At 66.0% G+C, this 112,763-nt stretch carries 111 protein-coding genes, 2 tRNA genes and 1 pseudogene (1 of these 114 running past the window's edge); 75 read left to right on the top strand and 39 right to left on the bottom strand.

All coding sequences use genetic code 11. The features are described 5' to 3' along the window. The 3 genes from tig to HF989_RS06700 all read left to right on the top strand — a co-directional run. On the top strand, positions 1-168 hold the final stretch of the coding sequence (tig, locus tag HF989_RS06710; protein ID WP_168685060.1) for a trigger factor. The gene continues 1,227 nt to the left of window position 1, outside the view; only the last 168 of its 1,395 coding nucleotides appear in the window; its start codon lies beyond the left edge, outside the window; the stop codon is at positions 166-168. Between the two features lie 303 nt (positions 169-471). Beyond that, positions 472-1,068, top strand: a complete 597-nt coding sequence (locus HF989_RS06705; RefSeq protein ID WP_038612789.1) for an ATP-dependent Clp protease proteolytic subunit — start codon at positions 472-474, stop codon at positions 1,066-1,068. 29 nt (positions 1,069-1,097) lie between these two features. After that, complete coding sequence (locus HF989_RS06700) at positions 1,098-1,718, top strand: ATP-dependent Clp protease proteolytic subunit (RefSeq protein ID WP_168685058.1); 621 nt, start codon at positions 1,098-1,100, stop codon at positions 1,716-1,718. 45 nt (positions 1,719-1,763) lie between these two features. Here HF989_RS06700 and HF989_RS06695 read toward each other — a convergent pair whose 3' ends face one another. Further along, positions 1,764-2,084 carry a hypothetical protein gene (locus HF989_RS06695; RefSeq protein WP_168685056.1) on the bottom strand — a complete coding sequence of 107 codons (321 nt, stop codon included), beginning with the start codon at positions 2,082-2,084 and terminating at the stop codon, positions 1,764-1,766. Positions 2,085-2,163: 79 nt separating this feature from the next. Here HF989_RS06695 and clpX point away from each other — a divergent pair, with 79 nt between their 5' ends. After that, positions 2,164-3,444, top strand: coding sequence for an ATP-dependent Clp protease ATP-binding subunit ClpX (gene clpX, locus HF989_RS06690; protein WP_168685054.1), 1,281 nt, complete (start codon positions 2,164-2,166; stop codon positions 3,442-3,444). A 16-nt stretch (positions 3,445-3,460) separates the two neighbouring features. Here the strand turns inward: clpX and HF989_RS06685 are convergent, their stop codons facing one another. Beyond that, positions 3,461-4,189: a TetR family transcriptional regulator gene (locus tag HF989_RS06685; RefSeq protein WP_168685053.1), complete on the bottom strand. Its 729-nt coding sequence runs from the start codon at positions 4,187-4,189 to the stop codon at positions 3,461-3,463. Between the two features lie 133 nt (positions 4,190-4,322). On the opposite strand from HF989_RS06685, the gene HF989_RS06680 reads away from it, so the two are divergent. Genes HF989_RS06680 through HF989_RS06665 form a run of 4 tightly spaced genes read left to right on the top strand, consistent with a single transcriptional unit; the run spans position 4,323 to position 9,923 of the window. After that, entirely contained in the window at positions 4,323-5,276 is a 954-nt protein-coding gene (locus HF989_RS06680; protein WP_168685051.1) for a malate dehydrogenase, read from the top strand. 22 nt (positions 5,277-5,298) lie between these two features. Then, positions 5,299-8,007 (top strand): valine--tRNA ligase, encoded by a 2,709-nt coding sequence (locus tag HF989_RS06675; RefSeq protein ID WP_343033565.1) that lies wholly within the window; start codon positions 5,299-5,301, stop codon positions 8,005-8,007. Next, on the top strand, positions 8,008-9,501 hold the full coding sequence (gene folC / locus HF989_RS06670; protein ID WP_168685047.1) for a bifunctional tetrahydrofolate synthase/dihydrofolate synthase: 1,494 nt from the start codon (positions 8,008-8,010) through the stop codon (positions 9,499-9,501). It begins immediately after the preceding gene. Then, on the top strand, positions 9,498-9,923 hold the full coding sequence (locus tag HF989_RS06665; RefSeq protein WP_168685045.1) for a DUF4233 domain-containing protein: 426 nt from the start codon (positions 9,498-9,500) through the stop codon (positions 9,921-9,923). Before folC ends, HF989_RS06665 begins: the two co-directional genes overlap by 4 nt. Here the strand turns inward: HF989_RS06665 and HF989_RS06660 are convergent. Beyond that, complete coding sequence (locus HF989_RS06660) at positions 9,920-11,359, bottom strand: AMP-binding protein (protein WP_168685043.1); 1,440 nt, start codon at positions 11,357-11,359, stop codon at positions 9,920-9,922. The two genes, HF989_RS06665 and HF989_RS06660, sit on opposite strands and share 4 nt — an antisense overlap. Between HF989_RS06660 and HF989_RS06655 the strand changes: the two genes are divergently transcribed. From HF989_RS06655 to obgE, 7 genes and pseudogenes are all read left to right on the top strand, one after another. After that, positions 11,358-11,663, top strand: a complete 306-nt coding sequence (locus HF989_RS06655) for a hypothetical protein (protein WP_168685042.1) — start codon at positions 11,358-11,360, stop codon at positions 11,661-11,663. The two genes, HF989_RS06660 and HF989_RS06655, sit on opposite strands and share 2 nt — an antisense overlap. 15 nt (positions 11,664-11,678) lie before the next feature. Beyond that, positions 11,679-12,089 carry a nucleoside-diphosphate kinase gene (gene ndk, locus HF989_RS06650; protein ID WP_038612771.1) on the top strand — a complete coding sequence of 137 codons (411 nt, stop codon included), beginning with the start codon at positions 11,679-11,681 and terminating at the stop codon, positions 12,087-12,089. A gap of 133 nt (positions 12,090-12,222) precedes the next feature. Next, positions 12,223-12,783, top strand: a complete 561-nt coding sequence (locus HF989_RS06645) for a TetR family transcriptional regulator (protein ID WP_168685040.1) — start codon at positions 12,223-12,225, stop codon at positions 12,781-12,783. Positions 12,784-13,069: 286 nt separating this feature from the next. Continuing rightward, positions 13,070-15,775 (top strand): translation initiation factor IF-2 N-terminal domain-containing protein, encoded by a 2,706-nt coding sequence (locus HF989_RS06640; RefSeq protein ID WP_246233841.1) that lies wholly within the window; start codon positions 13,070-13,072, stop codon positions 15,773-15,775. 184 nt (positions 15,776-15,959) lie between these two features. Then, positions 15,960-16,265 carry a 50S ribosomal protein L21 gene (rplU, locus tag HF989_RS06635; protein WP_038612760.1) on the top strand — a complete coding sequence of 102 codons (306 nt, stop codon included), beginning with the start codon at positions 15,960-15,962 and terminating at the stop codon, positions 16,263-16,265. A gap of 20 nt (positions 16,266-16,285) precedes the next feature. Continuing rightward, a pseudogene (gene rpmA, locus HF989_RS06630) lies at positions 16,286-16,537 on the top strand (50S ribosomal protein L27); the annotation flags it as partial. A gap of 190 nt (positions 16,538-16,727) precedes the next feature. Continuing rightward, complete coding sequence (gene obgE / locus HF989_RS06625; RefSeq protein ID WP_168685034.1) at positions 16,728-18,233, top strand: GTPase ObgE; 1,506 nt, start codon at positions 16,728-16,730, stop codon at positions 18,231-18,233. Here obgE and HF989_RS06620 read toward each other — a convergent pair. Continuing rightward, positions 18,230-19,306 (bottom strand): HNH endonuclease signature motif containing protein, encoded by a 1,077-nt coding sequence (locus HF989_RS06620; RefSeq protein WP_343033564.1) that lies wholly within the window; start codon positions 19,304-19,306, stop codon positions 18,230-18,232. The genes obgE and HF989_RS06620 overlap by 4 nt on opposite strands. Before the next feature lie 92 nt (positions 19,307-19,398). Here HF989_RS06620 and proB point away from each other — a divergent pair, with 92 nt between their 5' ends. The 11 genes from proB to HF989_RS06565 all read left to right on the top strand — a co-directional run bounded on the left by proB (position 19,399) and on the right by HF989_RS06565 (position 29,225). Then, positions 19,399-20,511, top strand: coding sequence for a glutamate 5-kinase (gene proB / locus HF989_RS06615; RefSeq protein WP_168685129.1), 1,113 nt, complete (start codon positions 19,399-19,401; stop codon positions 20,509-20,511). Positions 20,512-20,529: 18 nt separating this feature from the next. Beyond that, positions 20,530-21,444 carry a D-isomer specific 2-hydroxyacid dehydrogenase family protein gene (locus tag HF989_RS06610; RefSeq protein ID WP_168685032.1) on the top strand — a complete coding sequence of 305 codons (915 nt, stop codon included), beginning with the start codon at positions 20,530-20,532 and terminating at the stop codon, positions 21,442-21,444. A 15-nt stretch (positions 21,445-21,459) separates the two neighbouring features. Continuing rightward, entirely contained in the window at positions 21,460-22,749 is a 1,290-nt protein-coding gene (locus HF989_RS06605) for a glutamate-5-semialdehyde dehydrogenase (RefSeq protein WP_168685031.1), read from the top strand. Further along, positions 22,746-23,333, top strand: a complete 588-nt coding sequence (gene nadD / locus HF989_RS06600; protein ID WP_168685030.1) for a nicotinate-nucleotide adenylyltransferase — start codon at positions 22,746-22,748, stop codon at positions 23,331-23,333. Before HF989_RS06605 ends, nadD begins: the two co-directional genes overlap by 4 nt. Positions 23,334-23,403: 70 nt before the next feature. Next, positions 23,404-23,877, top strand: coding sequence for a ribosome silencing factor (rsfS, locus tag HF989_RS06595; protein WP_168685029.1), 474 nt, complete (start codon positions 23,404-23,406; stop codon positions 23,875-23,877). A 9-nt stretch (positions 23,878-23,886) separates the two neighbouring features. Beyond that, positions 23,887-24,519, top strand: a complete 633-nt coding sequence (locus HF989_RS06590) for a histidine phosphatase family protein (protein WP_168685028.1) — start codon at positions 23,887-23,889, stop codon at positions 24,517-24,519. Next, positions 24,520-25,320 (top strand): DegV family protein, encoded by an 801-nt coding sequence (locus HF989_RS06585; RefSeq protein WP_168685027.1) that lies wholly within the window; start codon positions 24,520-24,522, stop codon positions 25,318-25,320. Between the two features lie 102 nt (positions 25,321-25,422). Beyond that, on the top strand, positions 25,423-26,070 hold the full coding sequence (locus HF989_RS06580; protein WP_168685026.1) for a ComEA family DNA-binding protein: 648 nt from the start codon (positions 25,423-25,425) through the stop codon (positions 26,068-26,070). A 2-nt stretch (positions 26,071-26,072) separates the two neighbouring features. After that, on the top strand, positions 26,073-27,644 hold the full coding sequence (locus tag HF989_RS06575; RefSeq protein WP_168685025.1) for a ComEC/Rec2 family competence protein: 1,572 nt from the start codon (positions 26,073-26,075) through the stop codon (positions 27,642-27,644). Between the two features lies 1 nt (position 27,645). Then, a complete protein-coding gene (gene holA / locus HF989_RS06570; protein ID WP_168685023.1) occupies positions 27,646-28,581 on the top strand; it encodes a DNA polymerase III subunit delta in 936 nt (311 codons plus the stop codon). Then, complete coding sequence (locus tag HF989_RS06565) at positions 28,578-29,225, top strand: LysE family translocator (protein ID WP_168685021.1); 648 nt, start codon at positions 28,578-28,580, stop codon at positions 29,223-29,225. The genes holA and HF989_RS06565 overlap by 4 nt, the downstream gene beginning before the upstream one ends. A 73-nt stretch (positions 29,226-29,298) precedes the next feature. Here HF989_RS06565 and rpsT read toward each other — a convergent pair whose 3' ends face one another. The 3 genes from rpsT to HF989_RS06550 all read right to left on the bottom strand — a co-directional run bounded on the left by rpsT (position 29,299) and on the right by HF989_RS06550 (position 31,165). Next, a complete protein-coding gene (gene rpsT / locus HF989_RS06560) occupies positions 29,299-29,562 on the bottom strand; it encodes a 30S ribosomal protein S20 (protein ID WP_038612735.1) in 264 nt (87 codons plus the stop codon). Positions 29,563-29,748: 186 nt separating this feature from the next. Continuing rightward, the gene (locus HF989_RS10695; protein ID WP_343033563.1) at positions 29,749-30,255 is read right to left on the bottom strand and encodes a type II toxin-antitoxin system PemK/MazF family toxin; all 507 of its coding nucleotides are present in this window, start codon (positions 30,253-30,255) and stop codon (positions 29,749-29,751) included. Between the two features lie 31 nt (positions 30,256-30,286). Further along, the gene (locus HF989_RS06550; protein WP_168685019.1) at positions 30,287-31,165 is read right to left on the bottom strand and encodes a CPBP family intramembrane glutamic endopeptidase; all 879 of its coding nucleotides are present in this window, start codon (positions 31,163-31,165) and stop codon (positions 30,287-30,289) included. 45 nt (positions 31,166-31,210) lie between these two features. Here HF989_RS06550 and lepA point away from each other — a divergent pair, with 45 nt between their 5' ends. Then, positions 31,211-33,085, top strand: coding sequence for a translation elongation factor 4 (lepA, locus tag HF989_RS06545; protein WP_168685017.1), 1,875 nt, complete (start codon positions 31,211-31,213; stop codon positions 33,083-33,085). A gap of 93 nt (positions 33,086-33,178) precedes the next feature. On the opposite strand, the gene HF989_RS06540 is transcribed toward lepA, so the two are convergent. Continuing rightward, the gene (locus tag HF989_RS06540; protein ID WP_168685016.1) at positions 33,179-33,547 is read right to left on the bottom strand and encodes a hypothetical protein; all 369 of its coding nucleotides are present in this window, start codon (positions 33,545-33,547) and stop codon (positions 33,179-33,181) included. Positions 33,548-34,208: 661 nt separating this feature from the next. Here HF989_RS06540 and HF989_RS06535 point away from each other — a divergent pair. Continuing rightward, a complete protein-coding gene (locus HF989_RS06535; protein ID WP_210729073.1) occupies positions 34,209-35,387 on the top strand; it encodes an alpha/beta fold hydrolase in 1,179 nt (392 codons plus the stop codon). On the opposite strand, the gene HF989_RS06530 is transcribed toward HF989_RS06535, so the two are convergent. From HF989_RS06530 to HF989_RS06490, 9 genes are all read right to left on the bottom strand, one after another. Then, on the bottom strand, positions 35,384-36,280 hold the full coding sequence (locus HF989_RS06530) for a ribokinase (RefSeq protein ID WP_168685014.1): 897 nt from the start codon (positions 36,278-36,280) through the stop codon (positions 35,384-35,386). The genes HF989_RS06535 and HF989_RS06530 overlap by 4 nt on opposite strands. Before the next feature lie 19 nt (positions 36,281-36,299). Beyond that, positions 36,300-37,631 (bottom strand): ATP-binding cassette domain-containing protein, encoded by a 1,332-nt coding sequence (locus HF989_RS06525; RefSeq protein WP_168685012.1) that lies wholly within the window; start codon positions 37,629-37,631, stop codon positions 36,300-36,302. Next, positions 37,618-38,397, bottom strand: coding sequence for an ABC transporter permease (locus tag HF989_RS06520; protein ID WP_168685010.1), 780 nt, complete (start codon positions 38,395-38,397; stop codon positions 37,618-37,620). The genes HF989_RS06525 and HF989_RS06520 overlap by 14 nt, the downstream gene beginning before the upstream one ends. Further along, entirely contained in the window at positions 38,394-39,317 is a 924-nt protein-coding gene (locus HF989_RS06515; RefSeq protein WP_168685008.1) for an ABC transporter permease, read from the bottom strand. Before HF989_RS06515 ends, HF989_RS06520 begins: the two co-directional genes overlap by 4 nt. Then, positions 39,314-40,741 (bottom strand): ABC transporter substrate-binding protein, encoded by a 1,428-nt coding sequence (locus HF989_RS06510; protein WP_168685006.1) that lies wholly within the window; start codon positions 40,739-40,741, stop codon positions 39,314-39,316. Before HF989_RS06510 ends, HF989_RS06515 begins: the two co-directional genes overlap by 4 nt. 57 nt (positions 40,742-40,798) lie before the next feature. Further along, the gene (locus HF989_RS06505; RefSeq protein WP_168685004.1) at positions 40,799-41,782 is read right to left on the bottom strand and encodes an LLM class flavin-dependent oxidoreductase; all 984 of its coding nucleotides are present in this window, start codon (positions 41,780-41,782) and stop codon (positions 40,799-40,801) included. A 47-nt stretch (positions 41,783-41,829) separates the two neighbouring features. Then, a complete protein-coding gene (gene brnQ, locus HF989_RS06500) occupies positions 41,830-43,275 on the bottom strand; it encodes a branched-chain amino acid transport system II carrier protein (RefSeq protein WP_168685002.1) in 1,446 nt (481 codons plus the stop codon). Between the two features lie 87 nt (positions 43,276-43,362). After that, on the bottom strand, positions 43,363-44,484 hold the full coding sequence (locus HF989_RS06495) for a MalY/PatB family protein (protein ID WP_168685000.1): 1,122 nt from the start codon (positions 44,482-44,484) through the stop codon (positions 43,363-43,365). Positions 44,485-44,517: 33 nt separating this feature from the next. Then, positions 44,518-46,386, bottom strand: coding sequence for an ABC transporter ATP-binding protein (locus tag HF989_RS06490; RefSeq protein WP_168684998.1), 1,869 nt, complete (start codon positions 46,384-46,386; stop codon positions 44,518-44,520). A 71-nt stretch (positions 46,387-46,457) separates the two neighbouring features. Here HF989_RS06490 and HF989_RS06485 point away from each other — a divergent pair, with 71 nt between their 5' ends. After that, positions 46,458-47,057 carry a hypothetical protein gene (locus tag HF989_RS06485; RefSeq protein ID WP_168684996.1) on the top strand — a complete coding sequence of 200 codons (600 nt, stop codon included), beginning with the start codon at positions 46,458-46,460 and terminating at the stop codon, positions 47,055-47,057. Here HF989_RS06485 and HF989_RS06480 read toward each other — a convergent pair. Further along, positions 47,054-47,836 carry a carboxylesterase family protein gene (locus HF989_RS06480; RefSeq protein WP_168684994.1) on the bottom strand — a complete coding sequence of 261 codons (783 nt, stop codon included), beginning with the start codon at positions 47,834-47,836 and terminating at the stop codon, positions 47,054-47,056. The genes HF989_RS06485 and HF989_RS06480 overlap by 4 nt on opposite strands. A gap of 31 nt (positions 47,837-47,867) precedes the next feature. On the opposite strand from HF989_RS06480, the gene HF989_RS06475 reads away from it, so the two are divergent. From HF989_RS06475 to HF989_RS06465, 3 genes are read left to right on the top strand one after another with little or no spacing between them, the layout of a single operon-like run. Beyond that, positions 47,868-49,856, top strand: a complete 1,989-nt coding sequence (locus HF989_RS06475) for a M3 family metallopeptidase (protein ID WP_168684992.1) — start codon at positions 47,868-47,870, stop codon at positions 49,854-49,856. Then, entirely contained in the window at positions 49,853-49,990 is a 138-nt protein-coding gene (locus HF989_RS06470; RefSeq protein WP_168684990.1) for a hypothetical protein, read from the top strand. Before HF989_RS06475 ends, HF989_RS06470 begins: the two co-directional genes overlap by 4 nt. Before the next feature lie 24 nt (positions 49,991-50,014). Continuing rightward, positions 50,015-50,155: a hypothetical protein gene (locus tag HF989_RS06465; protein ID WP_168684988.1), complete on the top strand. Its 141-nt coding sequence runs from the start codon at positions 50,015-50,017 to the stop codon at positions 50,153-50,155. Here the strand turns inward: HF989_RS06465 and malQ are convergent. Beyond that, the gene (gene malQ / locus HF989_RS06460) at positions 50,152-52,287 is read right to left on the bottom strand and encodes a 4-alpha-glucanotransferase (protein ID WP_168684986.1); all 2,136 of its coding nucleotides are present in this window, start codon (positions 52,285-52,287) and stop codon (positions 50,152-50,154) included. The genes HF989_RS06465 and malQ overlap by 4 nt on opposite strands. 53 nt (positions 52,288-52,340) lie before the next feature. Here malQ and HF989_RS06455 point away from each other — a divergent pair, with 53 nt between their 5' ends. The 11 genes from HF989_RS06455 (at position 52,341) to pdxY (ending at position 63,905) form a co-directional block, all read left to right on the top strand. Further along, positions 52,341-54,179, top strand: a complete 1,839-nt coding sequence (locus HF989_RS06455) for an AMP-dependent synthetase/ligase (protein ID WP_168684984.1) — start codon at positions 52,341-52,343, stop codon at positions 54,177-54,179. 109 nt (positions 54,180-54,288) lie between these two features. Then, positions 54,289-54,957, top strand: a complete 669-nt coding sequence (locus tag HF989_RS06450; protein ID WP_168684982.1) for a hypothetical protein — start codon at positions 54,289-54,291, stop codon at positions 54,955-54,957. 10 nt (positions 54,958-54,967) lie between these two features. Then, positions 54,968-56,086 carry a radical SAM family heme chaperone HemW gene (hemW, locus tag HF989_RS06445; RefSeq protein ID WP_168684980.1) on the top strand — a complete coding sequence of 373 codons (1,119 nt, stop codon included), beginning with the start codon at positions 54,968-54,970 and terminating at the stop codon, positions 56,084-56,086. Between the two features lie 9 nt (positions 56,087-56,095). Beyond that, positions 56,096-57,109 (top strand): heat-inducible transcriptional repressor HrcA, encoded by a 1,014-nt coding sequence (hrcA, locus tag HF989_RS06440; RefSeq protein ID WP_168684978.1) that lies wholly within the window; start codon positions 56,096-56,098, stop codon positions 57,107-57,109. Positions 57,110-57,119: 10 nt separating this feature from the next. Continuing rightward, entirely contained in the window at positions 57,120-58,253 is a 1,134-nt protein-coding gene (gene dnaJ, locus HF989_RS06435) for a molecular chaperone DnaJ (RefSeq protein WP_168684976.1), read from the top strand. Further along, the gene (locus HF989_RS06430) at positions 58,250-58,969 is read left to right on the top strand and encodes a 16S rRNA (uracil(1498)-N(3))-methyltransferase (protein WP_168684974.1); all 720 of its coding nucleotides are present in this window, start codon (positions 58,250-58,252) and stop codon (positions 58,967-58,969) included. Before dnaJ ends, HF989_RS06430 begins: the two co-directional genes overlap by 4 nt. A gap of 11 nt (positions 58,970-58,980) precedes the next feature. After that, on the top strand, positions 58,981-60,003 hold the full coding sequence (locus HF989_RS06425) for a PhoH family protein (protein WP_168684972.1): 1,023 nt from the start codon (positions 58,981-58,983) through the stop codon (positions 60,001-60,003). Further along, positions 60,000-60,584, top strand: a complete 585-nt coding sequence (gene ybeY / locus HF989_RS06420; protein ID WP_168684970.1) for an rRNA maturation RNase YbeY — start codon at positions 60,000-60,002, stop codon at positions 60,582-60,584. Before HF989_RS06425 ends, ybeY begins: the two co-directional genes overlap by 4 nt. Beyond that, on the top strand, positions 60,581-61,900 hold the full coding sequence (locus HF989_RS06415; protein ID WP_168684968.1) for a CNNM domain-containing protein: 1,320 nt from the start codon (positions 60,581-60,583) through the stop codon (positions 61,898-61,900). The genes ybeY and HF989_RS06415 overlap by 4 nt, the downstream gene beginning before the upstream one ends. Positions 61,901-61,957: 57 nt before the next feature. Next, a complete protein-coding gene (locus HF989_RS06410; protein ID WP_168684966.1) occupies positions 61,958-63,022 on the top strand; it encodes a 2,3-butanediol dehydrogenase in 1,065 nt (354 codons plus the stop codon). A 10-nt stretch (positions 63,023-63,032) separates the two neighbouring features. Then, positions 63,033-63,905 carry a pyridoxal kinase PdxY gene (gene pdxY, locus HF989_RS06405; RefSeq protein WP_168684964.1) on the top strand — a complete coding sequence of 291 codons (873 nt, stop codon included), beginning with the start codon at positions 63,033-63,035 and terminating at the stop codon, positions 63,903-63,905. Positions 63,906-63,960: 55 nt separating this feature from the next. Here pdxY and HF989_RS06400 read toward each other — a convergent pair whose 3' ends face one another. Beyond that, the gene (locus HF989_RS06400; RefSeq protein WP_168684962.1) at positions 63,961-64,998 is read right to left on the bottom strand and encodes an HNH endonuclease signature motif containing protein; all 1,038 of its coding nucleotides are present in this window, start codon (positions 64,996-64,998) and stop codon (positions 63,961-63,963) included. 146 nt (positions 64,999-65,144) lie between these two features. Between HF989_RS06400 and era the strand changes: the two genes are divergently transcribed. From era to HF989_RS06385, 3 genes are read left to right on the top strand one after another with little or no spacing between them, the layout of a single operon-like run. Beyond that, entirely contained in the window at positions 65,145-66,107 is a 963-nt protein-coding gene (gene era, locus HF989_RS06395; protein WP_168685123.1) for a GTPase Era, read from the top strand. Continuing rightward, the gene (gene recO / locus HF989_RS06390) at positions 66,097-66,822 is read left to right on the top strand and encodes a DNA repair protein RecO (protein ID WP_168684960.1); all 726 of its coding nucleotides are present in this window, start codon (positions 66,097-66,099) and stop codon (positions 66,820-66,822) included. The genes era and recO overlap by 11 nt, the downstream gene beginning before the upstream one ends. Before the next feature lie 8 nt (positions 66,823-66,830). Then, a complete protein-coding gene (locus HF989_RS06385) occupies positions 66,831-67,556 on the top strand; it encodes an isoprenyl transferase (protein ID WP_168684958.1) in 726 nt (241 codons plus the stop codon). On the opposite strand, the gene HF989_RS06380 is transcribed toward HF989_RS06385, so the two are convergent. Next, complete coding sequence (locus HF989_RS06380) at positions 67,557-67,997, bottom strand: Fur family transcriptional regulator (protein WP_168684956.1); 441 nt, start codon at positions 67,995-67,997, stop codon at positions 67,557-67,559. Positions 67,998-68,012: 15 nt separating this feature from the next. Beyond that, positions 68,013-68,360: an ArsR/SmtB family transcription factor gene (locus tag HF989_RS06375; protein ID WP_168684954.1), complete on the bottom strand. Its 348-nt coding sequence runs from the start codon at positions 68,358-68,360 to the stop codon at positions 68,013-68,015. A 175-nt stretch (positions 68,361-68,535) separates the two neighbouring features. On the opposite strand from HF989_RS06375, the gene HF989_RS06370 reads away from it, so the two are divergent. Genes HF989_RS06370 through HF989_RS06360 form a run of 3 tightly spaced genes read left to right on the top strand, consistent with a single transcriptional unit; the run spans position 68,536 to position 70,906 of the window. After that, the gene (locus tag HF989_RS06370; RefSeq protein WP_168684952.1) at positions 68,536-69,918 is read left to right on the top strand and encodes a glycine--tRNA ligase; all 1,383 of its coding nucleotides are present in this window, start codon (positions 68,536-68,538) and stop codon (positions 69,916-69,918) included. 11 nt (positions 69,919-69,929) lie between these two features. Then, complete coding sequence (locus HF989_RS06365; RefSeq protein WP_168684950.1) at positions 69,930-70,436, top strand: hypothetical protein; 507 nt, start codon at positions 69,930-69,932, stop codon at positions 70,434-70,436. Beyond that, complete coding sequence (locus HF989_RS06360; RefSeq protein ID WP_168684948.1) at positions 70,433-70,906, top strand: hypothetical protein; 474 nt, start codon at positions 70,433-70,435, stop codon at positions 70,904-70,906. The genes HF989_RS06365 and HF989_RS06360 overlap by 4 nt, the downstream gene beginning before the upstream one ends. 272 nt (positions 70,907-71,178) lie before the next feature. Here HF989_RS06360 and HF989_RS06355 read toward each other — a convergent pair whose 3' ends face one another. Continuing rightward, positions 71,179-73,197 (bottom strand): TPM domain-containing protein, encoded by a 2,019-nt coding sequence (locus HF989_RS06355; RefSeq protein WP_168684946.1) that lies wholly within the window; start codon positions 73,195-73,197, stop codon positions 71,179-71,181. 20 nt (positions 73,198-73,217) lie between these two features. Here HF989_RS06355 and HF989_RS06350 point away from each other — a divergent pair, with 20 nt between their 5' ends. After that, the gene (locus tag HF989_RS06350; RefSeq protein ID WP_168684944.1) at positions 73,218-74,489 is read left to right on the top strand and encodes a deoxyguanosinetriphosphate triphosphohydrolase; all 1,272 of its coding nucleotides are present in this window, start codon (positions 73,218-73,220) and stop codon (positions 74,487-74,489) included. Position 74,490: 1 nt separating this feature from the next. On the opposite strand, the gene HF989_RS06345 is transcribed toward HF989_RS06350, so the two are convergent. From HF989_RS06345 to HF989_RS06335, 3 genes are read right to left on the bottom strand one after another with little or no spacing between them, the layout of a single operon-like run. Beyond that, positions 74,491-75,429: an ArsA family ATPase gene (locus HF989_RS06345; RefSeq protein WP_168684942.1), complete on the bottom strand. Its 939-nt coding sequence runs from the start codon at positions 75,427-75,429 to the stop codon at positions 74,491-74,493. Continuing rightward, entirely contained in the window at positions 75,420-75,677 is a 258-nt protein-coding gene (locus HF989_RS06340; RefSeq protein ID WP_168684940.1) for a cory-CC-star protein, read from the bottom strand. Before HF989_RS06340 ends, HF989_RS06345 begins: the two co-directional genes overlap by 10 nt. Then, the gene (locus HF989_RS06335) at positions 75,661-77,373 is read right to left on the bottom strand and encodes a carbon starvation CstA family protein (RefSeq protein WP_168684938.1); all 1,713 of its coding nucleotides are present in this window, start codon (positions 77,371-77,373) and stop codon (positions 75,661-75,663) included. The genes HF989_RS06340 and HF989_RS06335 overlap by 17 nt, the downstream gene beginning before the upstream one ends. Positions 77,374-77,687: 314 nt before the next feature. Between HF989_RS06335 and HF989_RS06330 the strand changes: the two genes are divergently transcribed. Then, positions 77,688-78,707, top strand: a complete 1,020-nt coding sequence (locus HF989_RS06330; RefSeq protein ID WP_168684936.1) for a DUF559 domain-containing protein — start codon at positions 77,688-77,690, stop codon at positions 78,705-78,707. 66 nt (positions 78,708-78,773) lie between these two features. On the opposite strand, the gene HF989_RS06325 is transcribed toward HF989_RS06330, so the two are convergent. Both HF989_RS06325 and HF989_RS06320 read right to left on the bottom strand, forming a co-directional pair. Then, positions 78,774-79,022, bottom strand: coding sequence for a hypothetical protein (locus HF989_RS06325; RefSeq protein ID WP_168684934.1), 249 nt, complete (start codon positions 79,020-79,022; stop codon positions 78,774-78,776). Continuing rightward, a complete protein-coding gene (locus tag HF989_RS06320; RefSeq protein WP_168684932.1) occupies positions 79,022-79,411 on the bottom strand; it encodes a guanyl-specific ribonuclease in 390 nt (129 codons plus the stop codon). Before HF989_RS06320 ends, HF989_RS06325 begins: the two co-directional genes overlap by 1 nt. Before the next feature lie 35 nt (positions 79,412-79,446). Between HF989_RS06320 and dnaG the strand changes: the two genes are divergently transcribed. Further along, positions 79,447-81,375, top strand: a complete 1,929-nt coding sequence (gene dnaG / locus HF989_RS06315) for a DNA primase (RefSeq protein ID WP_168684930.1) — start codon at positions 79,447-79,449, stop codon at positions 81,373-81,375. 193 nt (positions 81,376-81,568) lie between these two features. Here the strand turns inward: dnaG and HF989_RS06310 are convergent, their stop codons facing one another. Next, a complete protein-coding gene (locus HF989_RS06310; protein ID WP_168684928.1) occupies positions 81,569-82,216 on the bottom strand; it encodes an 8-oxoguanine DNA glycosylase OGG fold protein in 648 nt (215 codons plus the stop codon). A gap of 34 nt (positions 82,217-82,250) precedes the next feature. On the opposite strand from HF989_RS06310, the gene HF989_RS06305 reads away from it, so the two are divergent. The 7 genes from HF989_RS06305 to HF989_RS06275 all read left to right on the top strand — a co-directional run bounded on the left by HF989_RS06305 (position 82,251) and on the right by HF989_RS06275 (position 88,090). Then, positions 82,251-82,874 (top strand): MazG nucleotide pyrophosphohydrolase domain-containing protein, encoded by a 624-nt coding sequence (locus HF989_RS06305; protein WP_168684926.1) that lies wholly within the window; start codon positions 82,251-82,253, stop codon positions 82,872-82,874. A gap of 49 nt (positions 82,875-82,923) precedes the next feature. Next, positions 82,924-83,730: a lytic transglycosylase domain-containing protein gene (locus HF989_RS06300; protein ID WP_168684924.1), complete on the top strand. Its 807-nt coding sequence runs from the start codon at positions 82,924-82,926 to the stop codon at positions 83,728-83,730. A 67-nt stretch (positions 83,731-83,797) separates the two neighbouring features. After that, positions 83,798-85,072, top strand: coding sequence for a phosphopyruvate hydratase (gene eno, locus HF989_RS06295; RefSeq protein ID WP_168684922.1), 1,275 nt, complete (start codon positions 83,798-83,800; stop codon positions 85,070-85,072). A 90-nt stretch (positions 85,073-85,162) separates the two neighbouring features. Further along, positions 85,163-85,756 carry an FtsB family cell division protein gene (locus HF989_RS06290; RefSeq protein ID WP_168684920.1) on the top strand — a complete coding sequence of 198 codons (594 nt, stop codon included), beginning with the start codon at positions 85,163-85,165 and terminating at the stop codon, positions 85,754-85,756. A 35-nt stretch (positions 85,757-85,791) separates the two neighbouring features. After that, positions 85,792-86,601 carry a hypothetical protein gene (locus HF989_RS06285; RefSeq protein ID WP_168684919.1) on the top strand — a complete coding sequence of 270 codons (810 nt, stop codon included), beginning with the start codon at positions 85,792-85,794 and terminating at the stop codon, positions 86,599-86,601. Between the two features lie 5 nt (positions 86,602-86,606). Beyond that, the gene (locus tag HF989_RS06280; protein ID WP_168684917.1) at positions 86,607-87,170 is read left to right on the top strand and encodes a DUF501 domain-containing protein; all 564 of its coding nucleotides are present in this window, start codon (positions 86,607-86,609) and stop codon (positions 87,168-87,170) included. Next, complete coding sequence (locus HF989_RS06275) at positions 87,167-88,090, top strand: Ppx/GppA phosphatase family protein (RefSeq protein WP_168684915.1); 924 nt, start codon at positions 87,167-87,169, stop codon at positions 88,088-88,090. Before HF989_RS06280 ends, HF989_RS06275 begins: the two co-directional genes overlap by 4 nt. A 12-nt stretch (positions 88,091-88,102) precedes the next feature. Here HF989_RS06275 and HF989_RS06270 read toward each other — a convergent pair whose 3' ends face one another. Continuing rightward, complete coding sequence (locus HF989_RS06270) at positions 88,103-88,375, bottom strand: hypothetical protein (protein WP_168684913.1); 273 nt, start codon at positions 88,373-88,375, stop codon at positions 88,103-88,105. Positions 88,376-88,458: 83 nt separating this feature from the next. Between HF989_RS06270 and HF989_RS06265 the strand changes: the two genes are divergently transcribed. The 4 genes from HF989_RS06265 to HF989_RS06250 all read left to right on the top strand — a co-directional run bounded on the left by HF989_RS06265 (position 88,459) and on the right by HF989_RS06250 (position 90,554). Next, a tRNA-Ile gene (locus tag HF989_RS06265) sits at positions 88,459-88,532 on the top strand. A gap of 20 nt (positions 88,533-88,552) precedes the next feature. Continuing rightward, on the top strand, positions 88,553-89,464 hold the full coding sequence (locus HF989_RS06260; RefSeq protein ID WP_168684911.1) for an ornithine cyclodeaminase family protein: 912 nt from the start codon (positions 88,553-88,555) through the stop codon (positions 89,462-89,464). An 87-nt stretch (positions 89,465-89,551) separates the two neighbouring features. Then, positions 89,552-90,049, top strand: a complete 498-nt coding sequence (locus HF989_RS06255) for a hypothetical protein (RefSeq protein ID WP_168684909.1) — start codon at positions 89,552-89,554, stop codon at positions 90,047-90,049. Positions 90,050-90,191: 142 nt separating this feature from the next. Next, positions 90,192-90,554, top strand: coding sequence for a hypothetical protein (locus tag HF989_RS06250; protein ID WP_168684907.1), 363 nt, complete (start codon positions 90,192-90,194; stop codon positions 90,552-90,554). A gap of 176 nt (positions 90,555-90,730) precedes the next feature. On the opposite strand, the gene HF989_RS06245 is transcribed toward HF989_RS06250, so the two are convergent. The 3 genes from HF989_RS06245 to HF989_RS06235 form a co-directional block, all read right to left on the bottom strand. Continuing rightward, entirely contained in the window at positions 90,731-91,429 is a 699-nt protein-coding gene (locus HF989_RS06245; RefSeq protein ID WP_168684905.1) for a type 1 glutamine amidotransferase domain-containing protein, read from the bottom strand. 9 nt (positions 91,430-91,438) lie between these two features. After that, positions 91,439-92,437 carry an NADP-dependent oxidoreductase gene (locus tag HF989_RS06240; RefSeq protein WP_168684903.1) on the bottom strand — a complete coding sequence of 333 codons (999 nt, stop codon included), beginning with the start codon at positions 92,435-92,437 and terminating at the stop codon, positions 91,439-91,441. Positions 92,438-92,616: 179 nt separating this feature from the next. Continuing rightward, positions 92,617-92,692, bottom strand: a tRNA-Asn gene (locus HF989_RS06235). 118 nt (positions 92,693-92,810) lie between these two features. Between HF989_RS06235 and HF989_RS06230 the strand changes: the two genes are divergently transcribed. Further along, positions 92,811-93,074, top strand: a complete 264-nt coding sequence (locus HF989_RS06230) for a hypothetical protein (protein WP_168684901.1) — start codon at positions 92,811-92,813, stop codon at positions 93,072-93,074. 27 nt (positions 93,075-93,101) lie between these two features. Continuing rightward, positions 93,102-93,746: a hypothetical protein gene (locus HF989_RS06225; protein ID WP_168684899.1), complete on the top strand. Its 645-nt coding sequence runs from the start codon at positions 93,102-93,104 to the stop codon at positions 93,744-93,746. A gap of 817 nt (positions 93,747-94,563) precedes the next feature. On the opposite strand, the gene HF989_RS06220 is transcribed toward HF989_RS06225, so the two are convergent. From HF989_RS06220 to HF989_RS06210, 3 genes are all read right to left on the bottom strand, one after another. After that, a complete protein-coding gene (locus HF989_RS06220) occupies positions 94,564-96,348 on the bottom strand; it encodes an ATP-dependent helicase (RefSeq protein WP_168684897.1) in 1,785 nt (594 codons plus the stop codon). 7 nt (positions 96,349-96,355) lie between these two features. Continuing rightward, complete coding sequence (locus tag HF989_RS06215; RefSeq protein WP_168684895.1) at positions 96,356-98,161, bottom strand: ATP-dependent nuclease; 1,806 nt, start codon at positions 98,159-98,161, stop codon at positions 96,356-96,358. Between the two features lie 202 nt (positions 98,162-98,363). Further along, entirely contained in the window at positions 98,364-99,926 is a 1,563-nt protein-coding gene (locus HF989_RS06210) for an AbgT family transporter (RefSeq protein ID WP_168685121.1), read from the bottom strand. Between the two features lie 225 nt (positions 99,927-100,151). Between HF989_RS06210 and HF989_RS06205 the strand changes: the two genes are divergently transcribed. From HF989_RS06205 to HF989_RS06180, 6 genes are all read left to right on the top strand, one after another. Beyond that, positions 100,152-100,772: a DUF4230 domain-containing protein gene (locus HF989_RS06205; RefSeq protein ID WP_168684893.1), complete on the top strand. Its 621-nt coding sequence runs from the start codon at positions 100,152-100,154 to the stop codon at positions 100,770-100,772. Between the two features lie 30 nt (positions 100,773-100,802). Beyond that, the gene (locus tag HF989_RS06200; RefSeq protein WP_168684891.1) at positions 100,803-101,600 is read left to right on the top strand and encodes a serine hydrolase domain-containing protein; all 798 of its coding nucleotides are present in this window, start codon (positions 100,803-100,805) and stop codon (positions 101,598-101,600) included. 63 nt (positions 101,601-101,663) lie between these two features. Then, positions 101,664-103,109 carry a uridine transporter UriT gene (gene uriT, locus HF989_RS06195; protein WP_168684889.1) on the top strand — a complete coding sequence of 482 codons (1,446 nt, stop codon included), beginning with the start codon at positions 101,664-101,666 and terminating at the stop codon, positions 103,107-103,109. Further along, positions 103,102-104,088 carry a uridine-preferring nucleoside hydrolase UriH gene (uriH, locus tag HF989_RS06190; RefSeq protein ID WP_168684887.1) on the top strand — a complete coding sequence of 329 codons (987 nt, stop codon included), beginning with the start codon at positions 103,102-103,104 and terminating at the stop codon, positions 104,086-104,088. The genes uriT and uriH overlap by 8 nt, the downstream gene beginning before the upstream one ends. A 178-nt stretch (positions 104,089-104,266) precedes the next feature. After that, positions 104,267-105,082, top strand: a complete 816-nt coding sequence (locus HF989_RS06185; RefSeq protein ID WP_168684885.1) for a trimeric intracellular cation channel family protein — start codon at positions 104,267-104,269, stop codon at positions 105,080-105,082. Between the two features lie 30 nt (positions 105,083-105,112). Further along, positions 105,113-105,952, top strand: coding sequence for a trimeric intracellular cation channel family protein (locus tag HF989_RS06180; RefSeq protein WP_168684883.1), 840 nt, complete (start codon positions 105,113-105,115; stop codon positions 105,950-105,952). Here the strand turns inward: HF989_RS06180 and HF989_RS06175 are convergent. Then, positions 105,945-106,481: a hypothetical protein gene (locus HF989_RS06175; protein ID WP_168684881.1), complete on the bottom strand. Its 537-nt coding sequence runs from the start codon at positions 106,479-106,481 to the stop codon at positions 105,945-105,947. The two genes, HF989_RS06180 and HF989_RS06175, sit on opposite strands and share 8 nt — an antisense overlap. Before the next feature lie 89 nt (positions 106,482-106,570). On the opposite strand from HF989_RS06175, the gene HF989_RS06170 reads away from it, so the two are divergent. From HF989_RS06170 to HF989_RS06160, 3 genes are all read left to right on the top strand, one after another. After that, positions 106,571-107,488, top strand: a complete 918-nt coding sequence (locus HF989_RS06170) for a DMT family transporter (protein WP_168684879.1) — start codon at positions 106,571-106,573, stop codon at positions 107,486-107,488. Between the two features lie 264 nt (positions 107,489-107,752). Continuing rightward, the gene (locus tag HF989_RS06165; protein ID WP_168684877.1) at positions 107,753-108,076 is read left to right on the top strand and encodes a hypothetical protein; all 324 of its coding nucleotides are present in this window, start codon (positions 107,753-107,755) and stop codon (positions 108,074-108,076) included. Beyond that, positions 108,066-109,460: an NAD-dependent succinate-semialdehyde dehydrogenase gene (locus HF989_RS06160; protein WP_168684875.1), complete on the top strand. Its 1,395-nt coding sequence runs from the start codon at positions 108,066-108,068 to the stop codon at positions 109,458-109,460. The genes HF989_RS06165 and HF989_RS06160 overlap by 11 nt, the downstream gene beginning before the upstream one ends. 72 nt (positions 109,461-109,532) lie before the next feature. Here the strand turns inward: HF989_RS06160 and HF989_RS06155 are convergent, their stop codons facing one another. Next, positions 109,533-110,333 carry an HAD-IIA family hydrolase gene (locus HF989_RS06155; protein WP_168684874.1) on the bottom strand — a complete coding sequence of 267 codons (801 nt, stop codon included), beginning with the start codon at positions 110,331-110,333 and terminating at the stop codon, positions 109,533-109,535. Then, positions 110,330-110,617 (bottom strand): acyl carrier protein, encoded by a 288-nt coding sequence (locus tag HF989_RS06150; protein WP_168684872.1) that lies wholly within the window; start codon positions 110,615-110,617, stop codon positions 110,330-110,332. The genes HF989_RS06155 and HF989_RS06150 overlap by 4 nt, the downstream gene beginning before the upstream one ends. 159 nt (positions 110,618-110,776) lie before the next feature. On the opposite strand from HF989_RS06150, the gene HF989_RS06145 reads away from it, so the two are divergent. Further along, complete coding sequence (locus HF989_RS06145) at positions 110,777-112,573, top strand: flavin-containing monooxygenase (RefSeq protein ID WP_168684870.1); 1,797 nt, start codon at positions 110,777-110,779, stop codon at positions 112,571-112,573. The last annotated feature ends 190 nt before the right edge of the window (positions 112,574-112,763 follow it).

The following is a 112,763-nucleotide window of genomic DNA, read 5'->3' as shown; positions in this document are numbered from 1 at the left end:
CGCGGCAAAGCCCTGGCCATCGCCATCTCCCGCACGCAGGTTGCCGACGAGGCCGGCAACACGGTCGACCCGAACGAGTACTTCGGCGAGACCGAGGAGAACGCTGCCGACACCGAGGCAGCTGAGTCCGCGGAGACCACCGAGGCCACCGAGACCGACGAGAAGTAACTTTTCGTCCGCGAAGGAGCGGCCGGGGCTTACGAGCCCGGCCGCTTTTGCGTGTTCCGGGGCCGAACGAAATTCGTTCACTCTTCCGAACCCTGCGGGTGAACAAAAGTGCCGAGAGACGGGCGATGTGTTCATTTCCCCCAGCTCGAGGCGCGCTCGCCGGGAATGTGTTCACACGCGCGTGAACGAATCTGCGCGCCGCAAATGCTGCACCGTACGCCGGTAGCGAACAGGCTCGGACTTCAACAACCACCCGAGTAGGGTAGTGGCGTTACCGGATGAACTAGCAAAGGAGCGTCTGTTATGACTTCCCCGACCCAAGGCATGAACCTGGGAGACTCCGTTTATGAGCGCCTCCTGCGGGAGCGCATTATCTTTCTGGGCCAGCAGGTGGACGACGAGATCGCCAACAAGCTCTGCGCCCAGATCCTGCTGCTGTCGGCGGAGGACCCGACGCGCGACATTAACCTCTACATCAACTCGCCCGGTGGCTCGGTGACGGCCGGCATGGCGATTTACGACACGATGAAGTACTCCCCGTGCGACATCGCCACCTACGGCATGGGCCTGGCCGCATCCATGGGCCAGTTCCTCCTCTCGGGCGGCACGAAGGGCAAGCGGTACGCCCTGCCGCACGCGCGCATCATGATGCACCAGCCGTCTGCAGGCGTCGGCGGCACCGCTGCCGATATCGCTATCCAGGCGGAGCAGTTCGCGTCGACAAAGCGCGAGATGGCCGAGCTCATCGCCGAGCACACCGGCCAGTCCTTCGAGCAGATCACCAAGGACTCTGACCGCGACCGCTGGTTTACCGCCATGGAGGCGAAGGAGTACGGCATCGTGGACCACGTCATCGAGAACGCCGCCCAGGCCGGCGAGTACTCGATCGGCGAGAACTAAGGCACACGAGGATTAAGGAGACACACACCATGACTTTCCAATTGCCCAACTCCCGCTACGTGCTGCCGCAGTTCCTGGAGGAAACCAGCTTTGGCACGAAGCAGATCGATCCGTACGGCAAGCTCTTCGAGGAGCGCATTGTCTTCCTGGGCACCCAGGTGGATGACACGTCGGCAAACGACATCATGGCGCAGCTGCTGGTGCTGGAGTCCCAGGACCCGGACCGCGACATCACCATGTACATCAACTCCCCGGGTGGCTCGTTCACTGCGTTGATGGCCATCTACGACACGATGCAGTACGTCCGTCCCGACGTGCAGACTGTCTGCCTGGGCCAGGCTGCTTCCGCTGCCGCGGTGATCTTGGCCGCTGGCGCCCCGGGCAAACGTGCGGCGTTGCCGAACTCACGCGTGCTGATCCACCAGCCGGCCACCCAGGGCACGCAGGGTCAGGTGTCGGATTTGGAGATCCAGGCGGCGGAGATCGAGCGCATGCGCCGTCTCATGGAGGAGACGCTGGCGCGCCACACCGGCCGCACCGCCGAGCAGGTCCGCATCGACACCGATCGCGACAAGATCCTCACCGCCGCCGACGCAGTGGAGTACGGGATCATCGACCAGGTCTTCGACTACCGCAAGCTCAACGGCTAGCAGGTAGAGGAAACGCGCCCGGGTTCGTCCCGGGCGCGTTGCGCTTCACGACGCCCCTCCGGCGCCACCCGTGCCGGCCGGGTCAACCGACACCCAGCCGCCGCCCCTGGCCACCCAGAAGTAGTCCGTGCCGTCGGGGGTTACCGTGCGGGCCCACGCGCGGTCGCAGAACGTGCTGTATTCCTGCCCGCCGCTGGATTCGCCCTGCGCGGGCCACGCGCAGGCGGCGCCGGGGCGGTCGTCCACGATGGTCTCGCGCACTTGCGCTGGCTCGCGTGCCTCGTTGCGGGAGTTGCTGCCTGCGCTGCTCGAGCGGCGGCTACTGGAGCTGGTGGACGCGCGCGTCGATGTCGTTGTTGTCGTCATCGAAACGGTGCGCAGCACGGTTTGACGCAACCATTACACTCGGTTGGGATTTATCTAAGACGGGAGTAGATAGGCGCATATGGCAACCACGCACGACAGCGCGAACCTGCTCAAGTGTTCTTTCTGCGGGAAGAGCCAACAACAGGTGCGCAAGCTCATCGCCGGCGGCGGCGTCTACATCTGCGACGAGTGCATTGAGCTTTGCAACGAGATCATCGAGGAAGAGCTCGCTGGAGCACAAGCGGCGGGGGAGACGTCCGATCCGGATCGCCTGCCGCGCCCGAGCGAGATCACGGCGTTTTTGGACGAGTACGTCATCGGCCAAGACACCGCGAAGAAGACCCTCGCGGTCGCGGTGTACAACCACTACAAGCGCATCAAGGCGGAGTCGTCGAACGTGGCCAGCCGCAAGCGGGACGAGGACGTGGAGATCGCCAAGTCCAACATCTTGCTGCTCGGCCCCACCGGCTCCGGCAAAACCTACCTCGCGCAGACGCTTGCGCGGATGCTCAACGTCCCGTTCGCCATCGCGGACGCGACGAGCCTCACCGAGGCGGGCTACGTGGGCGAAGACGTGGAAAACATTTTGCTGAAGCTGCTGCAGGCCGCGGACTTCGACGTCAACCGCGCGCAGCACGGCATCATTTACGTCGACGAGGTGGACAAGATCTCGCGCAAGTCCGAGAACCCCTCGATCACCCGCGACGTCTCCGGCGAGGGCGTGCAGCAGGCGCTGTTGAAGATCCTGGAGGGCACCACCGCGTCGGTGCCGCCGCAGGGCGGGCGCAAGCACCCAAACCAGGAGTTCATCCAGGTGGACACCACGAACATCCTGTTCATCGTCGCCGGAGCGTTCGCGGGCCTGGATAAGGTTGTCGCGGAGCGCGTGGGCAAGAAAGGCATTGGCTTCGGCGCGGAGATCGACTCGAAGGAGCAGCGCCAGGAGGCGGACCTGCTCGCGCAGGTGCAGCCGGGTGACCTGGTCAAGTTCGGCCTCATTCCCGAGTTCATCGGTCGCCTGCCCATCATTGCGCACGTGAACGACCTTGACCGCGATTCGATGAAGCGCGTGCTCACTGAGCCGAAGAACTCGCTGGTGAAGCAGTACCAGCGCCTATTCGCCATGGACGGCGCGGAGCTGATCGTCACGGATGGCGCGCTCGGCGTGATCGCGGACAAGGCCGCCGAGCGCAAGACGGGCGCCCGCGGTCTGCGCGCGATCATGGAGGAGCTACTCGTGCCCATCATGTACGACCTGCCGGACCGGGAGAACGTCGCGGAGGTCATCGTCGACGACGCGGTCGTGCGCGGCGAGGGCGAGCCGACGTTCGTCGAGGCGGAGGAGAAGCGCTCCGCTTAGTGACGCCCCATCGGCGTCACACGATCCGGCCGTCCTCGCCGTAAATGTCGAACAGCTCGTCCGGCTCGGTGGCCTCCGCGGGCGAGGGGGCGGGCTCTAAGTAGGACTCGTAACCGGAGTAGGAGATGTTGGAGGTCAAAAACGCCAGCACGGTGTCGATGACCATGCGCCGCATCCCGTCGACGTTGCGGCGGCTTTCCAGATCCACCCGGGACAGGTGCTGCGCCGTGACGCCGTTGCTCACGCGGAAGAAGCACAGCGACAAGATGAGCGCGAGGAGGTCCACGGCGGTGATGCCGGGGCGGAACGCTCCCGCGTCTTGGCCCGCCAGCAGCAACCGCTCGGCGTGCAGGGTCATTTCGCGGGCGTCGGTGAGCAGCGCTGCGTCATCCGCCTCGACGGCGGGATCCAGATTCTCGCGCAGCACGAGCCGCACGGCGTCGGGGTTGTCCAGGCAGGTGTGGTAGAGCGCGTCTACAAACCTGCGCATGCCTTCCACCGGTACCGCGAAGGAGCGGTTCAGCACATTCTCCGGCGGTGTGAGCTGGCCCAGGGCGTGGCGTAGCGCTGCCACGTAGAGGCCGCGTTTGTCGCCGAAGTGGTAGTGGATCATGCGCTTGGTCATCCCGGTCTGTTTGGCCAGCGTCTCCACGGTAACGCTGGCGTAGCCGTCGCGGGCGAACGCCGTCACCGCAGCGCGGACAACCGAGTCGGGGGATGGTGCCTCGGAAACAGCGTCGGCCACGTCCTGTCCCTTTCACTCGGATTCCCCCTCAATCGTGCACTAAATGCCCGTTCTTGGTGCAAACGGCAGCATTTCTGCCCCGGGCGGGGGTAGGTTGGCGGGGGACAACACCGCAATGCACAGGAGATGACCTATGGCCAAGATCGTTGTGACCGGCGCGGCCGGCAACATCGCGTACTCCCTGCTGTGGCGTATCGCCGCAGGCGACGTGTTCGGCGACGAGCCGGTGGAGCTGACGCTGCTGGAGATTCCGGATGCCATGCGCGCAGCTGAGGGCACCGCCATGGAGCTGGCGGATTCCGCGTTGCCGCTGGTGCGCAGCATCGACGTGACCGACGACGCGAACAAGGCGTTCGACGGCGCGGAGGCCGCCTTCCTCATCGGCGCGAAGCCCCGCGGCAAGGGCGAGTCCCGCGCCGACATGCTCGCCGCCAACGGCCGCATTTTCATCGCCCAGGGCGAAGCCATCAACGCCGGGGCGGCCGATGACGTCCGCGTGCTCGTGGTTGGCAACCCTGCTAACACCAACGCCTACATCGCCTCCAAGGCTGCGCCGGACGTGCCGAAGGACCGCTTCAACGCGCTGATGCGCCTGGACCACAACCGGGCGCAGTCAATGTTGGCGGGCCACCTGGGGGTGGCGTCGGCAAGCATCGAGCGCCTCGCGGTGTGGGGCAACCACTCGGACACCCAGTTTCCGGACATCACCTACGCCACGGCGGACGGCGCCCCGGTGGAGGTGGACCGCGAGTGGTACACCGGCGAGTTCATCCCGCGGGTGGCAAAACGCGGAGCCGAGATCATCGACGTGCGCGGCAAGTCCTCCGCGGCATCTGCCGCGTCGGCGGCCGTCGACCACATGCGTGATTGGGTGCGGGGCACGTCCGGGCGGTGGGCGACGGTAGCGTTGCCGTCGTCAGGCGAGTACGGCGTGGACGAGGGCTTAGTCTTCGGTTTCCCCGCTACCGGCGACGGGCAGTGGCACGTCGTCGAGGGGCTTGAGCTTCACGACGACCAAAGGGAGCGCATCACCGCCAACGTCGGGGCCCTGCGCGCGGAAGCCGCGATCGCCGACAAGCTGTTTTAGGCCGCTGGTTAAGATAGTCCGCGTGACTGAGACTGATCTGAACCGCGCGAACGAACTGCCCAAGTCGTGGGAGCCCAGCGCCCACGAACGTGACCTGTACGAAGGCTGGGTGGATGCCGGTTACTTCACGGCGGATCCGGCCTCGGACAAACCCGCGTACTCGATCATGCTGCCGCCGCCGAACGTGACCGGCCAGCTGCACATGGGTCACGCGCTCGACCACACGTTGATGGATTCCCTGGTGCGCCGCAAGCGCATGCAGGGTTACGAGGTGCTGTGGCTGCCGGGCATGGACCACGCGGGCATTGCCACCCAAACCAAGGTGGAGGCCAAGCTCAAGGCGGAGGAGGGCAAAGACCGCTACGACTACGGGCGCGACGAGTTCATCGGCCGCGTCTGGGAGTGGAAGGAGCAGTACGGCGGGACGATCACCACGCAGATGCGCGCGATCGGCGACTCTGTTGACTGGTCCCGCGAACGCTTCACACTCGACGAGGGCCTGTCCCGCGCGGTGCAGACCATCTTCAAGCAGCTCTACGACCGCGGCATGGTGTACCGCGATTACCGCCTGGTCAACTGGTCGCCGGTGCTGGAGACGGCCGTGTCCGACATCGAGGTGGTGTACAAGGACGTCGAGGGCGAATTCGTCTCCATCCGCTACGGCTCGCTGAACGACGATGAGCCGCATTTGGTCGTGGCCACCACGCGCGTGGAAACCATGCTTGGCGACGTCGCTATCGCCGTCCACCCGGAGGACGAGCGCTATGCGCACCTGATCGGCGAGGTCTTCGAGCACCCGCTGCGCGACGGCATGCAGGTCAAGGTCATTGCCGACGACTACGTGGACATGGAGCTGGGCACCGGCGCGGTGAAGATCACCCCGGCGCACGACCCCAACGACTACGAGATGGGCCTGCGCCACGACCTGGACATGCCCATCGTGATGGACGAGAAGGGCCGCATCGCCGACACCGGCACCGAGTTTGACGGCATGACCCGCGAGGACGCCCGCATCGCCGTGCGCGAGGCGCTCGCGGCGCAAGGCCGCATTGTCAAGGAGGTGCGCCCCTACGTGCACTCCGTGGGCCACTCGGAGCGCTCCGGCGAGCCGATCGAGCCGCGGCTGTCCCTGCAGTGGTTTGTCAAGGTGGACGAGCTGGCGCGGATGGCTGGCGACGCAGTGCGCGAAGGCGACACGGTCATCCACCCGGAGGCGCTGGAGAAGCGGTACTTCGACTGGGTGGACAACATGCACGACTGGACGATTTCGCGCCAGCTGTGGTGGGGCCACCGCATCCCGATTTGGTACGGGCCGGAGGACGGCAACGGCGAGCGCGACGTGGTCTGCGTGGGCCCGGACGAAGAGCCGCCGGCCGGCTACGAGCAGGACCCGGACGTGCTGGACACCTGGTTCTCGTCGGCACTGTGGCCGTTTTCTACCCTGGGCTGGCCAGAAACAACCCCGGAGCTGGAGAAGTTTTACCCGACCACCGTGCTGGTCACCGCCTACGACATCTTGTTCTTCTGGGTTGCGCGCATGATGATGTTCGGCACCTTCGCAGGCCAGACCACTCCGGAAATCCTGGGGGCAGGGCAGGAGGGGCGGCCTCAGATTCCGTTCCACAACCTCTACCTGCACGGCCTGGTGCGCGATGAAAAGGGCCGCAAGATGTCGAAGTCGCTGGGCAACGGCATCGACCCGATGGACTGGGTGGAGCGCTACGGCGCGGATGCGCTGCGTTTCGCGCTCGCCCGCGGGGCAAACCCGGGCGTTGACCTGCCCATCGGCGAGGATAACGCTACGGCCGCCCGTAACTTCGCCACCAAGCTGTTCAACGCCACCAAGTTCGCGCTCATGAACGGCGCGCGGGTGGACGCGCTGCCGGACCGAGCCGCGCTGACCGACGCGGACCGGTGGATCCTGGACCGCGCCGAAGAAGTCAGCGCCGCGGTGGATGCCTACCTGGACGACTACCAGTTTGCCAAGGCCAACGAGCTGCTCTACCACTTCGCGTGGGACGAGCTGTGCGACTGGTACCTCGAGATCGCCAAGACGCAGATCCCGCGGGACGGTGAGAGCGAAGAGGGTGAGAACACCAAGGTTGTGCTGGGTCGCGTCTTGGACGTGGTGCTGCGCCTGTTGCACCCCACCATGCCGTTCATTACCGAGGTGCTGTGGAAGGCGCTCACCGGTGCAGAGACCGTCACGCTCGCGCCGTGGCCGACCGCCGCGGACACCAACGGCGGCGCCGCGACCGACGAGCAGGCACGCGCCCGCGTGGAAGACGCCATCAAGCTCATCACCGAGCTGCGCCGCTTCCGCGCGGACCAAGGGGTCAAGCCCTCGCAGAAGGTCCCCGCGCGCGTGGACTTCGCCTCCGCCGACTTGGCCGAGCTGGAGGATCTGGTCCGCCAGATTGCCAGGGTTGAGCGGCCGGGGGAGGACTTTAGTGCGTCGGCAAGCATTGAGATGCGCCTGAGCAAGGCGAACCTCGACGTCGCGCTGGACACCTCCGGCACGGTGGATGTGGCCGCCGAGCGCAAGCGCCTGGAAAAGGAGCTCGCGGCGGCGCAGAAGGAGCTGGACACCACCGGCGCCAAGCTGTCCAACGAGCAGTTCCTGGCCAACGCGCCCGAGGCCGTGGTGGACAAGATCAAGGTCCGCCAGCAGGTCGCGCAAGAGGAATTCGAGCGCGTCACCGCTCGCCTGGACCAGCTCCCGGAGGCGTAAATGGCAGACGAGAATTTCGAGCTCCCCGAGCTCCCCGAGCAGTACGACATTCAGCAGACCGACGCCGGCCTCACCCTCAACCTCGGCGCGCCGGGGGAGGGCCGAGAGGCCGACGAGCTCGCGCCGCGCGGCGTGAGCGACGAAGATCTCGCCGCGCTTGCGCAGGTGGAGGCCGAGCTCAATGCCCGCTGGCCGGAGACGGCCATCGACCCGAGCCTGGAGCGCATCGAGCTGCTCATGGACTTCTTGGGCGAGCCGCAGAAATCTTACAAGGTGATCCACGTTGCCGGCACCAACGGCAAGACGTCCACGGTGCGGATGGCGGAGTCGCTGCTGCGCTCCTTTGGCAACCGCGTGGGCCGCACGACGAGCCCGCACCTGCAATCCATCACCGAGCGCATCGGCATCGACGGCGAGCCGATTCACCCGGCGGATTTCGTGCGCATCTACCGCGAAATCGAGCCGTACATCCAGATGGTGGACGAGCGCACCGGGGTGCCCATGAGCTATTTCGAGGTCATGGTGGGCCTCGCGTTCGCGGCGTTCGCGGACGCGCCGGTGGATGTCGCCGTCGTGGAAGTCGGCATGGGCGGGCGCTGGGACGCGACCAACGTGGTCGACGCGGACGTGGATGTGATCATGCCCGTGGGGCTAGACCACACCGACTACTTGGGCGACACCATCGCGGAGATCGCCGGCGAGAAGGCGGGCATCATCCGCAGCGCCGACGCCGTGGCCGTGATCGGCCAGCAGGACCCTGACGCCATGCCGGTGATTCTGGAGCGTGCCGTGGAGATCGGCACACCGGTGGCCCGCTTTGGCCAGGAGTTCGGCGTCGCCGCCTCCGAGGTTGCCGTGGGAGGCCAGACGCTCACCATCAAGGGCCTGTCCGGCGAGTATGCGGACATCTTTATCCCTTTGTCCGGGCCGCACCAGGCGCACAACGCCGCCGTCGCGCTCGCGGCGGTGGAAGCGTTCCGGGGCGCGTCGTCGGAGCGCACGCTCGACGCCGACACCGTGCGCGAAGGGTTCGCCGCAGCCACGTCGCCGGGGCGGCTGGAGCGCGTACGGGCGACGCCCACCACGTTCATCGACGCCACCCACAACCCCCACGGGGCGCAGGCCCTGGCCGCGGCGCTGGAGCGCGACTTCGACTTCACCCGCCTCATCGGCGTCTTGGGTGTGTTGGGCGACAAGGACGCGCGCGGGATCATGGAGGCGCTTGAGCCGGTGCTCACCGAGGTAGTGATCACCCAAAACAGCTCCCCGCGCGCGACGGACGCCTACGAACTGGCGGAGACCGCGCGCGAGGTCTTCGGCGACGAGCGAGTGCACGTAGAAGAGAACCTCCCGTCCGCGTACCAGCTCGCCGTGGAGCTGGCGGAGGAGGCGCTCGCCGAGGTGGGCGTGCAGTCCGGCTCGGGCGTGTTGATCACCGGCTCCGTGGTCACGGCAGGAGAGGCGCGCGCCATGTTTGGAAAGGACCCGCAATGAAACGCCGCACGCAGGAGATGGGCCCGCTCGGGCCCGGCCAGCAGCCCGTCAAGGACCCGATGTCGGGCCTGACCGGGGTGCTCGCAGGAACGCTAATCATGGAGGCGATCACGGTCCTGCTCATCCTCACCGTGATCCTGAAAGTCGACGACGGCGCGCACTGGACCACCTTTAACTGGGTCTACGTCACGGTCATTGGCCTGGCGCACGTGGTGATGGCGTTTTTCCAGAAGAAGCCCGCCGCGCTATGGATTGACCTCGCGCTGCAGATCCCGCTGATCTTCGGCTTTTTCATCCACTGGTCGGTCACGGCCGTCGGCATCATCTTCGGCGTCGTCTGGTACTTCGTCATCCGCATGCGCTCGGAGATCCTGCAGCGCATGCGCGGCGGCTACCTCACCACCCAGCACTTGGGCACTTAGAGGTCTTTGCGCAGGATCTTTCCTGCCGCGTTGCGCGGGATGGCGTCCACGAACGCCACCGCGCGCACCTTTTTGTAGGCGGTCACGCGCGCTGCCACCCACGCAATCACGTCGGCCTCCTCCAGGCGGCCCTGCTTCACGACGAACGCCTTCGGCACCCCACCGCGCTCGGCCACAGCCACGTCGCTGATCTGCGGGTGCGTAAGCAGCAGCGCCTCCAGCTCGGCGGGCGCGATCTGGAACCCCCGGTACTTGAACACGTCTTTCGCCCGGTCGACGACGGTGACAGTCCCATCCGGGTTGACCCGTGCGATGTCGCCGGTGCGCAGCCAGCCGTCAGTAATTGCGGCACGGGTGGCGCCCGGGTCCCGCAGGTAGCCGCGCATGACCTGGGGGCCGCGGACCTGCAGCTCGCCGGGCTGCCCGTCCGGCGTCTCCGCGCCGGTGTCCAAGTCCACGACGCGGAACTGGGTGTTGGGCAGGGCGGCGCCAATGGTGCCCGGGTTGGTGCGCCCGGCGATGCCCACGTGCGTGACCGGCGACGATTCCGTGGTGCCGTACCCCTGCAGCATGACCACGCCGAGGCGGTCTTCAACGCGCCGCGCCAAGGATTCGCTCAGCGGTGCGGCCCCGCAGACCATGTGGGCGGTGGAGGCGAAGTCTGCCGGGTCCACATTGGGCGAGTTGGCCAGCGCGAGCGCGATGGGCGGGGCGATGTAGCTCAGCTCGATGGCGTGGTCGCGGTGCGCGCGGGCAAACTCGGCGAGGTTAAAGCGGGCGGCGGTGAAGACGTGGCGCCCGGCGGCCAGCGAGGAAAGCAGCAGGGTGTTCAGCCCGTAGATGTGGGAAAACGGCAGGGGAGCGGCCACCCGGGTGCCCTCGCCGATGCCGCTGGCGGCGAGCGCGGCGTTGAACTGGGCCGCGTTCGCGGTGATCGAGCGGTGGGTGAGCTCAACCGCCTTGGGCATGCCGGTCGTGCCTGAGGAAAACGGGATCACCGCCACCGCGTCCGGGTCGGAGGCGGTCCATGCCTGCGCGGAACCCGGTACGAAGTCGGCGGGTTCGACGCGGTGGGTGACGCCGGCGAGGGCGGAAAGGCGCGACGCTTCGGCGTCGAGAAGCGAAGGCCCGATGAGCGCCGCGGCGGCGCCCGTGCGGGCGACGGCGAGCAGCGCGACCGCGAAATCGATGGAGTTGGCCAGCCGCACCTCCACCACACTGCTGCTGCCGACGCCGCGGGTACGCAGGCGGCCGGCTGCGGCGTCAGCGAGTGCGTTGAGCTCGGCGTAAGTGACAGTGCGGCCGGTGTCGATCTCCGTCATAGCAGGCGACGCTGACCGGGAGGCGACCATGCGGTCGATGGTTGTGCCGGGCAGTGCAATCGCCGGCAGCGGGCTGCTGTGCACCATGGCCAACAAGGCTACGGTATTGCTCATGCGCATCGTGAGCTTTGCCCTGGCCGCCGTGTTCTCGCTGATCGCGGTGGCGGCCGTGTACACCTCCCTGCCCGGGTGGGCGGGGACGGCGGCGATTGTGGCGGCGGGCCTATTTTTGGTCCTCGGGTTCTACGAGCAGTACAAGGCGCGGGAGGAGGAAGTCCCCGAGCTCAACGGTGAACAACGCGCGACGGTGCAGCGGATGAAGGCGGAGGGCAATATCCAGCTCGCCGTGCAGCAGGTGCAGCTCTGGTTCCGCGCCGCCACGCCCGAGGATGCGGCGCGCATCGTGCGTGAGGCTTAGGTACTATTTCGGGCTATGACTGAACGCACTCTGATCCTGATCAAGCCCGACGGCGTTGCAAACGGCCACGTCGGCGACATCATCGCCCGCATTGAGCGCAAGGGCCTCAAGCTCGTGGAGCTGGATCTGCGCACCGCGGACCGCGAGACCGCGGAGCAGCACTACGCGGAGCACAAGGACAAGCCGTTCTTCGGCGAGCTGGTGGACTTCATCACCTCCGCGCCTCTAGTTGCGGGCATCGTCGAGGGCGAGCGCGCCATCGAGGCCTGGCGCCAGCTGGCTGGCGGCACCGACCCGGTGTCCAAGGCGACCCCGGGCACCATCCGCGGCGACTTCGCGCTCTCCGTTGCGGAAAACGTCGTGCACGGTTCTGACTCCCCGGAGTCCGCTGAGCGCGAGATCGGCATCTGGTTCCCCAACCGCTAGGTCCGCCACACAAACACCGCAGCCTGAGGGCTGCGGTGTTTTCTCGTCTGACGTTGGGGTTGCCCGGTCCCCGCGCGGGCATGTTGTATTAATGAAGTTGCATGTAGGCCGGCAGGCAGAAAGGGAGGCGGCGGTGGCATCTCGCGGGGAGCAGGCACGGGCGGTGGAGAAGCGCTCCGCAATCCTGGATGCGGCAATCCGCCTGCTGCTGACGGAAGGCATGAAGGGCGTGACGCACCGCCAGGTTGCCGCGGCGGCGACAGTGCCGGTGGGATCAATCGGCTACTACTACTCCACCCGTGACAAGCTGGTGGCCACCTGCTTCGACCACCTGGTGCAGCAGCGTCGTGCCGCGTTCGCCCGTGCAACGTCGGGGGAGACGGATCTCACCGACCCGGTGTGCCTGGCCGAGTGCGCCGTGGATGTCGTGGCGTGCGGCCAGCCCGAGCGCGCCGGCACGATCATCACCGCGTTTGTCGAGGCGCAGCGCGAACCGAACGAGGTCGGGGCGACCGTTGAGCGCGCCCTCCAGGAGCTTAAAGAGATGATCGGGGAGATGCTGCGGCGCGGCGGCGTCGAGCAGTTGAACTCCGCGCGCGTGCTGCAGATCGCGGTGGGCACCGCGCTGACGGAGCAGCACCACAACGCGCCGATCGCGGCGGTGGCGGACCTTCTGCGACTGGCCGAGAAGTAACACCCTGCCCGCGCAGTGACTCTGGCTGTGCCACAATGGTGGCGCAAGCGCCGGCGACCCGGCGCTGAGAAACGTTTACATGTACCGCACCGTGGGGCCCGCCGCGCGGCCGCTTCGGCACGATGTTGCCGGCGCCCGGCCCGCCCCAGCGCGATGCGGCTGAGCAAAATTGGAGAATGCCACAGTGGCTGGTCACGAGGAGCCGACACAACCGGCGCGCAAGCGCACGGCGAAGAAGACAGAAACACCCGCAGGCAACCCGTACGCCGCGTTTGACCGGTCCCAGCTGGGCCCGAAAACGCGCGTGTTCGCGCTGGCCAAGGCCCTCGGCGTGCCGTCGAAGGAGCTCGTGGTGGCGTTGTCCGAGCTCGGGGTGGTCAAAGTTGCGCAATCCACGCTAACCCGCGCCGAAAGCGAGCAGCTTCTCGACGCGCTGGCGAACCCCACCGCCGATGGCTCGGACACCGACGACGCTGCGGCCGCCGACGACGGCGCGGACAAGAAGATCCGCGAGCGCGTGCGCAAGGACGTGGAAAACGAGATCCACCAGATCGAGGAAAAGGTTGAGGCGGACCTTCGCGACAGCGCCGAGGGCGACCCGCTCACCGACGTCGAGCCAGAGGTGGCCCCGGTTCCGGAGGACACCGCGAACCGCGCGCCGCTGTTCAAAGCGCCCGAGCGCAAGCGCCGCCGGGCAACGCGGGCCGCGGCACCCACACAAGACGAGCCGCAGGAAGAACCGCAAGAGGAGCCGCAGTCTGACGACGTGGCTTCGCCGGAGGACGTCGAGAAGCAGGAGACCGAGCTCATTGAGGAGCCGAAGGCGATCAAGGGGTCCTCGCGCCTGGAGGCGCAGCGTCGGCGCCGCAGCGAGAAGCGCGAGGAGCAGCGCAAGCGCTCGCGCATTGTGAGCCAGGCGGAGTTTTTGGCGCGCCGCGAGTCGGTGGAGCGCCACATGGTGGTCCGGGAACGCGACCGCCACGACGGCCACGGGAAGATCACCCAGGTGGGCGTGCTGGAAGATGGTCTGCTGGTGGAGCACTTCGTTACCGCGGAGAGCCAGTCCTCGATGATCGGCAACATCTACCTGGGGCGCGTGCAGAACGTGCTGTCCAGCATGGAAGCGGCGTTCATCGACATCGGGCAGGGCCGCAACGGCGTGCTCTACGCCGGTGAGGTGGACTGGAAGGCCGCTGGGCTGGGCGGCCGCTCGCGCCGCATCGAGCAGGCGCTGAAGTCCGGCGACCAGGTGTTGGTGCAGGTGACGAAGGACCCGGTGGGGCACAAGGGCGCGCGACTGACCACGCAGATCTCGCTGGCGGGCCGCTACCTGGTGTACGTGCCGGGCGGGCGCAGCGCCGGGATTTCGCGCAAGCTGCCCGCGCCCGAGCGCAAGCGGCTGAAGGAGATCCTGAACAACGTCGTGCCCGGCAAGGGCGGGGCGATCATCCGCACCGCAGCGGAGAACGTGCCGGAAGAGGCCATCGCGGCGGATGTGAACCGCCTGCACAACCAGTGGACCGCGATCCAAGAGCAGGCCGAAAAGGAAAAGGCGTCCAAGGGCGCGAAGCCTGTGACGCTCTACGAGGAGCCGAACATCCTGGTCAAGGTCGTCCGCGACCTGTTCAACGAGGACTTCACGTCGCTCATCGTGGACGGGCGCAAGCCGTGGAACACGGTCCACGCGTACGTGCAATCGGTCGCGCCGGATCTGTTGGACCGGTTGGAAAAGTTCGACCGCGACGCCCACGACGGCAAGGACGCGTTCGAGGTCTACCGCATCGACGAGCAGCTGCAGAAGGCGCTTTCGCGGACGGTGTGGTTGCCGTCCGGCGGAACGCTGGTGATCGACCGCACTGAGGCCATGACCGTCATCGACGTCAACACCGGCAAGTTCACCGGCTCCGGCGGCTCGCTGGAGGAGACCGTGACCTCCAACAACTTGGAGGCGGCCGAGGAGATCGTGCGCCAGGTCCGCCTGCGCGATATCGGCGGCATGATCATCATCGACTTTATCGACATGATCCTGCCTGAGAACCAGGAACTCGTGCTGCGCCGCCTCAACGAGGCGTTGGGCCGCGACCGCACGCGTCACCAGGTTTCGGAGGTGACGTCGCTGGGGCTTGTGCAGATGACGCGCAAGCGCCTGGGCAACGGGCTGCTGGAAACCTTCTCCACCGAGTGCGAGTGCTGTGGCGGCCGCGGCATCATCGTCTCCGACGACCCAGTCGAGCACGACCCGTACTCCGAGCGGGGCCGAGACGAGCGGCCGAAGCGCAAGCAGCGTGACGACGAGCGCCGCCCCGACCGCCCGCGCGACAACGGCCGCGACGGCGGCGAGGAGGCGCAGCCCCGCAACGGGCGCCGCCCGAAGCGGAAGCACCTCAACGACGACGAGATGGACGACCTGCTCAACTCCATCTTCAGCGACGATAACGACGAGAGCGGCGAAAAGACGGACGAAACGCCTCAGGCCGGCGACCGGGACGACGAGTCCTACGATCGCCGCCGTGCCCCGCGCCGCCGCGGCCGGCGGGGCGGCAACCGCGGGCGCGGCAAGCAGGAGCAGCCCGAGGCGCAGGACGCGCAGGACACGCAGGACGCTGCCGAGCAGGAGACCGGACAGAGCTACGAGGAGGCGGTCGACGAGTTTGAGCGCTCGCCGCGCCGCAAGCGCCGCACCCGCGGCAACTCGCGCTCCGACCACCGTCCGCGCCGCGAAGACTTCGAGCGCGATGACGCCCAGCCCCAGGAGGCGCCGGAGCAGGAGACCGCGACCGCGGAGTCGAAGCCTTCGGCCGGTCGCCGCGGGCGTCGACGGGCGGTCCGCAAGTCCAACGCGTCGACCAATGGCAGCGCCCAAGCGGTGCGGGGCACTGCCCGCGATGGCAAGCCCGCGGGCACAAAGCAGACGGGCGGCGCCGAAGGGCGTCGAGAAGCAGGCGCTTCCCCGCGGCGCGGGCGTCGGCGCGCCACGCGGCGGACCAGCTAGCGCGGTTTGGTAAAGCGCAAGCTTCCGGTGTAGTCTTGCCAAGTCGCTGTTTCGGGGCGTGCTGCCTCGTTGCCTACGCATGCGGGCACGGCTGGCTCGTTACCGGCCCCGAAACGCTCGAACTGTTCCATTCCGCCCTTGTGCATGCCGGGGGTGGGCGAGTAGAGATAAGGGGTAACCCTCTATGTACGCGATCGTCAAGACCGGCGGCAAGCAGTACAAGGTTGCCGAAGGCGACCTCGTCAAGGTCGAGAAGCTTGAGGGTGAAGCAGGCGACAAGGTCGAACTCACCCCGATCCTTCTCGTTGATGGCGCAGACGTCACCTCCGGCACCGACGCCCTGTCCAAGGTCAACGTGACCGCGGAGATCGTCGAGCACGGCAAGGGCAAGAAGGTCGACATTCTGAAGTACAAGAACAAGACCGGCTACAAGGTCCGCCAGGGTCACCGCCAGCAGCAGACCACCGTCAAGATCACCGGCATCAAGTAACTACTAGGAGAGTTTGAACTATGGCACACAAGAAGGGTGCATCCAGCTCCTCGAACGGTCGTGACTCTGAGTCCAAGCGCCTCGGTGTGAAGCGCTTCGGTGGCCAGCAGGTCAAGGCCGGCGAGATCATCGTCCGCCAGCGTGGCACCAAGTTCCACCCGGGCGACAACGTCGGCCGCGGTGGCGACGACACGCTGTTCGCTCTGGCTGACGGCTCCGTCCAGTTCGGCATCAAGCGCAAGCGCCGCATCGTCAACATCGTCCCGGCTGACGGCCAGGGCGTTGCTTCCGAGGTCCTCGAGCAGGCCGAGGTAGCAGGCGTTGTCGAGGAAGGCACCGCCGCCGAGGCAACTGCCACCGCGTAAGCGCTGGTGAATCGGCGCCGCTGGTCCGTTCGGGCCGGCGGCGCTTTTTGCATATCATCGTCCGTATCGCAAGGCCAGAAGAAAGGCGGGACTCACCATGGCCCAATTTGTTGATCGCGCAACCTTGCACCTCCAAGCGGGCGACGGCGGCCATGGCTGCGCGTCCGTCCACCGTGAAAAGTTCAAGCCCCTTGGCGGCCCCGACGGCGGCAACGGCGGGCACGGCGGCGACATCGTCCTTGAGGTGTCCACGCAGGTGCACACCCTGCTCGACTTTCAGTACCGCCCGCACCTGAAGGCGCAGCGCGGCGCGAACGGCGCCGGCGACTGGCGCAACGGCGCGCGCGGGGAGGACCTCGTACTCGAGGTTCCGGTGGGCACTGTCGTGCGGGACGAGGACGGGGAGGTGCTCGCGGACCTTACCGTGCCGGGCACCCGCTTCATCGCGGCTGAGGGAGGTTTCGGCGGCTTGGGCAACGCAGCCTTGGCGACGGCGAAGCGCAAGGCACCGGGCTTTGCGCTCAAAGGCGAGCCGGGTGAGGCGCACGACCTCATCCTGGAGCTGAAGTCGATGGCGGATGTGGGCCTGGTGGGGTTCCCGTCGGCAGGCAAATCGTCGCTCATCTCGGTGCTGTCGGCGGCCAAGCCGAAGATCGCGGATTACCCGTTCACCACCCTTGCGCCGAACTTGGGCGTGGTGAACGTGGGCCACGACACCTTCACCATCGCTGACGTGCCCGGCCTGATCCCGGGTGCGAGCGAGGGGAAGGGGCTGGGCCTGGACTTCCTGCGCCACATTGAGCGCACCGCGGTGCTGGCCCACATTGTGGATGTGGCGACGATGGAGCCTGGGCGTGACCCCCTCTCAGACATCGAGGCCCTCGAGCACGAACTGGACACCTACGCCGGTGCGCTGGACATGGATTCCGGCCTCGGCGACCTGCGCGAGCGCCCGCGCCTGGTGGTGTTGAACAAGATGGACATCCCGGAGGCAAAAGAACTCGCTGAGTTTTTGCGGGACGACATCGAGGAGAAGTTCGGGTGGCCGGTGTATCTGATCTCCACCGCTACCCGCGAAGGCTTGGATGAGCTGAAGTGGGCGATGTGGGACATCGTCAAGCGCGCCCGCGCAAAGCGCAAGGAGCAGCCCGTCGCGGAGCCGCAGGTTATCCGCCCAGCATTTGTCGGCCGCCGCCACGACGATGCCGGCATCGAGGTCACGCGCGATCCCGTTTACCCGGAGGGCTGGCTGGTCACCGGCGAGAAGGTGGAGCGCTGGGTGCGTCAGACGGACTTCGAGAACGACGAAGCCGTCGGCTACCTCTCCGACCGACTGAACAAGGCCGGCGTGGAAGAGCTGCTGCGCAAGCAAGGTGCGCAGGAGGGCGACACCGTCACCATCGGCGAGATCTCGTTCGACTGGGAGCCTTCCATCGGCGGCGACCCGACGCTTGCAGGCCGCGGCCAGGACGCCCGACTTGGCGGCACCGACCGCACCTCTGCGGCCGAGCGCAAGCGCGCCTCGCAGGCGCGCCGCGGCCTCATCGACGAGTACGACTACGGCACCGGCGAAGAGGCCGACCGCGAGCGCTGGCAGGGCTAGGGCCGCCGCTTGCCGAACAGCAGGTCCATCGCGCCGCGGTGGCCGCGCGGGTTGGACACCGGATACCCGCGCGGGTAGCGCCAGTAGATCCGGCCCTGCCTCCGCACGATGCGGCCGCGTCGGGATAGTCCGGGCGAGTCGTCGTTGACCCGGTTGTGGTAGCGGCACAGCGGCGCGAGGTTCGCCAGGTTGGTGGGGCCGCCGCGCGCCCAAGGCACGATGTGGTGGAACTCGCAGTGATCTGCAGCGCGCCGGCAATCTGGGGCGGAGCACACCGGCTGGGCCACCCGCAGCAGGTCGCGCTGTTTCTGGTTGGCAAACCGCGCGCTGCGGTACAGATTCACCGGCCCCTCCTCGGGGTGGAACAGCGCGACTTCTAGCGCCTCGCCGTGGGTGCGCTGCAGGTATTCGGCGCCGGTCATGGTGGTGCCGTCGGTAAGCCCGAGCAGCACCTCGTCGCCGTCGCCGGCGAGGATTTTCACGTGCTCCTCCATCGGCACGAGGACGATGGGGCGCGGGGCGGCACGGGGGATGCCGGTGGTGTCGGACCGGAGGACGTCGAGAAGCGGGCCGAGCATCTGCTCCGACTCGGGGAGTGCGGGGTCGAGGTCGGTGCGCAGGGACGTTTCGATGTCGGTGATGTCGCGCTCGGTGCCGGTGACCATCATGGAGCGCATGCCCATCCGCGGCGCGGAAAAGATCACCTTGGCGCGCGGCTTTTTCGGCGGCGGTGCCGGCACAATCTCCTTCGCCCGGCGGCGCAACGCCTCGTAGGTGCCGCGGAAGGCAAGCAGCTCGAGGCGCAATGCCCACTGCAGCGCCGCGTCTGCGATGTGATGCAGCTTCTTCTCAATCAGCACCAGCTGGTCCAGGCTCAGCCCGGACGTGCGCGCCCGGGCCACAGCCTCACGTTGCTTCGCGGTCCACTTGGTGGCGCCGAAGAGGACGTTGTGGACCTTCCGCCACTCGCCGACGCGGCGGGGGCTGAAGCCGGCGTCCAGCAACTGCTGCCGGTTGAAGTGCTTGAGGAAGTCGACGGCGCAGGCGTTCATCGTTGCATCGAATGCGTTCACGGGGCGCAGCCTAGGCGAAATAAGCAATCCTTATGCGCAACCTGTGGATAGCGTTCGGGCGTTTTCCACAGGCGATAGACTGTCTCCCCATGATGTCCCTCCGCGAAGAGATCGCCGCCGCGCGCCGTATTGTGGTCAAGCTGGGCACAAGCTCCCTGGTTAACGCCTCGGGCGAGCTTGACCCGGTGAAGATCGACCGCATTGTTGACGCTATCGAAGACCGCATTGCGCGCGGTTCCGACGTCATCGTGGTCTCCTCCGGCGCGATCGCCGCGGGGATGGCGCCGCTCGGTTTGAAGGCCCGCCCGCGCGACCTGGCCACTAAGCAGGCAGCCGCGTCGGTGGGGCAGATCCACCTGGCGCAGGTGTGGGGCGCGTCGTTCGCGCGCTACGGCCGCACGATCGGGCAGGTCCTGCTCACCCAATCCGACGCCGGGTCACGCGAGCGCGCCCGCAACGCGCAGCGCACCATCGACCGCCTGCGCCAGATGGGTGCGGTGCCGATTGTCAACGAAAACGACACCGTCGCCACCTCCGAGATGCGCTTCGGCGACAATGACCGGCTGTCCGCCATCGTGGCCACGCTCATCTCCGCGGATGCACTCGTGCTGCTGTCCGACGTGGACGGCCTCTACACCACCAACCCCGCGGACCCCGGCGCCATGCTTATCGACGAAGTGCGTTCCGGCAACGACCTCGCAGGCATCCAGGCGGGAGATGGGGGAGTCTTCGGCACCGGCGGCATGGCGGCGAAGGTCTCGGCCGCTCGCCTGGCCACCCGCGGCGGCGTGCCGGTGCTGCTCACTGCCACCGAAAAGATCGACGCGGCGCTGGAGACGGCGCAGGTGGGCACCGTGTTCCACACCCGCCCGGAGAGCAAGCTCAACGCCTGGAAATTCTGGGCCCTGTACGCCGCCGACGCGGAAGGCGTGCTGCGCCTAGACCAAGGCGCCGTCGACGCCGTCACCCGCGGCGGCACCAGCCTGCTTGCCGTGGGCATTACCGGCATCGATGGCGAGTTCCACGCCGGCGACATCGTGGAGATTCTGGGCCCAGACTCGCAGGCGGTGGGCCGCGGCGAGGTGGCCTACGACGCCGCGGAGCTTGCCACCATGCTCGGGCGCCAGTCAGACGAGTTGCCGGAGCACCAGCGCCGCGCCGTTGTGCACGCCGATTACCTGTCCAACTACGCCTCGCGGCTGTAGCCGCTACCCTGGGAGGGCATGAAATTCGCGTACTTGCCCAAGCCGAAAGACGAGCCCATCGCCCACCTTGAAGCGCAAGGACACACCCATGTCGCGCTCGACGACAACCCGGACCTGGTGGTCTTCGGCGGCGGGCCGAAGGACTTCCCGGACGAGCTCCCGGAGTCGGTCAAGGTCGTACAGATCCAGTACGCCGGGATTGAGGCGCTGCTAGAGGCCGGCACCCTGGCCAAACATGCCGCGAACGGGGTCCGCTTCGCTAACGCCGGCGGGCTCTACGACGACACGGTCGCCGAATCCGCCCTCGCCCTGCTGCTCGCCGTGGAGCACCGGATCAAGGCCGTCAGCCCCGAGTGGAACAACACGCAGCTGTTCAAAGAGAAGGAATACCTCTTCGACGGCAAGAAGCTCGCGCTCATCGGTGCGGGCGGCATCGGCAAAACGCTCATCCGCTTCCTCGAGCCGTTCGGCATGGACATCACCGCGGTGAACCGCTCCGGTAACCCGGTCGACGGCGCCGACCGCACGGTCACGCTAACCGACGATGTGTGGGCCGATCACGACTACTTCGTGCTGCTGACCCCGCTCACCGAGGAAACGCGGCACATGGTCAATGCCGAGACAATCGGCAAGATGCAGGACAGCGCGGTGATTATCAACGTGGGTCGCGGACCGCTCGTCGATACGCCCGCGCTCACGCAGGCGCTTCGCGACGGCACGCTCCGCGGCGCCGGCCTCGATGTCACCGAGCCCGAGCCACTGCCTGCAGACCACGAACTGTGGGGGCTGGACAACTGCGTGATCACCCCGCATGTGGCGAACATCCCGCGGTTCATGGAGCGGCGCATCGGCGGGCTGGCCGCGAAAAACTGGGAGCTCTTCGAAGCCGGAGAGAAGATGTCCACCGAGGTGGACATCGACGCCGGGTACTAACGCTACGATTGCCGCATGAGTGAGCAGCAGACCGAGCAGCAACGACAGGCCGAGCGCGCGGAGGTGCTTTCCCAGGCACGCCGCGCCAAGGACATCGCCCCGCAGCTTGCGGTGCTGCCCACCCCGGTGAAGGACGCGGTGCTGCGCGACGCGGCGGCCGCCCTTGTGCAGCGCGCGCCCGAGATCCTCGAGGCCAACGCGTGGGACCTCGCAGACGGGCGGGCGAACGGGCTGGCGGAGTCGGTGCTGGACCGCCTCGCCCTCGACGAGTCGCGCATTGAGGGCATCGCCGACGGCCTACGCCAGGTGGCTGGGCTGCAGGACCCGGTGGGGGAGGTGCTCACTGGCCGTACGCTTCCGAACGGCATCCAGATGAGGAAGGTCCGCGTCCCGCTGGGGGTGATGGGCATGGTCTACGAGGCCCGCCCGAACGTCACCGTGGACGCGTTCGGGCTGGCGCTCAAATCCGGCAATGCGGCGCTGTTGCGCGGCTCCAAGACGGCGCGCCACTCCAACGCCGCGCTCGTCGCGGTGCTCCAAGACGTCCTCGCCGACCACGATCTGCCCCGCGAGGCAGTGCAGTTGCTGCCGTGCGACAGCCACGACTCCGTGCAGGACCTCATCACGGCCCGCGGCCTAGTGGACGTGGTGATCCCCCGCGGCAGCGCGCGGCTGATCGAGGCCGTGGTCACCGGCGCGACCGTGCCCACCATCGAGACGGGCACGGGCAACTGCCACTTCTACGTCGACGCATCCGCCGACATGGACAAGGCGATCGCAATGCTGATCAACGGCAAGACGCGCCGGGTCAGCGTCTGCAACGCGACCGAGACGGTGCTCATCGACGCCGCGCTGCCCGACGAGGACAAGCGGGCAGTGATCGCCGCTTTGCAGGAGGCGGGGGTTGAGGTGCACGGCGACGTCGATAGGCACGCTGCGTTCGGGGCCGATGTGACCCCCGCGACCGAGGCCGACTTCGCTGAGGAGTACCTCAGCATGGACATCGCGAGCGCGGTCGTGGACGGCGTCGACGGGGCTATCGCCCACATCGCGCGCTACTCCAGTGGCCACACGGAGGCCATCGCGGCCCAGGATGCTGATGCTTTGCGACGGTTTGCTCACGCCGTCGACGCCGCCGCCGTCGTCCTCAACGCCTCGACCGCCTTCACGGACGGGGAGCAGTACGGCATGGGCGCGGAGATCGGCATTTCCACCCAGAAACTCCACGCCCGCGGCCCCATGGCGTTGCCGGAGCTGACCACCACGAAGTGGATCCTGCAGGGCAGCGGGCAGGTACGGCAATGAACCGCATCGGAGTCATGGGCGGCACCTTCGACCCCATCCACCACGGGCACCTGGTGGCGGCGAGCGAAGTCGCGGACCGGTTTCACCTGGACGAGGTCATCTTCGTGCCCACCGGCCAGCCGTGGCAAAAAGAGGGCAAAACCATCAGCCCGGCGGAGGACCGCTACCTCATGACGGTGATCGCCACCGCCGCGAATCCGCGCTTTTCCGTCTCACGCGTGGACATCGACCGCGACGGGCCGACCTACACCATCGACACCCTGCGGGATCTGCGCGAGCAGTACCCGGACGAAGCGCTGTACTTCATCACCGGCGCGGACGCGTTGTCCTCCATCATGTCCTGGCACGACTGGGAAGAAATGTTCCAGCTCGCGGAGTTCGTCGGCGTGACCCGCCCGGGTTACGAACTCCGCGAGGACATGCTGCCGGCGGATATCCAGGAGCGGGTGCATTTGGTGGAAATTCCGGCGATGGCGATTTCCTCCACAGACTGCCGCACCCGCGCCGCTGAGGGCCGCCCGGTCTGGTACCTGGTGCCGGACGGGGTGGTGCAGTACATCTCGAAGAACAGCCTCTACGGCTAACTAGCACTACCGGGGCGTGTCGTGGGACAATAAGCCGGTCTGTCCGTTTCACCAACGAAGGGTTTCCCACTTGACCGCTCCGCAGATCTCCATCGACCGGGCCAAGGTCGCCGCCAAGGCAGCCGACGAGAAGCTTGGCAAGAACATCGCCGTCATCGACGTCTCAGGCGTCATGGCCATCACCGACGTGTTCGTGATCGTTTCGGCGGACAACGAGCGCCAGGTCGCCGCCATCGTCCAGGAAGTTGAAGACGACCTGACGGAGCAGGGCGTGGAGCCGAAGCGCCGCGAAGGCAACCGCGAAAACCGCTGGGTGCTGCTGGATTACGGCAACTTCGTCGTCCACATCCAGCGCGACGCGGAGCGCGAGTTCTACGGTCTGGACCGCCTCTACGCGGACTGCCCCGCCATCGAGGTTGAGGGGCTGGAGCCGTACGAGCGCCCGGCCGCCTTCGGCGACGAATCCGAGCTGCGCGAGGCGACAAACCTCGAGGACCTGCCGCTGGCGGGTGAAGGCCCGGCCGTGGCCGACGACGAGTACTAGGCCCCGGCGATGCAACGTCGTTTGATCTTGCTGCGCCACGGCGAGACGGAGTACAACGCCTCGTCCCGCATGCAGGGACAACTGGACACGGTGCTCTCGGACCGCGGCGTGGCGCAGGCCCACGCGGCCGCGAAGGAGCTGCGCGGTCTTGGTATTTCCAAGATCGTCTCCTCGGACCTCATGCGCGCGAAGCACACTGCTGACGTGGTGGGGGCGGATTTGGGGCTGCCCGTAGGCGTCGATACGCGGCTGCGCGAAACCCACCTGGGCGACTGGCAGGGCAAAACGCACAGCGAGGTGGACAACGAGCACGGCGGGGCGCGTGCGGTGTGGCGCACGGATGCCTCGTGGGCGCCGCCGCGAGGGGAGAGCCGCCTCGAGGTGGCGGCGCGTGCGCGCGAGGTGGTGGACGAGCTGATGCGCGACTACCGGCAGTGGGACGATTCTGCGGTGCTGCTGGTCGCGCACGGCGGCACGATCGCGGCGCTCACCGCGTCGCTGCTGGGCTTTGTGGTCGCGCAGTACCCGGCGCTGAAGGGCTTGGGTAACGCGAACACCGCGAGGCTTGTGGCGATGCCGCGTCTCGACGACCCTTCGGCGATCCGCTGGTACCTGGAGGCCTGGAACCGGGGGCTGAACTAAATGACAGTGCGCGTGGTGGTGGATTCTTCCGCCGGGCTGCCGGCGGAGGTGGTGCGCGAGCTGGACATCACCGTCGCCGACATGCACGTGGTGGAAGCGGGGGAGGAAAAGGGCACTTCGGGCCTGTCCTCGCTGGAGCTCGCTGCCTGCTATGCGCGCCAATTGGAGCGCGGCGGCGACGACGGCGTAGTGGCGCTGCACCTGTCCAAAGCGCTGTCGTCGACGTGGTCCGCGGCCGTTGCGGCGTCCGCGGTTTTTCCCGGCACCGTGCGGGTGGTTGAGACGGATGCCGCCGGCATGAGCGTTGGCGCCGCGGCGATGGCGGCCGCCACGGTGGCGCTGGAAGGCGGCGACCTCGCCGCGTGCGAGGCGATGGCGAAGTCCACGCTCGCGCGCGCGGAGACGTGGATCTACCTGCACCAACTGGACGATCTGCGCAAGTCCGGGCGCCTACCCACCGGCACCGCTGTGCTGTCCGCGGCGCTGCTGGCCAACAAGCCGATCCTGCGCATGCACGACGGCAAGCTAGAGCTCGCCGGCAAGACCCGCACACAGTCGAAGGCGTTTGCCAAGCTGACCGAGCTTGTGGTGGAGCGTGCCGCGGGAGAGCCGGTCTTCGCGGCCATCCAGCACGCGGACGCCACAGAGGCGGCCGGGCAGCTCGGGGCGATGCTGGAGGAGGGGCTACCGCCCGGGTCCCGGGTGATGCTTGAGCCGCTTGTCGACGTCCTCGCGGTCCACACCGGCCCCGGCGCGATCGGCCTGTCCGTTGTCTTCTCCTCGCAGGAGCCGACCCAGTAAATGTGGATAACCTGCGGCAGTTGGTGACGCCGCAACGAAGTTATCCACAGTCCCGCGTAACGGGTCTACCGCTTGTCTGTGGCCGCGCCTAATGTTCGGTGCATGACCGCTATCGACCGCCTGCAGGAGCTCACTCGGCCTACCGGCGAGGAAGACCTCATGGCCGTGCGCTACCCAGCGCCGCGGCTGTCGGTGCCGGTCAAACCGGCCGCGGCAGTGGTGGTCGCGCTGCTCGTGGCGGTTGGAGCGTGGGCGGCCACCCGCGGCGGCGGGGACGAAGGCGAGGAGGTGGAGTGGGAGCAGGTTGCTTCGCCCACTGAAGTCGGCGGGGTTGTGGTCGTGGCCGTCGTGGGGGAGGTGGCCAATCCGGGGCTGATGACGTTGAACGAGGGCTCCCGCATCGCCGATGCCCTCCAGATCGCCCAGCCCCTCCCAAATGCGGACCTGCTTGCGCACAACCAGGCGCAGCTGCTCGTGGACGGCCAGCAAATCGTCGTCCAGGCAGTCGGCGCCGCGCCACCCGCGGCTGCGGCCGCGGCCTCGGACAGTGGGGGCGCGGGGGTGGTGTCGCTGAATTCGGCCACCGCCGCCGAGCTGACGGCGCTGCCAGGCGTGGGGGAGGCGACCGCGGCGGCCATCGTGGCTCACCGCGAGGCCAACGGCCCGTTCACGACGGTGGAGCAGCTGATGGACGTGCGCGGCATCGGCCCCGCCAAATTCGAGGCCATGCGCGAGCAGGTGGGGTTGTAGCCGTGTCGGAGCTGCGGCTGGTCCCGGCGGCGCTGGCGGTGTGGGCTGCCGCGGCGTGCTGCATCCTGTTCGGTGTGTGGGCGGCCGCGGCGGTAATCGCGGTGCTGGCCGCGGGCTGTCTGCTGCTCCGCCAGCCGGGGCAGGCGCTGCTAACAGCTGGGTTAGGCGCGGCCGCGACGGTAATGGCGGCGGTGCGCAAGGGGATGTCGGCCGCCGCGTCCGAAGTGGCGGGCACGATCAGCGGGGCGCCGAAGCAGACATCTTCTGGGGCCTTCCTTGTGCGGGTGCGGGTGCCGGGGAGGCCCTCGACAACGCCGGTATTCACCGAGGAACCTCCGTCCGGCGCCGTCAGCGGCGCGCATGTGGTGGCGCGCGGGGTGGCCAAAGAATCTTCGGTGCCAGGGGTGAACCCGTTCGTGCTCAACGGGCGGGTGGAGGTGCTCGGCCCGCCGGAGGGGTTGGCGGCATTCGCGCTCCACGTGCGCTCGACGTTTGCGGCGGCAGTGGAGGCGAAGGTGGGGCCGGCCTCGCAGGGGCTCATCCCGGGCATGGTGCTGGGGGACGTGAGCCTGCAGTCGCCGCCGGAACAGCAGATGTACATCGACACCGGGCTATCGCACCTTTCGGCGGTCTCGGGTGCGAATATCGCGATCGTGTCCACCGCGGCCGCGGTCGTGGCGGCTGCGGCCGGGGCGGGGCTGCGGGGCAAGATCGCAGCGTCCGCAGCGGCGCTGCTGGTCTACGCGGGGCTGGTGGGGCCGGAGCCGAGCGTGCTGCGTGCCTCGGTCTCCGGGCTGGTGGGGTTGGTGGCGGTGCTCTCCTCGCGGCAGTCGGAGCCGATCCACGCGTTGTGCCTGTCCGTGATCGGGCTTGTGCTGGTGGATTCGGATCTGGCTGTGCATTACGGGTTCGCGTTGTCCGTCGCCGCCACGGCGGGCATCGTCGCGGTGTATCCGCTCCTGTACCGGGCATTCGCGGTGACGGGATGGCCCGATATCCTCGTGCGCGCGCTTGCCGTCGCGGTAGCAGCGGATGTGGCCACGATGCCCATCGTGGCCATGATGGCGGGGGAGGTTTCGCTGGTCTCGGTCGCGGCAAACGTCGTGGTCGCTCCCGCGGTCGGCCCGGTGACGGTGCTGGGGCTTGCGGCCGCCGTGCTTTCGCTGGTGCCAGGTGGGCTGGAAACGCCGGTGCTGTGGTGCGTGGAGCCAATGGCCTGGTGGGTGCAGATGGTCGCCCGGACTGGGGCGGGGATACCGGGCGCAACCGTCGCCGCCACCCCGCTCGTGGCGCTCGTGGTCTACGGGTGGGTCATCGCGGGCGTGCTCGCCGGCCGGCCACGGGTGACGCTCTGCGCCACGGTCGCGTGCGTGGCGTTGTCCGCCGCACCCGGCCAGCCCGCGTCAATCGACCCTGCGGGCAAGCGCGCCCACGTTGTAGACACCGTCGAGGAGGTGGAGCCAGTGCCGGCGGGGGCCGAGCTTGTCGTCGTCCTCGAGGACGGCCCGGCCCGCACACGCCCGGTAGCGACGCGGGAGGGGATCCCCGTGATCTTTCCAAACCGGGAGCCGTAAGATGGCGCGCATGCTCAACCCCGTGCACCTCGTGCTCGGCGAGGACGATTTCCTCGCCGAGCGCGCGACCAAAGCTATCGTCGCAGCCGCCGGCGAGGGCGTCGAGGTGACCACCCTGCGCGCCGGTGACGTCTCCGAGGGCGAGATCGCCATGGCGACCAGCCCGTCGCTGTTCGCCGAGGACCGGGTGGTCGTGGTCAAGCACGCTGAGCTTGCGGGCAAAGAACCCACCGAGATCCTGCTCAAGGCGTGTGTGGACCCGGCGCCCGGTATCACGCTGGTCATCGAGCACACCGGCGGCGGCCGGCAAAAGGCGATGGTTGCGAAGTTCTCCAAAGCCGCCGAGGTGCACAAGGCGGATCCGCTCAAGGACAACGAGCGGCGCTCCTGGCTTATGGAGGAGTTCCGCCGTCACGGCGTTCGCCCCACCCCGGACGTGGCAGCAGCGGTGCTGGAATCCGTGGGCTCCGACCTGCGCGAGCTTGCCTCTGCGGTGAGCCAGCTGGTCAGCGACACGGAAGGCGATCTCACCGTCGAGTCCGTGCGCGACTACTACGTGGGTGTTGCGGAGGTCGCCGGATTCGACATCGCAGATCAGGCAGTGGCAGGACGCGCCGACCGTGCCCTGGCTTCGACGCGCCGCGCGCTACAGCTGGGCACGAGCCCCGTGTCCATTTCCGCCGCGCTTGCCCGCAAGGTGGGCGACATTGCCAAACTGCACGGCGTGCGCGGCAACCCGGACCAGCTTGCCCGTACGGTCGGCATGCACCCCTACGTGGCCAAAAAGACCATGCAGGTTGCCCGCCAGTGGAGCGGCGACGCGGTCTCGCACGCGGTCATCATCGTCGCCGACCTAGACGCAGAGGTGAAGGGGCAGGGTGGCGACCCGCAGTTTGCCCTGGAAAACGCGGTGCGGCGCATCGCCGAACTCGCATGATCGCGCCGGGGGATCTCGCCGTCATCGTCGGGCTCAACCTGGTTGGCGCGGCCGCGCCAGGCCCGGATTTGGTGCTGCTCATGCGCACCGCCACCCGCTCACGGCAGCACGCGTGGGCCGCGAACCTGGGCATCCACACCGGCGCCGCGTTGTGGTTCGCCCTTACGATTATCGGGGCGGCAGCGCTGCTCAACGCGGTGCCCCAGGCCGTCACCGCCATCCAGATCGTCGGCGGCGCCGTGCTTGTGTGGATGGGGCAGCGCAACCTGCGCGGGGGTCTGCGCGACCGCCACGACCCGCCCGCTGACCTCGACGAAGCCGTGCAGCGCCTGGGTTCAGTTCGCTCTGCCTACACCCGCGGGCTGATGACCAACTTGGCAAACCCGAAGATCGTGGTGGCGCTGACGGCGATGATCGCGCCGTTGTTGCCTCCGAACCCCTCCCTGGCCACCGCACTTATTGTGCTGGCGTCGCTGTGGCTCAGCTCTTTCGCGCTGTTCGGTGCGGTCGTGCACGTCACCTCCACCGAACGGGTGCGACGTTCCTTGCTGCGCGCCGGCCCATACATCGACATCGCCGCCGGCGCGTTCTTCGTGGTGGTCGGCACCCTGCTCGCGGTGCGCGGGCTGTGCGAGGCCATCTAGAGCAACCCGCGAACGCAAAACGCCCCGCTCGGCGACGAAAATGCCGACGGGCGGGGCGGAAGCGAAGCGGAAACTAGTCCATCTTGTTCAGGGCGCGAGCCATGTTGGACTTCTTGTTCGCCGCGGAGTTGCGGTGGAACACGCCCTTGGTCACAGCCTTGTCCAGCTTGCGGGAAGCCACGCGCAGCTGTGCCTCGGCAGCAGCCTTGTCGCCGGACTCCACAGCCTCACGGAACTTGCGGATCTCGGTGCGGGTGGCGGAGCGGACGGACTTGTTGCGCATGCGGCGCTTCTCGTTGGTGAGGACGCGCTTCTTCTGCTGCTTGATGTTTGCCATCTGTGCAATACCTCTTGGTTTCTCAATCGAACATGGATGTCGTCGTCCCGGCTAGGGCTTCGCGTGCGCGACTTTGGTTATGAACGCGGACCCAAGGTCCTGTCCGCGTAGCTGCGCACACCCGTCAACGGCCGGCAACGGGCAACTCGAGCAGAATACCAGCCGGCTCTTACCAGGCCAAACCGTCTACGACCACTGAAACCGCTCGCGCAGGGTGTTGGCCACCCGCTCGAAGCGGCGCTGGGGCACGGTGGTGCCTCGCCGGTGTACGTCGGCTTCCGGCACCACGAGCGTCTTGTCCAGCCGGACCCAGCACGGGCTTCCCGACGCGTCCCAGTCACCGGGGCCGATTTCAAACCAGCGGTCGTCGTCCGCGTGTTGGTCCTCCGGGGAGATGAGCAGGCCCAGCACATCCCGGTACTCCCTGCCCACCACCAGCATCGAGCGCTCCCGCGGCGGCTGCGACGGCACGGTCACCCACACCACCTCGCCGGGCTCCGCGCCGCCGTCCATGTCCGGGGCGTAGTAGACGTTGCGGGGCACGGCACCAGTCGGGCGCACGTTCACGCGCGAGGCGTGGTTGCGACGGTGCTCGATCTGGTTGGTCACGCGCTCATGCAACAGCGCCAAACCTTGGTCGAGCGAGGCCGTGCGCGGCCGCCCACCTTTGCGCCTGAATCGCTCGAACGCCACGTGTGCACCTCCGGTTGCAGTTACGGCAACCTTAAGCCGTCGAGCCCACCTGTACAAGGGTTTTCTGTTGGCCAGTTGAAACTTTTTCGCGTTCGGGGCTGACATCCCGCAGCGCCCACAGCATCAGCGCGGTCGTGGCGACCGCCACCAGCGAGGACATGATGGTGTCCGCGGGCAAAATTTCCGTCTCGGTGGGGTCCGACAGCGCCAGCGCCCCGTAGCCGAACACCATGAGGTTGCCCACGGCGTGCAGCACAATTGGCGCCTCCAGGCCACCGGTGCGCCACGCCAGCAGGGAGGTGCACAGCGCGAAAATGGCGATGTCTACCAGCCCCACCCAGTTGTAGACGTGGCTGGCCACAAACAACGCGCCCGGCACCAGGTACGCCAGCCACGCGGGCCAGCGCCACTGGCCCAGGATCTGGGGCAGCGCGCCGCGGAAGACAAACTCCTCGGCCGCCGACTGCAACGGCACCGCAATCAGCAGCGCGAGCAGCAGTTTGGCCCGGAATGGGTTGAAGATTGGCTCGGGGAAGGCCGTGAGGACGTCGATAAGCACCTGCACCCCGTAGACTGCCCCGACCACCCCAAGTGCACGGGCGAAGACGCCCCACCGCCACCGCAGCGCCCGGGAGATGAGCGCGCGCGGGTTGCGGCCCGCGATGCGGGCGGCGACAAAGGGCGCCGGCAGCATCGCCGCAATGGCGAGTACCTCGATCAGCGGCATAAGCGGGTCGGCGGAGTTTTCCGCCACATCCACCCCGGCAAGCTCAGCGGCGAAGCCGAGCAGGATGAAGATGACGACACTGAGCACCGTTGCAAGGACGGCCAACGCCACAAATTCGATAAGCGGGCGCCACCACGCGTTCGCGCTGTAGCGGTGGGCGAGTCCGAGGCGGTAGTACGGCATGCTGCATACCGTAGCGCGGCGCACGCGAAGTAGAATGTGGCAATTATGGCCGCCAAACCGACAAACTTTGCAGAGGACACGTTCACGGACCCGCAGCGGATCCGGAACTTCTGCATCATCGCGCACATCGACCACGGCAAGTCCACACTGGCAGACCGCATCCTGCAGCTGTCCAACGTGGTCGACGAGCGCGAGATGCGCGACCAGTACCTGGACAACATGGACATCGAGCGCGAGCGCGGCATCACCATCAAGGCGCAAAACGTACGCCTGCCGTGGGTGCCGAAAACCGGCGACCACGTGGGCGAGCAGATGGTGCTGCAAATGATCGACACCCCAGGCCACGTGGACTTCTCCTACGAGGTCGCACGCAGCTTGGACGCGTGCGAAGGGGCAATTCTGCTTGTCGACGCAGCCCAAGGGATCGAGGCCCAAACTTTGGCCAACCTCTACATGGCCATCGACAACGACCTCGAGATCATCCCGGTGCTGAACAAGATCGACCTGCCGGCGGCGGACCCGGAGAAGTACGCGCTTGAGATTGCCAACATCATCGGCTGCGAGCCCGAGGACGTGCTGCGCGTTTCCGGCAAGACGGGCGAGGGCGTACCGGAGCTCCTGGACCGCGTGGTGGACCTGATTCCTTCTCCATCCTCCCCGTCGGGCGCGTCAGCGACCGACGCGGATGCCCCGGCGCGAGCGCTGATTTTCGACTCGGTCTACGACACCTACCGCGGCGTGGTCACTTACGTGCGCATGATGGACGGCAAGCTCGAGCCGAACCAAAAAGTGCTGATGATGAACACGGGCAAGACGCTCGAGATCTTAGAGATCGGCGTGGTCTCGCCCACGATGAAGAAGACGAAGGGCCTCGGCCCCGGCGAGGTGGGCTACCTCATCACCGGCGTCAAGGACGTGCGCGACACCCGCGTCGGCGACACCGTCACTTGGGCCTCCAAGGGTGCTTCGGAGCCGCTGGAGGGCTTCGAGGAGGTCAAGCCCATGGTCTACTCGGGCCTGTTCCCGGTCTCGCAGGAAGACTTCCCGGCGCTGCGCGAAAGCCTGGAAAAGCTGCAGCTTAACGACGCATCACTGACCTGGGAACCAGAAACCTCCGTCGCCCTCGGATTCGGGTTCCGCTGCGGCTTTTTGGGGCTGCTGCACATGGAGATCACCCGTACTCGCCTGGAGCGCGAGTTCGACCTGGACCTCATCTCCACCGCGCCGTCCGTGACCTACCGCGTGGTGGCCGAAGACGGCACCGAGCAGATCGTGCACAACCCGTCGGACTGGCCCGGCGGCAAGATCCCCGAGGTCTACGAGCCGATTGTGAACATGACCATCATCGTGCCCCAGGAATTTGTGGGCGCAACGATGGAGCTGTGCCAGTCCAAGCGCGGCCAGATGAAGAACATGGAGTACCTCTCCGAGGACCGCGTGGAGCTGCGCTACATCATGCCGCTGGGCGAGATCATCTTCGATTTCTTCGACATGCTGAAGTCCCGCACCAAGGGCTACGCCTCGTTGAACTACGAAGAGGCGGGCGAGCAGCTCGCCGACCTGGTCAAGGTGGATATCCTGCTGCAGGGCGAGCCGGTGGACGCGTTCTCCGCGATCGTGCACCGGGACTCCGCGCAGTGGTACGGCAACAAGATGACCAAAAAGCTTAAGGAGCTCATCCCGCGCCAGCAGTTCGAGGTGCCGGTCCAGGCCGCGATCGGCTCGAAGATCATCGCCCGCGAAAACATCCGGGCGCTGCGCAAGGACGTGCTGTCCAAGTGTTACGGCGGCGACATCTCCCGCAAACGCAAGCTGCTGGAGAAGCAGAAAGCCGGTAAGAAGCGCATGAAGAACATCGGCTCGGTCACCGTGCCCCAGGAGGCATTCGTGGCGGCTCTGTCCACGGACGGCGAGGAGTAGGTCCTTCTCCCGCTCCCCAATGACGGATGCTGCATCGGCGATGTAACATCTGTCATTTTGCCCAGGTGGCGACTGGAGCACATGCAACATCCGTCATCGCCGGTCATCCGGCACTCCTAATCGCTTGCGCAGCTCCGACTCGACTACCTGGACGCACATCTGCATGCTCTTCGACCCCGCGCGCGGTACCGTCCAGCCGTGAAGCATCGACGTGAGATTGATCGTGGTGTCTAGCTGGCGTTGTTCGTGCTCCCAGTGGTGGCGGCCGTCGAACATAATTCCCAGCTTCAGGTCTGGAATAGCGAAATCGAACGTGGTGACCACCCTCCCGCCCACCACCAGGGGATATTGCTCCACCAGCAGCACGTCGTACTTCTTCGCTACCGGCTGAAGGAGGAGACGCAGCTCTGTCTCTTTCGGGGAGTCTGCGGTCGCGCGGGACAGTTGTATAACCTTTGTCATCCATCGTTGGTTCAGCTGGCCCGTTGTCGCGTTGTTCACCTCAGTTACCTGCAGGTTCAGGTATCGTCGCACACAGTCGACCAGCTGCACCGCTCTCACGACCTCAGCTTGCACGCCCGGCACCGGCTCTGTTTGCCAGGAGTGTTCGCCCCGGCGTATCTGCTGCAGTGCCTGGGCTGTAGCCCGCGCGGGCGTGGCCACACGGATGGGAACGCCCCGGTGTGTGAGCGTCCATGTCTCTGTGTGAGGTGCTCTCAGCCTGGAGATTGCCGGGGCGAACGCTGAAGCCGGCGAGCAGCGACCTATGGGGGCGCGCAGCGTCGTGTCTGCACCCTCCACCAAAAACGGTAAGCCGTAGAGTGCCAACGCGGAGAACCCGCAAACTACGCTTCCGGGACGCTCGTAGGCGTGGACCACTGCCCGCACGGCCGCCGGGACATCGTAGCGTTCGCTGCGCGGGTGGTGCCTCGCCGCAAGATTCACGGTCCAACGATCCCGCCCGTATGACTCATGAACGAACCGTGCGTCGCTGATCCGCAGATAGGTCCGTCCACGCTCGAGTTGCGACGCGTTCACTATTACCGGCGAAAATTCGATTTCCATTCCGTCGTGCATAGGTATACGACGCAGCGAAAACTCCTGCAGTTCCTACAATCTCCGCATGCGCGAAATTGAGATCACCCGTGGAGGCTTCACCGTGTTCGCCCGCGTTGTCGGCGACCCCGACGCCCGGGCACTGCTGTACCTCCAAGGCGGGCCAGGCTTTCCGGCGCCGCGGGAGCGCTTCGAGTGGATGAACGTGGCGCTTGCCCGCGGATACCAGGTGGTGCTGCTGGACCAGCGCGGAACGGGCCGCTCCACGAGGATTGATGCTGCAACGCCGGAGCTCATCACGGTCGATGTGCTCACCCGCCTGCGTGCCGACGAGATCGTCGCCGACGCCGAGGCGGTGCGCGAGGAGTTGGGGCTGGACCAGTGGGATGTGCTGGGTCAGTCGTTCGGCGGGTTCTGCCTGCTGCACTACCTTGCCGTACGCCCGGAGAGGGTGGGCAGGGCGTTGTTTACCGGAGGGTTGGCGTCGATAAGCACAGGCCCCGAGGACGTGTACCGGGCGACGTTTGCGAAGCTGAAGCGCCGCCACCTGCAGTTCAACGAGCAGTACCCCGCGGCCGAGCGGATGGTGCGCGAGGTGTGCCGCCACCTCGAGGTGGGAGAGGAATTCTTGCCCACCGGCGAGCGGCTCAGCGCGAGACGGCTGCGCACGGTGGGCATCGAGCTGGGCCGCGAAGGTGGTTTCGAGTCGCTCGCGCGGCTGTTTGAGGCGCCGTTCCACGCCAACGGCAGGCTGCGCACCGACTTCCTGGCGGCGGTGGGGGATCGCGTGAGTTTTGCCAAGGGTCCGCTGTACGCCGCGGTGCACGAATCCATCTACGGCGGCACGGCGCCGGGGGCGACGGCGTGGGCGGCCGAGCGGGTGTCCGCTGAGCTGGACGGCTTTGCGCCCGATGCGAGCCCCGATGATGCGGAGTTCTACCTAACCGGCGAGCACATCTTCCCGTTCCAATTCGCCGAAGACCCGGCGCTGCGCCCATTTTCGGCCGCCGCCGATGCGCTGGCGCAGAAGGACGACTGGTCAAATCTCTACGCGGGCTTGGCCGGCGGCCACGACGCGTACGCGGCGGTCTACACCGACGACATCTTCGTTCCGCGCGAGCTGTCGCTAGAGACCGCGTCGCACATCGGCGCGCAGGTTTTTGAGACGGACAGGTTCCAGCACGACGGGCTGCGCCGCCATGGCAAGGCGGTGCTGGGCCGCCTGCTGGACATGGCGGGGATTTAGACCGACGGCAGCGTATCAGCCGCGGACGGGTACGACGGCTGCGCGCCGGGCCGTGTGACGGAAAACGCGCCGACGCGGCAGGCGAAGCGGGCGGCGTCCATCATTGAGTCGCCAGCCAAGATGCGGTGGCAGAACGCGCCGGCGAACGCGTCGCCCGCGCCGACGGTGTCCACGGCATCCACGTTGGGCGATTCGATGTGGGTCAGCTCGCCGCCGGAAGCGACCAGCGCACCGGCCGAGCCGAGCGTGAGCACAACGGAGGCGAACCCGGCGTCCAGTAGGCGGCGGGCGAGCTCCTCCGGGGTGCCTGCGCCGTCCAACCCGAGCTGCTGTAGCACGAGGCCAGCCTCGTGCTCGTTCGCCATCAGCGGATCGGCTCGCAGGAGTGCCTCGCGCGGCACGTCCACAACGGGTGCGAGGTTGACCACGACGCGGCCACGCGCCAACTCCACGGCACGAGCGAAGCCGTCGGCAGGGATTTCGCCCTGCAGCAGTACCAGCTCGGCGGCCTCGATCGCCGCGGCGTGCCGCTGCACAAGCTCGGCGCCCACCAGCGCGTTCGCCCCCGGCACCACGAGCACGGTGTTCTCGCCGCCAGCGGCCACGGTGATCACGGCCAGGCCCGTGACGTCCGCCACGTCTTCCACGTGGGCAAGGTCCACGCCGGCGTCGCGCAGCAGCGCTGTGGCGGGCTCGGCGTTCGCGTCGGCGCCGACTGCGCCCACCAGCACCACCGGGGTGCCGAGCTTGGCGGCGGCGGCGGCTTGGTTGGCGCCTTTGCCGCCGGCGGTGATCCCGCCGCCGGAGCCCATGAGGGTCTCACCCGGGGTGGGGTGGCGCCCCACGTTGACGGTCAGGTCGGCGTTGATGGATCCTACGACGCACAAACTCATGGGCGCCAACTTACAGCCCCTACAGCACAGCCTCGAGCAACTGTCGTGTGTACGGGTGCTGCGGCGCCGCCCAAATCTCCTCGGTCGTACCGCGCTCGACGATGCGCCCGTGCTGCATCACCGCCACAGTGGGGCACAGCTCGCGCGCAACCCGCAGGTCGTGGGTGACAAAGATCAAGGTGTTGGTCCCGACCGTGTCGCGCAGCAGGTCCAGGACGTGGTCTTGGATGGTGGCGTCGAGGGCGGAGACGGGCTCGTCGGCAAGCAAAATGCCCGGGCGCGGGGCGGCGGCGCGCGCGATGGAGATGCGCTGGCGCTGCCCGCCGGAAAACTGCCGCGGCGTGCGCTCGCCGGTGCCCGCCAGGCCCACCAGCTCCAACACCTCGTCGGCGCGGGCAGCATCCACGCCGGCCTCAGCTATCGACGTCCTCACGGCCATCCGCGGATCCAGCGACGAATACGGGTCCTGAAAGACCATCTGCACCTCGCCCGCTACGCTCACGGCGCCGCTGGTCGGCTCGCGCAGCCCGGCGATGAGGTGCAGCAGCGACGTCTTGCCGGAGCCGGACCCGCCTACGATGGCGAGCCGCTCGCCCGCGCGGACGGTAAGGGTGACGTCATCGACGGCCAGGGTCTCCCCGCGCCGCAGGGACACGCCCTCGAGCGTCACCACCGGTTCGCCGAGGGGCAGGGGAGCGGCGGGCGGTCCTGGCTCGGCCGCAGCGGCCAGCGCCAGCGCGTAGTCCGAGTCGCCGGGGACGATGCGCCCGCCCTGGAACACGAGCACCCGGTCGGTCATGCGGCGCACCACCGCCAGGTCGTGGGAGATGAACAGCAGTGCCATGCCGCGCTCGCGTACGAGCTGGTCGAGCAGCTCCAGGATCTCCGCCTGCACGATGGCATCCAGCGCGGTGGTGGGCTCGTCGCAAATGAGCACGTCCGGGTTCTGCGATAGTGCCAACGCAATGAGCACGCGCTGGCGTTGCCCGCCGGATAGCTCGTGCGGGTACGCGCCCGGGCGGTCCACGCCGACCTCGCGCAACAGGTCGCGGGGCACAAGCCGGCCGATTTTTTTCAGCGGGTCCAGCGCCGTCATCGGTTCTTGGAACACCATCGCCACCGTGCTGCCGCGCACGCGCCGGCGGACGCGATCGGGGGTGCCCACCATCTCGGTGCCGTCGACGGTGATAGAGCCGGTGGCCGGCAGATCGCTCAAGCCCATGATGGAAAGCGCCGTGACGGACTTGCCCGAGCCGGATTCGCCGATAATGCCCACGCGCTCGCCCGGACCGACCGCAAACGTGATGTCGTCCAGGATGCCGGGGATGGTCAGGTGTTTAACGTCGATCATCAGCGTGTCCCAACAAGTTGAATCCCAGCACGGTCAACGCGATCGCCGCGCCCGGCCACAGCGCGAGGTGCGGAGTTGTGGCCAAGTATGGCTGGGAAGCCTGCAGCATGCGCCCCCAGGACGCGTAGGGTGCCGGCGCGCCGAGGCCCAAAAACGACAGCCCGGCCTCGGCCAATATGGCCAGCGCAACCGAAACGGAGACCTGGGTGAGCACGATCGGCCAAATGTTGGGCAACACGTGGCGCCGCGCAATCACCGGCCCGGGCACCTTGGCCACCCGCGCGGCCAAGATGTAGTCCTGCTGCATCACCTGCATGGTGCCCGCGCGGGCCACGCGCACGAACCCGGGGATGCCGGCGATGCCGATGGCCAGCACCACGATCCAGATGGACGCGCCGAACACCGCCGTAAACACGATGGCCAACAGCAGGGCGGGGAAGGCGAGCAGCAGATCCGCCCCCGCCATCACCACGCGCGAGGCCCCGCGCCGCATACCTGCCCAGATCCCCAGCGGCACGCCCACCAGCGCGGACAAGCCCACGGCACCCACCGCCACCGTGAGCGTCAGCCGCGCGCCGTCCATCACACGCGAGAGGATGTCGCGGCCGAACTGGTCCGTGCCCATCCAGTGTGCGGGAGAGGACCCGAGCAGCCGCGCGGCGACGTCCGCCTGCAACGGGTCGTACGGCGTCCACGCGAAGGACACGAGCGCCGCGACGGCCACGAGGGCGACAATCGCCGCGCCAACTGTGCGCTGCCAGCTCATGCTTGCCTCCGAATCCGCGGATCCACCACCGCGTACGCAAGGTCCACAATTAGGTTCACCACTAGGGTGAACGCGACGAGGAGCATCATCACCGTCTGCACGGTGGCCAGGTCGCGGTTGCCCACTGCGTCGAGAAGCATGGTGCCCAAGCCCGGAATGGTGAACACCCGCTCGATCACCACCGCGCCCACCACCAGCGACGCCAGCTGCACACCCGCCACCGTGATCACCGGCAGCGCCGCGTTGCGCAGCGCCGACGAGAACAGCACTGTGCCTATCGACGCACCCAAGGCCCTGCCCGTGCGGACGTAATCCCTGCCCATCTCCTCGCGCACCGCAGCAGCGACGTAGCGCGTGAGGATCGAGGCCTGCACCAGCGCAAGCGACGCCACCGGCAGTACCGCGTGCGCAGGCGTGCCCCAGCCGTTGGCCGGCAACCAGCCCAGCCGCACCGAGAAGAGCGCCACCAGCGCGATACCAACCAGAAACGACGGGACAATGATGCCCACCTGCGACAGCGCGCCCACCACCGCGCCGCCGGGGGAGTGGGAGCGCAGAGCCAGGTAGACGCCCAGCGGCACGGCCACCGCGAGGGACACCGCCATGGCCGCAAGCGTCAGCGTCAGCGACACACCTGCGCGCTCGAGCACCGTCTCCGTGATGTCTTTGCCGGAAGCCATGGAGATGCCGAAGTCACCGGTGAGCAACCCACCGACCCAGTCGGCGTACTGCACCGGCAGCGGATTGTTCAGGCCCAAGCGGGCGGTCAGCTCCGCGACGGCCTCCTCGGTGGCGGAAACGCCCAGCGCCACGCGCGCCGGGTCGCCGGGGACCGCGCGCAGGAGGACGAAGATGATCACGCTCGCCGCCGTCAGCAGCAGTACAAAGCGCAGCAGGTGTTTCACCACGGTGCGGATCATTTTTCCACCTCGTTCAACCGCAGGGAGTCGGTGACCACGTTCGGGTCAAGCCCGTGCACGCCGGGCGCGAAGAGCACGATGTTCGGGGCGTTGACCAGGGTGAGGGCCGCCGCGTCGTCCATGATCTGGTCGATCGCGCCGGCCATGTCGCCGGCGGCAATCTGCTCGCGCACCGCCGCGTTGTCGTAACCCAGGTAGTAGTCCGGGTCGGCAAACAGCATGGGCACGTCGCGCGGCTCCACGTGGGCGACAAGGGAGGACTGGTAGTCGTGGCCCTTGAGCACCTGGTTCAGCCAGACAGCGGGGAACTCCACCGTCTCTAGGCGCACGCGGAAGCCGACGTCGCGAAGCTGCGAATACAGCAACTCGCTCGCCTCCTGCGCGTACGGAAGGTTGGGCACGGTGATGGTGATGTCCGGCGTGCGGCCCGCCAGCAACTCGCGCGCCTTCTCCGGGTCGAAGGGGTAGTAGTCGCGGCCGGGGAACCACGGGTCTGTCGGCGGCACCGGCGCCCCGCCGGTATCCGTGGCGAGCCCGTTGTAAACCACCTCGTTGATGGCCTTCCGGTCCACGGCGTAAGCCACAGCGCGGCGCACGTCCGGGTCGTCGAACGGGGCGCGCTGGTTGTTCATGGAGAGCAACACCTCGCCGTTGGTGGTACCCACCTCGACGCGGATGTCCTGAGGCAGCGTCTGAATCAGCTGCGGCGCCTGCATCGCCCACACCACATCGGCGTCGCCGACTCGCAGGGCGTTGACGGCGGAGACCGGGTCGTCGAAGTAGCGGATGGCCGCGTCGCGGGCGACGGGCCCGCCCCAGTAATCGTCGCGCGCCGCAAACTGGATCCGCTCGCCCACGTCAAAGCGCTGCACGGTATACGGCCCGGTGCCCAGTGGCGCGGTGGCGAGGTCGTCCACGCCGTCCGGCGTCATCATCGCGCCGGTGAGCGTGCCCATGGACCACAGCCACGCGTCCTCGGCCGCCGTCCCGCCGTCAACGCGCACGCGCAACGTGTGTTCGTCGAGCACCTCCACGCCAGCCACGGGAGCCATCTGGGCCTTCAGGCCGTTCGTCCACTCGTCTTGCACGTAGCGGATGGAAAACGCGGCGTCGTCCGCTGTGAACGGTTTGCCGTTGGCGAAGGTGACGTCGTCGCGCAGGTGGAAGGTGAAGGTGCCGCCGTCGCGGTCCCAGCTGCGGGCGAGGAAGGGCACGGGCGTACCGGAGGCGTCGATACGCACCAGCGTTTCGTAGACGTTGCCGACCAGCGCCTGAGGCGCAGCCGCGCCGCCTGTGGTGGTGAAGTCCAACCCGGCGGGGGCTGCGGACGCCGCCACGACGACAGAATCGCGGTCGTCGGGCTGACTACATGCGGTCAGAGGAAGGGCCAAGGCGACAGCTGCCGCCAGAGTCCGGACATGCATGCTGTGAGACTACTGGATGCGCGGGCCCCATTGGAATCCGAGGGGCAGCAATCGCGGCTAGTTCCACACCTCGGCGAGGATTTCCATGGAGCGGCCCGTCTCTTCGTGGCTGCCGGCCTGCAGGGAGATCATCAGCTCGTCAGCCTGGGCGGTGGCGCGGAAGTTCTCCAGGTACTCCGCCACCTGCTCGCCGGTGCCTTCAGCGGTGTACCGCAGCATGTCGGTGATCTGACGGCCCTGGTAGGAGTTGACCACGGTGTCCAGCTGGTCGTCGCTGAGCTGCTTGCCCTGGCGGCCCATGAAGGCGCGGACGCGGTTGCGGTGCACGATGGTGGTCTGGCGCTTCGCGTCCTCTTCGGTGTCCGCGGCGGTCACGTTCACCGCGGCGATGCAGTACGGCTCCGGGTGGTTCTCGGACGGCTGGTAGTTGTCCCGGTAGTACGCGGTGGCCTGCTCTAGGTGCTGCGGCGCGAAGTGGGATGCAAAGGCGTACGGCAAGCCCAGCTGCGCAGCCAAAGACGCGCCGAACATGGAGGAGCCGAGGATGATCAGCGGCACGTTGGTGTTAAAGCCCGGCACGGCGGTCACGCCCGGCAGGGGCGAGGTGTTGGACAGCCAGGCCTGCAGCTCCTGCACGTCCTGCGGGAAGTTCTCGGCGGCGCGCGGGTCGCGCCGCAGGGCACGGCCGAGGGTCTGCTGGTCGGTGCCGGGCGCGCGGCCGAGGCCGAGGTCGATGCGGCCGGGGTAGAGCTCCTCCAGCATGCCGAACTGCTCGGCGATGACGTAGGGGGAGTGGTTGGGCAGCATGACGCCGCCGGAGCCCAAGCGGATGCGGCTCGTCTTCGCGCCGATGTGCGCGATCAGCACAGCGGGGGCGGACGAGACGATGGTGGGCATGTTGTGGTGCTCGGAGTACCAGATGCGTTCGTACCCGAGGGCTTCCGCCTGCTGGGCGAAGGCCACCGAGCGCTGCATCGCTTCGCCGATGGTCTCGTCGGGGTAGCGGGTGCAGAAATCAATAAGCGAAAGTGGGGCGTTCATGCGCCCCACCGTACGCCGTTTGCTTAGCGACGACTGCTTCGCCGATGTCAGTCCTTCGCCTGCAGAACCGGCACAGCGTCGCCCTCGGCGGACAGGTCTTCGCCCTCGACGGATTCCATCGTGCCCGGGATCATGGCAGGCTTCGGACGGGCAAAGTCGATGATCAGGCCGATGAGGAACGCGACTACGACCGGCGCGACCCAGCCCAGGCCGTCCTCGAACATCGGCGCCCACTGCACGATCGGGGTGAGCGCGTCCGCCCCCCATTCCAGCGAGATGAGCGTCTCGATGGCGGACCACACCACGGAAACCCACAGCGGGACAAAGAACGCCCAGCTGAAGCGGGTGCGTGCCCGGAAGGCCGGCTCGATGAGCGTGAGCGCGATCAGGGTGATCGCCGGCGGGTAGAGGAAGCCGATCACGGGCGCGGCGATGGTCATGACAAACTCCAGGCCCTGGGTGGCCATGATCATGGAGGCCACGGCGAAGATGACGGCCCAGACGTGGTAGGCGCCGGGGAACTGCTCGGAGAAGTACTCGGCGGTTGCGGTGATCAGGCCGACTGCGGTGGTGAGGCAGGCCAGGAGCACGATCGCGGAAAAAACGGCCTGGCCGGCGCCGCCCATGGTGAGGTTTGCGGCCTCTGCCAGCAAGCCGGCGCCGTTGTCAAAGTTGGCTGCGCCCGGCATGACGCGGCCGATGAGGCCTAGCCCGACGTAGACCAGGCCCAGCATGATGCCTGCGCCGACGCCGGCTGCGATGGTGCCGCCGACGAGTTCCTTGCCTTCGTTGAAGCCGCGGTGGCGCAGGGTAGAGATGACCACGATGGAAAACGCGAGCGCCGCGATGGAATCCATGGTGAGGTAGCCCTCGAGCAGGCCGGCAGTTAGCGGGCCGTCGTCGTACGGCGCGTTCGGGGTTGCGGGCTCGGCGGTCCAGCGGAAGGCGGCCACCGAGATCATCGCCACCAGCAGCACGAGCAGGGCGGGGGTGAGGAATTTGCCCAGCTTCTCCATGATGGTGGTCGGGTTCCAGCTCAACACCAGCGCGATGCCGAAGAACAGCACGTTGAAGATGGCGGATGCCCCGAAGGAGTCGAGACCGAACAGCGGGGTCACGGCGGTTTCAAAGGACACCGCGCCCGTGCGGGGCAAGGCGTAGAACGCGCCGATGGATAGATACGCCATGACGGGGAAGACCACGCCAAATGCGGTGCCGGCGCGCTGGGCCAGGTCGCGCAGGTTCGAGCCGGACAGCGCGATGGCGATCACGGCGAGCACCGGCAGCAGGGAGGCGGTGAGGAGGAAGCCGATCAGCGCGGGCCAGAAGTTGTCGCCCGCCTCCACGGCCAGCATGGGCGGGAAAATGAGGTTGCCCGCGCCGAAGAACATGGAAAACAGTGCAAGGGCGGTGACGATGATCGCGCTATTCGACCGCTTCGACCCCCCGCCTTTTCCCGGCGACGCCGGCTGTGAAACCGCTGTGGAACCCATTGGTAGACCTCTCTTGACAGGTTGAAATGGCCTACAGCATAAACCAGTCTATCGCCTGATGGGAACTGGGTTTCATAAAGTGAAACGTCAGAGTGTTTCGATCGCGTCACCGATGCGCCGCACCGCCTCTTCGAGGATCTCCAGGCTGGTGGCGAAGTTCATTCGCGCGCGGTGTTCTCCGCCGGGGCCGAAGTCCACCCCCTCGTTCATGGCCACCTTCGCGTGGCGGCGCAGCCACCCGGCCGGCTTTTCGGTGTCGAGCTTCGTGCCCTTGAAGTTCAGGAACATGAGATAGGTCGCCTGCGGCACCTCGATCTCGACGCCAGGCACCGCCTTGGGCAAGTTCTCCACGAGCCAGTCGCGGTTGGCCTTCAGCTGGGCGACCTCTTCGTCCAAAAACTCGCGGCCGTGGTCGTAGCAGGCCTCGGCAGCCACGATGCCGAGCGTGCCAACCCCGTCCTTCGCCACTGGGGAGACAGCGTTCCACGCCTGCACGTCCTCGTCGTTGGAGAGGATCAGCTGCGCGCATTTCAGGCCCGCTACGTTCCAGGCTTTCGACGTCGCCGTAACCGTGATGCACACGTCCGGGTTGTTCGCCGCCGCGCAGACGTGCGAGCCCTCGTAGACCAGCGGGGCGTGGATCTCGTCCACGATCACGCGGGCATCGTACCTGCGCGCCAGTGCGCAGAGCTCATCCAGCTGCGCCTCGGTGAACACGTAGCCGCCTGGGTTGAACGGGTTGGTCACGATGATGCTGCCCGCGCCGTTTTGGAATGCGGCCTCCACTTCGCCAAGATCGAGGCCCCCGGCGGAGCTGACGTCGATACGCTTCCGCCCCGCCACCTGCGCAACGTCCAGGAAGGGGAAGTAGGCGGGCACCGGCACGACGACATCGCCCTCGGTGAGGTACTGGATGGCCAGCATCACGCCGCGCACCACGTCCGCGACCGGGAAGATTTTCGCCGGGTCCGGGCGCCAGCCGTACCGCTCGGCGTAGAAGTCGGACACGGACTCGCCCAGGCGGTGCGCGTGCGGTGCGGGGGTGTAGCCGAACATCTCGCGCTCGGCGGCGTCCACGATCGCTTGCTTGACGGCAGGCGCGGTGGGGAAGTCGCTCTCCGCGATGAATAGTGGCAGGACTTCAGTGTCGAACTGTGTCCACTTCCGCGTGCCGCGGGCTTGCAGGGTTGGCAGGTCGGGGAATTGCATGGCTCCTACGGTAGCCACGCGGGGTGCTCATGCCTACTCCTCGCCGTCTTCACTCTCCGCGCCCTCGACGTGGAAGCCGAACGCCTTGAGCCGCGCCCGGTCTGCGGCGGAGGACGACGCGGTCAGGCGCAACAGCTCCGAGTAGATGCCGCCGGAGACGGCGAGCTCGTCGGGCGAGCCGATTTCGTCGACGCGTCCGTCGCGCAGCGTGATGATCGTGTCCACGCCCGCGATGGTGGACAACCGGTGCGCGATCATGATCGTGGTGCGCCCGACCATCAGCTCGTCTAGGCCAGCCTGCACGGCCCGCTCGGCCTTGGTGTCCAGAGCGGAGGTGGCCTCATCGAGGATGAGCAGCGGCGCGTCCTTCAGCATCGCGCGGGCAACGGCCACCCGCTGGCGCTGCCCGCCGGACAGGCGCAAGCCCCGCTCGCCGATGACAGTGTCGTACCCGTCGGTGAACTTCATGATGAAGTCGTGGGCGTTGGCGCGCTTGGCCACCTCCACGACCTCTTCCAGCGTCGCGTCCGGCTTGCCGTAGGCGATGTTTTCAAACACGGAGCCGGAAAACAGCGCGGCTTCCTGGAACACCACGCCTGTGGTGGCGCGCAGTTTCTCCACCTCCAGCTCGCCGATCTCCTCGCCGCACACGCGCAGCTGCCCCTGCGTGATGGGGTAGAGGCCCAGCAGCAGGTTCACAATCGTGGACTTGCCGCCGCCGGATTCGCCGACCAGGGCGATCTTCTCGCCTTCGTGGGCCGTGAAGCTGACGTTGTGGAGCACGGGCTCGCCGGGGAGGTACTCGAAGGTGACGCCGTCGAAGGCGACCACCGGCTCGCGCACGGCGAGCGGCGCATGCTGGGCGGGCTCGAGCTCCGGCATGCCCGAGGTGCGCGTCGCCGCCACCAGTTGGCGGTTTGCGGTGGGCTCCACCGGCTCGTCCATGACCTGGAAGTAGTCGCGCGAGCCGGCGATGGCGCGCTGGGCGGAGTCCACGATCCAGCTCATCATGGTCACCGGCTGGCGGGCCATGGTGACCATCTGGATCAGCATCACCATCTCGCCGACGGTGAAGTGCCCGTCCAGCGTGCGGGTGAACAGGATGAGGTAGATGGCCAGGAAAATGAGGTTCATGGCCACGCCGCGGGCGGTGTCCATGGAGTGCCACCAGCGCGACTGGGGGCGGGTGATCTCCACGGTGTTGGTGTAGTGGCGGCCGAACTTCTCCAGCTCGCGCACCTCGGCGCCGTAGGACTTGGTCACCTTCACCTGCCCCACCACCTCGGCGAAGCGCCCGTTGCCTTCGTCGATGTTGGCGTTTTTCTCCTTTTCAAACACCTGCCACCGCTTGGACGTCAGCGCGGTCAGCCACGTGTAGAGGGGAAACAGCAGGGCGAGCAGCACGGTCAGCGGCCAGTAGTAGTACGCGGTGATGCCCAAGATCGCGATCACTTGGATCAGCATGGGCAAGAAGTTGTTGGTGAAGGACTGGACGAACTGCGTCACGTTCGCAATCGAGCGGTCCAGCCGCGCGATGATCGTGCCGGTGACTTGGTTGTCGTAGTAGCGCTGCGGCAGCGCGAGCAGCTTGGCAAAGTAGCGCGTGGACAGGATCTGGCGGATGCGCGCGACCATCACGTCGCCCAAGTAGCCGGACACGTTGCGCAGCAGCGACGCGGACGCCTCGGCGGCGAACAGCGCGATGGCCAGCCAGATGACGGTGCGGGTCGGGTCGGGCAGCGAGGCGTCGCCAAGCGTTGCCACGATCGTGTCCGTCGCTTCCCTGATCAGAAACGGCGACACCAACCCCAGTCCCGCCACCAGGGAGGACACCACCACCACGGCGACGTAGTACGGCCAGAGGGCGGAAGCGCTGCGGGCGACACGCATCAAAGACTGCATAATTTCGACACACTACCCGGGCTGTACAGTGGTGCAGAACCTTCAAAAACCCGCGAGAAAACGAGGCACCCATGTCCCACCGCACCCGCCGCGCGCAAGGCGCCACGCTTGTCGCAGCAGCCCTCGCCGCCACGCTGACACTCACCGCGTGCGCGGACGACGAGGCGGCGCAGGACACGGTCAGCTCCACGCAAGTCACCGCGGCGGAGGACGCGCCGCAGGGCCAGGCCGACGACCGCATCGGCGTGCAGCGCAAGACCTTCGAGGTCGAAGAGGTCGATCCGGTGGAAAGCGACGAGACGGACGGGGAGCGCGTCGAGGACCCGGCCATGGAGCTGTCCTACAAGTGGCAGGGAACGGCCTACTCGGCGGACGGTGGCTCGATCGTCGTGGTGGCGATCACCAACGAGTCGGACGCGCCCCTGCCCGCGGACGCGTTGACGCCCACGCTGCGCTACAACGCCAACAGCAGCTCCAAGCCGGACATGAAGGACGCGGAGTTTCAGACCGACGGCGAAGATGCGGATGTCGACGTCGTGGGCCTCGACCGCCCGCTGGGCCCGGGGGCGACCGTGAACGCGAAGTACCCGTTCGATGTGTCCACCAGCGAGCTCTGGGACGCGGAGTTCACCATCGGCAACGTCACCTTCAAGGGCAACCTGAACAACTAGCGGGCGAACCGCGCGATCTCCCGGGCGTCGAGCCCATCCGCGACGCGGATGTCCACGAGGTCTGCCAGCTCGGCGTCGTCCCAAGGGTGCGGGCCAAGCGAGCCGAACACGCTCGCGTATCGACGGTAGCTTCGCTCCACCCGGCCAGGTTTGTTTTCCGCCAGCTCGTTGAGCTTCGCGCGCGTCAGCGGAGCGGACAGGAGGGCGCGCACCGCCCACTTCCGCTTGGCGTAGGGCGCGCGGGGAAAGACTGGGTCTGCCGCCCACGCGCGGCGGAACTCGCCGGCGTAGTGGTCACGCCGGCACAGCCACAGCGCCACCGCAGCGTCTGCGCCCGCGCCGGCCACGGTGACGTTGGTGGGGTCGCCGCCGAACGCCTCGATATTGCGTTGGATCCAGGAAAGGGCCACAGCCGCATCCGCCACGCCGCGAAAGTGCGCGATGGGGTCCGCAGGGAAGGGGAGGAAGCCCTCAAACCCGGTGCGGTGGGGAACGTGCACGTGCACAAAGCTGACGGTGTCCAGGTCCTGCCCGGCTGGGGCAGTCAACCACACCACCACCGGGCAATCCGCGCCGGGTCGCGCACCGAGCGGGGTGATCAGGGAGAGGGCGTTCGGGTGCGGCGCGGTGGCGTCGATACGCATGCCCTGCTCAAGCGGCACAGGGTCGTCGAACGCGCCGGCTGGCGCGAGGTAGGGCACGGACGCGAACTCGCGCACCCCGCCACGCGTGCGGCCGCGGATCGTGCCGGCCGCGCAAGTGATGTCGGTATCGCCCATGGGCAAAGCGTAACCGCCTACACTGTCCGCCATGACAAACCCGCTCCTCACCCCCTCGACCCTGCCGTACAACCTGCCGGACTTCGCCAACATCCGGCTCGAGCACGTGGAGCCCGCCTTCGACGTGGCGCTGAAGCGACACGCAGCCGAGATCGCCGAGATCACCACCGCGGCGGAGCCGACGTGGGAGAACACGGTGGAGGCGTTCGAGCTCGCGGGCGCAGACCTGGACCGGGTAATGGCCTGGTTTTTCAACCTGCAGGGCACCGATGCCACCGAGGAGTTCGACGCGGTGGCCGACCGCATCGTGCCCCGGCTCTCCGCGCACGTGGACTCGATCTACCAAAACGACGAGCTCTACCAGCGCATGAAAGCGGTGGAGGTGCCGGCGGACGAGGAATCGCAGCGGCTCCACGGCGAGCTAACGCGGCGCTTCACCCGCCGCGGTGCCGACCTGGACGCGGCAGGCAAGTCGCGCCTGCAGGAGATCAACCAGCGCCTCTCCGAGCTCTCGGAACGCTTCGGGCGCAACCTGCTCACGGACACCAAGGCGCTGGCGGTGACATTCGAGCGCGAGGAGCTCGCCGGGTTGTCGGAGGACCAGCTCGCCGCCTACGAGCAGGACGGCCACTACGTGGTGCCCATCGAGTTGCCCACCACGCAGGCCCTGCAGGCGGAGCTCGAGGTGTCTGCGTCGCGGCACAAGCTTTTCGACGCGTCCCGCGCCCGCGGCCGGGAATCCAACCGCGACATCGTGCTCGAATCCGTGCGGCTGCGCCAGGAGCGGGCGAAGATGCTCGGCTTCGACACCCACGCGGATTACGTCATCGCCGAGGAAACCGCGGGCACGGCGGCGGCCGCGCGGCAGCTCATCGCGGATCTTGCCCCCGCGGCCGCCGCCAACGCCGAGGCGGAGCGCAAACTCGCCGGCGAGCTCGCGGGCCAGGAGCTGGGCGGCGCGGATTGGCCGTACTGGCAGGCAAAGCGCCGCGAGGAAGAGCTCGGCATCGACGAGGCGGATCTGCGCAAGTACTTCCCGCTCGAGCAGGTGCTCACCGACGGCGTGTTTTACGCAGCGAACCTGCTCTACGGCATCACGGTGGAAAAGCGCGGCGACCTCGCCGGCTACCGCGACGACGTGGACGTGTGGGAGGTGAAAGAGGAAGACGGTACGGGCATCGGCCTGCTGCTGACGGACTACAACGCCCGCCCGTCCAAGCGCGGCGGCGCGTGGATGAGCTCGTTCGTAGACCAGTCCCACCTCGCGGGAACCAAGCCGGTGGTGGTCAACGTGATGTCGGTCAATTCCAACCTGCTCACCATCGACGAGGTCACCACGGTCTTCCACGAGTTCGGCCACGCCCTGCACGGGCTGCTGTCCGACGTGCGATACCCGTCCCACTCCGGCACTAACGTGCCGCGCGACTGGGTGGAGTTTCCCTCCCAGATCAACGAGAACTACGCGTTTGCCCCCGAAATCGCGCGCAACTACGCCCGCCACGTGGACACCGGCGAGGTCATCCCGCGCCCGCTGCTGGAGGCGCTGGAGGCATCGCGCCAGTTCGGGCAGGGCTTCTCCACCGCCGAGTACCTCGCGGCGAGCGCGATCGATCTCGCGTGGCACTCGCTTGACGGCGAGATCCCTTCGGACATCGCTGCCTTCGAGGAATCCGTGCTGCGGCAGTACGGCCTCGACGTGGACGGGTTAGAGCCGCGCTACCGCTCCACCTGGTTCAACCACATCTTCGCCGGCGGCTACTCGGCCGGCTACTACTCGTACCTGTGGGCCGAGGCGCTGGACGCGGACGGCTACCAGCTGGTGGCGGAGGAGGGCATCAACCGCGCCACCGGCGCGAAGTTCCGGGAGGCCATCCTGTCCAAAGGTGCCTCGCGCGACTACGCGGAGGCCTACCGCGCGTTCCGAGGCCGCGACAAAGACACCCGCCCGCTGCTGCAGCGCCGCGGGCTGGCGGGCTCTGCGACGGGCGCTGCGACCGACGAGCCTTCACCCGTCCAATGAGTTGGCTGATGGGGTTGAGCCCCTGGTTGCAGGTGCCGGTGATCCTCGCCGTGGCGGCCCCTGCATGCGGCGCTGCCGGTTACGCGCTGGTGCGCGGCATCGACGCGATTGCCCGTCGCGTTTCCCGCCGTTGACGCATCCGGCTAGGCTGGTGCCCCATGGCGAACCCCGAAGAGCTGCGTAAGCAGGACCAGAAGCTGCCTAAGCCGCAGCGCAAGTACCCGCAGTCGCGGGTGACCCAGGTGATGTGGGTGCTCATCGCGCTGGTCGTCGTCGCCGCAGTGGTGGGTGCTCTCTAGCGAGTGCTTGCGGCGGCGATGCGCCTGAACAGCGGCTCGTCGGGCAGGTCTTCGATGAGCACGGGCGTGCCGGAGGCGTCGCAAAGCGGGATGCGCCAGTTGGGGTACATCTCGCTGTTGGTGCCCGGCTGGTTTTGGATGCGGGTGTCGCCCACCATGTCCACCAAGTTTGTGCAGGTCATCGCGGACGGGGTGGAGGCGACGAACCTGGTCAGGCCCTCCACCAGGGTGGCCACGTCGTCGTATTCGCCGAGGTCGCGGTCGAGGAAGTCCGCCTCCGCGAGCGGCGTGCCGTCGAAGGCGCCCTCGGCTTGGGCGGCGGCGAGCACCTGGCAGATCCACACTGCGTCGGACGCGTTGAGCTCCTCGAGCGTCTCCGCGACCAGGCCAAGTTCGTGGCGCAACTCGTTGTGCGCGCCCTCTAAGTATCCCGCCGTTGGCGGCAGGTCGTGGGTGCCCACCGCCGTCAGTGCCAGGTTGCGGTACTGCTGCGACGGGCGCGGCACTTCCGGCGGCACCGATTCGAACCACAGCACGGACGTGCCCAAGATGCCTTTATCCCGCAGCACGTCTTGTACCCACGGCTCGAACGTGCCCAGGTCCTCGCCCACCACCACGGCGCCAGCGCGCTGCGCCTCCAGCACGAGCACGCCGACCATGGCCTCGAAGTCGTAGTTCATGTACGCGCCGTGCATCGGCGTGTCCATGCGCGGCAGCCAAAACAAGCGGAACAGCCCCAGGACATGGTCCACGCGGATGCCGCCGGAGTGGCGCAGGACGGTGCGCAGCAGGTCGCGCCACGGCCCGTACCCGGCCTCCGCCAGCTGCTGCGGGTTCCACGGCGGCTGGGACCAGTCTTGGCCTTGCTGGGAGTACTGGTCCGGCGGCGCGCCCACGGATGCGTCGGGCACGAGCACCTCGTGCAGGGTGGCCGCGTCTGCGCCGCCGGGGTGGATGCCCACCGCCAGATCGGTCATGATGCCCAGCCGCATGCCCGCCGCCAGGGCGCGTTCCTGCGCCACGCGGCGCTGCTCGTCGGCGATGAACTGCAGCCACATGTAAAACTGCACCAGCTCCTGGGGGTCTTCGCCGGCGTGTTTCGGCGCGCCGTGGTGCTCCGACTCGGAGGCCTGCGCCGCACACCACTGCGCGAACTGCTCGAGCCCTTCGCCCTCGTCAAGGCAAAACAGCTCGAAGTCGCGGGTGCGTGCGTCGTCCGCGGCAGAGAGATAGAACAGCGTGCGCAGCGCGGCCAGCTTCGCGGCATAAATCCTGTCGCGCTGGAGCGGCTCCGCGGTGTGGTTCATCGCCTTGAGCTCCGCGGCGAGCTCCGCCACGTCCTCCCGGTCCTCTTCGTCCAACATGGCGAATTCAGGGACCTGCTCCACGGCGATGTAGATAGGGTTAACAAACCGGCGGGAGGTGGGAAGGTACGGAGAGTCCTCGATAGGCGGGACCGGTTCGGCGGCGTGCACGGGATTGATCAACAAGTAATCGGCGCCCTCGGCCGCCACCGCTTCGGCGATTGCCCCGAGGTCGTGGAAGTCGCCGATGCCCCACGAGTCCAGCGAGCGCACGGAGTACAGCTGCGCCATCACACCCCACACCGGGTCCCGGACAACCTCCGCGTTGGTGGACAACGCCGACGGCACCACGATCAGCGGGCAGACCTCGTCCAAGTTGTCGGACTCTAAGTGCAGCTCGTGGTAGCCGGCGGGCAGGTCGCCCGGTACGTGGAAGGTGGCCTCGCCCCACACCACGCCGTCGGAAGCCGTAAACGGCGGGGCCCAGTTCTCGTCCTGGTACGCGTCGCGCGAGGAGCCGTCTTCCAGCCGGATCCAGCTGTGGGCGAAGTGTCCGTCGTGCACGTGCACGTTGAAGTGTTTTTCCGTCCCCTCGGTGGCCACCACGCACGGCGGAAGGGGCCGGGTTGCCCAAAATTCCTGGCGGGCGTGGAGGTGGAAGTGGAGTTCTTCGTCCGAAGGGTCGTCGCTAAGCGTAACGCCCAGCGCACGGAGCAACTTCACAAATGACTCGGCGGGCGGCTCCGTGACCAGCCCGTTCGAGGCGCGGTAGGAGGTGCCAAAGCCGTACGACTCGGCGAGGGCGTGCAGCAGTTCCACGTTGGTCACCCCACGCATTGTGCCAAAGCCGGGCAGCGCACGCTGGGGTAGTGTTGACCACCATGCCTTCAGATGCGCACACGACGGAACTTGGATTCACCCTCAACGACACGGACACGTGCCTAAGCAGGCTGATTCGCACCTGCGAGGAGAGCCCCCACTTGGTGCTCTACTACCGTCCGCGCAACTACGAGTGGGTGTCCGTCACCGCCGCAGAGTTCCTGCAGGAGGTCTACGATGTGGCCAAGGGGCTCATCGCCGCGGGCATTGAGCCGGGGGACCGCGTGGCCATCTTGTCGTCCACGCGCTACGAGTGGTCGCTGCTCGACTTTGCCATCTGGGCCGCCGGCGCCGCGTCGGTGCCCATCTACCCGTCGTCCTCCATGCACCAGATCCAGTGGATCCTGGAGGACTCGGGCGCGAAGATCGCCTTCACCGAAACGCGCGACCACACGCAGCTGATGAGCCCGTTCTTGCTGGACGAGACGGGGAAGCCGAAGTTCGCGGACTCGCCGTCCAAGCTCGAGCACATCTACGAGTTCAACGCCGCCGGGGTGGAAACCATCAAGTTCGAGGGCCGAGACGTGGAGCAGTCGCGTGTCGACGAGCGGGTCCGCGCCACCCGCCACGAAAGCCTGGGCTCCATCGTGTACACCTCCGGCACGACCGGGCGACCCAAAGGCGTGGAGATCACCCACGGCAACTGGGCGTACCAGTGCTGGGCGCTGCTGGAAAACGAGATCGGCCGAGTGTCCTACCCGGGCCAGCGGATGGTCACCTTCCTGCCGCTGGCGCACGTGCTGGCGCGCGCGGTATCCCTGGCGTGGACGATTTCGGGCGCGACCCAGTCGCACTGGTCCGACACATCGACGCTGATGGTGGAACTGCAGCGCGTGCGCCCAAATTTGGTGGTCGGCGTGCCGCGCGTGTTCGAAAAGGTGCGCGAAGGCGCGTACAACAAGGCCGCCGACGGCTCGGCCGTGGGCAAGCGCATGTTCCTCGAGGCCGAGAAGGCCGCGATCGAGTACTCGAAGGCGCTGGACACCCCGGAAGGTCCGTCGCGGGTGCAGAAGGCGAAGCGCGCTGTCTACGACAAGCTGGTCTACACCAAGCTCAAGGACGCCATGGGTGGCTCCGTCTGGTACGGGATTACTGGCGGGTCCGCCATGAGCGCGGATCTGTCGCACTTCTTCCGCGGCATGGGCGTGCCCGTTTACGAGGGCTATGGGTTGACCGAGACCTGCGCCGCGGCGTGCGTGAACAACGCGCACGCCAACAAGATCGGCACCGTGGGGCGGCCGGTCAACGGCTATAGCGTGCGCATCAACGACGACGGCGAGATCGAGTTCGCCGGCCCCGGCGTCTTTTCCAAGTACTGGCGCAACGAGGCCGCCACTGAAGAGGCGATCACGGACGGGTGGTTCAACACCGGCGACTTGGGCGAGGTAGACGAGGAGGGCTTCGTCTCCATCACCGGCCGCAAGAAGGACCTTATTGTCACGGCGGGCGGCAAGAACATTTCGCCCGGGCCGATGGAGGAGATCATCCGCCAGGACCCGCTGATCTCGAACGCGCTCGTGGTGGGCGACGGCAAGCCGTTCGTGGGCGTGCTAGTCACCCTGGACGAGGAGGAGCTGAAGCGCTGGAAGGCCAACCACAACATTCCGGCGTCGAAGAAGGTCTCCGAGCTCGCCCAGGACCCGGCGCTGCGCGCGGAGGTGCAGGACGCGGTGAACATGGCCAACGCCACCGTCTCGCGCACCGAGGCAATCAAGAAGTTCCGCATCCTAGACCGCGACCTGTCGGAGCAGCACGACGAGATGACGCCGACCATGAAGGTCAAGCGCAACGTGGTGTTTCAGCGGTTCCAGGAGGACATCGACAAGCTGTACCAGCGCTAGCGCGGCTCAGATCGGCGCGCCTTCCTTCCTCCGCTGTGGCTGTGGCCTAGCATGCCAACTTGTCGCTAATTAGTCACTACCGCACAGGCGTTTCCAAGGAGGGCTCGGGATGCACAAAACAGCCGCTGTGCTGCGCCACCGCGAGCTCACCCAGGAGATCTACAACATCGGCGACGAGGTCGCGGAGTACACCGAGCACCTCGCCGAGGCGATCGCGGATTACGACGGCGAGCTCACCGAGGACTGCCTCGCCGAGTTCGTCGAAATTGTCGACGACGCCCGCCAGGACGCCCGCCGCGTGGTCGCCGAGCTGATCGGCCTGCGCCAGGCGCTCACCTCCGGCCGCGCCGCCGGGTACCTCTCCGTCGGGGTGAAGCCCGAGGAGCGCATCCCTGAGCCCGAGCTTCTCGACGCCTCCGGCCTCAACGACCTCTTCCCCCTGCAGGCCCCGTTTTCGGTCCAAACCATGCAGGACGCGCTGACCGGCCGCACCGACCTTGTTGTGCAGCACTTGGGAGAGGTGGTGTCCTACTGTCTGGAGCAGACCGACATGGTCGCCCGCGAGCTCGGTGTGGTGTCGCTGCCGCACCTGTACGCCCGGGTGGGCGAGATCGTGGAGGAGGCCGTGACGGGCTGGGTGGAGACCGTCTGTGTGGACCACCCCGCGTTCGCGCGCACCATGCGCGGGTCCAACCCGCCGGCGTTTTTGGAGGAGCGCGCCCGCATCGACCGCATCGTGCAGAAGGTCGCCGCCAAGCGTTCCCGCCGCGGGGCCTAACCTAAGCCGTATGGATGCATTCGGCGTGTACGTCCACGTCCCGTTTTGCGCGACGCGCTGCGGGTACTGCGACTTCAACACCTACACACCCACCGAGGTGGACTCCTCCCACGCCCAGTACTTGGACGCGCTGGAGCGCGAGCTCGAGCTAGCCGCCGCCCGCGGGCTGCCGCCGGCCGAGACCGTGTTCATCGGCGGCGGCACGCCGAGCCTGCTCGGCGCGGACGGGCTTTCGCGCATCCTCAACGCTGTGCGCAACACATTCGGGCTGGCAGACGGCGCGGAGGTGACCACCGAGTCCAACCCCGAATCCACCAGCCCGGAGTACTTCGCGGGGCTGTTGGATGCTGGTTTCACCCGCGTGTCCCTGGGCATGCAGTCCGCCTCTACGCCGGTGCTGCGGGTGCTGGACCGGCAGCACACCCCGGGCCGCGCGGTCGCCGCGGCGCGCGAGGCCCGTGCCGCCGGGTTCGAGCACGTGAACCTGGACATGATCTACGGCACCCCCACCGAGACCGACGACGACGTGCGCCGCACCCTCGACGCGATCCTGGGCACAGACGTGGACCACGTCAGCGCGTACTCGCTGATTGTCGAGGACGGCACCGCCATGGCCCGCAAGATTCGCCGCGGCGAGCTTCCTGCCCCCGAAGAGGACGTCTACGCGGACCGCTACGAGCTCATCGCCTCCACCCTCGACGCCAACGCCTACGGCTGGTACGAGGTGTCCAATTGGGCGAAACCGGGCGGGCAGTGCCGCCACAACCTCATCTACTGGCACAACCGCCAGTGGTGGGGCGCAGGCCCCGGTGCGCACAGCTTCATCGGCGGTGAGCGTTTCTTCAACGTCAAGCGCCCCGAGACGTACGCGCAGCTGCTTGCCGACGGCGCGTTGCCCGTCCACGACTCCGAAATCATCACCGCCGAGGAGGCGCACACCGAGGCGGTCATGCTCGGCCTGCGGTTGAAGGAAGGCATCCCGGCGGAGTGGATCGGGGAGGGGGCACGCGGAGTCGTCGAGAGGCATGAGCGCGCGGGGCTGCTCGAGACCGGCGAGCGGCTGCGGCTGACGGACGCGGGCCGGCTGCTTGCGGACGGCATCATCACCGATATCCTGGCAGCCGAGTAAGGAGGCGAGATGGGTTCCGCGGATGAGAGGCGGCAGGCGGTGTTGCGCGCCATCGTGGCCGACTACATTGCCAGCCAGGAGCCGGTGGCATCGAAGTCGCTGGTGGAGCGGCACAACATGGGCGTGTCGTCGGCGACGATCCGCAACGACATGGCGGTGCTGGAGCAGCAGGGCTACATCTCGCAGACCCACGCGTCGTCCGGTCGCATTCCCACGGAGGCGGGCTACCGCGCGTTTGTCGACGCGCTGCACGACGTCAAGCCGCTGTCGTCCGCGGAGCGCCACGCCATCCTGGATTTCCTGGAAAACGGGGTGGACTTGGAGGACGTGCTGCGCCGCTCCGTGCAGTTGCTGGCGCAGCTGACCAACCAGGCCGCGGTGGTGCAGCTGCCCACGTTGAGCGTGTCGCGGGTCAAGCACTGCGAGGTCGTCGAGCTCACGCCGACGCGCCTGTTGCTCGTGCTGATCACGGATGCCGGGCGCGTGGACCAGCGCAACGTCGACCTGGCCGCGCCGATCGATCAAGACGGCGTGCGGCTGCTGCGCGACCTGCTCAACGAGGTGCTGGTGGGCAAAACCATGCGCGATGCGTCCGCGGCGCTCGCCCGCGTATCGACGAAAGCTCCGCCGCACCTCGCCGACCCGGCCGCTCGCGCCGCTGAAGTGCTGATCACCACCCTGGTGGACGCCACCCCGGACCGGTTGATCATCGCGGGCTCGTCGAACCTGGTGGTGCCGTCAGGCGGCCTGCAGGGCGTGATCGACGCGCTGGAGCAGCAGGTGGTGGTGCTCAAGCTTTTGGCGGGTGCGCAGGAGCTGGAGCAGGTGTCGGTGCGTATCGGGCACGAGAACGAAGACGAGGAATTTTCGCGTGCGTCGATTGTTACAACTGCGTACGGCTCGGGCGACGAGGCGCTCGGCGGCCTCGGGGTAGTCGGCCCAACGCATATGGACTACCCCGGTACCATGCAAAAGGTTGCCACCGTGGCCCGCTACATCAGCCGCATCCTGCGGGGCGAATAGAAGGGAAGTTATGGCTCGCGATTACTACGGCATCCTCGGCGTGGACCAGGAAGCCACCGAGCAGGAGATTAAGAAGGCGTACCGCAAGCTGGCGCGCAAGTACCACCCGGACGTGAACCCGTCCGAGGAGGCGGCGGAGAAGTTCGCGGAGATCGCGGCCGCCCAGGAGGTCCTGCTGGACCCGCAGAAGCGTGCGATCGTGGACCGTGGCGGCGACCCGATGGAGGCCGGCGGCGGTATGGGCGGCGGCGCAGGCTTCGGCGGGGGCCTGGGCGACATCTTCGAGGCGTTCTTCGGCGGTGGTGGCGGCGCGCGTCAGCCCCGTTCCCGCGTGCAGCCGGGCAACGACGCGCTGCTGCGCACCTCCATCACGCTCGACGAGGCATTCGCCGGTGTGAAGAAGGACGTCACCGTCGACACCGCCGTGCTGTGCGAGAAGTGCCACGGCACAGGTTCCAAGACCGAGTCCAAGCCCGTCACCTGCGGCACCTGCGGCGGCGCCGGCCAGGTGCAAGAGATGCAGCAATCGTTCTTGGGCAACGTGATGACAACGCGGGAGTGCCCCACGTGCCACGGCTACGGCGAGGTCATCCAGGACCCCTGCACCCAGTGCGCGGGCGACGGCCGCGTGCGCGCCACCCGCGACCTCGTGGTGAACATCCCCGCCGGCATCAACTCCGGCATGCGCATCCGCATGGCCAGCCAGGGCGAGGTCGGCCACGGCGGCGGGCCTGCCGGCGACCTCTACGTGGAGGTCCAGGTGGAGCCGCACCCGGTCTTCGTGCGCGAGAACAACGACCTGCACCTGCGCCTCACCGTGCCCATGTACGACGCCGCGCTGGGCACCCAGCTCAGCGTGGACAACCTCGCCGGCGAGCGCACGACCATCGACGTCCCCGGAGGCACCCAGCCGGGTGACACCATCCACCTGCCCGGCGAGGGCATGCCGCGCCTTCGCGCCGAGGGCGCCGGCGACATGATCGCCCACGTCCAGGTCACCGTGCCCACCGCGCTATCCAACGACGAGCGCGCCACCCTGGAGGACCTGCGCGACGGCTGCCCGGACAACGCCGAGGTCCACGTCGAATCTAACGCGCACGGAGACGGCTTCTTCTCCCGCATGCGCGACAAGTTCCGTCGATGAGCCTGCCGTACTTCCTTGCGGACGACCCGGCGAGCGGCGTGCTCACCGGCGCCGAGGCCAAGCACGCCCACGTGAAGCGGATCGAACCGGGCGAGCACATCATGCTTATCGACGGCCAAGGCTCCGCCGCCGTCACCCGCGTGACGTCGGTGACGCCGAGCCGGGTTGACGGCGTCGTCGAGAAGCAGACCCGCGTGCCGCGGCCGTCGCCTCGGGTGACGGTGGTGCAGGCGGTGCCCAAGGGCGAGCGGGCTGAGCTCGCCGTGGACCTCGCGGTGCAGGGCGGGGCCGACGCGGTTGTGCCCTGGATTTCGCACCGCACGATCTCGCGGTGGCCGGCGAACAAGCAGGCCAAGCAGGTGGAGAAGTGGCGCGCCCAGGCGCTGTCCAGCGCGAAGCAGGCGCGCCGGGCGTGGGTGCCCGAGGTGCGCGAGCCGGTGACCACGAACCAGCTGTCCGCTCTACTGCGTGACGCGAAGGATGAGCGTCACGCACTCGTGCTGCACGAGGACGCCACCGGCTCCATCAGGGACGTCGATTTCGCGGCGCTGGGCGAGGACATCTGGCTCATTGTCGGCCCGGAGGGCGGCATCGGCGACGACGAGCTGGAGGTCCTCGGCGCGCACCCCGTGAAGCTGGGCCCGGAGGTCCTGCGCACCGCGTCGGCGGCGTTTGCCGGGCTTTGCGCCATCGGGGCGCTGACCGCCCGCTGGTAGGGTAGGCCCCCATGGAAGAAATGGTGACGCGCAAGGTCGAGCTCGACTCGGCGTACGCGCAGTCCGTTCTGGGTATCAATGATGACAACGTGCGGGTCCTTGAGGACCAGCTCGGCGTAGGCTTCCACGCCCGCGGCACGCAGCTCACCGTCAAGGGCCACGCGGAGCAGGCGGCGCACGCGCTGCGCGTGGTGGAAGAGCTTGAATCCATGGCCCGCCGCGGGGTGCCGCTGGGCCCGGACACCGTGGTTCAGGCTGTGCGGATCCTGGAGTCTGAGGCGCCGGGGTCCGTCGCGGACATCCTGGGCGAGGAGATCATCTCGCGCCGCGGCAAAGTAATCCGCCCGAAGACCGCGGGCCAGCGCGCGTACGTGGACGCGATCGACGACAACACCATCACATTCGGCATCGGCCCGGCCGGCTCCGGCAAGACCTACCTGGCCGTGGCGAAGGCGGTGCAGGCGCTGCAGAACAAAGAGGCCAAGCGAATCATCCTCACCCGCCCCGCGGTGGAAGCTGGAGAGAAGCTCGGTTTCCTGCCCGGCACGCTCTCGGACAAGATCGACCCGTACCTGCGCCCGTTGTACGACTCGCTGCGGGACATGATGGACCCGGAGGCGATACCGAAACTCATCGAGGCCGGCATCATCGAGGTCGCCCCTCTCGCCTACATGCGCGGCCGGACGCTCTCGGACGCGTTTGTCATCCTGGATGAGGCGCAAAACACGACCGGCGCGCAGATGAAGATGTTCCTCACCCGTTTGGGCTTCGGCTCGAAGATGGTGGTCACCGGCGACACCTCTCAGGTGGACCTGCCGCGCGGCACGGTTTCCGGCCTGCGCGTGGCCCGCCGCATCCTCGGCGACATCGAGGACATTTCGTTCCAGGAGCTCGGCGCCGGCGATGTGGTGCGCCACCACCTCATCTCCCGCATCGTCGCGGCCTACGATCGCCACGACGCCCAAAACGCGCTGCGCTATGAGAAGCGCCAGCAGGCCATCGAGGACGAGCGCGCGGCGGAGGCGGGCCAGTGAGCATCGAAGTTCTGAACGAGTCCGGCGAGGCCGAGGTCAACGAGCAAATGCTTATCGACGTCGCCTCATACGCCATGCGCGCCATGGACGTCCACCCCGACACGGAAGCGACCATCACGCTCGTGGACGAGCCCACGATGGCCGACCTGCATGTGCGTTGGATGGACCTGGAAGGCCCCACGGACGTGATGAGTTTTCCCATGGACGAGCTCACCCCGGGCGGCGGGCGCCCCGACGCCGGGATGCCCGGGCCCGCCATGCTTGGCGACATCATCTTGTGCCCGGCGTACGACCGGAAACAGGCTGAGATGGCGGGGCACGATCTCGCCCACGAGATGGCGCTGCTTACGGTCCACGGCGTGCTGCACCTGCTGGGCTACGACCACATCGAGGCCAAGGACGAACGCGAGATGTTCGCGCTGCAAAACGAGATCCTGGCGGACTGGTACGACGACCTCGCGCGCCGAGGCGTTGCGTACCAGCCGAAGCCGTCCGGCGCGCACGCGTTCCCCTCCGCCGCAGACCGCGACGAGCTGGACAAGCGCATGAAGCAAGCTGACAACGATGGTGGCGCCGAGTGACGCCCACGTTGACTTACGCAGCCATCACCATCGTCGCGCTGCTGCTCGCCGGCGTGCTCGGCTCCATTGAATCGGCCCTCACACCGATTTCGCGCGCCCGCGTCGAGGGCATGGTCAAGGACGAGACCCCCGGTGCCGAGGCGCTGCTGCGCGTGGTGGACCAGCGCGCGAACCACGTCAATACCCTTGTTTTGGTCAGGACCGTGCTCGATGTCACGGCGTCGGTGTCGGCCGCCATGCTGGCCATGTGGGTGTTCGATTCCGACGGGTGGGCGATCGCGGTCGCGGTGCTCGTGGTCACCCTCATGCAGTTTTCCATCGTCGGCGTGTTCTCCCGCACCGCGGGCAAGCGCAACCCCTACACCATCTCGCTGAAAGCGGCTCAGGGCTTGGGGGCGTTCCAGGTGGTGCTTGGGCCCGTCGCAAAGCTGCTGATTTGGGTGGGCAACCTCTTCCACCCAGGCGAGGACTTCCGGGGCGGCCCCTACGCCACCGAAGTCGAACTGCGCGAAATGGTGGAGGTCGCCCAGGAAAAGGGCGTGGTGGAAACCACCGAAGGCCGCATGATCCAAAACATCTTCGACCTCGCCTCCAACTACGCCCGCCAAGTCATGGTCCCGCGAACCGAGATGGTGTGGATCGAGGGCGAGAAAACCGCCCGCCAAGCCACGGCGCTGATGGTGCGCTCGGGTCACTCGCGAGTGCCGGTGATCGGGGAGAGCGTCGACGAGATCGTCGGCGTCGCGTACCTGAAAGACATGTTCAACGACCGGGGAACCCCGCTCGACCCCAGCACTCCGATCACCGGGTTCATGCGCGAGCCGCTGTTCATCCCGGACTCGAAGCCGCTGGATGTGCTGCTTAAGGAGATGCAGCAGGCGAACACGCACATCGCCATGCTTATCGACGAATACGGTACCGTCGCTGGCCTCTTGACCATGGAGGACCTGCTGGAAGAGATCGTCGGCGAGATCACCGACGAGTACGACGAGGACGAGGAAGCGCCAGTTACCGAGGTGGAACCGCGCGCGTTCCGGGTGCAGGCCCGCCTGCCGCTCGACGACCTAGTGGATTACCTCGCCGACAACCTGGACTACGAGTTGGAGTACGCCGAGGACGTGGTGGACAACGTCGAGACTGTGGCGGGTTTGCTGTCGTACGAGCTCGGGCGAGTGCCGCTGCCGGGGTCGTCGATTCTGCGCGACGGCGTGCGCTACACCGCAGAGGGTGGCCGCGACCGCCGCGGGCGCGTCAAGACCCGCACGGTGCTCGTCTCTGTGGCAGAAGACACAGAGCCACTCGGGGGCGAGAAATAGCACTTCTCGGTAAAATAATACCTGTCAGCAGGGATTTTCGACCGAGAGGAGCTTCACATGCGCGCTGTGCGCTACTACGGCCAGAAGGACATCCGTGTCGAGGAAATCGACGCCCCGGTTGCAGGCGAAGGCGAGGTGCTCATCGACATCGCCTGGTGCGGCATCTGCGGCACCGACCTGCACGAATACCTCGAGGGCCCGATCTTCTGCCCGGCGCCCGGCCACCCGCACCCGATCACCGGGGAGGAACCGCCGGTCACCCTCGGCCACGAGTTCTCCGGCGTCGTCGCCGCGCTCGGCGAGGGCGTAGACGACCTCGAGGTTGGCCAGCACGTCGTCGTTGAGCCGTACGTGCTGCCGGACGACGTCGACCCGAAGGAGCCGGGCCCGTACAACCTGCACCCGGACGTGAACTTCATCGGCCTTGCCGGCGGTGGTGGCGGCCTCTCCGAGCAGGTGGCGGTCCAGCGCCGTTGGGTCCACCCGATCAACAACGACGTGCCCCTCGACGAGGCTGCGCTCATCGAGCCGCTCTCCGTTGCCCACCACGCCTTCGTCGCCTCGGAGGCGAAGGAAGGCGACGTCGCCCTCATCGGCGGCGCCGGCCCGATCGGCGTGCTCACCGCCGCCGTCGCGAAGGCGTACGGGTGCACCGTGGTCGTCTCCGAACTGTCCGAGCTGCGCGGCCAAAAGGCATTCGACGCGGGCGTCGCGGACTACGCCATCGACCCGTCGAAGCAGGACCTGAAGGAAGAGATTCTGAAGATCACCGACGGTAAGGGCGCCGACGTTGCCTTCGAATGCACCTCCGTCAACGTCGTGCTCGACCAGCTCATCGACTGCCTGAAGCTCAAGGGCACCCTCGTGGTCGAGTCCATCTGGTCCAAGAAGGCGCAGTTTGACATCCACGCCCTGGTGATGAAGGAGCTGACCGTCCGCGGCATCATCGGCTACGCCCACGACCACGAGCAGACCATCAAGCTCGTTGAAGACGGCAAGGTCGACCTCAAGCCGTTCATCACCGGCAAGATCGGCTTCGACGGCGTGGTCGACGAGGGCTTCGACACCCTCATCAACCGCAACGAGACCGCAGTGAAGATCCTGGTGTCTCCGGAGCTCTAAACTTGTTGCCATGAGCAACATTCTCTCCATCCAGTCCGCTGTAGCGTATGGCCATGTCGGCAACTCGGCAGCGGTCTTTCCTTTGCAACGCATCGGCCACGAGGTCTGGCCCGTCTACACCGTGAACTACTCCAACCACACCGGCTACGGCGAATGGGGCGGCCCGATCATCCCGGCCGCCGACGTCGACGCCGTCCTGTCCGGCGTGAAGGACCGCGGGGCCTTCCCGCTCATCGACGGCATCCTCACCGGCTACCAGGCCTCCCCGGAAATCGCCGACGTGATCGTCGGTACCGTCCGCGACATCAAGGCCGAGAACCCGGATGCGATCTACGCCTGCGACCCGGTGATGGGTTCCGCGAAATCCGGTTGCTTCGTGGCCGACGCCATTCCGCCGCTATTCCGTTCCACGATTGTTCCGGCCGCTGACATCATCACGCCGAACCAGTTCGAGCTGGGCTACCTCACCGAGCGCGACGCCTCAGACCTGGATTCCACCCTCGCTGCGGTGGACGCCGCCCGCGAGATGGGCCCATCCACCGTGCTGGTCACCTCGGTTGAGCGCCCCGAGACACCGGAGGACGCGATCGAGATGATTGCCGTTGACGACCACGGCAAGTGGATCGTGCGCACCCCGCGCCTGCCGTTCAAGCGCAACGGGTCCGGCGACGTCACCGCAGCCCTCTTCCTCGGCCACGTGTTGCGCGGCCGCGCTGGCTCGGCCCCGGAAAACGCCGTGAAGGATGCTCTGGCCAAGACGGCGTCCTCCGTGTACGACCTGCTGCGCGTCACCCAGGAAGCGGACTCGTCGGAGCTGCAGCTGGTCCAGGCGCAGGAGTACTACGCCAACCCACAGCTCCAGTTCGAGGTCGAGGCCCTCTAGCCATATCCAGGCATGCCGAATGGCCCGCCCGTGCGCGGGTTTCGGTGAGCGGGGGTTAGTCGAAGAGCAGTTCCATCGCCCCAGGGGTGTCCATGGGCACCGCCGCCCCGTTGGGGGCGACCCACCGGATGCGCCCGCCGGGGTTGTCGATGTGGCCGAACCTGCCCTCCCGGTTGTCGTCGTTGACCCCGTTATGAAACGGGCACAGCTCGGCGAGGTTGTCCATGTTGGTCATCCCGCCGTGTCGCCACGCGTGGATGTGGTGGGTTTGGGTGGTCTCGGCGGAGTGTTTGCAGTCGGGAAACGCACACGCCGGGCACATCAGCTTCGACATGGTCTTCTGTTTCGTGTTGGCCAAGCGCTGTGCGCGGTACAGGTTGACTGGCCCGTCCTGGGGGTGGAACGCGGCAACTTCCAGCACATCGCCGAATTCCTGCTCCAGGTATTGCGCACCGGTGATGGTGGTGCCGTCGGTCAGTGTCAGGGTGACCTCGTCGCCGTGGCCGGCGTGGATGCGGACGTGGTCTTCTACAGGAACCAGCACGATGGGGCGCAGCTTAGCGTGCGGCAGGCTGTGGCCCTCGCGCAGTAGGTCAAACAGGGCGTCGGCCATTTGGGCGGCCGCGGGTTGATTCGGGTTGATCGTGCCGCGCAGGGTGTGCTCGAGGTCGGCGAGGTCGCGCTCGTTGTACGTCCATGTCATGGTGCGCATGCCTGCCTTGGACCGGGTGAATCGGCAGGCGGGTGGGGCGGGTGTGACCGGTAGGTTGATCAGCCGTGTGATGCGTTTGCTCAGTGTCCGGTAGGAGCCGCGGTGGCGTACCAGGTCACACCGGATGCGCCAGCGTTCGGCGGCGGTGTCAACGGCGGTGAGTTTCTTCTCGATCAAGACGAGCTGGTCGAGCGGCATGCCGGCTGCCGCTGTGAGCGCGTCTTGTTGTTTGCGGGTGAATTGCGTCGGCCCGTAAAACGCGGCGTGCACCCGGGCGAGGTCGCGCACGCGGGTGGTGGACAGGCCTGCGGCCATTGCGGTGTTGCGGGAGAAGTCGGCGAGCACTGCGACGTCGGCGGTTGCGAACTCGGTGAAGTGCATGGTCTGCACGCTAGGCGGGCGAAGCGGCGTCGGAAAGCGTCTGCTTGAAAGCTGTGGATAACCGCCGCGGGTTGTTGACACCGCAGCGGAGTTGTCCACAGGTAGGATGACCAGGCATGAGCGAATTCCCCGATTTCCCGGACGACATGCCCGCAGAGGCGAGCGCGAACGATGTCGACCGCGCCGACGCAGGCGGTTTCACCGACACTCCTGAGGGGTTCAAGTCCGGCTTTGTCAGCTTCGTGGGCCGCCCAAACACCGGCAAATCCACGCTGACGAATGCGCTGGTGGGGGAGAAGATCGCGATCATGGCAGACCAGCCGGAGACCACCCGCCATCCCATCCGCGGCGTGATCAACCGCGACGACGCGCAGGTCATCGTGGTGGACACCCCGGGCATCCACCGCCCCCGCACGCTGCTGGGCGAGCGCCTCAACGACGTGGTCAAGGACACGTTCGCGGACGTGGACGTCATCGGCTTCACCGTCCCGGCGGACGAGAAGATCGGCCCGGGCGACCGCTACATCCTGGAGCAGATCCGTACGACGAAGCCGAACACGCCGATCGTGGGCATTGTGACCAAGCTAGACAAGGCGGGCAAGGACACCGTCGGCGAGCGCCTCTTGGAGCTGCACGAGCTGCTCGGCCCGGACGCGGACCTCGTGCCCGTCTCCGCCACCGCCGGCGTGCAGACGGACACCCTGCTCGACGTCATCGTGGACAACCTGCCTGAGGGCCCGCGCTTCTACCCGGAGGGCCACACCACCGACGAGGACGTGGAGACCCGCATCGCGGAGCTTATTAGGGAAGAGGCGCTGCAGGGGCTTCGCGACGAGCTGCCGCACTCCGTCGCCGTCCAGATCGACGAAATGCACCCCGACCCGGACAACCCGTCACGGACGATGATCTACGCGGTGCTGTTCCTGGAGCGCCCCGGCCAAAAACGCATCATTGAGGGCCCGGACGGGCGGCGCTTGAGCGGCATCGTCCACCGCGCCCGCAAGCAGATCATCGAGCTGACCGGCCAGAACGTCTACTTGGACGTCCGCGTGAAGGTGCTGAAGAACTGGCAGCAGGACCCGAAGGCGCTGGGCAGGCTTGGCTTCTAAGGCCCCGCGCCCAAACTGGCGCGACCGTGCGTTTGTGGTGCGCACCTATGACTTCGGGGAGGCGGACCGCGTGGTCGTGCTGCTCACGCAGCACCACGGCCTCGTCCGCGGCGTGGCCAAGGGCGTGCGCAAGGCGAAGAGCCGCTTCGGCTCGCGCCTGCAGCCGTTCGTCGAGGTCGATGCGCTGATCTACCCGGGCAAAAACCTGGCGACGATCGCGTCCGCCGACACCGTCACCTACTACGGCGCCCGGATCATCGACGACTTCGACCGTTACGCCGCCGCCTGCGCGGTGCTGGAAACCGCGGAGAAGCTCAGCTACGACGAGGCCGACCCGGCGCTGTTCGCGCTGGTGAAAGATGCCCTGGAGAACCTGCAGACGGACCAGCACCCCACCATGGTGCTCGACGCCTTCATCCTGCAGGCCACGGAGCACGCCGGCTGGGGCCTGTCCTTGTTCAACTGCGCAAACTGCGGTGCGCCAGGCCCGCACAAGGCGTTCAACGCCGCGGTCGGCGGGGCGGTGTGCAACAACTGCCGCCCGCCGGGCTCGCTGGACGTGGAGCGCGAGACCCTGCATGACATGTGGCTGATGCAGCGGGGGAGCCCGGTGTCGTCGCAGCGCGCGGCGCAGATTCACCGCGCCACGGTCGCGCACCTGCAGTTCAACCTGGAGACCGGCCTGAAGAGTTTGAAGATCATGGAGCAGGCATAATCGTCCCCATGGGCGCTCCAACGATTGATCCGAAGTTCATCCCGAAGCACATCGCGTTGGTGATGGACGGTAACGGGCGCTGGGCCCAGCAGCGCGGCCTGAAGCGCACCGAGGGCCACAAGGTGGGTGAGGAAAAGCTCATGGACGCCGTGGATGCCTGCATCGAGCTCGGCGGCGTTCAGTGGCTTTCCGCGTACGCGTTTTCCACCGAGAACTGGAAGCGCTCGCCGTCCGAGGTCCACTTCCTCATGAACTTCACGCGCGACGTGCTGCGCCGCCAGCGCGACGAGCTGCACGAGAAGAACGTCCGCGTGGTGTGGTGCGGGCGCCGTCCGAAGCTGTGGGGCAGCGTGATCGAGGAGCTCGAGGTGGCTGAGGAGCTGACCAAGCACAACACCGGCCTCACGCTGGCCATGTGCGTGAACTACGGCGGGCGCGCCGAGATCGCGGACGCGGTGCAAAAGCTTATCGACGACGGCGTTTCCGTCGCCGACGAAGCGACCATTGCCCGCTACCTCTACCGCGCTGACATGCCGGACGTGGACCTGTTTCTACGGCCGTCTGGCGAGCAGCGCACCTCGAACTTCCTGCTCTGGCAGTCCGCGTACGCGGAGATGGTGTACCAGGACGTGCTGTTCCCAGACTTCACCAAGCAGAACCTGTGGGACGCGGTGCTGGAATACGCCAAGCGCGACCGGCGCTTCGGCGGCGCGGTGGACAAGTTTGCGAAGTAGCTAGCGCTTCGCCTGGCAGGAGCGGCAGACCCCGTAGACCTCAGCCTCGTGGCCGGAGAGTTCGTAGCCGTAGCGCGCGGCGATGATCTCGGCCCACTTTTCCACGGGGCCGCCTTCGATCTCCTCGCTGCGGCCGCACTCCGTGCACACCAAGTGGTGATGGTGGTGGTGCGATAGGCAGTCGCGGTAGAGGGTTTCGCCGTCGGGGGAGTGCAGCACGTCCACGGCGTCGACGTCGGCGAGCGACTGGAGGGTGCGGTAGACGGTGGTAAGTCCGACGGATACGCCGCGGTCTTGCAGCTGGTCGTGGATTGTCTTCGCGGACGCGAACTTGTCCAGTCCCCGCAGCGTCTCCACGACTGCGGCGCGCTGGCGCGTCATGCGTGGGCCCAGCTTGGGTACGGGGCGCGGCTGGTGCGCCCGGCGGTTGGGTTGCGTCATGGCCGAGTAGTGTAGCTAGTCCCGCACCGGCTCTGGTGTGGTCAGCAGGGGGTCGGCGATTGCGGCGAGCTCAGCGATGATGGCGATGATGCCCGGCTGCGCCAGCGCGTACAGCACCTCGCGGCCTTTGCGGGCCGAGGTGACGAGACCCGCCGCGCGCAGTACGCGGAGGTGCTGGGAGATGAGGGGCTGGGATTTGCCCAGTTCGGCGACGAGTTGGTGCACCACCATCTCTTCCTCGCCGAGCAGCAGGAGAATCTCCAGCCGCGTCCGGGAATCCAGCACCTTCACCAGCGCGGCGGCTCGGTCAAGATCCTCTCCTGTGAGATCTAAGCGATCAGCATGACGCCGGCCGTCGCTCATCGGCGTCCCCTTTCGTCCGCGTCTGTGGGCGAAATGCAGTGACAAGACCCCAGGATACAAGAGATGCTCCGCGCATTGGGACTGCTGTCCAAACTGGGTGGGTGACCGGAGGCGTCGTCAGGCGGGCTAGACTATGGCCCGTACTTTGCACGCACTTTCGCTCCAGGAGACGTTGATGCCCGCATCAAAGATCGAGACCGTCGTTAACCTCTGCAAACGCCGTGGGCTGGTGTACCCCGCGGGCGAGATTTACGGCGGTACCCGCTCCGCGTGGGACTACGGCCCGCTGGGCGTGGAGCTGAAGGAAAACCTCAAGCGCCAGTGGTGGAAGCACATGGTGCAGTCGCGCTCGGACACCGTCGGCGTGGACACCTCCGTCATCCTGCCCACCAAGGTGTGGGAGGCGTCCGGTCACGTGGAGGTGTTCACGGACCCGCTGGTGGAGTCGCTCTACACACACAAGCGGTACCGCGCCGACCACCTCATCGAGGCGTACGAGGAAAAGCACGGCCACCCGCCGGCAAACGGCCTGGCGGACATCAACGACCCGGAGACCGGCCAGCCCGGCAACTGGACTGAGCCGAAGGCGTTCTCCGGGTTGATGAAGACGTATTTGGGTCCCGTGGACGACAAGGAGGGCCTGCACTACCTGCGCCCGGAGACCGCGCAGGGCATCTTCGTCAACTTCAAGAACGTGATGACGTCGGCGCGCATGAAGCCGCCCTTCGGCATCGCCAACACGGGTAAGTCCTTCCGCAACGAGATCACCCCGGGCAACTTCATCTTCCGCACCCGCGAGTTCGAGCAGATGGAGATGGAGTTCTTCGTCAAACCCGGCGAGGACGAGACGTGGCACCAGTACTGGATCGACGACCGGTTCAACTGGTACGTGGATCTGGGCATCAACCCGGAGAACCTGCGGCTCTACGAGCACCCGCAGGAGAAGCTGTCGCACTACTCCAAGCGCACCGTGGACATCGAGTACGCCTTCGGCTTCGCCGGCTCCAAGTGGGGCGAGCTGGAGGGCGTGGCCAACCGCACGGACTACGACCTTCGCACCCACGCGGAGGCCTCCGGCGAGGACCTTTCCTACTTCGACCAGGAAAACAACGAGCGCTGGATCCCGTACTGCATCGAGCCGGCCGCTGGCCTGGGCCGTGCGATGATGGCCTTCCTCATCGACGCGTACGACGAGGAAGAAGCCCCCAACGCCAAGGGCGGCACCGACACCCGCGTCGTGCTGCGCCTGGACCGCCGCCTCGCTCCGGTGAAGGTGGCTGTGCTGCCGCTGTCGAAGAAGCCGGAGCTTGCCGGCCCCGCGGAGGAACTGGCGGCCAAGCTGCGCCAGCACTGGAACGTGGACTTCGACACCTCCGGCGCCATCGGCCGCCGCTACCGCCGCCAGGACGAGACCGGTACCCCGTTCTGCGTCACCTACGACTTTGACACCTTGGAGGACCAGGCTGTCACCGTGCGCGAGCGCGACACCATGGAGCAGGAGCGCGTCCCGCTGGCGGAGCTTGAGTCCTACCTGGCCGCGCGACTGATCGGCTGCTAAGTTCTTCGCCCATGCATTACGTCAGCTGGGATCGCACGAACCGGGACGCGCTGAAGCTGCTTGCCGAGGACGGCCCGGACATCCTCGGAGTATTCGAGCACGACCGCGCAATTGTCTGCGGCCAACACTGGGAGCTGACCTCGCACCCGGAAACGGGCGCGGTGGCCACGAGCGGCGGCCGCGACATCGTGCGCACCAGCGACAGCCTAAAGCGCGCCAAGCGCATCGACGTGCTGGTGGAGGACACCCCGTACGCGTTCATCCCGGAGACGTCGAAGAACTGGGTGGTCGAGGGCCCGGACGGCGCCAAGGTGGCGCAGTTCACGCAGGACCACAACGGCGTGCGGAAGGCCATCCTCGAATTCGAGGGGGAGACCGCCCTGCCGCCCACCCACGTCGCCGGGCTGGCGTGGCTCTCGCGCAGCGTGCTGGAGGCGCGCAAGATGGTCACCTCCACCGCGCTGATTGCCACGCTGGTGTTCTTGTCCCTGTTTACCGCCGTGGTGGCGGTGCTGTGATCTGGCGGGGCTCGTCGCTTCTCGACGACCACAGGCCCATCGCCGAAGCCACCCCCGACACGGTCACGGTGTTCGGCGGCACAGCGAACGAGACCGTACTGCGCATTACCTCCGACAACCCGGTGCGGTTCCGCGCGTTCGATGTGGGCACCGGCGGCGAGTACGAGCTGCGCAAGGCGGGGCTCACCGTTTCGCGCTACGTCGCCAGTTGCGCCGGGCGGCGCTACACCTGCAACCGCACGGGTTTTGATTTCCTCGCCGGCGCCATCACCCCGAAGCGCGAGATCCGCGACGCCTCCGACGAGCTCATCGCCGTCACCCGCGGGTTCCCGTCAGGCGAGCTCGGCGTGGACGTGGCAGAACCGACCCTTCGCGCCGACGGGTTCGACGAGATCCAGCTGGTGGACCTCGCCTTCATCTCTTGGGCGCTGACCTTCGTCGACGCGCCCGCCCGCCGCACGCGCATCTAGCGCTGTGCTAGGCGCCGCCGTGGACCCGCCCCTCCACCGCGCAAACCCCTATTAAGCGACCCAGAGCATGGCCGTTTTTAGGCCATACTCTGGGTTTGTTGCTCTGGGTCTGGTGGATGGCGCCGGGGAGAACCAGACCTCAGCGCGAAACCAGACCTCAAGAGCGGATGCAACCTGAGGTTTTGCAGGTGCGCTCGGCTTGAGGTCTGGTTCGGGCGGAGAGCAGGGCTGCCCGGCAGGGCTGCCTGGCAAGGTTGACTGACGCGGGCGTGCTAGAAGGTGCCGCCGCGGTTGGAGGGCCGCCCGCCGGAGAACCCTCCGCCGCCCCCGCCGAAGCCGCCGCCACCAAACCCTCCGCCGAAGCCACCGGAAAGTATCGAGCCCCACAGCACCGCGCTGGCCAGGGAGTCGGCGGTCTGGCGGTTGCGCGCGGCTTGGTAGCGGCGCATGTCGTCGTTCGCAGCCGCCTCGGCGCGGCGTGCGGTGTCGGTGGCGGCGCGTGCTGCGTCGATGGCCGTGCGGGTGTCGCGGACGCGCAGCTGGTGCGCCTGCGCGTACTGCCGCTTGGATTCCGCCAGCAGCGTGCGCGCCCGGGAGCCGATGATGCGCCCGCGCGAGAGGATCAGGTCTTCGGCGCGCTGGATCTGGGCGCCGGCCACCTGCATTTGCTGGTCGAAGAGCTGCAGCGCGCGGGACTGGTCGCCGGCGATGCCCTTGGCGCGGTCGAGGGCGGCGTCGATCTCCGCGTCCATGCCAGTCAATTCCTGGTACAGGGACAGCGGGTCGGTCTCATCCCGGCTCCCCATGTCGGCCAGCATGCGTTGAGCCTTGGCGGCAACGGCGTCGAGCGAAGCGATGTCGATAGCCGCGCCCTGCGCACGCGCCGCCTTCACCTGCTCGATCTGGCGTAGCTCGTCGCGGATCTCGTTGACCAGCGCGGGCAAGTTCGCCTTCGCCGCGCGGATGTTGTCCTCGGCGTGCTCGATGGCGGCGAGGTTAGTGTCGGAGACGTTCACCGCGCGGGTGGCGGCGGCGAGGGTGTCCAGCAGCGCGCCTTGGCGCCCGGCCGGCTGCTGCGCAATCTGGCGCGCCTCGCCGAGGGCCTTTTCCGCCTCGTCCAGGGAGGCGGCGGCGAGGTCCACATTGTCCACGATGGATTCCAGCATCTCGGCCGGGTACTCGCCGCGCAGCTGCTCCAGGGTCGCGCGGGCGGGCTCCAGGCGGGCGCGGATGTCCACGGTGCGCGCGAGGACCTTGTCCACTTCCTCCGGCGCGCGCATGAGCACGCCGCGCATCTCGTTGAACTCCTGGGTCTTGTCGCGCAGCGCCTGCTCAGCGCGACCGGACGAGGAGATGATGTCCACCAGCATGGCGCGCTTCTCGGGCTCGGTCTCCGGGATTGCGTCGTAGAGCTGCTGGTGCGTGGCGAAGGCGCGCTGCAGGGTGGCGGTGGCCTTGTTCATCGCGGAAGTGAACGGGCGCACGCGGTCCGCGCCGAACTCGGAGGTAGCCAGCTCGAGTTCCTGCTTGCCCTGTGTGATGGAATCGTCCGCGGAGACCAGCGCGTCGCGCGCGAGCTCTTCCAACGTCGGCGTGGGCAGGCGACCCAGCGAGTCGGTGTCGGAAGGATCCAGCGCCTTCGCGGACTCGATCTGCTTGGCCTGCTGCTTCTTCGAGCCCTTGCGCGTTGCCGCGTACACGCCACCGCCCGCCAGCGCGGCTACCCCCAGCCCGCCGGCAAGCCAGCCTGCGCCCGAGCCGTCGCCGCCCGACGACGACCCTCCGGCCGACACCGCATTAACCGCATTCAACGCCGCTGACGACCAGTTCATGCTGGTCAGCTGCGCGTACGCCGCGTCGTTCATGCGGTCGATCTCCGATTGGGCCCACTCCTCGCCGCCGCCGACGTTGTAGGCCCGCTCGTCGGGGGAGATAGCCAGCACCGCGGTGTTGGAGCCGTTGGCCGCCACCGCCTTATCCACCCACGCCGACGGGGTGTACTGCCCGAAGGAGCGCAGAAACACCACGCGCACGGATTTGCCCTTGGTCTGGCTGACCTGCTGGATGGCGGACTCGATCTCGGAGCGCTCGTCCGCAGACAGCACCGCGGCGTCGTCGGTCACCGGCTGCGTGAGCAGGCCTGGTTCCACTGAGGCGGTGGTGGCTGTGGTGCCGGTGGCTTGGGCCTGGATGAGGGCGGGCGGAGCGTCCGTCGATACGCCGAACGCTGGGGCGGCTGTGACGAACAGGCCGCCGGACACGGCGAGTATGCGGAGGTAACGGCTAGTCATGCCGACTAGGGTAGCGCGACGTGTACGTTTACAACGCCGCCGATACGACCCGCCGCGCCGACGAGGCGCCGAAGGGCGCGCAGCTCGCCCCGGATTCGCGCGGAGACTTCGCCCGCGACCGCGCGCGCGTGCTGCATTCCGCCGCGCTGCGCCGCCTGGCGGACAAGACGCAGGTTGTCGGCCCCCGCGACGGGGACACGCCACGCACGCGCCTGACGCACTCGTTGGAGGTGGCGCAGATCTCGCGCGGGATCGGCGAAGGGCTGGGGCTGAACCCGGACCTGTGCGAGATGGCCGGCCTGACGCACGACATCGGCCACCCGCCGTACGGCCACAACGGCGAGGTGGCGCTGGACCAAGTCGCGCCGTGCGGCTTCGAGGGCAACGCGCAAACTCTGCGCATCCTGGCGCGGCTCGAGCCGAAGGTGCTTATCCGCGCCACCTCTTTCGGCCTCAACCTCACCCGGGCCTCCCTCGACGCGGCGGTGAAGTACCCGGTAACGCGCACGAACGCGGACGGGTCCGTCAACCGCAAGTACTCCGCCTACGACGAGGACGCGTCCGTGCTGGCGTGGGTGCGCGACGGGCACACAGACGGCGCGCCCCCGATGGAGGCGCAGGTCATGGACTTCTCCGACGACATCGCCTACTCCGTACACGACGTGGAGGACGGCATCGTCTCCGGACGCGTGTCCCTGCGCGTGCTGTGGGACTTCGTGGAGCTTGCCGCGCTGGCGCAGAAGGGCGCGGCCGCCTTCGGGGGCGACGCCGACTCGCTCGTCGACGCCGCGGACCGGCTGCGTGCGCTGCCCGCCATCGCGGCCGCCTCCGAGTTCGACTACTCGCTTCCGGCGTGGGCCGGGCTGAAGGCGCTGACCTCACAGCTGGTGGGCCGCTACGTCGGCGCCGTCACCCGCGCCACCCTGGAAGACGAGGCCAACCGCGTGCTCGCTGCGGGCCAGGGGTTAGGGCGCCAGCACGGCCGGTTGGTTGTGCCGCCGAACGTGGAGGCGGAAGTGCGGCTGCTCAAGACCGTTGCGGTGCTCTACGTGATGGACCAGCCGGCGCACCAGGCTCGCCAAGAACGGCAGCGCGACCGCATCTACCGCGTCCACCAGTACCTGCGCGCCGGCGCGCCGGGCAGCCTGGACACGATGTTCCAGGCGTGGTTCCGCGCCGCCGAGACGGATGTGGAGCGCGAGCGCGTGATCGTGGACCAGATCGCCTCGATGACCGAGTCGCGCCTCGAGCGCACCGCCAAGAAGGCCGCCGCGTTCGAGGGGTATTACTAACTCACAGCCGCGAGGCGATCTCGGCCAGGGCGCCCCGGGTGCCAATCTCACCTGGCAGCCACGGCAGCTCCCGGCGCGGCACGTCGAGCAAGCGGGCATCGAGGAGCGCCAGCGCGTCGTCCTCCACGCGCCGGCGCGCGGCCATGAACTCGCCGGCGCCGGCGGGGCTGCGGCGGTTGATCACCAGCGAGCTGACGCGGATGCGGTTGGCCGTGAGGTCGTCGTACAGCTCGGCGCTCTCGAGCACCGGCAGGCGCTCGGCGGTGAGCACGATGTGGAACAGGCATTTCCCCGGGTCGGTGAGGATGTCGCGCAGGCGCTCGAACTTGCGGCGACGGTGCAGCAGCGTGGCGCGTATTTCTTGGTTGCGGCGCTCGACCGGGCTGCCGTCCGCGATGCCGCCCAGGCCACGGACGGCGCGGGAGAACTTGTCGGACTGCTCGCGCCGCTCCATCAGCCCGCCGGTGTAGGCGGCCATGAGCTCTGGCATCGCCAGCAGGCGCGAGGTGTGGCCGGAGGGGGCGGTATCGAAGATGATGTGGTCGTAGCCCTGCCTATCGACGAGCTCCGCCACTGCCTCCAGCATCGCCGCCTCATGCATGCCCGGGGAGTTCCTGGACAGGTCGAGGTGGCGGCGGATTTCCGGGTGCATTCGCTCCGGCATCATCGCTCGCATGGAGCGCTCCACTCCGGCGAGGTGCCGCTCGGTGGTCACCGCCGGGTCCAGCTCCACCACGTCCAACCCGGGCTCCAGCCGGGTGGGCTCGGCGCCCAGGCGCTGCGACCAGATGTGGCCCAGGTTGTGCGCCGGGTCCGTGGACACCAGCAGCACGCGCCCACCGGCTTCGGCCAGGCGCACCGCGCAGGCTGCGGAGACGGTGGTTTTGCCCACGCCGCCCTTGCCGCCGAAGAACATCACGGGCGCGGCTTCTAGCAGCATCGCACGCCGTCCAAGGGGGAGTGCTCCATGCCCATGCGGGTGTGCCAGGCGTGGAACTCGTCGTAAAGCAATGGCATGAGTTCGAGTGTGTAGAAGCTTGCGGGGTTGGGGATGCCCAGCGTCTCCGAGGCGACGAGGAGGGTAAACAGGTCGTCCTCCTCGCGCGCGGCGCGGGCGAACTCGCGGCGGTAGGGGGCTTTGTAGAACTCGTCTAAGCCGCGGGCGAATGCTTTAAGACGTTCGCGCATCCGCCAACTCGCCCGGAATGGTCTCATCGTCGCGCCAGGTCACAGCTGGCTCGCGGCGCGCCTTCGAGATCGCGGTGAACGCCTCCACGATGACCCAGATGGCGCAGCAGATGATGATGACGTCCAACACAAACAGCAGCCAGTTGCCCGCGCCCCAGAAGGTGCGCAGCTGCAGCACCGCCGCCCACAACGACATGACGGTCACAAACACCAACGGGATCAGCACCGGCCAGGTCGGGCGGCGCAGCTGCGTCAGGATAATCACCACGATCGACAGCGTCAGGCCCGCCATGAGCTGGTTGGTGGTACCAAACAGCGGCCAGATCAGCATGCCGCCGGAGCCGTCCAGGCCCATGGAAAACGTCAGGCCCAGCGCGCAGCCCACCGCGATGATGGTGGCGACCAAGCCGGAGAGCTTCACGCCGGCCAGCTCCGCCATTTCCGCGACCACGAGGCGTTGCAGGCGGATGCCGGAGTCCATGGTGGTGGCCGCGAATAGCACGGCCATGGTGGCCAGGATGGTGGCGGACAGGGAGGTGGGAATGCCCAGGCCCTCGTTCATCAGGTCGCCGCCGCCTTGGATGAACGCGTTAACGCCGCCCGCGTTCCACTCGTTGTAGATCTCCTCCCACGCCGCCAGCGACTTGAAGCCGGAAGTGGTGGCCACGATCGTGCCAAGTGCGAGCAGGCCCTCGCCGACCGCGCCAAAGTAACCGACGAAGCGCGCGTCCGTCTCCTTATCCAGCTGCTTCGACGACGTGCCCGAGGACACGATGCCGTGGAAGCCGGAGATGGCGCCGCACGCGATGGTGACAAACAGTAGGGGGAAGATGCCGGGGGTGCCGTCCGGAACGGCGTCGCGAAGCGAGGGCGCGACAATCTCCGGCCGCACGATGAAAAACGAGCCGTAGAGGATGATCAGGCCCACGAACAGCTGCAGGCCGTTGATGTAGTCGCGTGGCTGCAGCAGCACCCACACCGGCAGCAGCGAGGCGATGAACGCGTAGGCGAACAGGAAGATAATCCACCAGCCGCGCGCCGGGATGCCCAGCATCGTCTCCGGCAGGGAGACCGGGAATTGGTCGCCCAGAATCATCAGCCCGTACAGCGCGGCGACGCCGACAATGGAGACCAGCGGCAGGTTCCAGTTGAATCGGTAGATGGCTTGGCCAATCAACAGCGCCACAACAATCGCGCCCCAGGTGGGGATCACGGCACTCGGCGTGGAGATGAGTAGGTTGGAGATCACGACGGCGAATGCCGCGTTGACCATGAGCAGCAGCAGGAAGATGACCACCAGAAAGAGGTTGCGCCCGCGCGCGCCGATGTAGCGCCCCGACAGGGTGCCGATGGACTGGCCGCGGTGCCGCTGCGACGCCCACAGCGCACCCAAGTCGTGCATTCCGGCGAAGAACACCGTGCCCAGCGTGACCCAGAGAAACGCCGGGACCCAACCCCAGATCACCGCAACGGCTGGGCCGATGATCGGCGCCGCACCCGCGACGGAGGTGAAGTGGTGGCCCCAAAGGACGTACTTGTTGGTGGGGACGTAATCCACGCCGTCTTCCATGGTGTGCGCCGGGGTGGTGTAGGCGTCCGAGAGGCTGTAGACCCGTTCGCCCAAGAACTTCGAGTACAGCAAGTATCCCGCGGCCACCATTGCTAGGCCGACGAGGACCATGATGAGTGAGCTCATAGGTCATCTCCGATCGTGTCGTGTCTCACATGTTGCAAATCACAATGATCGGCATTATGGCACACGACACTTTCCCAGGTGTCTAACAGGCGGTTTATATTCGCCGGCTCTATTGGCTCGGGGCGGTGAGGGCTGTACCTCGCACGCTAATTCCGAAAAACCCGAGTAAGCCCTCCCGAGAATGCTCGATTTCGGGCCTTACTTGGGGTTTGTTACTGGGGGTTTGTGGAACCGGGCACGGGAGGCCCGGATACGGGCGGGAATGGCGCCGTTGAGGTAGCCTCCGCAGCGGGTGAACTGGTCAGGGGGGACTAATGAGAGACACTCGTAAGAAGGAGCTTCGCGAGAAGCTCGTGGACGTGCGGAGAGTGTCGTCCATAGACACCGAGACGCACCGGCGCATCAGCGAAGGGGAGTTGGTGCAGCTGACCAAGTCGATGTACTTCTGCGCCGAGACGTGGAAGAGGCTCAAGGAGCACGAGCAAGCGTTTCTGAAGTGCTACGCAGCGGGGTGCCAGAGCCGGAAGGCCGTGCTTATCGATTGTTCGGCGGCGAGGCTCAACGGCGTGTGGACCATCGCGCGCAACCAACCCGTCACGCTGGCGGTGCCGAATGGGCGCCCGGCCTCCACTAACGGTGGCTGGACGGGGTACGAGTACCGCCACCGGCGCATACCGGAAGCTGACATCATTCACGACGGGCCTGTCCGCTATACGAATGCGATCCGCACTGCGGTCGACATCGCCCGCGAACGCGGTGTGTGCGAAGGCGTCGTGGCGTTCGACAGCGTGCTGTCTGGACACGGCGATGAGATGTACCAGGAGCTGCTGCACCGGTTTCGGGCCACCATCGCTCGGCTGGCCGGCACGAAGGGCATCGCCAACGCCCGCGAAGCGCTCCCGCTCTCCACTAGACTTTCGGACTCGCCCTACGAGTCCCTCCTGCGTCTTATTCTCGACGCCCACGGCGTGCCGTATCGGATCCAGGCGGCGATTGGGCGGTACCGGGTGGACTTCCTTATCGGCGAGAACATCGTCGTGGAGGTTGACGGGTGGCTCAAATACGAAGAAGTCCCCCATAAGGTGCTGGCTAAACAACGTGTGCGCGACGATTGGCTCGCTGAGCACGGGTACAAAGTCCTGCATTTCTACACCGAGGACTTCTGGGGAGACGAGGGGGACCTGATCCAACGCATCCGCGATGCGTGGCCCGTTGCTCAGAACTTCCTCCCCGCGCGGGTGCAGCCGAAGCATTACACGCCGGACGGCCCGGGGCGCAGTGTAGCGCTGCCGCCGGACTTGCAGGAGGTGGTCGACGTGCTGCACAAATCCTGAGAATCAAAGCCAAAGAAGGCGCCATTTCAGGCCGTAATAGGGGTTTGGTTCTCGGGGTTTGCGGGCTTAGCGGGCCAGCCCGACGCTCGCGTCGGCAAAAACGTCGAGCAATCCGCCTATCGACGCCTCCGGCACCTGCCAATCCGTCACCACCACACGCCGCACCTGGGTCTCGCGCAGAAGGTCCGCGAGCGCGTCGAGGTTGCGCGGCACCGGGCGTGCTTCTGTCTCGGCGGGCCCGTACGCCGCGGCGATGATGGCGGCGCCGAGGTCCTCGACCGAGCGCACCGGGCGGGTGACAAACACTGGGTGCATTAGTTGACCTCCATTTCGCAGAAGGATTCGTAGTGGTCTGCCGTGTAGAACCACTCGTCGACGTGGCCGTCCGCCCCGCCGCCCGTGACGATACGGCGCGCGCCCCGGTGGCTCACACCCGGGGTGTCCACGGTGTACTCGCGGTAGTAGTTCTTCGGCTGCTCGGGAAGGGTTCGTTCGTAGTTGCCGAAGCGCCGGTCGTCGTTGTCCGGGTACGGGAAGGGCCCGCCGGCTTCGATGAGGTCGACGGTGTCCCACGCCTCGCGGGGGAGTGCGCCGCACGCGGTAAGCCCCGACGCCGGGAGGTCGGGATGGGGAGGGGCCGAAGGTGGCGTCGCTAGGCAGCCGCCTAAGAAACAGCATGCGAGCAGGGTGAATGGGCGCTTCATAGGGGCATATCGTGCCACGCGCTAGAGTGAGCGCCATGGCAAGGGGCAGAATTCCGGATAGCGACATCGAAGCTATCCGCCAGCGCGCGCCGCTCGACGAGATTGTCGGCGAATACGTGCAGCTCAAGCCTGCCGGGCACGACTCGCTGAAGGGCCTGAGCCCGTTCAAGGACGAGCGCACGCCGAGCTTCCACGTCCGTCCCGCGCACGGCTATTACCATTGCTTCTCCACGGGCAAGGGCGGCGACGTCTTCTCCTTCATGATGGAGATGGAGCAACTGACCTTCCCCGAGGCCGTGGAGGCGGTGGCCGACCACATCGGCTACCACATCAACTACCAGGGTGGGTCCACGGGCGCGCGCCAGGTAGACCGCGGCACGCGCCAGCGGCTGCTCGCAGCCAACAAGGCCGCCCACGACTACTTCCGCGAGCAGCTGGAAACCGCCGACGCCGCCCCCGCGCGCGACATGCTGCTACAGCGCGGTTTCTCGCGCGAGCTCATCTACGATTTCGAGTGCGGCTACGCGCCCCGTGGCTGGGACTCGATGACCAAGCACCTGCTACGCAAGGGCTTTGAGGTGCAGGAGCTTATCGACGCCGGACTGTCCTCGATGGGCAAACGCGGGCCGATCGATAAATTCCGCGGCCGCCTGATTTGGCCGATCAAAGACACCGCCTCCAACGTCATCGGCTTCGGCGCGCGCAAGCTTTACGACGACGACCCTCTGGGCAAGTACATCAACACCCAGGACACGCTGCTGTACCACAAATCCAAGGTGCTCTTCGGCATTGATAAGGCCAAGAAGAACATCGCGGAGAAGCACCAGACCGTCGTGGTGGAGGGCTACACCGACGTGATGGCTATGCACGCCGCGGGCGTGGATACCGCCGTGGCCACCTGCGGCACCGCGTTCGGCGGCGACCACATGAGTCTGATCCGCCGCCTCATGCTGGACGACAGTTTCTTCCGCGGCGAGCTCATCTACACCTTCGACGGCGACGAGGCCGGCCAGAAAGCCGCCATACGCGCGTTTGAGACTGACGCGGAGTTCGGCGCCCAGTCGTTCGTCGCGGTCGCGCCCGACGGCATGGACCCGTGCGACCTGCGCCTCGCCCGCGGCGACTCGGCCGTGCGCGACTTGGTCGCCTCCCGCGTGCCCGTCTACGAGTTCGTCATCGAGTCCCTGTTGCAGGACTACTCGCTCGATTCCGCCGAAGGACGCGTGCAAGCCTTGCGACGCACCGTCCCCGTCGTCGCCACCATCTCCGACCGCGTGCTCCAACAGGAGTACGCGCGCAGGCTGGCCGGCTGGGTTGGCTGGCCCAACCCCGACGAGGTGCTCGAGCAGGTCCGCGCGGAGGCGAAGAAGCCGAAGAAGCAGAAACGCACGCCTAAGGCCGAGGTCAGAGACCCGGCCGCGGCCGCGGGGCCGGACGCTTCCGGCGCGCAGTCCGAGATCCTCATCCCGCCGCGCCCCGACGACCCGGTGCTGTGGCCCCAGCGCGAGGCGTTGAAGATCGCCCTGCAGCACCCCGCCGCCGCTGGCAACTACTTTGACGGCATCAACCCGGACGCATTCACCCACGACGCCTACCACCAGGTCCGGGAGGCCATCACCGCCGCTGGCGGCTGCGCCCGGGCTGGCGCTGACAATCCCGCCGAGGAGTCGAACTTCCTCGCCGCTGTGGCCGGCGAGATGCGCGACTACGCCGGACGCAACTTCGTCTCCGAGCTGGCCGTCGAACCCATTCACGCCGACGACCTCTATGAGTACGCCGACTCCGTGTTGTCGCGCCTGCAGGAAACCCGGGTGGGCCAGCAGATCGCGCAGCTGAAGTCCCAGCTCCAGCGCATGCGGCCATCCGACGACGAAGAGGCCTACAATGCGCTGTTCTCCGACCTTGTCGCGCTGGAGCAGGCACGCCGCGACCTCAACGACCGCGCCTTTCGCGGCACCCGGTAGTGGGGTCGCGCGGGCGCTGGTGTCCGCGATTCGGACCCGGCCTCGCCCATGTGCCCCAATCCGCGCTAAGACGAGAACCGCCAGTGTGTCGAAATTGCAATGCGGCATATATTTGCCACGTTGCGTAAACACACCTTTGCCTCTAGAAGCGTTTCACTATTTAAGGAGCGGGGAAACGCCGCGCTACGGCCCCCTACTCGGAGCGACGAGCGAACTCCCGCAACGCCCACTCCACGGCGTCGAGGGGCAGCTCGGCGTCGTAGGCGTCGCGGCCTCCCTTCAGCGCGTCGAGGTATTCGCCGTACTCCTCGGCGGACCAGTCGGCCTCCTTGGTCAGGCCGGCAACCCGCGCGCGGTTCGAGCAGATAATCACCGGCTTCGAGGCCTCGCCCGGCTCCTGCTCGCCGGCCAAGAAGTACGCCACGGCGGAGGCGAACTTCGGCGCCAGCCCGGTCGCGACCAGGGCGCCGTAAGCGTCCACCGCGCCCGCGCTGTCGAGTTTGCGCACCGCAGCCAGCAACTTCGACGCGTTGCCCTTGTTGCGCAAAAATGCCTGCATCTGCATCACCTGGTTGGATTGGCCCGCGACGTATGCGAAGCACGCGCCGAGGAAGTCGATGATCTGCTCGCGCGCGTAGCCGGACTCAACCACGTCCGCCGCAAACGCGAACACCTCAGAGCGCGTGATGGACGCGCTGGCGTCGTCGCGGAACGGCGGCACGCGACGCAGGTGGTGCGGCCACCCGGTCTTCCAGCGGATGGGGGAGAAGGTCACGGAGTCGCCCAGCACGTCCTGTGCGGTGGGCTTGACGGCCTCGAGGGCTTCTGCAATCTGAGTCATGCGCCCCATCTTAGAGGCCCTACACTTGCCCTCCATGACCGCAACCGTCCTGCTCCTCGACCCCCGCTGGCCCACCCTCATCCCGCTCCACCTCGCCGGCCGCATCTCGGGCGAGGTTGCGTTCACGCCCGAGGTTCCGGTCGATGTGCGTTGGGCCCTCGACACCGCAGGCGGCGAGCACCGCTGGCTAATCTCGACGGACCCTGAGGATCCGGAGGTGCTGCGTTGGCAGGGGGAAGGGGCGGTGACGGAACGCGTCGATAGTCTTGCGGATCCCGTCTACCAAGCCACCCGCACGATGCACGCCGCCCGCCGCCGCGGCGAGTGGGAGCAAGAGATGACGCACCAAAGCCTCCTGCCGTATCTGCGGGAGGAGGCGGAGGAGGTCGCGGAGGCGATCGAGGACGATTTGCCTAGCGACGCCCTAAAGTCCGAACTCGCAGATCTGCTCCTCCAAATCTTGTTTCACGCCGAAATAGCGTCGGAAGGCGGGGCGTTCGACTTCGCCGAGGTCGCCGACGCGTTCGTGCAGAAGATGCGCCGCCGCGCGCCTTACCTTTTCGACGGCTCCACCGGCCTGGTGGACAAGGCCACCCAGGACCGGCTCTGGGCGGAGGGGAAAGCCCAGGGAGCGGATTCGCAAAGCGAACAGCAGTAGTAGGCGCGGAAATTTAGCGGCTAGCGACGGACCGGTACACTTTTCGCCCATGACTGCAGCCAGGCGAGTAGCGCGCGGGTGCGGCTGCGCGGGGCTCATCGCGGCGGCCGCGGCCGTCGTCATGGTCGTCGCGCTGATCGCCTGGCTAATCGCGGCGTTCTCCACGCCGGAGCAGCAGGAGCCGCTCCAGCCCGTGCCGTCCACGATGCCGCCGCCGGCCGCGGAGGCGCCCCCGGCGATCGACATCCATGCGCCGGGCCGCACCTCTGACCTGCTGTTTGATTGGTCCCAGGACATCGGCAATGCCACCGACATTTCTGGGCAGGCCGTCCGGGCCTACGCCAACGCGGCGCTGATCGCCGCCGAGTCTTGGCCGGCGTGCAACCTCACATGGAACACGCTGGCAGGCATCGGCTGGGTAGAAACCCGGCACGGCACGTACACCGGCCGGTTCCACAACTCCGTGCTGGACCTGAACGGCTACCCGGACCCGCGCATCATCGGCCCGAGGCTGGACGGCGACGGTTTCGCGCGGGTAGGCGACACCGACGGCGGCACATACGACGGCGACACCGAGTTCGACCGTGCCGTCGGGCCTATGCAGTTCATCCCCGAATCGTGGGGCCGCTACGGCCGCGACGCCAACGGCGACGGCGTCGCTGACCCGCAGCAGATCGACGATGCGGCGCTCGGCGCCGCCAACCTGCTGTGCAACTCCGGCGGCGGCAGCCGCGACCTCGCCACGGAGGAGGGGTGGCGGCAGGCCATCTTCGCCTACAACCAGTCCAACGACTACGTCGCGCGGGTGCGCGACGCGGCAGCGAATTACGCCGTGAACCAACCCGCACATCGCTGAGATCGCCTCGGCCGACGGCTAAGCTGGACCCCGGTAACACAGCATTCGACCCACGCAAGGAGTCACTATGGCCGACATCATGCACATCTTCGCCCGCGAGATCCTGGATTCCCGCGGCAACCCCACCGTCGAGGTTGAGGCGTTGCTCGCTGACGGCTCCCACGGCCGGGCGGCGGTGCCGTCCGGCGCGTCCACCGGCGAGCACGAGGCGCACGAGCTCCGCGACGGCGACGAGCGCTACGCCGGCAAGGGTGTGCTCAAGGCAGTGGGCAACGTCAACGAGACCATCGCGGATGAGCTCGCTGGCCTGGAGGCGGACGACCAGAGGATCGTCGATAGCCTCATGCTCGAGCTCGACGGCTCGGACAACAAGAAGAACTTGGGTGCGAACGCCATCCTCGGCGTGTCCATGGCCGTGGCGAAGGCTGCTGCGGATTCCGCGTCCTTGCCGCTGTACCGCTACATCGGCGGCCCGAACGCGCACGTGCTGCCGGTGCCGATGATGAACATTCTCAACGGCGGCGCGCACGCCGACTCAGGCGTGGATGTGCAGGAGTTCATGATCGCCCCAATCGGGGCGGAGACCTTCACCGAGGCACTGCGCATGGGCACCGAGGTCTACCACGCGCTCAAGAGCGTGCTGAAGTCCAAGAACCTCTCCACCGGTCTCGGCGACGAGGGCGGTTTCGCTCCGTCCGTCGGTTCCACCAAGGAGGCGCTGGACTTGATTGTCGAGGCCATTGAGAAGGCCGGCTACACCGCGGGCGAGGACGTGGCGCTCGCGCTCGACGTTGCCTCCTCCGAATTTTTCAATGACGGCGCCTACAACTTCGAGGGCGGCCGCCACACCCCGGAGGAAATGATCCAGGTGTACGCGGATCTGGTGGAGCAGTACCCGATCGTCTCCATCGAGGACCCGCTGGACCAGAACGACTGGGACGGCTACGTCGCCCTGACCCAGCAGCTGGGCGACAAGGTGCAGCTCGTCGGCGACGACTTCTTCGTCACCAACCCGGCCCGCCTGGCCGAGGGCATTGAGAAGGGCGCCGCGAATGCGCTGCTGGTCAAGGTCAACCAGATCGGCACCCTCTCGGAGACGTTCGACGCCGTGGAGCTCGCCCACCGCAACGGCTACCGCACCATGATGTCGCACCGCTCCGGCGAGACCGAGGACACCACCATCGCGGACCTGGCCGTGGCGCTGTCCTGCGGCCAGATCAAGACCGGCGCGCCGGCCCGCTCCGAGCGCGTGGCTAAGTACAACCGCCTCCTGCGCATCGAAGAGGAGCTCGGCCCGGCCGCCGAGTACGCAGGTCGCTCCGCCTTCCCGCGCTTCAAGTAAACACCTGCCTAGCGACGCACCTTTCGGCCCCGCCCGTTCCCGGCGCGGGGCCTCTGGCGAGCTTGGCCCCTGACGTATCATCTGCAGACTATGAGGAAGCGCTCGATCCGGCCCCGCCGCCCCAGCACGGTCCCCGTTGCCAGCCGCGACCGGGAAAACGCCGAGCGCGCCGCCCAGCGCAAGCAGCGCGGCCGGGCCATTGCGTTTCCGAAACAGGACATGGCGAGCGTGGTGATCCTGATCGGCGTGCTGATCGTGGTACTGCTGGCCATCGCCGCCCCGCTGCGCAACTTCTACGAGGGACGCGCCGAAATCGCCCGGGCCAATGAATCCATCGCCCGACTCGAGGCCCAGAAAGAGGCGCTCGAAAACGACATCGCGAAGTACGACGACGAGGAGTACCTCAAGCAGGAAGCCCGCCGTCGCCTCGGGGTGATGGAGGAGGGCGAGACCGCGTGGCGCATCATCGACCCGCGCATGACCGCGCCGGAGGCCATCACCACCGGCAAGGACGACGTTCCGGACACGCGCGGCTGGGCTGAGGTGCTGTGGGATTCCTTGCGTGAGGTCCCCGAGGCGCTCCCGCCTGCCGACGACGCTTCGCCCGCCTCCGCCCCTGAGGTGTCGTCGGCCCCGGAAGCTCCCGCTCCTGCGCCCGACGCTCCACAAGATCCCGCCCAGTAATTGACTCGAGAGAAACAGACGGAGTGGAGACTTCGATGACAAAATATTCCAAAAAACTTACAACGAAAGCGGGCGCGATCGAATCAGAGTCCGTTACCGACCTGCTCAACGAAAACGAAAACTTCGCGGTCGAGTTTCTAAAGAAAGCATTACGGTTCAAGCTCGCAAGGGTGGACAGAGACCACTTCCTGCGAAGCCAATTAAGTCAGGCTGGGGTTGCTCCTGAAACCATCGCGATTGCTTTGCGCGAGGGCACGACCGCAGCGGATATTCCACCGGCCGTTCTCGACAAGATCGCAAACTCCAGTATCAATTTTGAAACTAGGAACTCCACTTACTTGTCTATGGCTGCAGGTGTGGGTGGTGCAGCAACACTTGCCGTGGTGCTTCCCGGTGACGTTACACAATATTACATACATGCATTCCGGATTATGCAAAAACTGGCCTATATCTATGGGTGGAAAGATTTCATTCGAGAGGCTGATGATGTAACCGATGAAGTGCTAGGCCAGTTCCTCATGTTGCTAGGCGTGATGATCGGAGTGGGAGGCGCCAACAACGCCCTGCGTGCCTTCGCTGCTCAGGTGGCGCCAAAAATGGGCAGGCGCGTCGCTAACCAGGCACTAACTAAAACTGCTTGGTATCCAGTGGCCAAGCAGGTGCTCAAGCAGGTCGGCGTGAAGCTAACGAAAGATATGACCGGCAAAGCAGTTCAAAAGTCAATTCCGGTGGTTGGTGCATTTGTGGGCGGTTCCATCACTTACGTCTCGCTGAAGAACCAAGCTGATCGTCTGCAACGCACCCTTAAGGAGATACCGGCGCCCACATCTGCTGTGGGACAATAGCCCGCATGCACACACCTCCCGCAGACGAACAGCTCGCCATCGTTGCAGAGCAACTCGGCCGCACCCCCCGTGGCGTGCTGGCCATCGCGTACACCACCCCGGACGACCAGCCGGCTGTGGTGAAAACAGCCCCCAGGCTCGACGACGGCACCCCGTTTCCCACCCTCTACTACCTCACCGACCCGCGCCTGACCGCTGAGGCATCGCGCCTCGAGGTCGCGCAGGTGATGAAGTGGATGGAAAACCGTCTCAACGAGGACAATGAGGAGGGTGAGGCGCTGCGCGCCGACTACCTAGCCGCTCATGAGCACTTCCTTGCCCAGCGCAACGCCATCGAGGACCTAGGCACGGATTTTTCCGGCGGCGGCATGCCGGAGCGGGTGAAGTGCCTCCACGTGCTCATCGCCTACGCGCTGGCGGAGGGACCGGAACGCGTCCGCTTCGGCACCGAAGCCGTCGCGCTCGCCGCCGAGCACGGCGATCTGCGCGGTACGGCCATCCCTGCCGACTGGCCGACGCTGGCAGACCTCGGCATAACCCTCGAGGAAGCAGGGGAGGGGTTGGCATGACCCGCGTCGCCGCCGTGGATTGCGGCACCAATTCCATCCGCCTGCTCATCCACGACACTGACGCAGGCGAGGTCTCCCGCCGCAACACCATCGTCCGCCTCGGCCAGGGCGTAGACGAGACCGGCGCCTTCGCGACTGAGGCTATCGAGCGCACCCGCGCAGCCCTCGCTGACTACGTGGAGGAGATGCAGCGCGAGGGCGTCACCCGTGTGCGTATGGTGGCCACCTCGGCCACCCGCGACGCAGTGAACCGCGAGGACTTCTTCGCCATGACCCGCGAACTGCTTTGCCGGATCCAGCCGGGCGCAGTTGCGGAGGTCATCTCCGGCGAGGAGGAAGCCGCTCTGTCGTTCGCCGGCGCGACGGCCGACATCGACCCGGCACGCGGCCCGTTTTGCGTGATCGACCTCGGCGGCGGCTCCACCGAATTCGTCATGGAGGGCCACGCGGTCTCCACCCAAATGGGATGCGTGCGCATTACCGAGCGCATTATGCACACGGATCCGCCCACGGCCGACGAGACCGCTGCGGCGCGAGCGTTCGTAGACGAAAGAATTGCGGAAGCGTCCGACGCAGTACCCTTCGCGGACGCGCGGTGCTTTGTCGGTTGCGCCGGCACCTTCACCACGCTCTCCGCGTTGGCGCAGGGGCTGGGCAGCTACGACCCAGCGCGGATCCACCTCTCGGAGATCCCGTTCGATCGCCTGCGCGATGTGACAGCAAACCTGCGCTCCAAGACCGCTGCCCAGCGCCGCGGGAACCCCGTCGTCCACCCAGGACGCGCCGACGTCATCGCCGCGGGCGCGACGGTGGTGGAGCAGCTCATGGATGCCTTCGAGCGCGCAGCCGGCGCCACCAGCTTCGTCATTAGCGAGAAGGACATCCTGGACGGCATCGTGGCAGGACTTATTCAAGACTAAAGGCGGATGCCTTTAGTCTTGGTCCGGCTCGTAGATCGTGTCCTCGATCTGGTTGGCGGACTTGCCGCGCAGCTTCTTGCCCTTGCGCAGGTCCTTGACCTCGCGCATGCGCGGCTCCGGGTCGATCTTGTTGGCGATCGCCCGGCGGGCTGACGCGGTCACCTGCTTGGTCACCGGGGAGGTGGCAACCGCTTGGGCGGCGTTGACAATCTGGTGGTAGCGCTTCCGGCCGGCTTTCGTGCCCAGCACGTACCCGGCGGCCGCTCCGATAACGTATTGGTACATGGTGGCTAGGGTACCTTCCGTTGTCACCCGGTGATTCACATCTACTGCGGGGATGTAGAATCTCCCGAAGCGCACGCGTTTTTGGGGTTATAGCTCAGTCGGTTAGAGCTGCGGACTCATAATCCGTTGGTCGCGGGTTCGAGCCCCGCTAACCCCACTACCTCTTACACTGGCCGCATGCGCATCATGGATTACAGCGAAGTCCTGGCCGCCGTCACGCCGAGCGCGGCTGTCGACGCCCTTCGGCGCGCGCTTATCGACGGCTTCGACCCCGCCACCGATCCGCGGCGGCAGAAGGTGGGCCTGCCGCACGGGGAAATGCACCTGCTACCGGCGGCGCTTGACGGCGCGGTCGGGGTGAAGGTGCTGGGGATTCAACCGGCGGGGTCGGTCGTCGATGTGCCACTCGTGCAGGGGTCGTACCTGCTCATGGGCGGGGAGACGCTGACGCCGGAGGTGGTGATGGATGCCGCAGCGCTCACAGAGATCCGCACGCCTGCGGTTGCGGTCGCGGGGGTGCTGGACCGGTTGCGAGCGTCGAGTGAGTCGCTGGAATGCGTCATCGTCGGTGCGGGTATTCAGGGGCGGGCACACGCGCGGACGGTCGAGGATGTGCTCCGGGGAGTGCGCGAGGTGTCGGTGACGTTTGTGTCGCGCCACGAGCCGGCGGATCTGGCCTACCCGTGGGTCCGGCTGGGCAGCGATGCGGCCAACGACGCGTTGGGGAAGGCCGGATTGGTTGTGCTAGCGACGTCCGCAGGGGAACCTGTGGTCGTCGATAGGCAATTGCGACCTGATGCGACCGTGCTGGCTGTGGGGGCGCACACCGCGGACACGCGGGAGTTGCATGAGGATGTGCTGCGCGGCGCGCAGGTGATTGTGGAGGATGTGGGGGCTGCGCGCAGGGAGGCTGGCGATGTGGCGATCGCAGCGGAGAAGGGGGCGCTTGCGTGGGATGGCGTGGTGACGATGGCTGAGGTTGTGCGCGGGGAGGTGGCGCTGGATCCGGCGCGGCGGGTGGTGTTTAAGACCGTCGGGATGCCGTGGGAGGACCTGGCGGTGGCGAGGGTGGTTGCGGACAGGGTGTGATGATGCGGCACGTCCTCTAAGCAAATCCGGTAGCGTCTGGCGAGCTCTAGAATTCGTGTGGCACTTTGAAGAGGGAAGGACATCGCGATGGCGCGGACCCAGAAGATTGTGACAGCGGAGGATGCCAAAAAGAAACTTGGGATCACTTCGTTTCGGGAGCTCTCCGGGGAAAAGGTCATAGAGCTCCTCAACAACATGGGAGGTATGGATCCCGAAACAAGAAAACTCATCATCGCGCAGTTCCCGAGCATTAGAGATTTTGGAAATCGAGCGATCGATGCACTCGATGGCGCACAGAGCAAAGTTCAAGACGCAGATTCGGCCGAGGCGCACCAGGTGCACCAGGGGTGGACCGAAGTGCGGGAGACCCTCAAAGAGGAGCTCAAGCGTGATGGGTTAAGCGAATCCATGCGGGCATTCATCCTGGAGGAGCTGATAGAGACGGCGGACCGACAGGAGCAGGTCCTCCAGAAGAGCCGGAGCGCCAGAAAAGAAATTTTGGAATGGGCCAAGGTGGCAGTTGGCGGAGTAATTACGGTAGGCGCTGTAGCCGCTACAGCGGCGCTGAAGGAACGGGGTAAGTAGCAAAATGTGTGTCCGGTCGACGTGTCGCGGGCCGGGTGCTTTGGAGATTCACGACGTGGATACGCGGGAATTGCACGAGGATGTGCTGCAGGATGCGCAGGGGACGCCCGCGGTTGGACGGAACTAGTGGAGGAGACAACCCGTGGGAATCGGAGAAACCCGGTCGCTCTGGCCTGAATTGCTCATAGCCGTGCTGGGATTAATCCTTGTCATTGCGGCGCCGATTAGGGCTGGCTGGCTGGGTGCAGTGGTTATCGTGATTTCGATTGTTTCTGCACTCGCTGCGCCGCTGTTGTCCAAGCAGTCCAGGAACGCTCAAATAGTTGGATTCGTCGTTGGCGTCCTTGCAATTGTGGCTGGTCTCCTTATTGCTCAAACTGGCGGTGGGGACCCGGAGATTTTCTCACCAGCGCTGATTTGGGTAATAGGTGCCGGGTTGGTGATGTCGACTCTGATCAACTTGGCAGCCGAGAGACTGAGCGGAAATGATGAGGGGATGGGCTAGAAACCCAGACTCGCACTCAGTGCAGCCTTCATGCGAGGGTGCTTGCCGCTAGAGGCAGCCGCGACGCTCCGATTGCAGCCCTAATGGTGTTTAAAGCCGTGGGCATGCCGTGGGAGGACCTGGCGGTGGCGAGGGCCACCGCCGGCCAGCCACAGCGTTAACCCCTCTACTTCGTTTTAGGCGAGGTCCTTCACGAGCCGCTCTGCGAGCTCTCGCGACGAGGACGGGTTCTGCCCGGTGTAGAGGTTGCCGTCGACGGTGACGTAGGGCGCCCCCGGCTCCGGTGCTTTGTTGTACTCGACGCCGAGGGCGACGAGCCGGTCCTCAAGCAGCCACGGCGCCTTGTTGGCGAGTCCGGCGGCGCGTTCCTCGTCGTTGGAGAAACCGGTCATTTTCCGTCCGGCGAACGGGGAGCCGCCGGACACACTCTCGGTAGCGAGGACAGCGGCCGGGGCGTGGCAGAGAAGAGCCACAGGCGCGTTGTCTGTCATGCGATCGACGAGGATGCGCCCGGAAGTCTCGTTGACTGCGAGGTCTTCCATCGGGCCGTGCCCGCCGGGGTAGAAGACAAGGTCGTAGTCCGCAGCGTCGACGTCGTCGAGGTTGAGCGGCTCCGCCAGAACAGGCTGCAGCTCTTCAAGTTTGGCTTTTACTGCTTCGAGGGTCTCCGCGTCGCCTGCGCTCTCATCGAGGCTCACGTTATCGACGGTGGGGGCGATCCCGCCAGGGGTTGCCACATCCACGTCCCAGCCAGCGTCGGTGAATATCGAATAGGGGGTTACCAGCTCTTCGGCCCAGAAGCCGGTGGGGTGGTGTGTGCCGTCGTTGAGCGTCCAGTGGTCGGCTGCTGAAACAACCATAAGTACCTTGGTCATGTTGTCCTCCTAAAATTTAACGATCATCTTGCCGGTGTTGCCGCCCTCGAAAAGCTCGAGGAATGCGGCCGGCATGTTGTCGATGCCCTCGCGCACCGTCGATTCGTATTTGATTGAGCCATCGACGACGAGCGGGGCGATCTTCTCCTGGAATTCCTTGGCCAAGTGAGTGTATTGGCCTACGACGAACCCGCGAAGGGTGAGGCATTTGCCGATGGAAAGACCGAGATTTCGCGGCCCCGGTGCCGGCTCAGTGTCGTTGTACTGAGAGATGGCCCCGCACATGGCAATGCGGCCGAACGTGTTGGCGTTCTGAATTGCTGCCTCGAGGTGGTCCCCGCCGACGTTATCGAAGTAGACGTCGACGCCGTCCGGCGCCGCCTTGGCGAGCTGGCCGTTCACATCACCGTCTTTGTAATTGAACGCCTCGTCGAAGCCGATTTCGGTGAGGTAGTCGACCTTTTCGGGGGAGCCGGCAGATCCGATCACCTTGGCCGCGCCGAGATGCTTGGCTATTTGCCCGGCTGCTGAACCCACAGCACCTGCCGCGCCTGAGATGAATACGACATCGCCCTCCCTCATCTCGCCGACGGCGGTGAGCCCGACGTAGGCGGTCAAACCTGTCTGCCCGAGAATGCCCAAATACGCCTCGGCTGGAGCCAGGTTGGTGTCAATCTGCTCCGACTGGTCCTCATTCAGCACAGCGTGGGTGCGCCACCCGGCAAAATGCCTGACCGTATCGCCCACCTTGAACTTGTTCGAGCGAGACTCGGCGACAACTCCGACCGCGGTGCCAGTCAGTGGTTCATCGATCTGAAATGGCTCGATATACGACTTTACGTTGTTCATCCGCCCGCGCATATAGGGATCGACGCTGGCGAAAGTGTTCTCGACGAGGATCTGGCCGTCAGACAGCTCTGGCAGCTCTACCTCCTCGAAACGGAAGTTCTCGACGGTTGGTGGCCCATCCGGACGAGAGGCAAGAACCCATTGTTTAGCGGTGGTCAACGCGCTGCTCCTTACTCGTTGTGCTCTCGGCACGACCTCAGCCCCTCTTGGTGGGCTGGGCCAATGCTCTTGAACACCAGTTGCAACGTTGCGCGGGGCCGCCGCTATTCCTTCCGCCTCACCGCACAGTCAAAAACGCCCTGTGACTAGGTTTTACGCTAGCCACAGGGCGAATGGAATGGCTCCTCCAACTGGGCTCGAACCAGTGACCCTTCGATTAACAGTCGAATGCTCTGCCAACTGAGCTATGGAGGAATACGTTGCGGTTGCTCTCGCTGTGCAACGAGATGTAACAATAGCCTGGTTTTTCCAGGTTGCCCAAATCGCCAGCTAAGGCGCCATTTTGATCGTCGCATGAGGTAGTGTGTGGCCCATGTTGATTCCGGTTGGTGGATTCCGCGGACAGGCGGTAGCAGGCGGGCTTGCGGGCTTCGGGGTGGTGTGCCTGCTCACGGCGAACCGTTTGGCGGACTGGCGGGCGCTGACGTTTCTGGGTTTGGCGCTGATCGTGCCGTCAGTGGTCTGGCTGGTTGCCGACAAGTGGTTCGCACGGCCCCGAGGCGCGCTGTGGTGGGTGCTTGTGGTTGCAGCCGTGGCGCTCGGTGTGTGGGGGGTTGCGTTGATCCCCTCGAGGTGATGGTCCCGTTTGGATAGGGTGGGGCTTATGAAGAAACCGATGCTTGCCCTCGGCGTCGCCGCCGCCGTCACCACGTCCGCTGTCATCGCTCCTGCCGCCTTTTCGGCGGAGGACGGGCAGAGCGACGGGGTGGTGTCCGCGCAGGGGTCGGCGGAGGGGGCCGAAGGGTCGTCGTTAAGCACGGGCGAAATCCTCGGCATCACCTTAGGTGTGCTGGCTGCGGTGGGCGTGGCCGGGGTGTTCGCGGTGCAGCAGGGCTGGGTGCAGCTGCCCGAGTTTGTGGACCGCGCGGCGGTTGAACGGATGGTTGCGCTGCTCCCGCCAATGCCCATTCCGGTGGTCGTGCGCCCGGGTTCGGCGGGCGGCGCTGGGGCAAAGGGGTCGTGCGCACCGCAGGCGTTCGACGATGTGGTGCCTGGGTGGCCTCACTTCACCGGCACGTCCGTGATCTTCTGCGACGGCCACTGGGCCATCGCGGGCGCCAACCAGACGGACTGGGTGCTGTACTTCAAGAATGCTAACGGGAAGTGGGCCGTGATCCGTCCGGCCGGGACCAAGCAGACGGGTCTCGCGCAGGGTTGCTACAACGGCATCACGCTGCGGGAGCAGGGAGCGCCGGAGGAGTTCATCCGCCGGGCGCCGATCTGCACGCCGGCGGAGATTGGGAAGTAGTTTTATCGTGGATGCAAAAATGACCCGCTCAGGTTGCGGGAAAATGTTCGATGCTTATTTTAACGTAAGTGTGAGAAATGCGAGGCCGTTTGGGGCCTTTTCGCCGTATTCATCGACGGGGTCGACAGTGTAAAAAGCCATTTCTCTTCGCCACCACCTTGCAAATCGACGGAACGAGACTTTTTCACCCCTTTTTTACGGAAATGCGGTGATGGAGTCCACCGTTGAAGCGTGCCTCACTAACGTTCACTCCGTAGCTGTTCGGAACATTAAACGCTCAAGTGGCATCGTAGTCAAACGTAGTATAGCCATTCCAACCGAAGTCTGCCGGTGCCTTGTAAATGCAGTAAGTCGAGATATAAGACCTCTGGTAATCGGTGCCGTCTAAAGTTAGGTCGACGCCCCCATTATTCTTGCCCGTCTTGCTAGAGCTATTCGTGTGCAGCTACTTGGGGCAGCGAATTAAAGCTTGGAGTCGTTGCACGGCGGGGGTGATGCTCGGGCGGTTGGAAGCCCATTCCCCGCCGACCTCGCCGCCACCCCTCATAAGCCCAGCGATCACCGTGATGGAAGGGAGAGATGGCGGCCACGAGGGAGCTGACGGCCTGGCGCAACGAGTTCTGGGATTCGCGGCGCTTTCGCTCGGAATCAAGTGAAAGGGTTCTGAGAGAAAATCCCATCGCCTTGCTTGAGGTGCTAATACCACCTTCCACCTTTGGTTGAAGTCGCATCGTCCAGCGGCTCGTGGTGAACTACCCGATGTCGACGTCGGAGGGCCAGCCAGCTACAACCTAGGGCCACGTTAAAAGTTGGATAATCAAAGAATTCGAACGCTCGGGTGTTTGCCCCATTTCGTCCTGATGAGAGCATCCAATTTTCCAGGGGCGTTATTCCCTGTCTGGAAAGCAACATTGAGCGAGCGTTTGGCTCTTGAGCATGCAACGTAGAAGACGTTAACGATTTCTTCGTACCGGTGGTCTACAGGAGTGCTTTGCAGCAGCTCGACTAGATGCGGCTGTCCATCCGGTTTCCAGTTGCCGACGACGACTGACACATTTTCAAACTCCAGACCCTTAGCGCTGTGTATAGTTCCGGAGTTAACAGCATCAAACAGCTCAGTCTCCGTTGGCTTTACCGACCATTGCTTCTCAGCGAAACTTGGGTAGCGGCTGTTTGTTCGAATCGGCAAGCCGGGCACTTTTGGACGTAGACTGAGGAAGTCAGCAATAGTGGATTCGATGACTGAGGCAACGTTGTCTCGTCCCAAAAAAATTGAAACCCGAAGCTCGTCCCCATAGACCAGATCGGACACTAGGCGGCGTGCGATCAATTCTGAGGGGGACATACCTGCCTTAGTTAACCCAAGATCCTCGAGCCGTTCGATCAATTCTTTGCGATTCTCGAAACAATTGACTAATTTCGTAGCGCGTTTTAGCAATAATTTGATACTTGATGGCTTGTCCTGACCACGATCAATCGCTTCCACGAAGTCGTAGACGGGATCAGACTTCTGACCGTAGGACTCGGGCTGGCCAAGTATTTTTTTGAACGTTTTTTCCTGGTGGCTGAGCACCACCCAGGGCGAGTCGGCGGGTAATTTCGCAAGTTTAGAGTGGTAATCGGCTTCATCCGAGAAAATGGTGATTGTCACTGCGGGTGCCGATAGGGGGTATGCAGCGGCCCCGCCAGGATAGATGCCGGTGTCGTAGATAGTGTTTAGAAAGTCGCAAATGTGCTTGTTTGATCGATAGTTTTCGGTGAGCTCTAATTGGATCGCGTTGCCTCCGCGGGCTTCGAAACCCATTGAGTTCCGGAACCGATAGATTTCTTGGTGTGGATCGCCAATGTAGGACACATTTGCGCCGTGCTTTTCTAGCATATCTACAAGGAGATAATCGCTTTTTGCGGAATCCTGCGCCTCATCGATATAAATTTTCGGGAACCGCGCGGACATGTCGGCGAACCGCCGATCGAGCTGCCTTGTTAGATCTGCCAGCCGAGATTGATCCATGGATTCGAAGGGCCATCGCCGCTCACCCGCGACCATCGTCTCGAAAATGTATCTAGAAACCTTAGAAGACAGAATCCCCTGATCGAACAGCTTTCGATAGGTTTCCATGACATCCTTGCGAAACTCCGAAAATTCAGATGCTTTGCTACAGACGCTCCTTTTGCCTAGGTAAGACCCATCAAACTCGAAATCTTCTACAAACAGTTTCCCGCTGCCGCTAGGATCGCTCAGCCAAGCACTCGCCTCAACCTCGTAGCTCGGAACGAAATTGAATGATTTTGCGGGAAAGATTGACGAAAGTGCAGCACGAACAACGTATCGATTGATAACACCGTCGAAGGTGCTAACCAAAGTCTTGGCCAGACAGTCGCGACCTATATCAGATAACCTCTCGGCGGTGGATCTAAGTTTATGCTGAAAAGCAGTAACTCCAGCCTGCGTGAAAGTGATCACCAAGATGGGATCCGGGTCAGAACTGTTTAGCTCGTGAAAGAATCGATTGACGAGGGTTGTTGTTTTACCGGTTCCCGGACCCGCTTTCACTTTCACGGCACCCTCGGTTTCAACCACCGCGAGCTGCTGATCATTCAAGTTCATTCTATTCGCCATTTTCCTTGAGGAAGATTCTTAATAAGTCCTCGAAGATTTCCTCGAGACCACTCGGTAGTTGGGGGATACCCTCCTGTTTCTCCAATAGGTTTTCGGCAACAGATTGGGCGAATGAGCCTTTGGAGAAATTTGAAATTGATGCGATCAAGTGCCACAGATCACCCTTCTTGGGTTCAGCTTGCTCTTTGTGAAGCTTCCACTTTTGTGGGTGGAGGGATGCTAATGCCTGCTCAACCGCACCTCCGAGGGCCCCACTGGCTTCCTCCTCGGCAAGCCGGGTGAGTTCCTTTTCGAACGTGCCGGGTGTTATGCAAACTAGGAGTTGGTCGTCGGGAAATTGGTTTCGATTCGCCACTGAACAAATTTCGTTCCTGCGCGCTTCCCCCGGGGTTCGCTTTTCGACTGTTTTTATTCCGGTGTCTTCGTCGGAGTCTGTGAGCACGTACACCCGTCTCCTGGGAGTTGTAGCCTGCCCGCTCGATGTCAAGAGCGAAACATATGGTTTGAAATCCACCGAGTGCACAGCGACGACAACGAGATATTCCCGCAGAAACGTTCCGAGATCACGCCTAAGACGCACACGCTTCTGGTAGTCCTGTACCCCATCGAAAGCATTTAGTGTTCGAAGCTCGAACAGGACTGGAAGCAGTATTTCTTCTGAGATGCCTTCAACGAGCAAAACGAATTCAGCAAACAGCGCTTCGGGTCGTCTGGAAATGAAAAAGCGGTCGAGTTTTCTTTCGGCAGTCTCCTCAACTTTAAACTGCCAGTGCCTCGAACGTTCGCTGGATCTTGACATGCCTTGTAATGCGGTGACACCGGCGGCCGCGGCAAGCGTGGCTGAATGAGTCGTCAATATTATCTGTGGCGCCGGTTGCCCATCTTCTCCTACTTGGAGCGAGTTCTGTAGCACGCGGACCAAAGAGGATTGCAGCTGCGGGTGAAGATGCGCTTCCGGCTCTTCGATTAGAAGAATCCGGTGAGTGTCGGGGGCTTCGTGGGTCAGTTCGGCCAGTACCGAGGCGAAGTATAGAAGGTTAGCGTAACCGAGGCCTATCTGGTCGAGCTCCCAGTACTGGTCAGATTCCTTCAGCCCCAGTTTGAGACGCCTGAGAGCAATGCTCAAGTCCTGAGAAGAGGGACTTATCACCGGTTCGTTCAGACTACCGAAGTGGGTTAATGACCTGAAAGGGCTCGAGATTGCGTCACCAACTTTCTTTACAGCGGCATTATCTGATACCGCCATGTCGTTTTCGCGTAGGAGCTCTTGCAGCGCAGCTACTTCCTCTCCCGAGGCTAAAAAATTCACGAGTCTGCGAAGTCTATTTCCGCTGTACGAGGCCAGCTCTTTTTTGGCATCTCGGAGCGGTTCCAGATAAACCGACTGGAATGCCTCGCGCGCCGGGTACCAATCGTTGATTCGATTATCACTGCCTACAAGAAATTCTGAGCGGTACCCACGAAACTCTTCCGCTCGTCGGAGAAAGCGTTTTCCAAACGTAATGCGCTCACCATCTAAGCTCAATGCTTCCAGGTGCGTGGCTCGTTCACTCGCAGATAGCTCAGACGCTTCGACTCGAATCGTTGCGGAGTCTGAGCCCACCGAGAAATCTTCAATGCGGAAGTAAGACTGACTTGCCCGGTTGACGGGGGTCAGTGCAAGCCTTAGTGCATCGATCAGAGCCGTTTTGCCTGCGTTGTTCGGGCCGATAACAACGTTGAGGCCCGGTTTAAACTCCGCTCCGAAGCCGTTCAACCCTCGGAACCCGTCTACGTGTAGCTTGCTTACATACATATGACGATTTTATGGGAATACTCGAGCGTCCGCGCGCGTTCGTCGACAAACGAAAAGCGCTGCGGGCAAATCCCAGCGCCCTTACGTTGAGCAGGGTTGCTACAACGGCATCACGCTGCGGGAGCAGGGTGCGCCAGAGGAGTTCATCCGCCGGGCGCCGATCTGCACGCCGGCGGAGATTGGAAAGTAGCCGGCCGGCGACCTACACCTGGTAACCCATCGGGGAACCGGGGCCGAGCGGGATGCCGAGTGTGTACCAGAGCATGAAGAAGAGGAACCAGCCCACCAGCATGGCCACCGAATACGGCAGGGACAACGACATCAGGGTGCCCACGCCGGCCTTCTTGTAATACTTCTGCAGGAACGTCAGGGCCAAGGCGAAGTACGGCGACATTGGGGTGATGATGTTGGAGGGGGAATCGCCGATGCGGTAGAGCATCTGGGTGACCTCGGGGGAGACGTTGACGTACATCATCATCGGCACCACCACCGGCGCCATCAGCGCCCACTGCGCGGAGCCGGAGGTGATGAACAGGTTGATCAGGGTGACCATGAGCACGAAGGCGGCGAAGAGAACCACGTTGGGCAGATCCCAGGACTGGAGCAGCTCGGAGCCCTTAATCGCGGTCCACGGCCCCAGGTTGGACCACTGGAACCACGCCAGGAACTGGGAGACAGCGAAGAACAGCACCAGGATGGGCAGCAGGGACTCCAGGCCCTTGGCCATGAATGCGGGGATGTCCGCGGCCTCCTTAATCGTGCCCACGATCAGCCCGTAGACCAGGCCGGTGGCGAAGAATATGAGGGTGATCGGCACGGCGATGGCGCGGATGAGCGGGGACTCCATGAAGCCCTCGTCGGGTCGGGCAAAGGGGGAGCCCGGGACGAGCAGCAGGGCAAAGTAGGCGGCCAGGCAGATCAGCAGGGTCACGCCCGCCCAGATCAGGCCTTTGCGCTCGAGTGGGGTGAGGGAGAGGTCGTCGTCGTCGTCGTCGGTGAGGTGAGCGTCGTCGGGCTCGTTGGACTCGTCCATCTGGAGCTCGTCCTCGTCGACGGCGTCGTGGTCCACAAGGTCTTTCGCTTTCTTATCCACGTACAGTTCTGTCACCGCCGTAATAATCAGCGAGAGCACGATCGCGGACGGGATGACGAAGAAGATGTTGGCGAGTGGGGAGACTTCGTAGGCATCGTCCACCAGCTGCGCGGCAGAGGTGGAGATGCCGGCGAGCAGCAGATCGGTGATGTTGAGGATGAGCGACGCGTTAAATCCTGCCGACGCCGCCGCGAACGCCACCATCGAGCCGACGATGGGCGAGCGGCCCACGGCGTGGAAGGCCATGGCGCCGAGCGGAATGATGATCACGTAAATGGCGTCAGAGGCGACCGAGCCGGTCACGCCGGCCAACGCCACCATGAACGTGAGGACTTTCGGGCTGACCCTGTCCACCATCGCGCGGACCATCGCCGCCAGAAGGCCGGTCTGTTCGGCGACGGCGACGCCGAGCATCGTCGCTAAGATCACGCCCAGCGGTGGAAACGCGATGAAGTTCTCCACCGCGTCGGTGACCATGCGGGAGAGGTTGTCTCCGGTGAGCAGCGATTCGACGTGAATCTCCTCGCCACTTGAAGGGTCCACCGCGGACAGGCCAGCCATACTGGCCAGCCACGAGGCAACGGCGACAACGCCGGCAAGGATGACAAACAGCCAGAACGGGTCTGGCAGTTTGTTGCCGATCTTTTCAATCCACCCGAGAAGGCCGGTCATGCCGTCTTGGTCGCGATGGTCGTCGTTGTCGTGGGGTTTCGCGTCGTCGCGGGGCAAATCTGCCTTGGTGGTTCCGGACATGGTTCGGCCTTCCGTGTGTCGTGCCTCGTCGTGCGTGTGATTCGCGCGCGGCCGCCGGGGCGGTGCGCGGGAGGTCACAGCGAGCTTACAGAAGGATGCGGTGGACCGTAGGACATCGGCAGGCAGCAGCTATTATGCGCAGGTGTGAAGAAACTCAGCGGCAGAGTTGTGTCAGTTGTGGCGGTGCTTGCGACCGTCGCGCTTGTGTTGGTGCTGGTGCGTCCAGCGATTTTCGAGCGCGGGGAGCGCACCATCGATTCCACCTCGATCGGCGGCGAGTTCAACGACATCGCGCAGCTGGCCACGGAAGAATACGTCTACTCGTCCGTGGGCAAGTTTGACGACGAAGGCTTACGCCTGCTCAACGTTCGCGTGCCGTTCACCGGCAAGAATTTCCTGGTGTCCTACGAGGGGAAGGTCACCGCCGGCATCAAGGACGCCGGCCAGATCACGGTCGACGTTGACGATGCCGCACAGACCTTCACCGTGCGGCTGCCACGCGCGGAAGTGCTGGATTCCACCTGGACCGAGGGCAGCTCCGAGGTGTGGGACCAGACTATGAACCCCATCAACCAGATCAAGGTGGAAGACGTCACCGAGTTTGTGGACTCGCGCCGGGAAGCGGAAAAGCAGAAGGCCGTGGACGACGGGCTGCTAGATCGCGCCCAGGCCAGCGCGGAGGAGCTGGTGCGGTCGCACGCCAAGGCGCTGATCCGCGGCACCTCGATGGAGGACTACGAGGTGAAGGTCGAAAGCGCGACCTAGTGCCAGGGCCGGGCACGTATGGTGGCTGGCATGGATCTCGCGCGGTACTTCGATGACTGGCCGGTAGACAACGTGGCGGCGGCGCTCGTGGGGGACAACCAGGGGCAGTTCGGCGAGACCGACCGTGTCTTCGAGCTCGCCAGCGTGACCAAGCTGCTGTCCGCGTACGCCGTGCTCCTGGCGGTGGAGGAGGGGGCGTTCGGGCTGGACGATCCGGCCGGCCCGGAGGGATCCACCGTCCGCCACCTGCTCGCGCACGCCTCCGGGGTCGGGTTTGACAGCCGGGAGCCGCAGAAAGCGCCGGGGGAGCGGCGCATCTACTCCTCGGCGGGCTACGAGATCCTCGCTGAGCACCTAGAGAAGGCCACCGACATCAAATTCGGCGACTACGCCCGCGAGGGTGTCTTCGAGCCGCTGGGGATGGACAATACGGAGATTTATGGTTCGGCGGGGCATGGCGGGAGCTCGTCGATAGGCGACCTGCAATTGTTCGCGCAGGAGCTCATTGCGCCGACGCTGCTGGCGGCAGAAACGCTGAAGGAGGCGTTTTCCAACCAGCTCGGTGACCTGCGTGGCGTGGTGCCCGGTTACGGGATGCAAAAGCCGTGCCCGTGGGGGCTCGGGTTTGAGATCAAGGGCGAGAAATCCCCGCACTGGACCGGCGACGGCATGCCCGCGGACACCGTCGGCCACTTCGGCATGGCGGGCACGTACCTGTGGGTCGCGGGCGGGCAGGCGTGCGTGGTGCTCACGGACCGCGAGTTCGGCGACTGGGCCAAGCCGCTGTGGCAGGAGACCAATACCGCGCTTTGGGAGGCGTTGGGGTAGCGCTGAGTGGAATCTGTGAGGCGAACGCTGAGAGGCAGGCCTTACGTGTTTTACACTGCCCGCATGACTTCGACTCACACCCCGCAGCCAGCGGCGGGGCAAAAGCTGCCGACCAACCAGGTTGTGCCGTTGATGGTGGCGCTGCTGGTCGCCGTGTTCGCATTCCAGCTCAACGCCTCCATGCTCGCCCCGGCGCTGGCCACCATGGAAAGCGACCTGAACGCCACCACCGCGCAGATCGGCATGACGCAGACCGCGTTCTTCACCGCCGCTGCGGTGTTCGCGCTATTCATGCCGCGCTGGGGTGACCTGATTGGTCGCCGCAAGGTGCTGGTGGGCATGATGGCCGTGACGGTCCTCGGCTCCGTGGTCGCGGCGCTGGCCACCAACGTGACCATGCTGTTCATCGGCCGCGTGATCCAGGGCGTGTCCGGGCCGACCGTGGCCCTGACCTCGGTGATGCTGCGCCAGGCGGTGCGCGAGGAGAAGCAGTTCGCGTTCCTGGTGGGCATCCTCACCTCGGTCAACGGCGGCATCGCAGGCATCGACGCGCTGTTGGGCGGCTGGCTTACCGACGCCTTCGGTTTCCGCTCCCTCTTCTGGGTCATCGGCGCCGCTGCCTTGCTCGCCGTGTTCGCCGCGCGCTACGGCGTGCCGGAGACCAAGTCCAATGAGCTGCAGCCCATGGACTGGAAGGGCGTTGCCGGCCTGGTCGTTGGCGCCGCAGCGATCCTCACCGCCTTGAACATGGCGGGCGAACTCGCCGCCGCGAACTGGGTCATGGTAATCATCCTGCTGGCCATCGGCGCAGCGTCCTTGGTGTGGTTCTGGCGCACCGAGAAGTCCAGCCCGCACCCGCTTATGTCCACCGACCTACTCTCGCAGCGCCGCACATGGGCGCTGCTACTCACCACCACGCTGACCATGACCGGCGTGTTCGCCGTGATGAACGGTCTCGTGCCCAACCTGGCGCAGGACGACGTCGCAGGGCCCGGCATGTCCGCCGGCGTGGTGTCGTGGTGGACACTGACCCCGTACGCCCTGGCCGGGCTGGCCATGGGCCCGATCGCGGGTTGGCTCGCCGGCCGCGTGGGCTACAAGGTCATCCTGCAGATCGGCATCGCCGGCGCGGCGCTGTCCGTTCTCTTCGGCGTGGCGGTCGTGGGCAACCCGACCCGCGGCCTGCTGCTGGCCATGTCCATCCTCGCGGGCATCACCTACGCCGGCATGGCCAACATCATGCTCGGCTCCCTCGGCGTCGTGCTTGCCCCGAAGCGCAACCAGGGTTACCTGCCGGGCCTGAACGGCGGCGCGTTCAACCTGGGTGCGGGCCTGTCGTTCACCATCGTCTTCGCGGTGTTCACAGCCACCGGCGGCAACTACCGCGCGGGCATGATCGCCGGCGCGATCCTTTTGGGCTGCGCGTTTGCGGCGTCCTTCCTCATCCCCAAGCCGGAGACGGTTCCGGACACCCTCGCGGCCGAGGACCGGGCGGCGCGCAGTGCGTAAAGTCATCCTGGATTGCGACCCCGGCCACGACGACGCCGTGGCCATCCTGCTCGCAGCCGGCAACCCGGACATCGAACTGCTCGGGCTAACCACCGTCGGCGGCAACCACACCATCGACCACGTCACGCGCAACGCGCAGCAGGTGCTCACAGTCGCCGGGCTGACCTCGGTGCCCGTCTACCGCGGGGCGACAAGACCATTGCTTAACGACGTCGTCACCGCCGAAGACATCCACGGCGACACCGGCATGGAGATCCACGGATTCGAGCTGCCCGAACCTGCGGTGGGGGTGCAGGACGACGGGGCGGTGCAGTGGATCGTCGATACGCTCATGCGCGAAGAGCCGGGGACCGTCACGCTCGTGCCTACCGGCCCGCTGACCAACATCGCACTGGCCGCGCGCCTGGAGCCGCGGATTGTTCCCCGCGTGCGGGAGGTCGTGCTCATGGGCGGTGCGTACGGGGCGGGCAACTACTCGCCGTCCGCGGAGTTCAACATCGCGGTCGACACGGAAGCCGCAGCGATCGTGTTCGGCGAGGACTGGCCGGTCGTCATGGTCGGCCTGGATCTGACCCGCCAGGCGCTTGCCACCCCTGAGGTAGAGCAGCGGTTTGCGGTGCTGGGCACCTCGTGCGGGGACTTCGTGGTGGGGCTCATCGACGCCTTCCGCCGCAATTACAAGGACGCCCAGGGCTTCGACAACCCGCCGGTGCACGACCCGTGCGCGGTGGCCTACGTCATCGACCCGTCCGTCGTGGAGACCGTGGCCGTGCCGGTGTCGGTGGAACTCGCTGGCGAGCTGACCCGCGGGCGCACCGTGGCGGACCTACGCGCGTTCGGGGCGGTGACGGCGTCTGGCGCGCCGTTCAGCGGCGTTGATGGCTCCGCGGCTTCGGCGTGCAACACATCCGTTGCGACGCGCCTCGACGTGGACCGCTTCTGGGACCTCGTTGTGGATGCGGTCCAGCGACTGGGGTAGCGCGGACGTTCAGGTCCCTCGGAGACAAATGGTGAGAGGAGGGTGGTGAATATGCCCAGAAATCCCGGAGTCTCACCATCCTTATCTCACCATCTGTCGGCGCGCCCGGGAGATGCTCGCCCGGACCCGCCCCACTAGCGCGGGCGTGGACTAGACCGGCGGGCTAGCCTTAGCGCTCATGGAGACTTCGGACACCGTAGGCAACCTGTACTTCGTCCTCGAGTACACGGGCGTGCTGTTGGCCGCCACCGTCGGCGGCACTGTGGCGAAACGGATGAACTTTGACATCGTCGGGTTCGCCTTCATCGCGTACATCTCATCGCTGAGCGGCGGCTTCATGCGCGACGCGATTCTCAACGACGGGCCCGCCGCCGCGCTGACCAATCCGGGGTACCTCATCACCGCCACGGTAGGCGCGGCGATTGCGTACACCGTGAATCTCCACGGCAGGCTGTGGGAGCGCTTCCGCTTCTACGCGGATGTGGTCACGATCGGTGTCTGGGCGGTCGCGGGCACGCTCAAGGGTCTGCTCGCGGACCTCAACTGGGTGCCGTGCCTGCTGCTCGCCGTGATCACCGCAACCGGCGGCACGCTCGCGAGGGACATTGTCTTACGGCGCGTTCCGTCCCTCTTCACCTCCCAAAAAATGACGGTCTTCCCGGCCATCATCTCCTCGGCGATTCTGCTCGTGATGAACCACTTCGACCTCGTGCGCGAGGGTATGCTGGCAGCGGCGATCGCTGCCCCGATCTTCGCCATCGCGGTCTACTACGGCGGCGACCGCATCGCGTTTTTCCAAACAAGGCACACCGAGCGCCCGCTGGAGCAAAAGATCGGCGACGCCCTCGGCGTGTCCACCGATTCGAAGCACCCTGAACAATCCGGCGAAGACGTCACACGTGCGTTGGAGGGCGCATCCGACCAGGAGCTGATCAAAGCCCTGCGCATCATGCTGCAAAACGAGGTCCAGGAGCGCACCGAAACCAAGACCTAGCCCGGGTTTCAACCCCCTACGATGGCGCGCATGTACTTCGACAACGTGTTCACCGCCGTCGGTTTCTCCTTCGCTGTGCTCGACCTCATCGGGGTATTCCTCAACGCGCTGATGGGAGGGCTGGTGGCCAGGCGCATGCGTTTCGACGCCGTCGGGTTCATGCTCATCTCCATCATTTCCGGCATGGCGGGTGGCATGATCCGCGACGCGCTTATCGGCTCCACCCCGGCCGCGGCGCTGCAGAACCCGTGGTACATCGGCACCGCGCTTGTTGGCTCCCTGGTCGCTTTCGCCCTTCCGCTGGAGGGCCGCGCCTGGGAGCTGTTCCGTTTCCATGGTGACATGGTCATCGTCGGCGTGTGGGCGGTCACCGGCACGGTCACGGCACTGCACGCGAACGTGACCTGGTTCGGGTGCATCCTCATGGGCGTGCTCACCGCCACGGGTGGGATGGTCATCCGCGAGATCATGATTGGACAGATTCCGTCCATTCTCGTGGACCGCCAGTGGTACGTGGTCCCGGCGATAGTGGCGTCGATAAGCGTGCAGCTCTTTTACGACGTCGGCTGGGAGTCGGCGGGGCTGGCGGTGTCGGCGCTGCTCGGCATCTCGCTCGGGGTGGCGGCACACTGGCTGCATTGGTCGGTGCCGGGTGCGGAGGCGCTTGCGCCCGTGGACAGCTACTTCACGCGCGTGAAGCGCAAGGTGGGCGAGAAGCTCCCGCCCGTTGCTTCCGGGGACGAGACCGCAACCACCATGGTCTCCGCGCCGACGCGTAAGGACGTGCGGGACGAGCTAGCGGCCATCGACGGCGAGGTCACCCACGACGAGTTCGTCGCCGCACTGTACCGCGCGTACGGCCTTAGGTAGCTAACTCGATGTAGCGGGTTTGGTCGCCGACTTTGACCTCCATGACCTCGCCTTTCTGGGTGAGCTCGTAGGGCTGCTCGGGCGCGGCGCCGTCGTGCGTGGCCCGGATATCCGTCGGCGAACGCACCGTAATCTCCCAGCCGTCCAATTTCACCGTGGAACCGGGCGGGAGCGGATTGCTTATCGACGTCCCTTCGGCCGCAGCCAGCTGCCTGCCCAGCCGTCCATAGTGCTGGGCGCTCCTCTGCACCTGCTTGAACTGCTCCTCGGTGTATTCGTGCGCCTCTATCGCTGCGAGCTGCGTTTGCACCGCCGGGATGGAGGTGAAGCCGAGGCCGGCGAGCGCGAGTGCGGCGGCCAGCGCCGGACCCCTACGCGGCCGGATGCGGAGCGCGAGACCGACCGCGCCCAGCGTGAGGGCAACGCTAAGCAGCACTATGCCGGCCAGCCTCGTGCCGTGGTTCATCGCCAGAATCGTCCCGGCAAAGGCTGCGAGCGAGCCGGCCGCCCCGAGCATGGTTGCGTTCACGAGAATTCCCCCTATGTACATCCCCCCCAGTGCGCTTACGGAGTGTAGCCGGGGCAGTGGCGAAGTTCCCGTCGTGAGAAAATCGCCCCATGTTGTTGCTCGTGGCGCTCGCGGTGGGCGGGCTGATTCCGATCCAGACCGCGGCGAACTCCCGCCTGCGCTTGAGCGTGGGCAACAAGCCTGTGGTGCCCGCGCTGGTCTCGTTTACGGTGGCGCTGTTGGTAGCGATACTCGCCACGACCGCGCTGCGGGGTAACCCCGTGCCGCAATTCGCGGACGGGGTCTCTGCGCCGTGGTGGGTGTGGCTCGGCGGCGCGATGGGGGTGTGCTTCGTGCTGGGCAACATCGTGCTGTTTCCCCGGCTCGGCGCCGTGCAGACCGTGGTGCTGCCGATTTTGGGCCAGGTGATGATGGGGCTGTGCATCGACAGGTTCGGTCTGTTCGGCGCGCCGGTGCTGCCGGTGTCGTGGATGCGGGTGCTCGGCGCCGTAGTGGTGCTGGCCGGCATCGTGGTGGTGCTGCGCGCAGGGAAGCGGCCCGCGGTGGAGGGCGACGCCGCCGGGGTGGAGCTGTGGCTGTTCCGTGCGCTGGGCGTGCTGGTTGGCGTGGGCTCGGCGGTTCAGACAGCGGTAAACGGGTACCTGGGCACTATCGCCGGGTCGTCGCTGCACGCAGGTGAGATCAACCTCGCCGTCGGTGCGCTGCTCTTGCTGGTGGCGGCGCTGGTGAGTAGCCCCCGCCAGCTCGCACGAAAGCCCGAGCCGGGGCCGTGGTGGATGTGGGTCGGCGGCCTCGTCGGCGCCACGTTCGTCATCTCGGGCGCGACGCTGGCGCCGCTGCTGGGCACCGCCACCACAGTGATCGCGTTCAACGCCGGCACTATCGCGGCGGGTCAGGCGCTGGAGGCGCGCGGGGCGTTCGGTGCGCGGAAGAATCCGTTGACCGCCATGCGGTTATTTGGGCTCGTGGTCATCTTCCTGGGCGTGCTGGCGGTGCGGTTGCTCTAGGCGGGGCCGCCTCAACCTCAACCACAGCTCGAGTAAATAGGGGGATCAAGCAGCGGTTGAGGGTTGCCCGAGTCAACTCGTGTGAAGCAATATCGGCCGAGAGAAATCAGAGGCCGTTGGGGAAGACGAACCTCTCGTCTCACACTCCGTCGCGCGGACTAGTCACCCGTCGCGACAATCCCGCTTAGTCACCGGGGCAGGAGTGTGCCGCTACCAATGCGGGCGCGCCGTCGCAGTAGGCGCCCGCAAGAAGGGTCCCCACCTATGACGACAACACTGGCCGCGCCCCGCACCTGCCGCGCCACGCGCAACCGACTCGCGTGGACGCTCCGCATTGAGGGGATGCCGGGGCGGGTGCGACGGAGCGTCGAGAAGCTTATGCTCCTGCTGCCCGAAGGTGAGCCGGGCGAGGTCTGGTTCACCCGCTGGCAGCGCCACCCGGACCGCACGTACTCATGCACCGAGTCGATCCGCGCAACCGAAGGCGAGATCGCGGAGTTTGCGCACGCGATCGAGCAGCTAGCCCGCGAGGAGAATTTCGTGGCGGGCATCACCGCGCGGTCGTATAATGGCGTACATGTCTACTAAGTACCGAGTACAAAACCCAAAGACCAACGAAATCGCCCAGTCCTACGACTTCATCACCGACGACGAGCTCGAGCAGGCGCTGACCACCGCCGACGACACCTTTAAGCAGTGGCGGGAGAAGAGCTTCGAGGAGCGCGCAGAGGTGCTGCGCAAGGTCGCCTCGCTTTTCGACGACCAAAGGGACGAACTTTCCCGCATTATCGCCGAGGAGATGGGTAAGTCCGTTAAGGAGGGCGACGGTGAGATCGACGACGTCGTCGAGATCTTCAACTACTACGCCGACAACGGCGCAGAGTTCGGTGCCGACGAGGAAATCCCGAACAAGCGTGGCGGCACCTCCGTGATGCGCAAGGTTCCCCTCGGCGTGATCGTGGGCATTATGCCGTGGAACTTCCCGTACTACCAGGTCGCCCGCTTCGCGGCGCCGGCACTGATGGCCGGCAACGTAGTAATGGTCAAGCACGCGGAGATCTGCCCCCGTTCTGCCGAGGCGATTGAGAAGATCTTCGACCAGGCTGGCGCACCGAAGGGCCTGTACACCAACGTGTACGCGCAGCACTCGCAGATCTCCACCATGATCAAGGACAACCGCGTGCAGGGTGTGTCCCTCACCGGCTCCGAGCGTGCGGGCCGCGCCATTGCTTCCCAGGCTGGCGAGGCCCTGAAGAAGTGCGTGCTCGAGCTCGGCGGCACCGACGCCTACGTCGTGCTGGACTCCTCCGACGTGAAGGCGGCAGCCGAGACGGCGTGGAACAAGCGCATTAGCAACGTTGGTCAGGCCTGCACTTCCAACAAGCGCATGATCGTCATGGAAGACATCTACGACGAGTTCGTACAGGCGCTGGTTGACATTGCCTCCTCCTACACCGAAGGCGACCCGCTGAACCCGGGCGAGGGCAACGAGTTCTACCCGCTGTCCTCCCGCGACGCCGCGGAACTGCTGGCACAGCAGCTGCGTCTAGCCGTGGATGAGGGCGCGAACCTGCGCGTCGGCGGCGAGGTGACCGGCAAGGGCGCCTACATCACCCCGGCCGTGATCACCGATATCCCGGTGGGCTCCGACTCCTACTACGAGGAGTTCTTCGGCCCCGTGGCTGAGGTGTACAAGGTCTCCTCCGAGGAGGAGGCAATCAAGGTTGCCAACGACTCCCGTTACGGCCTCGGCGGCGCCGTGATGTCCGAGGACGAGGAGCGCGCCAAGAAGGTCGCGGCCAAGATCGACACCGGCATGATCCACGTCAACATCCCGCAGGCCCGCGGCGCCGAGCTGCCGTTCGGCGGCGTGAAGGCGTCCGGCCTGGGCCGCGAGCTCGGCCCGCTGGGCATGGACGAGTTTGTGAACAAGCAGCGCTTCTACGTCGCTGGCTCTGACTCCCAGGTGTAAAAACCTCTGCAAAGCTTCGGCCCGGGTGCGTCATCTCGACGCCCCGGGCCGTTGCTCTTCTGTTGGCCGGTCTTACTCCTCGTCCGCGTAGAACCCGTCACCGAACGGGTCGCGGATGTGCTCCACCAGATCGGCCACCGACTCGACCACGGACGTGGGGCGGAAGGGGTAGCGGGAAATCTCCGCGTCGTCGGAAATCCCGGTGCGCACCAGGATGGTGCGCAGGCCCGCCTCGAGGCCAGCCTTGACGTCGGTGTCCATGCGGTCGCCGATCATCACCGTGTTCTCGGAGTGCGCGCCGATGTTGTTCAGCGCCGAGCGCATCATCACCGGGTTCGGCTTGCCCACGTAGTAGGGCTCCATCCCGGTCACCGCGGTCATCATGGCCGCCACGGACCCAGTTGCAGGCACAACGCCAGCCGGGCCAGGCCCAGTCAGGTCGGGGTTGGTCGCGATGAAGCGCGAACCGTTCCGGATTAAGTTCGACGCGGTGGTCAGCGCCTCAAACGAGTACGTGCGGGTTTCGCCCAGCACCACAAAGTCGGGGTCCGCGTCGGTGAGGATCCAGCCGATCTCGTGCAGCGCCGTCGTCAGACCTGCCTCCCCGATGACGTACGCCGAGGCCACGCCGGCCTGCTGCGAGAGGAACTTCGCCGTCGCCGTGGCGGAGGTCCAGATGCGCTCCGGCTCGATATCCAGGCCCATGCGCTGCAGCTTCGCGGACAGGTCGCGCGGTGTCCGCATCGAGTTGTTGGTCAGCACCATGAACTCGATGTCCTCACGGCGCAGCGCGCTAATAAACTCCTGGGCGCCGGGAATGACGTCGCCCTCGCGGTGCAGGACGCCGTCCATGTCGGTCAGGTACGAAATCATTGGTGCTCCTCCACATATTTGGCGAGGTCTTGGGCGGTGGGGCAGGAGGCGTACACGTGCTCGTCGATAGGCACTCCGAACGCGTCCTCGATGCGCACCGCGAGCTCGATGCGGTCTAACGACGAAACCCCGCTCTCACCCAACCCCGTTTCAGGCGCGATTTCAACGCCTGCGACCTCCTCCACGAGCTCCGCGAGGCGCGTGAACGTGTCCCGGGCCTCGGCAGCGTCGGTGTCGTCGGCGAGGTCGAGGGCACCCAAGTCCAGCCGTTGCGAAAGTTCCATGCCGCAATGATAAGCCCATCCAGCGCGGCGCAGGCGCGAAAGCGCGGCGAGCGAAAGTCATGAAATCGAGACGACCATTTTGTACAGATCAGCGATCTAAAACACATATAGTTTGTAAGTGTGTTGTAGAGCACAATAATCGAGAAAGGAGCCGACGACATGTCTGAAATCACCGCGCGCGAATGGCTGGACAAACTCGAAGCGGCCACGGGGGCAGAGGATCCTGACAATGCCGCTGAGCAGGCGGCTCAGCTGTTTGAAGAGGACGGGTTTTGGCGCGACCTGATCAGCGTCACTTGGAACCTGCATACGGCCGAGGGGCGCGGCGAGATCGCCCGAATGGTGCGCGAAACGCATCCAGCATGCCGCATCGCAAACACCGAGATCACGGAGGAGGTGGACGAAGGGGCGGGTGTCACCCGCGTGCAGTTCACCGGCCAAACTCGGGATTTCAATGTGCGGGGTGTTCTTCGGTTACGTAACGGACTGGGGTGGATTCTCCTTACTTCTGGCCGCGAACTGAGGGATTTTCCAGAGCGCACCGGTCGCAATCGCGAGCTCGGGGCACAACACGGTCCGAAGCTCGACCTCGAGAATTGGGCGGACAAGCGAGAGAAACGCCGGGCAGCGCTCGGTGTGACAGAGCAGCCGTACGTCCTCATCATCGGCGGCGGCCAGGGCGGTATCGCCCTCGGCGCGAGACTGAAGCGGCAGGGCGTGCCTGCGATCATCGTAGACAAGCAGTCCAACCCCGGTGATCAGTGGCGCGGCCGCTACCACTCTCTCTGCCTGCACGATCCGGTCTGGTACGACCACCTTCCCTATCTGCCCTTCCCTGACGATTGGCCGGTTTTCACGCCCAAAGACAAGATGGGGGACTGGCTCGAGCACTACGTAGGCATCATGGATCTGGATTACTGGACCAATACCGAGGTTCTTAGTGCGTCGTTCAATGATTCGGAAGGCCGGTGGGATGTCACCGTCAACCGCGATGGGGCGGAAAGCGTTATCCACCCGACACAACTCGTTTTTGCCACAGGCATGTCGGGTGTGCCGAACAAACCACAGTTGCCGGGGCAGGAGAATTTCGCGGGCGAAATCCGCCACTCTTCCGAGCACCGCGGCGGTGCGGTAGATGCAGGCAAAAATGTGGTTATCCTCGGCGCAAACAACTCCGCCCACGATATCGCCGCGGATCTGCACCACAATCGCGCTCACCCGGTAATGGTGCAGCGCTCCTCCACACTCATCGTGCAGTCAGATTCATTGATGAAGCATGTTCTCGGTCCCCTGTATTCCGAAGACGCGGTCGAAGCTGGCATTGACACCGACACCGCCGACCTGCTCTTCGCTTCATGGCCATACAAGGTGTTGCCGGGCGAGCAGAAAAAGGTCTTCGACGCCATCCGTGAGGAAGACAGTGACTTCTACGAAGCCCTAGACAACGCGGGCTTCCTCACCGACTTCGGCGACGACGAATCCGGAATGTTCCTCAAGTATCTGCGCCGCGGCTCCGGCTATTACATCAATGTCGGCGCCTCGGAGCTGGTCATCGACGGGAGCGTCCCAGTCCACTCCAACACCACCATCAGGGAGGTGACGGAGGATGCGGTAGTGCTTGAGGACGGCACAACTCTGCCAGCCGACGTCATCGTCCTCGCGACCGGATACGGTTCTATGAACGGCTGGGTGGAAAAGTTAGTGTCTAAAGACGCCGCCGATGCGGTGGGCAAAGTCTGGGGTCTCGGATCGGGAACCACCAAGGATCCCGGCCCCTGGGAAGGGGAGCTTCGAAACATGTGGAAGCCCACCCAGATTCCAAACCTCTGGTTCCACGGGGGCAACCTCCACCAGTCTCGCCATTACTCCCGCTACATGGCATTGCAGCTTAAGGCCCGCTACGAGGGGATGGAAACCCCAGTCTATGAGCTCGCCAAGGTGCACCACACGGCGTGATACTTGGTGCCCACGGATTTGTTCACCCTAGCCAGGGCCGGGAATGAACAAATCCGCGCTGAGCCCCTAGTGCCAAGGTGGTTGTGAACGACGAACCGTAGGAGGTTTTGTTCATGACCGATTCGCAGTTGCCTCAGTTGGTGCCGTCGGTGTTGACGTCGGCTCCGGCTGTTGAGGTCCCGGTGGTTGC

The sequence above is a fragment of the Corynebacterium mucifaciens genome (assembly GCF_012396315.1).
In the GTDB taxonomy this organism is placed as follows: domain Bacteria; phylum Actinomycetota; class Actinomycetes; order Mycobacteriales; family Mycobacteriaceae; genus Corynebacterium; species Corynebacterium mucifaciens.
This window is presented reverse-complemented; position numbering and strand designations above follow the sequence as displayed.

Bases quoted from the DNA above. Each gene is read 5' to 3' on its own strand.
- HF989_RS06375 (WP_168684954.1), bottom strand. From the start codon at position 68,360: ATGAGCGACGGCCGGCGTCATGCTGATCGCTTAGATCTCACAGGAGAG.
- HF989_RS06225 (WP_168684899.1), top strand. From the start codon at position 93,102: ATGAAGAAACCGATGCTTGCCCTCGGCGTCGCCGCCGCCGTCACCACG.
- HF989_RS06230 (WP_168684901.1), top strand. From the start codon at position 92,811: ATGTTGATTCCGGTTGGTGGATTCCGCGGACAGGCGGTAGCAGGCGGG.
- HF989_RS06255 (WP_168684909.1), top strand. From the start codon at position 89,552: ATGGCGCGGACCCAGAAGATTGTGACAGCGGAGGATGCCAAAAAGAAA.
- era (WP_168685123.1), top strand. From the start codon at position 65,145: ATGCCCGCAGAGGCGAGCGCGAACGATGTCGACCGCGCCGACGCAGGC.
- HF989_RS06180 (WP_168684883.1), top strand. From the start codon at position 105,113: ATGTACTTCGACAACGTGTTCACCGCCGTCGGTTTCTCCTTCGCTGTG.
- HF989_RS06150 (WP_168684872.1), bottom strand. From the start codon at position 110,617: ATGGAACTTTCGCAACGGCTGGACTTGGGTGCCCTCGACCTCGCCGAC.
- HF989_RS06485 (WP_168684996.1), top strand. From the start codon at position 46,458: ATGTCCCACCGCACCCGCCGCGCGCAAGGCGCCACGCTTGTCGCAGCA.
- HF989_RS06410 (WP_168684966.1), top strand. From the start codon at position 61,958: ATGCGCGCTGTGCGCTACTACGGCCAGAAGGACATCCGTGTCGAGGAA.
- HF989_RS06330 (WP_168684936.1), top strand. From the start codon at position 77,688: ATGAGAGACACTCGTAAGAAGGAGCTTCGCGAGAAGCTCGTGGACGTG.
- pdxY (WP_168684964.1), top strand. From the start codon at position 63,033: ATGAGCAACATTCTCTCCATCCAGTCCGCTGTAGCGTATGGCCATGTC.
- HF989_RS06510 (WP_168685006.1), bottom strand. From the start codon at position 40,741: ATGCATGTCCGGACTCTGGCGGCAGCTGTCGCCTTGGCCCTTCCTCTG.
- HF989_RS06610 (WP_168685032.1), top strand. From the start codon at position 20,530: ATGAAATTCGCGTACTTGCCCAAGCCGAAAGACGAGCCCATCGCCCAC.
- HF989_RS06185 (WP_168684885.1), top strand. From the start codon at position 104,267: ATGGAGACTTCGGACACCGTAGGCAACCTGTACTTCGTCCTCGAGTAC.
- rplU (WP_038612760.1), top strand. From the start codon at position 15,960: ATGTACGCGATCGTCAAGACCGGCGGCAAGCAGTACAAGGTTGCCGAA.
- ndk (WP_038612771.1), top strand. From the start codon at position 11,679: ATGACTGAACGCACTCTGATCCTGATCAAGCCCGACGGCGTTGCAAAC.
- HF989_RS06515 (WP_168685008.1), bottom strand. From the start codon at position 39,317: ATGATCCGCACCGTGGTGAAACACCTGCTGCGCTTTGTACTGCTGCTG.
- brnQ (WP_168685002.1), bottom strand. From the start codon at position 43,275: ATGGGTTCCACAGCGGTTTCACAGCCGGCGTCGCCGGGAAAAGGCGGG.
- proB (WP_168685129.1), top strand. From the start codon at position 19,399: ATGTCCCTCCGCGAAGAGATCGCCGCCGCGCGCCGTATTGTGGTCAAG.
- HF989_RS06355 (WP_168684946.1), bottom strand. From the start codon at position 73,197: ATGACTAGCCGTTACCTCCGCATACTCGCCGTGTCCGGCGGCCTGTTC.
- rpsT (WP_038612735.1), bottom strand. From the start codon at position 29,562: ATGGCAAACATCAAGCAGCAGAAGAAGCGCGTCCTCACCAACGAGAAG.
- HF989_RS06160 (WP_168684875.1), top strand. From the start codon at position 108,066: ATGTCTACTAAGTACCGAGTACAAAACCCAAAGACCAACGAAATCGCC.
- holA (WP_168685023.1), top strand. From the start codon at position 27,646: ATGGCGCGCATGCTCAACCCCGTGCACCTCGTGCTCGGCGAGGACGAT.
- HF989_RS06215 (WP_168684895.1), bottom strand. From the start codon at position 98,161: ATGTATGTAAGCAAGCTACACGTAGACGGGTTCCGAGGGTTGAACGGC.
- HF989_RS06590 (WP_168685028.1), top strand. From the start codon at position 23,887: ATGCAACGTCGTTTGATCTTGCTGCGCCACGGCGAGACGGAGTACAAC.
- HF989_RS06550 (WP_168685019.1), bottom strand. From the start codon at position 31,165: ATGCCGTACTACCGCCTCGGACTCGCCCACCGCTACAGCGCGAACGCG.
- HF989_RS06520 (WP_168685010.1), bottom strand. From the start codon at position 38,397: ATGAGCTGGCAGCGCACAGTTGGCGCGGCGATTGTCGCCCTCGTGGCC.
- HF989_RS06455 (WP_168684984.1), top strand. From the start codon at position 52,341: ATGCCTTCAGATGCGCACACGACGGAACTTGGATTCACCCTCAACGAC.
- HF989_RS06490 (WP_168684998.1), bottom strand. From the start codon at position 46,386: ATGCAGTCTTTGATGCGTGTCGCCCGCAGCGCTTCCGCCCTCTGGCCG.
- HF989_RS06275 (WP_168684915.1), top strand. From the start codon at position 87,167: ATGACCCGCGTCGCCGCCGTGGATTGCGGCACCAATTCCATCCGCCTG.
- HF989_RS06705 (WP_038612789.1), top strand. From the start codon at position 472: ATGACTTCCCCGACCCAAGGCATGAACCTGGGAGACTCCGTTTATGAG.
- HF989_RS06370 (WP_168684952.1), top strand. From the start codon at position 68,536: ATGCCCGCATCAAAGATCGAGACCGTCGTTAACCTCTGCAAACGCCGT.
- HF989_RS06270 (WP_168684913.1), bottom strand. From the start codon at position 88,375: ATGTACCAATACGTTATCGGAGCGGCCGCCGGGTACGTGCTGGGCACG.
- HF989_RS06505 (WP_168685004.1), bottom strand. From the start codon at position 41,782: ATGAACGCCCCACTTTCGCTTATTGATTTCTGCACCCGCTACCCCGAC.
- HF989_RS06165 (WP_168684877.1), top strand. From the start codon at position 107,753: ATGACGACAACACTGGCCGCGCCCCGCACCTGCCGCGCCACGCGCAAC.
- HF989_RS06400 (WP_168684962.1), bottom strand. From the start codon at position 64,998: ATGCACTTCACCGAGTTCGCAACCGCCGACGTCGCAGTGCTCGCCGAC.
- HF989_RS06525 (WP_168685012.1), bottom strand. From the start codon at position 37,631: ATGATCGACGTTAAACACCTGACCATCCCCGGCATCCTGGACGACATC.
- HF989_RS06260 (WP_168684911.1), top strand. From the start codon at position 88,553: ATGCGCATCATGGATTACAGCGAAGTCCTGGCCGCCGTCACGCCGAGC.
- HF989_RS06475 (WP_168684992.1), top strand. From the start codon at position 47,868: ATGACAAACCCGCTCCTCACCCCCTCGACCCTGCCGTACAACCTGCCG.
- HF989_RS06300 (WP_168684924.1), top strand. From the start codon at position 82,924: ATGACTGCAGCCAGGCGAGTAGCGCGCGGGTGCGGCTGCGCGGGGCTC.
- HF989_RS06530 (WP_168685014.1), bottom strand. From the start codon at position 36,280: ATGAGTTTGTGCGTCGTAGGATCCATCAACGCCGACCTGACCGTCAAC.
- uriT (WP_168684889.1), top strand. From the start codon at position 101,664: ATGACTTCGACTCACACCCCGCAGCCAGCGGCGGGGCAAAAGCTGCCG.
- HF989_RS06145 (WP_168684870.1), top strand. From the start codon at position 110,777: ATGTCTGAAATCACCGCGCGCGAATGGCTGGACAAACTCGAAGCGGCC.
- HF989_RS06365 (WP_168684950.1), top strand. From the start codon at position 69,930: ATGCATTACGTCAGCTGGGATCGCACGAACCGGGACGCGCTGAAGCTG.
- nadD (WP_168685030.1), top strand. From the start codon at position 22,746: ATGAACCGCATCGGAGTCATGGGCGGCACCTTCGACCCCATCCACCAC.
- lepA (WP_168685017.1), top strand. From the start codon at position 31,211: ATGGCCGCCAAACCGACAAACTTTGCAGAGGACACGTTCACGGACCCG.
- hrcA (WP_168684978.1), top strand. From the start codon at position 56,096: ATGGGTTCCGCGGATGAGAGGCGGCAGGCGGTGTTGCGCGCCATCGTG.
- HF989_RS06210 (WP_168685121.1), bottom strand. From the start codon at position 99,926: ATGACCGGCCTTCTCGGGTGGATTGAAAAGATCGGCAACAAACTGCCA.
- HF989_RS06320 (WP_168684932.1), bottom strand. From the start codon at position 79,411: ATGAAGCGCCCATTCACCCTGCTCGCATGCTGTTTCTTAGGCGGCTGC.
- HF989_RS06425 (WP_168684972.1), top strand. From the start codon at position 58,981: ATGGAAGAAATGGTGACGCGCAAGGTCGAGCTCGACTCGGCGTACGCG.
- hemW (WP_168684980.1), top strand. From the start codon at position 54,968: ATGGATGCATTCGGCGTGTACGTCCACGTCCCGTTTTGCGCGACGCGC.
- HF989_RS06465 (WP_168684988.1), top strand. From the start codon at position 50,015: ATGGCGAACCCCGAAGAGCTGCGTAAGCAGGACCAGAAGCTGCCTAAG.
- HF989_RS06200 (WP_168684891.1), top strand. From the start codon at position 100,803: ATGGATCTCGCGCGGTACTTCGATGACTGGCCGGTAGACAACGTGGCG.
- HF989_RS06535 (WP_210729073.1), top strand. From the start codon at position 34,209: ATGCGCGAAATTGAGATCACCCGTGGAGGCTTCACCGTGTTCGCCCGC.
- HF989_RS06325 (WP_168684934.1), bottom strand. From the start codon at position 79,022: ATGCACCCAGTGTTTGTCACCCGCCCGGTGCGCTCGGTCGAGGACCTC.
- HF989_RS06540 (WP_168685016.1), bottom strand. From the start codon at position 33,547: ATGACAAAGGTTATACAACTGTCCCGCGCGACCGCAGACTCCCCGAAA.
- HF989_RS06380 (WP_168684956.1), bottom strand. From the start codon at position 67,997: ATGACGCAACCCAACCGCCGGGCGCACCAGCCGCGCCCCGTACCCAAG.
- dnaG (WP_168684930.1), top strand. From the start codon at position 79,447: ATGGCAAGGGGCAGAATTCCGGATAGCGACATCGAAGCTATCCGCCAG.
- HF989_RS06470 (WP_168684990.1), top strand. From the start codon at position 49,853: ATGAGTTGGCTGATGGGGTTGAGCCCCTGGTTGCAGGTGCCGGTGATC.
- HF989_RS06305 (WP_168684926.1), top strand. From the start codon at position 82,251: ATGACCGCAACCGTCCTGCTCCTCGACCCCCGCTGGCCCACCCTCATC.
- HF989_RS06290 (WP_168684920.1), top strand. From the start codon at position 85,163: ATGAGGAAGCGCTCGATCCGGCCCCGCCGCCCCAGCACGGTCCCCGTT.
- HF989_RS06565 (WP_168685021.1), top strand. From the start codon at position 28,578: ATGATCGCGCCGGGGGATCTCGCCGTCATCGTCGGGCTCAACCTGGTT.
- obgE (WP_168685034.1), top strand. From the start codon at position 16,728: ATGGCCCAATTTGTTGATCGCGCAACCTTGCACCTCCAAGCGGGCGAC.
- HF989_RS06170 (WP_168684879.1), top strand. From the start codon at position 106,571: ATGTTGTTGCTCGTGGCGCTCGCGGTGGGCGGGCTGATTCCGATCCAG.
- HF989_RS06605 (WP_168685031.1), top strand. From the start codon at position 21,460: ATGAGTGAGCAGCAGACCGAGCAGCAACGACAGGCCGAGCGCGCGGAG.
- HF989_RS06480 (WP_168684994.1), bottom strand. From the start codon at position 47,836: ATGGGCGATACCGACATCACTTGCGCGGCCGGCACGATCCGCGGCCGC.
- HF989_RS06665 (WP_168685045.1), top strand. From the start codon at position 9,498: ATGAAACGCCGCACGCAGGAGATGGGCCCGCTCGGGCCCGGCCAGCAG.
- HF989_RS06695 (WP_168685056.1), bottom strand. From the start codon at position 2,084: ATGACGACAACAACGACATCGACGCGCGCGTCCACCAGCTCCAGTAGC.
- HF989_RS06700 (WP_168685058.1), top strand. From the start codon at position 1,098: ATGACTTTCCAATTGCCCAACTCCCGCTACGTGCTGCCGCAGTTCCTG.
- HF989_RS06585 (WP_168685027.1), top strand. From the start codon at position 24,520: ATGACAGTGCGCGTGGTGGTGGATTCTTCCGCCGGGCTGCCGGCGGAG.
- clpX (WP_168685054.1), top strand. From the start codon at position 2,164: ATGGCAACCACGCACGACAGCGCGAACCTGCTCAAGTGTTCTTTCTGC.
- HF989_RS06580 (WP_168685026.1), top strand. From the start codon at position 25,423: ATGACCGCTATCGACCGCCTGCAGGAGCTCACTCGGCCTACCGGCGAG.
- HF989_RS06430 (WP_168684974.1), top strand. From the start codon at position 58,250: ATGAGCCTGCCGTACTTCCTTGCGGACGACCCGGCGAGCGGCGTGCTC.
- HF989_RS06155 (WP_168684874.1), bottom strand. From the start codon at position 110,333: ATGATTTCGTACCTGACCGACATGGACGGCGTCCTGCACCGCGAGGGC.
- eno (WP_168684922.1), top strand. From the start codon at position 83,798: ATGGCCGACATCATGCACATCTTCGCCCGCGAGATCCTGGATTCCCGC.
- HF989_RS06340 (WP_168684940.1), bottom strand. From the start codon at position 75,677: ATGCGCGAACGTCTTAAAGCATTCGCCCGCGGCTTAGACGAGTTCTAC.
- folC (WP_168685047.1), top strand. From the start codon at position 8,008: ATGGCAGACGAGAATTTCGAGCTCCCCGAGCTCCCCGAGCAGTACGAC.
- HF989_RS06680 (WP_168685051.1), top strand. From the start codon at position 4,323: ATGGCCAAGATCGTTGTGACCGGCGCGGCCGGCAACATCGCGTACTCC.
- HF989_RS06385 (WP_168684958.1), top strand. From the start codon at position 66,831: ATGGGCGCTCCAACGATTGATCCGAAGTTCATCCCGAAGCACATCGCG.
- HF989_RS06280 (WP_168684917.1), top strand. From the start codon at position 86,607: ATGCACACACCTCCCGCAGACGAACAGCTCGCCATCGTTGCAGAGCAA.
- HF989_RS06345 (WP_168684942.1), bottom strand. From the start codon at position 75,429: ATGCTGCTAGAAGCCGCGCCCGTGATGTTCTTCGGCGGCAAGGGCGGC.
- HF989_RS06245 (WP_168684905.1), bottom strand. From the start codon at position 91,429: ATGACCAAGGTACTTATGGTTGTTTCAGCAGCCGACCACTGGACGCTC.
- HF989_RS06450 (WP_168684982.1), top strand. From the start codon at position 54,289: ATGCACAAAACAGCCGCTGTGCTGCGCCACCGCGAGCTCACCCAGGAG.
- HF989_RS06655 (WP_168685042.1), top strand. From the start codon at position 11,358: ATGCGCATCGTGAGCTTTGCCCTGGCCGCCGTGTTCTCGCTGATCGCG.
- HF989_RS06310 (WP_168684928.1), bottom strand. From the start codon at position 82,216: ATGACTCAGATTGCAGAAGCCCTCGAGGCCGTCAAGCCCACCGCACAG.
- HF989_RS06495 (WP_168685000.1), bottom strand. From the start codon at position 44,484: ATGCAATTCCCCGACCTGCCAACCCTGCAAGCCCGCGGCACGCGGAAG.
- HF989_RS06335 (WP_168684938.1), bottom strand. From the start codon at position 77,373: ATGAGCTCACTCATCATGGTCCTCGTCGGCCTAGCAATGGTGGCCGCG.
- HF989_RS06285 (WP_168684919.1), top strand. From the start codon at position 85,792: ATGACAAAATATTCCAAAAAACTTACAACGAAAGCGGGCGCGATCGAA.
- HF989_RS06660 (WP_168685043.1), bottom strand. From the start codon at position 11,359: ATGAGCAATACCGTAGCCTTGTTGGCCATGGTGCACAGCAGCCCGCTG.
- dnaJ (WP_168684976.1), top strand. From the start codon at position 57,120: ATGGCTCGCGATTACTACGGCATCCTCGGCGTGGACCAGGAAGCCACC.